112 protein-coding genes, 1 tRNA gene, 1 other RNA gene and 1 riboswitch (2 of these 115 cut by a window edge) are annotated in these 115,343 nt (G+C 34.3%); of the genes, 88 read left to right on the top strand and 26 right to left on the bottom strand.

Annotated elements, in window-relative coordinates; translation table 11 throughout:
• The 3 genes from hisC to A4G25_RS05810 all read left to right on the top strand — a co-directional run.
• Positions 1 to 650, top strand: partial view of a histidinol-phosphate transaminase gene (gene hisC, locus A4G25_RS05820; protein ID WP_047132716.1) — the 3' portion only. 415 nt of this gene lie to the left of the window's left edge; only the last 650 of its 1,065 coding nucleotides appear in the window; its start codon lies off the left edge, out of view; the stop codon is at positions 648 to 650.
• Positions 651 to 805: 155 nt separating this feature from the next.
• Positions 806 to 1,348 carry a 5' nucleotidase, NT5C type gene (locus tag A4G25_RS05815; RefSeq protein ID WP_047132715.1) on the top strand — a complete coding sequence of 181 codons (543 nt, stop codon included), beginning with the start codon at positions 806 to 808 and terminating at the stop codon, positions 1,346 to 1,348.
• 151 nt (positions 1,349 to 1,499) lie between these two features.
• A complete protein-coding gene (locus A4G25_RS05810; RefSeq protein WP_047132714.1) occupies positions 1,500 to 2,252 on the top strand; it encodes a class I SAM-dependent methyltransferase in 753 nt (250 codons plus the stop codon).
• Between the two features lie 141 nt (positions 2,253 to 2,393).
• Here A4G25_RS05810 and A4G25_RS05805 read toward each other — a convergent pair whose 3' ends face one another.
• From A4G25_RS05805 to A4G25_RS05790, 4 genes are all read right to left on the bottom strand, one after another.
• Positions 2,394 to 3,896: a peptide MFS transporter gene (locus A4G25_RS05805; protein ID WP_047132713.1), complete on the bottom strand. Its 1,503-nt coding sequence runs from the start codon at positions 3,894 to 3,896 to the stop codon at positions 2,394 to 2,396.
• A 231-nt stretch (positions 3,897 to 4,127) separates the two neighbouring features.
• Complete coding sequence (locus A4G25_RS05800) at positions 4,128 to 5,648, bottom strand: peptide MFS transporter (RefSeq protein ID WP_047132712.1); 1,521 nt, start codon at positions 5,646 to 5,648, stop codon at positions 4,128 to 4,130.
• A gap of 219 nt (positions 5,649 to 5,867) precedes the next feature.
• Entirely contained in the window at positions 5,868 to 6,371 is a 504-nt protein-coding gene (gene queF / locus A4G25_RS05795) for a preQ(1) synthase (protein ID WP_047132711.1), read from the bottom strand.
• 2 nt (positions 6,372 to 6,373) lie between these two features.
• A complete protein-coding gene (locus A4G25_RS05790; RefSeq protein WP_047132710.1) occupies positions 6,374 to 7,261 on the bottom strand; it encodes a DMT family transporter in 888 nt (295 codons plus the stop codon).
• Positions 7,262 to 8,140: 879 nt separating this feature from the next.
• On the opposite strand from A4G25_RS05790, the gene nrdI reads away from it, so the two are divergent.
• The 7 genes from nrdI (at position 8,141) to A4G25_RS05755 (ending at position 15,807) form a co-directional block, all read left to right on the top strand.
• Positions 8,141 to 8,533: a class Ib ribonucleoside-diphosphate reductase assembly flavoprotein NrdI gene (nrdI, locus tag A4G25_RS05785; RefSeq protein ID WP_047132780.1), complete on the top strand. Its 393-nt coding sequence runs from the start codon at positions 8,141 to 8,143 to the stop codon at positions 8,531 to 8,533.
• On the top strand, positions 8,505 to 10,610 hold the full coding sequence (gene nrdE / locus A4G25_RS05780; RefSeq protein WP_047132709.1) for a class 1b ribonucleoside-diphosphate reductase subunit alpha: 2,106 nt from the start codon (positions 8,505 to 8,507) through the stop codon (positions 10,608 to 10,610). The genes nrdI and nrdE overlap by 29 nt, the downstream gene beginning before the upstream one ends.
• Positions 10,611 to 10,751: 141 nt before the next feature.
• Positions 10,752 to 11,726: a class 1b ribonucleoside-diphosphate reductase subunit beta gene (gene nrdF / locus A4G25_RS05775; RefSeq protein WP_047132708.1), complete on the top strand. Its 975-nt coding sequence runs from the start codon at positions 10,752 to 10,754 to the stop codon at positions 11,724 to 11,726.
• 301 nt (positions 11,727 to 12,027) lie between these two features.
• The gene (locus A4G25_RS05770) at positions 12,028 to 12,984 is read left to right on the top strand and encodes an ABC transporter permease (RefSeq protein ID WP_371093414.1); all 957 of its coding nucleotides are present in this window, start codon (positions 12,028 to 12,030) and stop codon (positions 12,982 to 12,984) included.
• On the top strand, positions 12,974 to 13,936 hold the full coding sequence (locus A4G25_RS05765; RefSeq protein ID WP_047132707.1) for an iron chelate uptake ABC transporter family permease subunit: 963 nt from the start codon (positions 12,974 to 12,976) through the stop codon (positions 13,934 to 13,936). The genes A4G25_RS05770 and A4G25_RS05765 overlap by 11 nt, the downstream gene beginning before the upstream one ends.
• Positions 13,933 to 14,691: an iron ABC transporter ATP-binding protein gene (locus A4G25_RS05760; protein ID WP_047132706.1), complete on the top strand. Its 759-nt coding sequence runs from the start codon at positions 13,933 to 13,935 to the stop codon at positions 14,689 to 14,691. Before A4G25_RS05765 ends, A4G25_RS05760 begins: the two co-directional genes overlap by 4 nt.
• 87 nt (positions 14,692 to 14,778) lie before the next feature.
• Positions 14,779 to 15,807, top strand: coding sequence for a ferrated catecholamine ABC transporter substrate-binding lipoprotein SstD (locus A4G25_RS05755; protein ID WP_047132705.1), 1,029 nt, complete (start codon positions 14,779 to 14,781; stop codon positions 15,805 to 15,807).
• Between the two features lie 495 nt (positions 15,808 to 16,302).
• Here A4G25_RS05755 and A4G25_RS05745 read toward each other — a convergent pair whose 3' ends face one another.
• The 3 genes from A4G25_RS05745 to A4G25_RS05735 all read right to left on the bottom strand — a co-directional run bounded on the left by A4G25_RS05745 (position 16,303) and on the right by A4G25_RS05735 (position 18,184).
• Entirely contained in the window at positions 16,303 to 16,641 is a 339-nt protein-coding gene (locus A4G25_RS05745; RefSeq protein ID WP_047132703.1) for a CHY zinc finger protein, read from the bottom strand.
• A gap of 12 nt (positions 16,642 to 16,653) precedes the next feature.
• The gene (murB, locus tag A4G25_RS05740) at positions 16,654 to 17,580 is read right to left on the bottom strand and encodes a UDP-N-acetylmuramate dehydrogenase (protein WP_047132702.1); all 927 of its coding nucleotides are present in this window, start codon (positions 17,578 to 17,580) and stop codon (positions 16,654 to 16,656) included.
• Between the two features lie 79 nt (positions 17,581 to 17,659).
• Entirely contained in the window at positions 17,660 to 18,184 is a 525-nt protein-coding gene (locus tag A4G25_RS05735) for a GrpB family protein (protein ID WP_047132701.1), read from the bottom strand.
• 102 nt (positions 18,185 to 18,286) lie between these two features.
• Here A4G25_RS05735 and A4G25_RS05730 point away from each other — a divergent pair, with 102 nt between their 5' ends.
• The 3 genes from A4G25_RS05730 to A4G25_RS05720 all read left to right on the top strand — a co-directional run bounded on the left by A4G25_RS05730 (position 18,287) and on the right by A4G25_RS05720 (position 21,012).
• Positions 18,287 to 19,180, top strand: a complete 894-nt coding sequence (locus A4G25_RS05730; protein WP_047132700.1) for an EMYY motif lipoprotein — start codon at positions 18,287 to 18,289, stop codon at positions 19,178 to 19,180.
• A 183-nt stretch (positions 19,181 to 19,363) separates the two neighbouring features.
• The gene (gene ytxJ / locus A4G25_RS05725; RefSeq protein ID WP_232011969.1) at positions 19,364 to 19,642 is read left to right on the top strand and encodes a bacillithiol system redox-active protein YtxJ; all 279 of its coding nucleotides are present in this window, start codon (positions 19,364 to 19,366) and stop codon (positions 19,640 to 19,642) included.
• A gap of 239 nt (positions 19,643 to 19,881) precedes the next feature.
• Entirely contained in the window at positions 19,882 to 21,012 is a 1,131-nt protein-coding gene (locus A4G25_RS05720; RefSeq protein ID WP_047132699.1) for a glycerate kinase, read from the top strand.
• A gap of 64 nt (positions 21,013 to 21,076) precedes the next feature.
• On the opposite strand, the gene pepT is transcribed toward A4G25_RS05720, so the two are convergent.
• The 4 genes from pepT to gdpS form a co-directional block, all read right to left on the bottom strand.
• Complete coding sequence (gene pepT, locus A4G25_RS05715) at positions 21,077 to 22,309, bottom strand: peptidase T (RefSeq protein WP_047132698.1); 1,233 nt, start codon at positions 22,307 to 22,309, stop codon at positions 21,077 to 21,079.
• Positions 22,310 to 22,322: 13 nt separating this feature from the next.
• Positions 22,323 to 22,820 (bottom strand): threonine/serine exporter family protein, encoded by a 498-nt coding sequence (locus tag A4G25_RS05710; RefSeq protein WP_047132697.1) that lies wholly within the window; start codon positions 22,818 to 22,820, stop codon positions 22,323 to 22,325.
• A gap of 17 nt (positions 22,821 to 22,837) precedes the next feature.
• Positions 22,838 to 23,548 carry a threonine/serine exporter family protein gene (locus A4G25_RS05705; RefSeq protein ID WP_047132778.1) on the bottom strand — a complete coding sequence of 237 codons (711 nt, stop codon included), beginning with the start codon at positions 23,546 to 23,548 and terminating at the stop codon, positions 22,838 to 22,840.
• Between the two features lie 258 nt (positions 23,549 to 23,806).
• Entirely contained in the window at positions 23,807 to 24,874 is a 1,068-nt protein-coding gene (gene gdpS, locus A4G25_RS05700; protein WP_047132696.1) for a GGDEF domain-containing protein GdpS, read from the bottom strand.
• 280 nt (positions 24,875 to 25,154) lie between these two features.
• On the opposite strand from gdpS, the gene A4G25_RS05695 reads away from it, so the two are divergent.
• Positions 25,155 to 26,210 carry a glycosyltransferase family 4 protein gene (locus A4G25_RS05695; RefSeq protein ID WP_047132695.1) on the top strand — a complete coding sequence of 352 codons (1,056 nt, stop codon included), beginning with the start codon at positions 25,155 to 25,157 and terminating at the stop codon, positions 26,208 to 26,210.
• Between the two features lie 40 nt (positions 26,211 to 26,250).
• Here A4G25_RS05695 and A4G25_RS05690 read toward each other — a convergent pair whose 3' ends face one another.
• Positions 26,251 to 26,892, bottom strand: coding sequence for a YigZ family protein (locus tag A4G25_RS05690; protein ID WP_047132694.1), 642 nt, complete (start codon positions 26,890 to 26,892; stop codon positions 26,251 to 26,253).
• 139 nt (positions 26,893 to 27,031) lie between these two features.
• Here A4G25_RS05690 and fakB1 point away from each other — a divergent pair, with 139 nt between their 5' ends.
• The 19 genes from fakB1 (at position 27,032) to whiA (ending at position 50,440) form a co-directional block, all read left to right on the top strand.
• Positions 27,032 to 27,916, top strand: coding sequence for a fatty acid kinase binding subunit FakB1 (gene fakB1 / locus A4G25_RS05685; RefSeq protein ID WP_047132693.1), 885 nt, complete (start codon positions 27,032 to 27,034; stop codon positions 27,914 to 27,916).
• 83 nt (positions 27,917 to 27,999) lie between these two features.
• Positions 28,000 to 29,301: a DEAD/DEAH box helicase family protein gene (locus A4G25_RS05680; protein ID WP_047132692.1), complete on the top strand. Its 1,302-nt coding sequence runs from the start codon at positions 28,000 to 28,002 to the stop codon at positions 29,299 to 29,301.
• Positions 29,294 to 30,001, top strand: coding sequence for a ComFC family protein (locus A4G25_RS05675; protein WP_047132691.1), 708 nt, complete (start codon positions 29,294 to 29,296; stop codon positions 29,999 to 30,001). Before A4G25_RS05680 ends, A4G25_RS05675 begins: the two co-directional genes overlap by 8 nt.
• Positions 30,002 to 30,072: 71 nt before the next feature.
• The gene (hpf, locus tag A4G25_RS05670) at positions 30,073 to 30,639 is read left to right on the top strand and encodes a ribosome hibernation-promoting factor, HPF/YfiA family (protein ID WP_047132690.1); all 567 of its coding nucleotides are present in this window, start codon (positions 30,073 to 30,075) and stop codon (positions 30,637 to 30,639) included.
• Between the two features lie 385 nt (positions 30,640 to 31,024).
• On the top strand, positions 31,025 to 33,553 hold the full coding sequence (secA, locus tag A4G25_RS05665; RefSeq protein WP_047132689.1) for a preprotein translocase subunit SecA: 2,529 nt from the start codon (positions 31,025 to 31,027) through the stop codon (positions 33,551 to 33,553).
• Between the two features lie 171 nt (positions 33,554 to 33,724).
• Positions 33,725 to 34,841 (top strand): peptide chain release factor 2 gene (gene prfB, locus A4G25_RS05660; protein ID WP_103163129.1). Its coding sequence is split into 2 segments (ribosomal slippage): positions 33,725 to 33,796 and positions 33,798 to 34,841, totalling 1,116 coding nucleotides; the frame shifts between segments, so codons are not numbered across the junction.
• A gap of 320 nt (positions 34,842 to 35,161) precedes the next feature.
• Positions 35,162 to 36,133 (top strand): COG3942 and LysM peptidoglycan-binding domain-containing protein, encoded by a 972-nt coding sequence (locus A4G25_RS05655; RefSeq protein WP_047132688.1) that lies wholly within the window; start codon positions 35,162 to 35,164, stop codon positions 36,131 to 36,133.
• A 197-nt stretch (positions 36,134 to 36,330) separates the two neighbouring features.
• Positions 36,331 to 36,972 (top strand): YfbR-like 5'-deoxynucleotidase, encoded by a 642-nt coding sequence (locus tag A4G25_RS05650; protein WP_047132687.1) that lies wholly within the window; start codon positions 36,331 to 36,333, stop codon positions 36,970 to 36,972.
• 6 nt (positions 36,973 to 36,978) lie between these two features.
• Positions 36,979 to 37,224, top strand: coding sequence for a CsbA family protein (locus tag A4G25_RS05645; protein WP_047132686.1), 246 nt, complete (start codon positions 36,979 to 36,981; stop codon positions 37,222 to 37,224).
• A 346-nt stretch (positions 37,225 to 37,570) separates the two neighbouring features.
• Complete coding sequence (gene uvrB, locus A4G25_RS05640; RefSeq protein WP_047132685.1) at positions 37,571 to 39,553, top strand: excinuclease ABC subunit UvrB; 1,983 nt, start codon at positions 37,571 to 37,573, stop codon at positions 39,551 to 39,553.
• 7 nt (positions 39,554 to 39,560) lie between these two features.
• Complete coding sequence (uvrA, locus tag A4G25_RS05635; protein ID WP_047132684.1) at positions 39,561 to 42,404, top strand: excinuclease ABC subunit UvrA; 2,844 nt, start codon at positions 39,561 to 39,563, stop codon at positions 42,402 to 42,404.
• A 211-nt stretch (positions 42,405 to 42,615) separates the two neighbouring features.
• Positions 42,616 to 43,557 carry an HPr(Ser) kinase/phosphatase gene (gene hprK / locus A4G25_RS05630; protein WP_046100127.1) on the top strand — a complete coding sequence of 314 codons (942 nt, stop codon included), beginning with the start codon at positions 42,616 to 42,618 and terminating at the stop codon, positions 43,555 to 43,557.
• Complete coding sequence (gene lgt, locus A4G25_RS05625; RefSeq protein WP_047132683.1) at positions 43,554 to 44,381, top strand: prolipoprotein diacylglyceryl transferase; 828 nt, start codon at positions 43,554 to 43,556, stop codon at positions 44,379 to 44,381. Before hprK ends, lgt begins: the two co-directional genes overlap by 4 nt.
• Before the next feature lie 13 nt (positions 44,382 to 44,394).
• Positions 44,395 to 44,877 carry an acyltransferase gene (locus A4G25_RS05620; RefSeq protein ID WP_047132682.1) on the top strand — a complete coding sequence of 161 codons (483 nt, stop codon included), beginning with the start codon at positions 44,395 to 44,397 and terminating at the stop codon, positions 44,875 to 44,877.
• A gap of 20 nt (positions 44,878 to 44,897) precedes the next feature.
• Complete coding sequence (locus tag A4G25_RS05615) at positions 44,898 to 46,337, top strand: tetratricopeptide repeat protein (protein WP_047132681.1); 1,440 nt, start codon at positions 44,898 to 44,900, stop codon at positions 46,335 to 46,337.
• Between the two features lie 110 nt (positions 46,338 to 46,447).
• Entirely contained in the window at positions 46,448 to 47,401 is a 954-nt protein-coding gene (gene trxB, locus A4G25_RS05610) for a thioredoxin-disulfide reductase (RefSeq protein ID WP_371093408.1), read from the top strand.
• A 167-nt stretch (positions 47,402 to 47,568) separates the two neighbouring features.
• The gene (rapZ, locus tag A4G25_RS05605) at positions 47,569 to 48,492 is read left to right on the top strand and encodes an RNase adapter RapZ (RefSeq protein ID WP_047132775.1); all 924 of its coding nucleotides are present in this window, start codon (positions 47,569 to 47,571) and stop codon (positions 48,490 to 48,492) included.
• Entirely contained in the window at positions 48,479 to 49,477 is a 999-nt protein-coding gene (locus tag A4G25_RS05600) for a gluconeogenesis factor YvcK family protein (RefSeq protein WP_047132680.1), read from the top strand. The genes rapZ and A4G25_RS05600 overlap by 14 nt, the downstream gene beginning before the upstream one ends.
• An 18-nt stretch (positions 49,478 to 49,495) precedes the next feature.
• The gene (whiA, locus tag A4G25_RS05595) at positions 49,496 to 50,440 is read left to right on the top strand and encodes a DNA-binding protein WhiA (RefSeq protein ID WP_047132679.1); all 945 of its coding nucleotides are present in this window, start codon (positions 49,496 to 49,498) and stop codon (positions 50,438 to 50,440) included.
• Between the two features lie 50 nt (positions 50,441 to 50,490).
• Here whiA and A4G25_RS05590 read toward each other — a convergent pair whose 3' ends face one another.
• The 3 genes from A4G25_RS05590 to A4G25_RS05580 form a co-directional block, all read right to left on the bottom strand.
• The gene (locus tag A4G25_RS05590) at positions 50,491 to 51,666 is read right to left on the bottom strand and encodes an MFS transporter (protein WP_047132678.1); all 1,176 of its coding nucleotides are present in this window, start codon (positions 51,664 to 51,666) and stop codon (positions 50,491 to 50,493) included.
• A 394-nt stretch (positions 51,667 to 52,060) separates the two neighbouring features.
• The gene (gene brnQ, locus A4G25_RS05585; protein ID WP_047132677.1) at positions 52,061 to 53,386 is read right to left on the bottom strand and encodes a branched-chain amino acid transport system II carrier protein; all 1,326 of its coding nucleotides are present in this window, start codon (positions 53,384 to 53,386) and stop codon (positions 52,061 to 52,063) included.
• Between the two features lie 266 nt (positions 53,387 to 53,652).
• A tRNA-Arg gene (locus A4G25_RS05580) sits at positions 53,653 to 53,724 on the bottom strand.
• A gap of 147 nt (positions 53,725 to 53,871) precedes the next feature.
• Between A4G25_RS05580 and clpP the strand changes: the two genes are divergently transcribed.
• The gene (gene clpP / locus A4G25_RS05575; protein ID WP_015899677.1) at positions 53,872 to 54,456 is read left to right on the top strand and encodes an ATP-dependent Clp endopeptidase proteolytic subunit ClpP; all 585 of its coding nucleotides are present in this window, start codon (positions 53,872 to 53,874) and stop codon (positions 54,454 to 54,456) included.
• Between the two features lie 332 nt (positions 54,457 to 54,788).
• Here clpP and A4G25_RS05565 read toward each other — a convergent pair whose 3' ends face one another.
• Positions 54,789 to 55,691 carry a TIGR01777 family oxidoreductase gene (locus A4G25_RS05565; protein ID WP_047132676.1) on the bottom strand — a complete coding sequence of 301 codons (903 nt, stop codon included), beginning with the start codon at positions 55,689 to 55,691 and terminating at the stop codon, positions 54,789 to 54,791.
• A gap of 585 nt (positions 55,692 to 56,276) precedes the next feature.
• Here A4G25_RS05565 and A4G25_RS05560 point away from each other — a divergent pair.
• Positions 56,277 to 57,152 (top strand): DUF4887 domain-containing protein, encoded by an 876-nt coding sequence (locus A4G25_RS05560; RefSeq protein ID WP_047132675.1) that lies wholly within the window; start codon positions 56,277 to 56,279, stop codon positions 57,150 to 57,152.
• Positions 57,153 to 57,203: 51 nt separating this feature from the next.
• On the opposite strand, the gene A4G25_RS05555 is transcribed toward A4G25_RS05560, so the two are convergent.
• Positions 57,204 to 57,434 carry a hypothetical protein gene (locus A4G25_RS05555; protein WP_047132674.1) on the bottom strand — a complete coding sequence of 77 codons (231 nt, stop codon included), beginning with the start codon at positions 57,432 to 57,434 and terminating at the stop codon, positions 57,204 to 57,206.
• Positions 57,435 to 57,745: 311 nt separating this feature from the next.
• Between A4G25_RS05555 and A4G25_RS05550 the strand changes: the two genes are divergently transcribed.
• From A4G25_RS05550 to A4G25_RS05485, 14 genes are all read left to right on the top strand, one after another.
• Positions 57,746 to 58,762, top strand: a complete 1,017-nt coding sequence (locus tag A4G25_RS05550) for a sugar-binding transcriptional regulator (RefSeq protein ID WP_047132673.1) — start codon at positions 57,746 to 57,748, stop codon at positions 58,760 to 58,762.
• A gap of 65 nt (positions 58,763 to 58,827) precedes the next feature.
• Positions 58,828 to 59,835: a type I glyceraldehyde-3-phosphate dehydrogenase gene (gene gap, locus A4G25_RS05545; protein ID WP_047132672.1), complete on the top strand. Its 1,008-nt coding sequence runs from the start codon at positions 58,828 to 58,830 to the stop codon at positions 59,833 to 59,835.
• 265 nt (positions 59,836 to 60,100) lie between these two features.
• Positions 60,101 to 61,291 carry a phosphoglycerate kinase gene (locus A4G25_RS05540; RefSeq protein ID WP_047132671.1) on the top strand — a complete coding sequence of 397 codons (1,191 nt, stop codon included), beginning with the start codon at positions 60,101 to 60,103 and terminating at the stop codon, positions 61,289 to 61,291.
• A 43-nt stretch (positions 61,292 to 61,334) separates the two neighbouring features.
• Entirely contained in the window at positions 61,335 to 62,096 is a 762-nt protein-coding gene (gene tpiA, locus A4G25_RS05535) for a triose-phosphate isomerase (protein WP_047132670.1), read from the top strand.
• A gap of 1 nt (position 62,097) precedes the next feature.
• The gene (gene gpmI / locus A4G25_RS05530) at positions 62,098 to 63,615 is read left to right on the top strand and encodes a 2,3-bisphosphoglycerate-independent phosphoglycerate mutase (RefSeq protein WP_047132669.1); all 1,518 of its coding nucleotides are present in this window, start codon (positions 62,098 to 62,100) and stop codon (positions 63,613 to 63,615) included.
• Positions 63,616 to 63,710: 95 nt separating this feature from the next.
• A complete protein-coding gene (eno, locus tag A4G25_RS05525; protein ID WP_047132668.1) occupies positions 63,711 to 65,015 on the top strand; it encodes a surface-displayed alpha-enolase in 1,305 nt (434 codons plus the stop codon).
• A gap of 194 nt (positions 65,016 to 65,209) precedes the next feature.
• Positions 65,210 to 65,680, top strand: a complete 471-nt coding sequence (locus A4G25_RS05520) for a hypothetical protein (protein WP_047132667.1) — start codon at positions 65,210 to 65,212, stop codon at positions 65,678 to 65,680.
• A gap of 90 nt (positions 65,681 to 65,770) precedes the next feature.
• Positions 65,771 to 66,007: a preprotein translocase subunit SecG gene (secG, locus tag A4G25_RS05515; protein WP_047132666.1), complete on the top strand. Its 237-nt coding sequence runs from the start codon at positions 65,771 to 65,773 to the stop codon at positions 66,005 to 66,007.
• 90 nt (positions 66,008 to 66,097) lie between these two features.
• On the top strand, positions 66,098 to 66,838 hold the full coding sequence (locus tag A4G25_RS05510; RefSeq protein ID WP_047132774.1) for an alpha/beta hydrolase: 741 nt from the start codon (positions 66,098 to 66,100) through the stop codon (positions 66,836 to 66,838).
• 38 nt (positions 66,839 to 66,876) lie between these two features.
• Entirely contained in the window at positions 66,877 to 69,234 is a 2,358-nt protein-coding gene (rnr, locus tag A4G25_RS05505; protein ID WP_047132665.1) for a ribonuclease R, read from the top strand.
• Positions 69,235 to 69,310: 76 nt separating this feature from the next.
• Positions 69,311 to 69,781, top strand: a complete 471-nt coding sequence (gene smpB / locus A4G25_RS05500) for an SsrA-binding protein SmpB (protein WP_047132664.1) — start codon at positions 69,311 to 69,313, stop codon at positions 69,779 to 69,781.
• A 153-nt stretch (positions 69,782 to 69,934) separates the two neighbouring features.
• Positions 69,935 to 70,294: a transfer-messenger RNA gene (ssrA, locus tag A4G25_RS05495) on the top strand.
• Between the two features lie 361 nt (positions 70,295 to 70,655).
• Positions 70,656 to 71,261 (top strand): flavin reductase family protein, encoded by a 606-nt coding sequence (locus tag A4G25_RS05490; RefSeq protein WP_047132663.1) that lies wholly within the window; start codon positions 70,656 to 70,658, stop codon positions 71,259 to 71,261.
• 139 nt (positions 71,262 to 71,400) lie between these two features.
• Entirely contained in the window at positions 71,401 to 72,465 is a 1,065-nt protein-coding gene (locus A4G25_RS05485; RefSeq protein WP_047132662.1) for a WD40/YVTN/BNR-like repeat-containing protein, read from the top strand.
• 98 nt (positions 72,466 to 72,563) lie between these two features.
• Here A4G25_RS05485 and A4G25_RS05480 read toward each other — a convergent pair whose 3' ends face one another.
• Positions 72,564 to 73,298: a superantigen-like protein SSL12 gene (locus A4G25_RS05480; protein ID WP_047132661.1), complete on the bottom strand. Its 735-nt coding sequence runs from the start codon at positions 73,296 to 73,298 to the stop codon at positions 72,564 to 72,566.
• A gap of 384 nt (positions 73,299 to 73,682) precedes the next feature.
• Here A4G25_RS05480 and A4G25_RS05475 point away from each other — a divergent pair, with 384 nt between their 5' ends.
• Positions 73,683 to 73,886, top strand: coding sequence for a cold-shock protein (locus tag A4G25_RS05475; protein WP_015899695.1), 204 nt, complete (start codon positions 73,683 to 73,685; stop codon positions 73,884 to 73,886).
• Between the two features lie 135 nt (positions 73,887 to 74,021).
• Here A4G25_RS05475 and A4G25_RS05470 read toward each other — a convergent pair whose 3' ends face one another.
• From A4G25_RS05470 to A4G25_RS05455, 4 genes are all read right to left on the bottom strand, one after another.
• The gene (locus A4G25_RS05470) at positions 74,022 to 75,338 is read right to left on the bottom strand and encodes an ISL3 family transposase (protein ID WP_063164607.1); all 1,317 of its coding nucleotides are present in this window, start codon (positions 75,336 to 75,338) and stop codon (positions 74,022 to 74,024) included.
• A 397-nt stretch (positions 75,339 to 75,735) separates the two neighbouring features.
• Positions 75,736 to 76,149 carry a hypothetical protein gene (locus A4G25_RS05465; RefSeq protein WP_047132858.1) on the bottom strand — a complete coding sequence of 138 codons (414 nt, stop codon included), beginning with the start codon at positions 76,147 to 76,149 and terminating at the stop codon, positions 75,736 to 75,738.
• 185 nt (positions 76,150 to 76,334) lie between these two features.
• A complete protein-coding gene (locus A4G25_RS05460; protein ID WP_047132859.1) occupies positions 76,335 to 77,045 on the bottom strand; it encodes a hypothetical protein in 711 nt (236 codons plus the stop codon).
• A gap of 109 nt (positions 77,046 to 77,154) precedes the next feature.
• Positions 77,155 to 78,459 carry a TrkH family potassium uptake protein gene (locus tag A4G25_RS05455; protein ID WP_047132860.1) on the bottom strand — a complete coding sequence of 435 codons (1,305 nt, stop codon included), beginning with the start codon at positions 78,457 to 78,459 and terminating at the stop codon, positions 77,155 to 77,157.
• 214 nt (positions 78,460 to 78,673) lie between these two features.
• Here A4G25_RS05455 and A4G25_RS05450 point away from each other — a divergent pair, with 214 nt between their 5' ends.
• The 4 genes from A4G25_RS05450 (at position 78,674) to A4G25_RS05435 (ending at position 80,997) form a co-directional block, all read left to right on the top strand.
• On the top strand, positions 78,674 to 79,255 hold the full coding sequence (locus A4G25_RS05450; RefSeq protein WP_047132861.1) for a LemA family protein: 582 nt from the start codon (positions 78,674 to 78,676) through the stop codon (positions 79,253 to 79,255).
• Entirely contained in the window at positions 79,252 to 80,109 is an 858-nt protein-coding gene (locus A4G25_RS05445; RefSeq protein WP_047132862.1) for a TPM domain-containing protein, read from the top strand. Before A4G25_RS05450 ends, A4G25_RS05445 begins: the two co-directional genes overlap by 4 nt.
• 216 nt (positions 80,110 to 80,325) lie before the next feature.
• A complete protein-coding gene (locus A4G25_RS05440) occupies positions 80,326 to 80,607 on the top strand; it encodes a cupin domain-containing protein (RefSeq protein WP_047132863.1) in 282 nt (93 codons plus the stop codon).
• A gap of 186 nt (positions 80,608 to 80,793) precedes the next feature.
• Positions 80,794 to 80,997, top strand: coding sequence for a YozE family protein (locus tag A4G25_RS05435; RefSeq protein ID WP_047132864.1), 204 nt, complete (start codon positions 80,794 to 80,796; stop codon positions 80,995 to 80,997).
• A gap of 230 nt (positions 80,998 to 81,227) precedes the next feature.
• Here the strand turns inward: A4G25_RS05435 and A4G25_RS05430 are convergent, their stop codons facing one another.
• Both A4G25_RS05430 and A4G25_RS05425 read right to left on the bottom strand, forming a co-directional pair.
• The gene (locus tag A4G25_RS05430) at positions 81,228 to 81,623 is read right to left on the bottom strand and encodes a DUF1398 family protein (RefSeq protein WP_047132865.1); all 396 of its coding nucleotides are present in this window, start codon (positions 81,621 to 81,623) and stop codon (positions 81,228 to 81,230) included.
• Positions 81,624 to 81,653: 30 nt separating this feature from the next.
• On the bottom strand, positions 81,654 to 82,163 hold the full coding sequence (locus A4G25_RS05425) for a GNAT family N-acetyltransferase (RefSeq protein WP_047132866.1): 510 nt from the start codon (positions 82,161 to 82,163) through the stop codon (positions 81,654 to 81,656).
• 428 nt (positions 82,164 to 82,591) lie between these two features.
• Between A4G25_RS05425 and aroD the strand changes: the two genes are divergently transcribed.
• A complete protein-coding gene (aroD, locus tag A4G25_RS05420; protein WP_047132867.1) occupies positions 82,592 to 83,317 on the top strand; it encodes a type I 3-dehydroquinate dehydratase in 726 nt (241 codons plus the stop codon).
• Between the two features lie 72 nt (positions 83,318 to 83,389).
• Positions 83,390 to 83,932, top strand: coding sequence for a nitroreductase family protein (locus A4G25_RS05415; RefSeq protein ID WP_047132868.1), 543 nt, complete (start codon positions 83,390 to 83,392; stop codon positions 83,930 to 83,932).
• Positions 83,933 to 83,986: 54 nt separating this feature from the next.
• Here the strand turns inward: A4G25_RS05415 and A4G25_RS05410 are convergent, their stop codons facing one another.
• Positions 83,987 to 84,310, bottom strand: a complete 324-nt coding sequence (locus A4G25_RS05410; RefSeq protein WP_047132869.1) for a thioredoxin family protein — start codon at positions 84,308 to 84,310, stop codon at positions 83,987 to 83,989.
• Positions 84,311 to 84,454: 144 nt separating this feature from the next.
• Here A4G25_RS05410 and A4G25_RS05405 point away from each other — a divergent pair, with 144 nt between their 5' ends.
• The 23 genes from A4G25_RS05405 (at position 84,455) to A4G25_RS05295 (ending at position 106,089) form a co-directional block, all read left to right on the top strand.
• Positions 84,455 to 84,811: an arsenate reductase family protein gene (locus tag A4G25_RS05405; protein ID WP_047132870.1), complete on the top strand. Its 357-nt coding sequence runs from the start codon at positions 84,455 to 84,457 to the stop codon at positions 84,809 to 84,811.
• A gap of 157 nt (positions 84,812 to 84,968) precedes the next feature.
• Positions 84,969 to 85,349 (top strand): glycine cleavage system protein GcvH, encoded by a 381-nt coding sequence (gcvH, locus tag A4G25_RS05400; protein ID WP_046100107.1) that lies wholly within the window; start codon positions 84,969 to 84,971, stop codon positions 85,347 to 85,349.
• Positions 85,350 to 85,629: 280 nt separating this feature from the next.
• Positions 85,630 to 85,992, top strand: a complete 363-nt coding sequence (locus A4G25_RS05395; RefSeq protein ID WP_047132871.1) for a toprim domain-containing protein — start codon at positions 85,630 to 85,632, stop codon at positions 85,990 to 85,992.
• Positions 85,989 to 86,288, top strand: a complete 300-nt coding sequence (locus tag A4G25_RS05390; RefSeq protein ID WP_047132872.1) for a thioredoxin family protein — start codon at positions 85,989 to 85,991, stop codon at positions 86,286 to 86,288. Before A4G25_RS05395 ends, A4G25_RS05390 begins: the two co-directional genes overlap by 4 nt.
• A 55-nt stretch (positions 86,289 to 86,343) precedes the next feature.
• A riboswitch (SAM riboswitch) is annotated at positions 86,344 to 86,450 on the top strand.
• 96 nt (positions 86,451 to 86,546) lie between these two features.
• Positions 86,547 to 87,572, top strand: coding sequence for a methionine ABC transporter ATP-binding protein (locus A4G25_RS05385; RefSeq protein WP_047132873.1), 1,026 nt, complete (start codon positions 86,547 to 86,549; stop codon positions 87,570 to 87,572).
• Positions 87,565 to 88,260, top strand: a complete 696-nt coding sequence (locus A4G25_RS05380; protein ID WP_047132874.1) for a methionine ABC transporter permease — start codon at positions 87,565 to 87,567, stop codon at positions 88,258 to 88,260. The genes A4G25_RS05385 and A4G25_RS05380 overlap by 8 nt, the downstream gene beginning before the upstream one ends.
• 26 nt (positions 88,261 to 88,286) lie before the next feature.
• Positions 88,287 to 89,111: a MetQ/NlpA family ABC transporter substrate-binding protein gene (locus A4G25_RS05375; protein ID WP_047132875.1), complete on the top strand. Its 825-nt coding sequence runs from the start codon at positions 88,287 to 88,289 to the stop codon at positions 89,109 to 89,111.
• 371 nt (positions 89,112 to 89,482) lie between these two features.
• Positions 89,483 to 90,241, top strand: a complete 759-nt coding sequence (gene sufC / locus A4G25_RS05370) for a Fe-S cluster assembly ATPase SufC (protein WP_047132876.1) — start codon at positions 89,483 to 89,485, stop codon at positions 90,239 to 90,241.
• A 65-nt stretch (positions 90,242 to 90,306) separates the two neighbouring features.
• The gene (sufD, locus tag A4G25_RS05365; RefSeq protein ID WP_047132877.1) at positions 90,307 to 91,614 is read left to right on the top strand and encodes a Fe-S cluster assembly protein SufD; all 1,308 of its coding nucleotides are present in this window, start codon (positions 90,307 to 90,309) and stop codon (positions 91,612 to 91,614) included.
• A 201-nt stretch (positions 91,615 to 91,815) separates the two neighbouring features.
• Positions 91,816 to 93,054, top strand: coding sequence for a cysteine desulfurase (locus A4G25_RS05360; protein ID WP_047132878.1), 1,239 nt, complete (start codon positions 91,816 to 91,818; stop codon positions 93,052 to 93,054).
• The gene (sufU, locus tag A4G25_RS05355; protein WP_047132879.1) at positions 93,044 to 93,514 is read left to right on the top strand and encodes a Fe-S cluster assembly sulfur transfer protein SufU; all 471 of its coding nucleotides are present in this window, start codon (positions 93,044 to 93,046) and stop codon (positions 93,512 to 93,514) included. The genes A4G25_RS05360 and sufU overlap by 11 nt, the downstream gene beginning before the upstream one ends.
• A 229-nt stretch (positions 93,515 to 93,743) precedes the next feature.
• Positions 93,744 to 95,141 carry a Fe-S cluster assembly protein SufB gene (gene sufB, locus A4G25_RS05350; protein ID WP_047132880.1) on the top strand — a complete coding sequence of 466 codons (1,398 nt, stop codon included), beginning with the start codon at positions 93,744 to 93,746 and terminating at the stop codon, positions 95,139 to 95,141.
• 204 nt (positions 95,142 to 95,345) lie between these two features.
• Positions 95,346 to 95,996, top strand: coding sequence for a zinc ribbon domain-containing protein (locus A4G25_RS05345; protein ID WP_047132881.1), 651 nt, complete (start codon positions 95,346 to 95,348; stop codon positions 95,994 to 95,996).
• Positions 95,997 to 96,006: 10 nt separating this feature from the next.
• Positions 96,007 to 96,552 (top strand): hypothetical protein, encoded by a 546-nt coding sequence (locus A4G25_RS05340; RefSeq protein WP_063164625.1) that lies wholly within the window; start codon positions 96,007 to 96,009, stop codon positions 96,550 to 96,552.
• Positions 96,549 to 98,627, top strand: a complete 2,079-nt coding sequence (locus A4G25_RS05335) for an AAA family ATPase (RefSeq protein ID WP_063164624.1) — start codon at positions 96,549 to 96,551, stop codon at positions 98,625 to 98,627. Before A4G25_RS05340 ends, A4G25_RS05335 begins: the two co-directional genes overlap by 4 nt.
• Positions 98,628 to 98,759: 132 nt before the next feature.
• Positions 98,760 to 98,975 carry a hypothetical protein gene (locus A4G25_RS05330; RefSeq protein WP_047132883.1) on the top strand — a complete coding sequence of 72 codons (216 nt, stop codon included), beginning with the start codon at positions 98,760 to 98,762 and terminating at the stop codon, positions 98,973 to 98,975.
• Positions 98,976 to 99,199: 224 nt separating this feature from the next.
• Entirely contained in the window at positions 99,200 to 100,234 is a 1,035-nt protein-coding gene (locus tag A4G25_RS05325; RefSeq protein WP_047132884.1) for a hemolysin family protein, read from the top strand.
• A 41-nt stretch (positions 100,235 to 100,275) separates the two neighbouring features.
• On the top strand, positions 100,276 to 101,352 hold the full coding sequence (locus A4G25_RS05320) for an NAD(P)H-dependent flavin oxidoreductase (RefSeq protein WP_047132885.1): 1,077 nt from the start codon (positions 100,276 to 100,278) through the stop codon (positions 101,350 to 101,352).
• A 124-nt stretch (positions 101,353 to 101,476) separates the two neighbouring features.
• Positions 101,477 to 102,325, top strand: coding sequence for a DUF72 domain-containing protein (locus A4G25_RS05315; protein ID WP_047132886.1), 849 nt, complete (start codon positions 101,477 to 101,479; stop codon positions 102,323 to 102,325).
• An 11-nt stretch (positions 102,326 to 102,336) separates the two neighbouring features.
• On the top strand, positions 102,337 to 103,161 hold the full coding sequence (locus A4G25_RS05310; protein ID WP_047132887.1) for a sulfite exporter TauE/SafE family protein: 825 nt from the start codon (positions 102,337 to 102,339) through the stop codon (positions 103,159 to 103,161).
• A gap of 16 nt (positions 103,162 to 103,177) precedes the next feature.
• A complete protein-coding gene (locus A4G25_RS05305) occupies positions 103,178 to 104,497 on the top strand; it encodes a bifunctional metallophosphatase/5'-nucleotidase (RefSeq protein WP_047132888.1) in 1,320 nt (439 codons plus the stop codon).
• Positions 104,498 to 104,580: 83 nt separating this feature from the next.
• The gene (gene lipA, locus A4G25_RS05300; RefSeq protein WP_015899786.1) at positions 104,581 to 105,513 is read left to right on the top strand and encodes a lipoyl synthase; all 933 of its coding nucleotides are present in this window, start codon (positions 104,581 to 104,583) and stop codon (positions 105,511 to 105,513) included.
• Between the two features lie 183 nt (positions 105,514 to 105,696).
• Positions 105,697 to 106,089 carry a YutD family protein gene (locus A4G25_RS05295; protein ID WP_047132889.1) on the top strand — a complete coding sequence of 131 codons (393 nt, stop codon included), beginning with the start codon at positions 105,697 to 105,699 and terminating at the stop codon, positions 106,087 to 106,089.
• A gap of 49 nt (positions 106,090 to 106,138) precedes the next feature.
• Here A4G25_RS05295 and A4G25_RS05290 read toward each other — a convergent pair whose 3' ends face one another.
• The gene (locus tag A4G25_RS05290; protein ID WP_047132890.1) at positions 106,139 to 106,432 is read right to left on the bottom strand and encodes a DUF3055 domain-containing protein; all 294 of its coding nucleotides are present in this window, start codon (positions 106,430 to 106,432) and stop codon (positions 106,139 to 106,141) included.
• Between the two features lie 97 nt (positions 106,433 to 106,529).
• Between A4G25_RS05290 and hepT the strand changes: the two genes are divergently transcribed.
• The 9 genes from hepT to A4G25_RS05245 all read left to right on the top strand — a co-directional run.
• Entirely contained in the window at positions 106,530 to 106,961 is a 432-nt protein-coding gene (gene hepT, locus A4G25_RS05285; protein ID WP_047132891.1) for a type VII toxin-antitoxin system HepT family RNase toxin, read from the top strand.
• 4 nt (positions 106,962 to 106,965) lie between these two features.
• A complete protein-coding gene (locus A4G25_RS05280) occupies positions 106,966 to 107,745 on the top strand; it encodes a TIGR01457 family HAD-type hydrolase (RefSeq protein WP_047132892.1) in 780 nt (259 codons plus the stop codon).
• Between the two features lie 8 nt (positions 107,746 to 107,753).
• Entirely contained in the window at positions 107,754 to 108,725 is a 972-nt protein-coding gene (locus A4G25_RS05275) for a 2-hydroxyacid dehydrogenase (protein WP_047132893.1), read from the top strand.
• 462 nt (positions 108,726 to 109,187) lie between these two features.
• A complete protein-coding gene (locus tag A4G25_RS05270) occupies positions 109,188 to 109,304 on the top strand; it encodes a teichoic acid D-Ala incorporation-associated protein DltX (RefSeq protein ID WP_371093434.1) in 117 nt (38 codons plus the stop codon).
• A gap of 15 nt (positions 109,305 to 109,319) precedes the next feature.
• Positions 109,320 to 110,774, top strand: a complete 1,455-nt coding sequence (dltA, locus tag A4G25_RS05265) for a D-alanine--poly(phosphoribitol) ligase subunit DltA (RefSeq protein WP_047132894.1) — start codon at positions 109,320 to 109,322, stop codon at positions 110,772 to 110,774.
• The gene (dltB, locus tag A4G25_RS05260) at positions 110,774 to 111,988 is read left to right on the top strand and encodes a D-alanyl-lipoteichoic acid biosynthesis protein DltB (protein WP_047132895.1); all 1,215 of its coding nucleotides are present in this window, start codon (positions 110,774 to 110,776) and stop codon (positions 111,986 to 111,988) included. Before dltA ends, dltB begins: the two co-directional genes overlap by 1 nt.
• 22 nt (positions 111,989 to 112,010) lie before the next feature.
• Entirely contained in the window at positions 112,011 to 112,247 is a 237-nt protein-coding gene (gene dltC, locus A4G25_RS05255) for a D-alanine--poly(phosphoribitol) ligase subunit 2 (RefSeq protein ID WP_015899794.1), read from the top strand.
• Positions 112,244 to 113,398 (top strand): D-alanyl-lipoteichoic acid biosynthesis protein DltD, encoded by a 1,155-nt coding sequence (gene dltD / locus A4G25_RS05250; RefSeq protein ID WP_047132896.1) that lies wholly within the window; start codon positions 112,244 to 112,246, stop codon positions 113,396 to 113,398. Before dltC ends, dltD begins: the two co-directional genes overlap by 4 nt.
• 182 nt (positions 113,399 to 113,580) lie before the next feature.
• On the top strand, positions 113,581 to 115,343 hold the 5' portion of the coding sequence (locus A4G25_RS05245) for a heavy metal translocating P-type ATPase (protein WP_047132897.1). It continues 286 nt past the right edge of the window; 1,763 of the gene's 2,049 nt are visible here — the first part of the coding sequence; its start codon is at positions 113,581 to 113,583; its stop codon lies off the right edge, out of view.

The raw sequence follows: 115,343 nt of genomic DNA, 5'->3' as shown, positions 1-115,343 counted from the left end.
TTGATTTAGATGGTATTTTAAATGAAATTGATGAAGACACTGCATTAGTTTGGATTTGTAATCCAAACAATCCTACTGGTACTTATGTTACACATGAAGCGTTAGAAGCATTTTTAGAAAGAGTGCCGAGTAATGTACCTGTGCTTGTAGATGAAGCTTACTTCGAATTTGTAACTGCTGATGATTTCCCAGATACTTTGAAATTACAAGAGAAGTTTCCTAATGCATTTTTAATGCGTACATTCTCTAAGGCGTATGGACTTGCAGGATTACGTGTAGGATACGTAATTGCAACAGAAGAAGCAATTCATCACTATAATATTATTCGTCCGCCATTTAATGTAGGACGTTTGTCAGAGTATGCTGCTGTTGCTGCTTATGAAGATCAAGATTACGTTAATGAAATTCAAAAACGTAATGCAAAAGAGCGTGCTAAATTCTTTAATATTCCAGAGAGTAAGCATTTCTTTGATAGTCAAACGAACTTTATTTTTGTAAATACTAAGCGTCCGAAAGAATTGTATGAAGCTTTACTTAAAGTAGGATGTATTACAAGAGAATTCCCAATCGGTGTACGTATTACGATTGGATTCCCAGAACAAAATGATAAAATGATAGAAGTATTGAAAAACTTTGATTTTGAAGCATAATATAAGCACGATTATTCTAAGTTAATATCTTATTTAAGAGCAGAATGGCGATAATAATCAAATCGCTGCCAGTTCTGCTCTTTTTTCTATTCACAATTTAATATTTAAGATATGCTATACTCGAAAGGGATAAAAAGGAAAGGAAGTTACATATTATGGAGAGAGAATCAATCGCAATTGATATGGATGAGGTATTAGCAGATACAATCAAAGCTCTGATTGAAGAAGTTAATGCACGTACAGATTTAGGCATTAAAGAAACGCTTTTAGATGGAAATAAACTCCGTCATTTTATGCCAGAACATGAAGGTGTTTTAGATGAAGTATTAAAAGAACCGGGCTTCTTTAAAAATCTGGAAGTCATCCAAGATTCACAAGAAGTAGTTGAGAAGCTATCTAAACATTATGATGTTTATATTGCTACAGCAGCTATGGATGTTCCAACGTCATTTCATGAAAAATATGAATGGTTACGTATGCATTTTCCATTCTTAGACCCACAGAACTTTGTTTTTTGCGGGCGTAAAAATATTGTAAAAGCTGATTACCTAATTGACGATAATCCACGCCAATTAGCACGTTTTACTGGTAAATCATTGATGTATACTGCAGCACATAATATCCATAATGAAGACTTTGATCGTGTAAACAATTGGAGAGAAATTGAAAAATATTTCCTAGGAAATGAAGAAATATAGTAAATTACAGTAAGTAGACTAATTCACTTAAGTGAATTAGTCTACTTTTTTGCGTCTATATTGTGAATTTTCAGGCTATTTTATGTTGTTTTCAACATTTGTATGCTATTCTTTAATTGATAATAGTTATCAATTAGGAGGGTGAAGAGTTATGGCTGAAGCAGGACATACATTTTTAGCTAAATTAGGGAAAACCCGTTTAAGACCTGGTGGCAAAGAAGCTACAGATTGGTTAATAGATAAAGGTCATTTTAAGAAAGATAAGAAAGTATTAGAAGTAGCATGCAATATGTGTACGACTTCAATTATGTTAGCAAAACGTTATGGTTGTGAAATAGATGCAGTTGATCTGAATAAAAAAGCATTAGAAAAAGGAAAACAAAATGTACAGAAAAATAATCTAGAACATTTAATTCATATCCAACAAGCAAATGCGATGAAGTTACCTTTTGATGATAATACATTTGATATTGTTTTAAATGAAGCAATGTTAACAATGCTGCCTATCCAAGCTAAAGAAAAAGCGTTAAAAGAATATTATAGAGTGTTAAAACCAGGAGGAATATTACTGACACATGATATTGCTATCCTTAACCCTGAAAATACAAAGTACATACAAGAAGAGTTGAGTGCAGCGATTAATGTGAAAGTAACGCCTTTGCCGACAGCTGATTGGAGAAAGTTATACGAAGAAGCAGGATTTACACAAATAACTTCAAAAATAGGGGCTATGAGTTTAATGACTCCAGCTGGTATGATTCGTGATGAAGGTGTGCTTGGAACTGCAAAAATTATACGTAATGCATTGAAAACAGAAAATCGTCCAATGTTTTTTACTATGTTTAAGACTATGAACAAATTGAAGGAACGTATGAACTATATTGTACACGCTGCAAGAAAATAAAAAAGCAAACGTCAGTCGACAATTTTTAAAGTATGTTGGCTGGCGTTTTTTTATATATTGATTATTTAATTAGTAAATAAAAAGAAGACTATTCAAAGTTGTGAATAGTCTTCTTTGAAAAAAATATTAATATTGTGACATTTAACGAAGTCCACGCATACCTTTTACGATTTTAGGTACAAATGCAAGTGTTACTAATCCGATGACTACTGCTAAACAGCCTAAGAATAAGAAATAATTTTGGTAGCCTAATGGTTTGATTAGTTTTACAAGAGTTCCGTTAATTGCTTGAGCAGTGGCATTTGTAAGTAACCATAAACTCATCATTTGTGAATTGAAGGCTTTTGGTGCTAATTTTACAGCAGCACTGTTACCTGTTGGTGAAATACACAATTCACCGATTACACAAATAATATAAGATAAGATAACCCAGTTTACAGTAATTTGATGCCCATTACTTCCCATCATCACAAAGGCGATCATGATATAAGAAATACCTGCAAGCACAGCACCCCAAACGAATTTTGTTGCTAAACTTGGTTGACGATCTCCCATTTTTTTCCAAATATAAGAAATCACTGGTCCAAGCAATACAATAAACAATGGATTAATCGATTGGAAATATGTTTTACCGAAACTTGATGTCCAACCGAATAGGTTGATTGTCATATCAGTACCTTTGAATGCAAAGATGTTTAATACATTTGAACCTTGTTCTTGTATTGACCAGAAAATAACGCCAATAATGAATAAAGGGATAAATGAGATAACACGTGAACGTTCATCATCTGAAACTTCTTTGCTTCGAATCATAATCGTAAAGTAAATAATTGGTAATGCAACACCTAAGATTAATACCGTTGTACTAATCAAATTGAATGAAAATGTACCAGTTGATATTGTAATAACTAATACAATAGCGATGAGTGCTGCAATTGCACCAAAAATAAGGCTGTAACGTTTCTTTTCTGCTGATGACAGTGGGTTGGTTGGTGCTGACCCCACATTACCTAAGTTGCGTTTGTTGAAAATTAAGTAGATAACAAGTGCCACAGCCATACCAATTGCTGCAATTAAAAATCCTTGATGGAATTTATGATTATCAGAGAATTGGTTTAATACAAGAGGAGCTACCAAAGCGCCCATGTTTACAGCCATATAGAAAATAACAAAACCTGAATCGATACGTGAATCGTTTTCAGGGTACAGGCGTCCAACAATATTGGAAATATTCGGTTTCATAAGACCTGAACCTATAATAATAAAGAACATTGATACATATAATCCAATATTTGCGAGTGGTAAACTCAATACAACGTGACCTACAATAATTAACACTGCGCCATACATTGTTGCGTTGCGGGTACCTGTAATCCTATCTGCTATCCATCCTCCAATGATGGTAGTCATAAAGATAAGTGACCCATAAATAGACATTACAGACTGGGCTGTAACTTCGTCCATACCTAAACCGCCATCTTTAATAGCGTAAAACATGTAAAAGATTAAGAGTGCGCGCATTCCGTAGTAACTGAATCGCTCCCAAAATTCTACAAAGAAGAGTACTCCTAATCCTCTTGGATGTCCAAAGAATCCTTTTTGTGGAATTTCTTGAACATGCTGATTATGCAAATTATTCTGCAAATTAATCCCGACCTTTCTATCCTAAACGGGCTGATTATATTAGATTGTACTCTCAAAGATTAATAGTTTCAATAATTTTCTTAAAATAATAATATTAACAATTTTCTGAATATTATAGTTGTCAATTATATCTTTATTTTTTGAGTTATTAGTTGAAGGATTTGATTATTTTTACAACAAAAAAAGGCTTAGAACTATTGTTAGTTCTAAACCTAATATAAATCAGCACTTTTAGTGGATACCTTTCATAGCACGTTTAACCATAGGTGAAACGATAATGAGTAGAACACCGATAATAATTGTTAACAAACCTGAATACATGAAGTATTGTGAAGGATTCATTGATTTATATACAACAACAAGTTGTGCATTTAATCCTTGGGCTGTCGCATTACTTAACATCCATAAACTCATCATTTGGGCTGTAAAAGCATATGGTGCGAGTTTAGTAGTTGTCGCTAAACCTACTGGAGATATACAAAGCTCACCAATTGTAATGAGTAAAAAGCTGAGTACTAACCAAATAGGATTGATTAATTCACCATGTAAACCGCCAGCCAATGGAATCATCATAATGAGATAAGAAAGACCCGCAATAATTGCACCGATCGCAAATTTCATTACAGTAGATGGATTTCGTTTGCCTAGTTTTACCCATAATGTAGCAAACACTGGAGCTAATGCAACGATGAAAATAGGGTTAAGTGATTGGAACCAAGCTGCCGGAATATCAAAATGAATTGCTCCGCCTGTAAGTTCAGACATTTTTAATTGTGTATTTTTATCTGCAAAGTTTGCAAGAATTGTTGAACCTTGTTCTTGGATCATCCAGAATGCAACTGATGTAATATATAACGGAATATAACTTCGTACGCGTGATTTTTCTTCTGGAGTTGCTTCTTTACTCATCAACATACGTGTCACAATGTAAACTGGTAAAGCAATACCGAGAATAGTGACAAGTAAGCTGAAGTTTTCGATAGTTAATGCATTAAAAACTTTTAAGATAACAAGGTATAGTACAAATGCTGCAACGACGATAATGGTAATAAGTGAAAATTTCTTCACATCACTTTTAGACATTGGATTATGTACTGTTAAACCTGCTAAATTCAAATATTTCTTACGTTTAGTCCAATAAACAACAAGTCCGATAAACATACCGATTGCTGCAGTGGCGAATCCTGCATGAAAGCCAATACGAGTTTGCAAGTAACCTGTAATAAGCGGGGATAATAAAGCACCTGCATTGATACCCATGTAGAAGATTGTAAATGCTGAGTCTACACGAGGATCATTTTTTTCGTATAATTCTCCGACAGTTGTTGAAATGTTAGGTTTTAATAAACCTGTACCGATGATTAATAGCAATAATGCAATCATTACAGCTGTTAAATTACCAGGTAAACTTAAGATAATATGACCGAACATTATAAATATTCCGCCAAAGAAAACTGCATTTTGTGTACCTGTTATTCGGTCGGCTATCCAACCACCGATGACGCCGGACATATAAATTAATGTTCCGTATAATGCCACGATTTGCATTGCAACAGATTCATCTAATCCAAAGCCGCCTTTTGCGACTGAATAGTATAGGTAATAAACTAAAATGGCTTTCATACCATAATAACTGAATCTCTCCCAAAATTCAGTGAAGAATAATGTGCTAAGTCCTTTAGGATGTCCAAAGAAGCCTGTACGTGGAATGCTGTTGACAACCTCTTCGCGTGTATATTGTTTTTTATTCATAATTTTCCCCCTAACCGCTTAAAAATAAGTTTAAGCCATCAAAGAAAAATATACAAGAAAATTCTGAATATTGTTTAATATTATTATATATGTTTATTACACTAAAGGGAGAATATTATTTAATTATCAAAAAAGCACCCGAAGTGCAGCGGACTTCTAAAGTTGAGTTTTTCATTTTCAACTTTAGGGTGCAGTACAAAGCGGATGCTTTAATTTAAATTATCTGTTATCAATTGTTTCTGGATATAAATCATGATTCATCATACGGTATTCAGCCATTTGTTCATACTTAGAATCTGGACGGCCATAATTTGTATATGGATCGATTGAAATACCGCCGCGTGGTGTGAATTTGCCCCAGACTTCAATATAATGAGGGTCCATTAAATCAATTAAATCATTCATGATAATATTCATACAGTCTTCGTGAAAATCACCATGGTTTCTGAAGCTGAATAAGTAAAGTTTTAATGATTTAGATTCTACCATTTTTACATTTGGTATATAGGAAATATAAATTGTTGCAAAATCAGGTTGTCCAGTAATAGGGCAAAGTGATGTGAACTCAGGACAATTGAATTTTACAAAATAATCTCTTCCTTGATGTTTGTTGTCAAATGTTTCTAAGACATCAGGTCTATAATCAAAGTTATACGTATTATTTTGATTCCCTAATAACGTAATATCTTCTAGTTCTTCTTTTTTACGTCCTTCATTAGACATTTTTAATTCTCTCCTTTATGTGTACGCGCAAGTTTAGTTTTGCTTTGTCGACGTGCTTTTTCAAACATATAATAGCTTGCACTGATAATAATAACGTATCCAAGTGTTGCATATAAATCTGGAGATTCTCCAAAAATGACAATTCCCATAATAGCAGTAAAAATAATAGATGCATACGTGAATATTGAAATATCACGAGCAGGAGCGTAACTATAAGCAAGTGTAATACCGATTTGACCAACAGCTGCTGATAAGCCTGCACCAATTAAATATACAATTTGCATGCTTGACATGGGTTCGTATGTGAATATTACAAACGGAATTAAAGCAATAATCGAAAAGAATGAAAAATAAAACACAATTGTATAAGGTGCTTCACGACTACTTAAGGCGCGTACGCATGTATAAGCAGCGGCAGCAAAAATTCCAGAGAACAAACCACCGATTGCAGGTATCATTGCTGATGAGAATTGAGGTTGTACTACAAATAACATCCCGATAATTGCTATTATCATAGCAGTAATTTGATATTTACGTACTTTCTCATGTAAAAAAACTAAACTTAATAAAATTGTCCAGAATGGATTTAATTTCATTAAAGTATCGGCATCACTCAACAACATATGATCAATAGCATAAATATTTAATAAGACACCGACTAAGCCAAGAGTAGAACGGGTAATCAACAAGGGTTGGCTGCTCAATTTACCAAACATGGGCTGTTTATATTTATATAAGAAATATAAAGGAATCAACGTCGTAACTAAGTTACGTGCTAAAGATTTCTGAAAAACAGGCAAATCTCCTGAAAGTCTGAAAAATAGCGACATAAAACTAAAACCGATTGCTGAAATGAGGATTGCAATGATGCCTTTTATTTTTGGGTCCATATTTTCGCCTCTACTTTCTCCAAAACTTAACGTATATCATCTTAGCATAATTCAAATTAACGTGGCTATAAGACCTTGCAAATCTTTCTGAGAATCGATATAATTTAATCGAACATACGTTCTGCAATTCAGGATGATTTGCGTTCTATATAATTTGTAAATATTTATAGATATTGAAAGAGTTGCATCAAGCTTAACAGGCCAGCATTTCGAAGACCCTTGATTTTTCAAGAAGTGCATAATTTTTAAAAAAATCAAGGGTAAAACTACAATTATTTATTTTAAGCACGTTTTTTAAAAAAGTTTTGTTCGTTAACGATAGATGTGACGCTTATTACATCGATTATGACAATTTAAAATAAATTTTTGCACAGTGATTCTCTTTGAAATTACAAAGTGGGTTAGGTATAATGAATCACATAATATAGTATTGAAGAACGAAAGTTAACACTATATGTTGTGGTCGAGTTGGAAATTGCTAAAATTAAAATTAACTATTTTAAAGCAATTTCACACCTCATTATTTTGAAAGTACAAAGTAATGTTTAAGAGATTAATTCATGATTAAAGAGTAATTAATGGTTGAAAGCAGTTAATACGCATTGGTATTCTTGTAATTGCGTTCAATTTAGAACAGAAGAAATTATAAGATATACAATCAAGCAAGTGTAACCCATAAATTAAGTAACCACAATATGTAGTGTTATAAGAAAGTGCATTCTAATATCGTAATAAATTGCAAACATGCAACAGGCACAAGGTCTCATTCATGAAACAACAATAGTAATCAGACAGCTTGTCATGTTTTTTATTTATGGCTTCTGCCTAATCTATGGAGATGAAGAATGGCGCGTTCTTTTTAAGAAAGCGGGTGATTCAATGAAGGTAGTTTATTTCTCATTCACAGGAAACGTAAGACGCTTTATCGCAAGATCAGGATTTGAAGACACCTTAGAAATTACAAATGATAACTGTGCGGAAGTACGCATAGATGAACCCTATATATTGGTCACTAGTACCATTGGTTTTGGAGAAGTACCAGATGTTGTGCAGACATTCTTACAGCATAACGGCACAATGATTAGAGGAGTAGTTGGAAGCGGTAATCGCAATTGGGGACAAAATTTTGCGAAGGCCAGCGATACAATATCTAAAGATTATATGGTGCCGCTTTTAATGAAATTTGAAGTACAAGGAACAAAAAAAGACGTTGAAGAGTTTAAAGATAAGGTGGGGCATTTTTATGAAGACAATGAACGAAAAGCAATATAATCATATTGAATTAAATAATGAGGTAACAAAGCGTAAAGAAGATGGCTTTTTCAGTTTAGAAAAAGACCAAGAAGCGTTAGCAGTTTATCTTGAAGAGATTAAAGATCACACTATTTATTTCGATAGTGAAATTGAACGTTTGCACTATCTTGTCGATAATGATTTCTATGTAGACGTATTTGCGCAATACAGCGAAGAAGACTTAAAAGAGTTAACAGATTTTGCACGTAGTATTCCTTTCAAATTTGCCAGTTATATGTCTGCAAGTAAATTTTTCAAAGACTATGCACTTAAAACAAATGATAAAAAGCAATATTTAGAAGATTATCCTCAACATGTGACTATCGTGTCACTATATTTAGCTGATGGGGATAAAGAACAAGCACGCCAATTTATTTCATCAATGATTGAGCAAAGATACCAACCTGCTACTCCAACATTTTTAAATGCTGGTCGTGCCCGCCGCGGTGAACTAGTGTCATGTTTCTTATTAGAAGTAGATGACAGCTTGAATTCAATCAACTTTATTGATTCAACAGCAAAACAATTAAGTAAAATCGGTGGCGGTGTAGCAATCAACTTATCTAAACTTCGTGCACGCGGTGAAGCAATTAAAGGTATCAAAGGCGTTGCTAAAGGTGTTTTACCTGTAGCTAAGTCGTTAGAAGGCGGATTCAGTTATGCCGATCAACTTGGTCAAAGACCTGGCGCTGGCGCAGTATATTTGAATATTTTCCATTATGATGTTGAAGAATTTTTAGATACTAAAAAGGTTAACGCTGATGAAGATATCCGTTTATCAACAATCTCAACAGGCTTAATTGTACCTGCTAAATTCTTTGAACTTGCTAAGAACGGCGAAGACTTTTATATGTTTGCACCACATACTGTTTATAACGAATATGGTGTGACGTTAGATGATATTGATTTAGATAAATATTATGATGATATGGTTAAAAATCCTAATATTTTAAAACATAAAAAAGATGCACGTGAAATGTTAAATACAATTGCACAAACGCAATTGCAATCAGGTTATCCTTATTTAATGTTTAAAGACAATGCAAACAAAGTACATGCTAATTCTAATATCGGTCAAATTAAAATGAGTAATTTATGTACCGAGATTTTCCAATTACAAGAAACATCAGTAATTAATGATTACGGTATTGAAGATGAAATTAAACGTGACATTTCATGTAACTTAGGTTCATTAAATATTGTAAATGTAATGGAATCAGGTAAATTCAGAGATTCAGTGCATACTGGTATGGATGCTTTAACAGTTGTAAGTGACGAAGCAAATATCCAAAATGCTCCGGGCGTGCGTAAAGCTAACAGTGAACTGCACTCTGTAGGTCTAGGTGTTATGAATTTACATGGTTATCTTGCTAAAAATCAAATTGGATATGAGTCTGAAGAAGCTAAAGATTTTGCGAATGTATTCTTTATGACAATGAACTATTATTCAATTGAACGTTCAATGCAAACTGCTAAAGAACGCGGACAAGCATACCAAGACTTTGATAAATCAGACTATGCAAGCGGAAAATATTTTGAAAAATATACGCAAGCTGACATTGTTCCTGAATATGAAAAAGTTAAAGCTTTATTTGAAGGATTAGAAATTCCAACAGCTGAAGATTGGAAAGCATTAGAAAAAGATGTTAAAGAATATGGTTTATACCATGCATACCGCTTAGCGATTGCACCAACACAAAGTATTTCTTACGTTCAAAACGCAACAAGTTCAGTAATGCCGATTGTTGATCAAATTGAACGCCGTACTTATGGTAACTCAGAAACATTTTATCCTATGCCATTCTTATCACCGCAAACAATGTGGTATTACAAATCAGCATTTAACACAGATCAAATGCGTTTAATTGATTTAGTCGCAACAATACAACAACATGTTGACCAAGGAATTTCAACAATTCTATATGTAAATTCTGAAATATCTACACGCGAATTATCACGTCTATATGTTTATGCGCACCATAAAGGTTTAAAATCTCTTTACTATACACGAAACAAATTATTGAGCGTAGATGAGTGTACAAGCTGCGCGATTTAATCACATAGATACTAGCAAATTGTATTAATAGAAAGAAAATCGGGACCTTTACACGATGACAGTATATGTGTAAGTGGTCCCGCATTTAAGTACTTAAAGTGAAACTAATAAAATTTATAGAAGAATGGAGAATGCGCTTTGATGATTGCTGTCAATTGGAACACGCAAGAAGATATGACAAATATGTTTTGGAGACAAAACATTTCCCAAATGTGGGTAGAAACAGAATTTAAAGTCTCTAAAGATATTGCAAGCTGGAAAACTTTAACACCTGAGGAACAAGATACATTTAAAAAAGCATTAGCAGGATTAACTGGATTAGATACACACCAAGCTGATGATGGTATGCCATTAATTATGCTTCATACTAAGGATTTACGTAAAAAAGCAGTTTATTCTTTTATGGCAATGATGGAACAAATTCATGCTAAAAGTTATTCTCATATTTTCACAACATTACTACCATCTAGTGAAACAAACTATTTATTAGATACATGGGTTTTAGAAGAACCGCATTTGAAGTATAAATCAGATAAGATTGTTGGCAATTATCATAAACTTTGGGCTAAAGAAGCTTCAGTTTATGATCAATATATTGCTCGTGTTTCAAGTGTGTTCTTAGAAACATTCTTATTCTATTCAGGATTCTACTATCCTTTATACTTAGCTGGACAAGGACGCATGACAACGTCTGGTGAAATTATCCGTAAAATCTTACTTGATGAATCTATTCATGGTGTGTTTACAGGTTTAGATGCACAGCACTTACGCAACGAACTTTCTGAGAATGAAAAACAACGTGCTGATCAACATATGTATAAACTATTAGAAGAGCTATACAAAAATGAAGTATCTTATACTCATAAACTTTATGACGATATCGGTTTGTCAGAAGATGTATTAAATTACGTACGATATAATGGAAACAAAGCACTTTCAAACTTAGGATTTGAACCATACTTTGAGGAGCGCGAATTCAATCCAATTATTGAAAACGCACTCGATACTTCAACAAAAAACCACGACTTCTTCTCAGTTAAAGGTGATGGCTATACTTTAGCTTTAAATGTTGAACCACTACAAGATGAAGACTTTATCTTTGATGATGAAAAATAAATGATTTAGATTAACCTAAAGAGCGTTGGATCTGACTGAAATGATTTGCAGTCGGATTCAACGCTTTTTTATAGTTAGATAATTTTTACATTTTGGAAGGTAAAGTACATGAAAGTTACATATTTAATCTTGATCTTCAAATGAAAAAATCTAAAAGTCTAAAAATCTATTGCCAAAAAATTTTTCCATGATACGATAGATATTAAGTGATAATGATTATCAGTTTCACAACAGTTGTGAGTAATCATATTCAACACAACAGTAGAAAGGATTAAAGTAAATTATGATTATCAGGCAGCTGATGCGGGGACCCGTATTATTTTTAATTTTTATTGTCTTAAGCATCTTATCTTTATTTATCGGTGTCAGCCAACTAGGATTGGCAGATATGTTCCATTTATCAGCAGAACAACGTAATATTCTATTTTCAAGTCGTATTCCTCGAACAGTCAGCATTATCATATCTGGTAGTTCTCTTGCTTTAGCAGGTTTAATTATGCAGCAGATGATGCAGAATAAATTTGTCAGCCCAACTACTGCAGGAACGATGGAGTGGGCGAAGCTCGGTATTTTAATTGCACTTGTGTTTTTCCCGCACGCACACATTCTGATAAAGCTTTTATTCGCAATGTTATTAAGTATTGCAGGAACATTTTTCTTTATGAAGTTGATACAAGTCATTCGTTTTAAAGACGTCATCTTCGTTCCGCTTCTCGGAATCATGATCGGAGGAATCATCTCCAGCCTCACAACTTTTGTCGCATTACGCACAAACGCTGTTCAAAGTATTGGCAACTGGTTAAATGGCAATTTTGCTATTATTACCAGCGGACGTTATGAAATCCTGTATCTCAGCGTACCATTACTCATTGTTACATATATGTTCGCAAATTATTTTACAATCGCTGGAATGGGCAAAGACTTCAGTCATAATTTAGGTGTCAATTATGAACGAATTATGATGTTCGGTCTTACAATCACAGCAACAATGACGGCTTTAGTCGTTGTAACAGTAGGAGCACTCCCCTTCTTAGGCTTAATCGTTCCAAACATTGTTTCAATCTATCGCGGCGATCATTTGAAGCACGCGCTGCCGCATACAGTGTTGCTTGGTGCAATCTTCGTACTTTTTTCAGATATACTCGGAAGATTGATTGTCTATCCTTATGAAATTAATATCGGACTCACACTCGGTGTGTTCGGCACATTTATATTCCTAGTGATGTTGTTGAAAGGAAGCCGCAACTATGAAAGCTAATCATCTGACAACGAAATTACTCATACTTATCGCAATTACAATCATCACAGGCGTACTTTATCTATTTCTTGGAATAGATTGGGACATTTTAGCATATCAACTGCAAAGTCGTGTGCGTAAATTAATTTTGATGATATTAGTAGGCGCGGCAATTGGTACATCTGTGGTTATATTCCAAGCGATAACAGTCAATAGATTGTTGACACCTTCTATGATGGGCCTAGATGCCGTCTATATGTTTATCAAAGTATTGCTTATTTTTGTCTTTGGTGTGCAATCGCTTGCAGTGACAAACTTATACTTGAATTTTACTTTAACGCTCGTCGCGATGATATTATTCGCTTTATTACTTTTCCAAGTTATATTTAAATACGGCAATTTTTCAGTGTACTTTATACTTTTAATCGGAGTAATTCTCGGAACCTTTTTCCGAAGTATTACTGGATTTTTAGAATTAGTCATTAATCCTGAAGAGTTTTTAGCAGTCCAAAGTTCGATGTTTGCGAACTTCAACGCTTCAAATGAAAAATTAGTAGCCGTATGCGGAATTGGACTCTTAGTACTCATTATTATAACTATCAGAATTTTACCGTACCTTGATGTTCTATTATTAGGAAAAGCACAAGCGATAAACTTAGGAGTTAATTATACAAGAGTAACGCGCTTATTAATGATTATGGTCGCACTCCTTACAGCCATTGCGACAGCACTTGTAGGGCCCATCACGTTCTTAGGATTATTAACTATCAATGTTGCACACGAAATTGTGAAAACATATGAACATAAGTTTTTATTGCCGGCTACAATTTTATTAAGTTGGATTAGTTTGTTCTCAGCTGAATGGATAGTAGAACATCTCTTTGAAGCAACAACAGAAGTTAGTATTTTGATTAACCTAGTCGGTGGCACGTACTTTATTTATCTATTAATTAGTAGGAGGAATGCGCAATGATCAGTGTTGAAAATTTGAACAAATCTATTCAAGACAAACCTATCTTGCAATCGATTGATGTGACGATTCAAAAAGGACGTCTTACTTCTTTAATTGGACCGAATGGCGCAGGTAAAAGTACTTTACTTTCTGCAATCAGCCGCTTAATTGATGTAGATTCTGGAGACATCAAACTTGAAGATGCATCGCTTGAGCAGTTTAAAAGTAATGAGATTGCAAAAAAACTCTCAGTCTTGAAACAAACCAACCATACAGAATTGAATATTACTGTAGAACAGCTTGTTGCATTCGGACGTTTTCCTTATTCCAAAGGACGTTTAACTAAATTAGATAAACATAAAATTAACGAAGCGTTAGATTTGCTTCAATTACAAGAAATCAAAAATCGAAACTTAAAAACGCTCTCTGGTGGTCAACGACAACGTGCATATATAGCGATGACAATTGCACAAGATACAGAATATATTTTGCTTGATGAGCCTTTGAACAACTTAGATATGAAGTATTCTGTGCAAATTATGAAAACGCTGCGTCAGTTGACACGTGAAGTCGGCAAAACGATTATTATCGTTCTTCATGACATTAACTTTGCGTCTTGTTATTCAGACGATGTCATTGCGATGAAAGATGGACAATTGATTAAAGCGGCACCTAGAGATGAAGTGATACAACCAGAAACATTGAAATGTTTGTATGACATGGACGTACAAATAGAATCTGTAAAAGGGCAGAGAATCTGTCTTTATTACGATTAAACCGACAACTTTGAGAGGGGTGATGCCGATTTTATCGCGGCTATATAAGATGGGAACCACACATATTCTAGGAGGAAAAGGGAAAAAATGAAGAAACTAGGCTTATTTTTATTAATTAGTATTATGTTTTTATTTGCAGCATGCAGCAATGACAGCTCATCAAAGGATGAATCTAAAAAAGGCGAGTCAGAACAAAAAACAGTTAAAGTTGAAAACAATTATGAGTTAAGTGGTAAAGATCCAAAAGGCAGTGATGCTAAGCAAGTGAAAGACACAGTAGAAGTGCCAGTAAATCCTAAAAATGCGATTGTCTTAGATTATGGTGCATTAGATACATTAAAAGCATTAGGAGTAGCTGACAAAGTTAAAGGTATGCCTAAAGGTGAAAATAACAGCTCTTTACCTGACTTCTTAAAAGAATTTAAAGATGATAAATATATCAACACAGGTTCTTTAAAAGAAGTGAATTTCGATAAAGTAGCACAAGCTAAACCAGAAGTAATTTTTATTTCTGGCAGAACAGCTAATCAAAAAAATATCGATGAATTCAAAAAAGCAGCACCGAAAGCTAAAGTAGTATATGTAGGTGCAGATGATAAAGATTATGTGAAATCAATGAAACAAAATACTGAAAACTTAGGTAAAATCTACGATAAAGAAGATAAAGCCAAAGATTTGAATAAAGACTTAGATGATAAAATTGCGGATATGAAAGACAAAACGAAAAAGTTTGACAAAAAAGTTATGTACTTACTTGTTAACGAAGGTGAGTTATCAACATATGGTCCTAAAGAACGTTTCGGTAGTCTTGTATACAACACTTTAGGATTCAAACCAGCTGATAATAATATTAAAGCAGGTTCACATGGTCAAAACGTTACAAATGAATATATTAACGAGAAAAATCCTGATGTTATTTTAGCGATGGACCGTGGTCAAGCAATTGGAGAAAAATCGACTGCGAAACAAACATTAGGAAATGCTGTTATTAAAAATGTTAAAGCGATCAAAGATGATAAAGTTTATGAGCTTGATCCAAAATTATGGTATTTCGCATCAGGTTCAACTACAACAACAATGAAACAAATTGATGAATTGAAAAAAGTTGTAGAATAACTATAAGTTGAAAGAGATTTCGATGGGGGCTTAAATCTCTGTAAAAAAACACCAATTGCCTGAATGAATTAAAGGGAATTGGTGTTTTTCTTTATGAGAAGATATTTATTGAGAATATGTATTCTTTGAGCCATCCTATTGTTTATTAATGCCTGGAATTAAAAAACTATAACCAATAAAATAAAAATGAAAATTACGATATCTATCAGTATTGCTTTTTTGTTTTTGATAAGGATGTTGAAAATAAGATAGAGAAATATTGCGACTAACAAAAATAATTGCGGTAAAACTAATTTAGTTGTGAATCGGTGTGAAATGTCACTAAAAATCTGGACGATTATCGCGATGACTCCTAAAATTAAAAATAAATCACCTAAGTATTTGAGAGTTTTGAGACCTTTGTGTGAATTTTCTTTCCGTTCCAATTCAAGTCCTCCTTTTAAAACAAATTTAAAAGCTGAAACAACGTTTAAGTCATTTCAGCTTTATGAGATTTTATAAAGTGAAGTAATGATGATAATGCGCTTCGCATCTCGGATTAAACGCTGCGCTGCAATTCGGACATTGATCAGTATGTACATACTCATGAATAGTCATTTCATATTTGCAGACACCACACATCACAGCTAATGTATCTTGTTCGTCTTTAGACCAAGGTATTGGTTCATGGTCTTCGCATTCATTGTGACAATGGATGCATGCGTAATACTTATCGCAGCATTTAAAGCGCATCGCTACTACATCAACTGGTGTATGATAGTGGCTGCATCGTGTTTCATCGTCTAAATCGATACCATGTACAATAGGTGTACCGTTATGATCATATTCAGTCATTTATGAAAATCCTTAACGATGTCCTTCTGGATGATCGCCGATAATACGTACTTCTGGATGTAATTCTACGTTAAATTTTTCTTTAACAACATTTTGCACGTGATGTATTAAATCTTCATAATCAGTGGCAGTACCGTTGTCTACATTTACCATGAATCCGGCATGTTTTTTCGATACTTCCACACCGCCGATACGATGACCTTGAAGCTCAGAATCTTGGATTAATTTACCAGCAAAGTGTCCTGGCGGTCTTTGGAAAACACTGCCGCAAGAAGGGTATTCCAGCGGTTGCTTTGTTTCGCGACGATTTGTTAAGTCGTCCATCACAGATTGGATTTCTTCTTGATTGCCAGGTGTTAAATTAAAAGATGCTTCAAGCACAACTAAATGTTGTTTTTGAACAATACTGCTACGGTAACCAAGTTCTAACTCGTCTCGTGTTAATGTGACGATTTCTCCGCGTTCATTGACACAAACTGCATGCTCGATACAATCACGGACCTCACCGCCATAAGCACCTGCATTCATAAATACAGCACCGCCTATTGACCCAGGTATGCCACATGCAAATTCTAAACCAGTTAAGGCATGATCACGGGCTTTACGAGAGACATCGATAATCGCTGCACCGCTTCCCGCAATAATCACATTATCTTCAACTTTAATGTAATCCATAGATAATAAACTTAAGACGATACCGCGAATACCGCCTTCACGGATAATAATGTTCGAGCCATTGCCTAGATACGTGACTGGAATGTTATTCATTCTTGCCAAGTGGTTGATTGCTTGAACTTGTTCATTTGTAGTTGGACTCAAATAGAAGTCTGCATTACCACCAGTTTGTGTATACGTATATCGTTTTAATGGTTCATCTACTTTAATAATTTCTTCTGGCAGAACTTTTTTTAGTTCCTTTAGGATGTCATCTTTATGCAATGAAAGAACTCCCTTTCAATTATTTTCATTTACTTATTATAGCAATGATTACGCCAATATGCGAAAAACAAAATAACGATTAATCATACATTTGTTTTGATAATTTTTTAAATAAAATTTCTTTTTGTGTTTCATAATCACGAATGGAAGACGCTTTAGCATGCAGAATTTCTTTTTCTGTTTTGAACTGTTGTGTAAGCTGTTTTTCTTCTTTTAATGTTCGCTGCATTTGAAGATATTGATTGTACATATCAGATTCGATTTGCAGAATATGCAAGCGTACTTCTTGCTTTAAATCAATCATATTATTAAACTTGACCATCATTACTTTTTTCTTATATTGGTGATGAATCCGGTAAAAACCGGCATAATTTAAGCGTTTCTCATCTAATGCTGTAATGTCGTGCAAGTTATTGACACCTACCAAAATATCTAAAATCGGTTCAGTAGGATATTTGAAGTGGGCTGTCCCGCCAATGTGATGCACTGCTTTTACAGGTGTATCTAATAATCCCAACAATAAATCATGATAGTCTTCAAAAAGATTATGATACACTACTAATAAGTTCGCATCACTAATGAGGGGTTGTGTCTGTGTGTACATATTTAACCGTCCTTTGTAAAAGTCTTATAGGTATTATAATATGGAAACGGGCATACTCAAACATTAAAAAATAAATTAAAAAACAGACAGGAGTGAACGAGCATGAAACCATGGCTTCTGGCGTTTTTGCTGGTTTGTGCAATATTTTCATTAGTTGCATGCGGCAATAGAACTCAGTCTGATTTAAATCAATTCGAACAGTCAATGTCTGAAGTAGATAAAAAACAAGACCATGTTAAAAAGACAATGGATGATATACATTTGAATCGTTTGAACGAGCTGAGCAAGTCAGATTTAACAGATAGAAATAAAGAAGATTTTGAGCAGATGAGCAAGGATATGGATAAGAAATTAATGCCAGCCTTTAAATCATATAAAGAAGCCGCACATTCACTTCCAGCTGACACGAAAGCTGTGAAGCAATTAAGAACAGAATATTTAAAAGAAGTAGATCAGCAAGAAAAAGCTTTGAAAAAAGATAGAGATTATATCAGACTTTGTAATCAATCTGTTAAAACGAATGAAGATATTTTGAATTACACGCGTTTATTTGAAAAACGAAGAGCACAATTAGAAATTAAAGTAGCAGACGCAAAGAAAGCGGGCGAAAATAAAAGTGCAGATGCATTGGTAGGCAAATTGAAAGATAATAATAAAAAATTACAAGAAGTAGCTAAAAAATATCTGGATGCCGAAGATCCTAAGCAAACTAAAGTGGTCATCAAAGATAAAATAGAACCTTTGATTTCAAAACAGATAGAAGATTTAAATCAATCTACGGTGACTGATAATGAAACGACAAAAGCACGTCAAAGTGCGATAGAAATGTATTATAGTTTGCAGAATTACTATGAAACAAGACAGCAAACGATTGATATCAGTACAAAATTAGAGCAATATGATATGAATAAATTGCCTCTAACAGGGAAAGATTTAAGTGAGTATCATAAAAATTACAATAAAGCATTGAAGCGATTGAAAGAGGATGTAAATTAGAATTATTAAGAAAATGGATTAAAAATATTAGTATTTCGGTTAACATTGAAATATAAAGTGTGTATAATTAGACACATTGAAATGTGAAAAAATAAAGGGACTATCACTTAATTGTGATAAATATTTTTAGAGGTGAATAGAATGGCTACAAAGCTGACTTCGATTGACTAGTTCGAACAGGTAATCAATGACAACAAAGATGTATTTATTTTGAAACACAGTAACACTTGCCCGATTTCTGCGAATGCATATGATCAATTCAACAAATTTTTATATGAACGCGATATCGCTGGCTATTATTTAGTGGTACAAGAACAAAGAGATCTTTCAAATTATATTGAGGAAGAAACAGGGGTTAAACATGAATCACCGCAAGCTTTTTATTTTGTAGATGGCAAAGTGAAATGGCATGCGAGTCATGATGATATTAATGTTTCTTCATTAGCTCAAGCTGAAGAATAATTGAAAGTCCAATGTCTTAACAAATAACAAAAGCATAAATATGAAATCGCAACTCCAAGCAATGAATGGATGCAGGTCTGAAGTTTAAAGAACAGTATCGATCGTATCCGCTATTGCTTGGAGTTTATTTTTTAGCAGTGTCAGTCGGGCGTTACAGTAGGTTTTTTTAAATAAGGTCTGTATAATATTATAGTGAATCGTATGAAAAAACATTGGGAAACTTTATTTGAGGTGACAAGATGAGAGTATTAGTTGCGATGGATGAATTTAATGGTATCGTTTCAAGTTATGAAGCTAACCGCTATGTAGAAGAAGCGGTTGCAAGTCAAATTGAAGATGCAGACATTGTTCAGGTACCGCTATTTAATGGTCGCCATGAATTAATGGATTCTGTGTTCTTGTGGCAATCAGGTACGAAGTATCGTGAAATGGTACATAACGCAGATATGAATCAAGTAGAAGCCGTATATGGCAAAACCGAAAATGGTATGACAGTAATTGAAGCTGACTTGTTTTTACAAGGTGAAAAACCAATCGGCAAGCGTTCAAGTTATGGATTAGGCGAATTAATTTCTAGAGCATTAGACAATGACGCAGAACATTTAGTGATTTCTTTAGGTAATATTGCAAGTTTTGATGGTGGTGCCGGCATGCTTCAAGCTCTTGGCGCAAGATATTATGATGATGAAGGTCAACCGATTGATACGAGAAAAGGTGCTGAAGTCCTTAAATATATCCGCCATGTCGACTTATCAAACTTACATCCGCGTTTGGCGCAAGTACGTATTCAACTGGTGTCAGATTTTGCGAGTAAGATGTATGGCAAACAAAGTGAAATTATGCAAGTTTATCCGTTATTAGATATTACACGTGAAGAAGCGGCAACTATTGATAATCTAGTATGGTATTTCAGTGAAATTTTGAAAAACGAAGCACATATAGTCACAAGCACAGTAGAACGCGGCGGTGCTGGAGGCGGTGTAGCAGCTATATTTGCAGCACTTTATGATGCGGAAATTTTAACGAGTCATAATCTTGTAGACCAAATTACACATTTGGAAGATTTGATTGAACAAGCTGATTTGGTGATGTTTGGTGAAGGGATAAATGAAGCAGATCATTTACTTGAAACGACAACATTGCGTATTGCAGAATTAGCAACGAAATATCAAAAACCTTGTATTGCGATTAATGCGACAAATGATAAATTTGACCGTTATGAAGCTTTAGGTGTGACAGGTATGTTTAATTTATTTATGGAGATGCCTGAACATTATACAAGTTTCAAAGCAGGTATCCAAATTCGATTTTATGCAGTCCAAGCGCTTAAATTATTAAAAGCACAATTTGATGTGAATAAGAAATCATAATTACCTGAGTATAGCAAAGGGCGGAAACACTGAACTATGTGTTTCCGCCCTTTATTATATCGAATTAGTTATCAGTCGGTTGAGCAATCTCTTCAGCTATTCCTAAAATAACTTCTACTGCGCGTTCCATTACATCGATAGAAGCATATTCGAATGGACCATGGAAATTATCGCAACCTGTAAAGATGTTTGGTGTTGGTAAGCCCATGAATGATAATTGAGAACCATCTGTACCACCACGAATAGGCTCAGTATTTGGTTCGATGCCTAATTTTTTGAAGACACGTTTTGGTACTTCAATCACTTCAGGGACTTCGTTAATTTTTTCTGCCATATTATGATATTGGTCATACATATCGACTTCAACAGGATTATTATTATAATCTGTATTGATTTGATCGCGAATTTCTAATAAGCATGCTTTGCGTGCTTCAAAACGTTCGCGGTCATGATCACGAATAATATATTTTAATTGTGCTTTTTCCGTAGTACCATTAAAGTTCATGAGATGGAAGAAGCCTTCATAACCTTCTGTTTTTTCGGGCACTTCATCTTCAGGAAGTATACTGTCAAAACGTTCTCCTAATTTAATGGCATTTACCATTACATCTTTAGCAGAACCCGGATGTACATTGACACCATGACAAGTGATAGTCGCTTCAGCAGCATTGAAACTTTCAAATTGCAATTCGCCATATTGGCTGCCGTCCATTGTATAAGCAAAATCAGCATCAAAACGTTCAACATCAAATTTGTGAGGGCCGCGGCCGATTTCTTCATCAGGTGTGAATGCAACACGAATACGACCATGCTTCACTTCAGGATGCTCTACTAAGTATGTTAATGCTGTCATAATTTCAGCAACACCAGCTTTATCATCAGCACCAAGTAATGATGTACCATCTGTAATCATTAATGTATGTCCCTCTACTGATTTCATAGCAGGGAAGACATCTTGATTTAATTCACGATCAGTGTTCCCTAGTTGAATCGGTTTGCCATCGTAATTTTCAATGATTTGCGGTTTTACATTTGAAGCATTGAAATCGTGTGAAGTATCAACATGTGCTAAGAAACCGACTGTCGGCACTTCATTAGCAATGTTGCTTTCTAATGTTGCAAATAAATAACCGTTATCATCTATGTCAGTTTGCAACCCTAATTCTTCCAGTTCTTGTTTAAGTAGATTCAATAAATCCCACTGTTTCTCTGTAGAAGGTGTAGATTCTGAATCTGGGTCAGATTGTGTATCAATCTCGGCATAACGTTTAAGTCTGTCGATTAATTCTTCTTTCACTTTTATGCACCCCTTAACTTCTATTGTTCATATTGAATTGCTTTTGATATGACTTGCCTTTCATTTTACCATAATTCGCTTTAATACGATTATGTATATGATAAACAATCTCCGCACATAAAATACCAAAAGCGATGGCGCCTGAAATCAATGTTACCTCCAAAAAGGTATTTACAGCATGTGTATATTGATTCGTAACTAAGAATCGTGTTGCTTCGTATGCTGCTCCTCCTGGTACAAGCGGAATAATACCAGGAACGATAAAGATAATTACAGGTTGGAAATAACGTTTGCTCATTGTATGACTCATAACGGCTAAAATAAAGCTTCCAAGAAATGATGCTGCAACTTTACCAGTATTCATGTCCATCGCAATGACATAAATAATCCACCCCATTGCTCCTACGAAACCGCATGCAGGCAGCAATTTACGCGGCGCATTAAAAAGTATTGAGAACAGCAATGTTGAACAAAAACTGATCAAAAATTGAAAGATATATTGTGAAATCATTTTTTAAACACGCCTTTCTAAAAGAAGAGTAAGATAATTGCTACACCTGCGCCGATTGCAAATGCAGTTAAAGCAGCTTCCATACCGCGCGACATTCCAGCAAGTAGTTCGCCAGCCAACAAGTCTCTGATGGCATTTGTAATCAAAATACCTGGAACCAGCGGCATGACACCAGCGATGGTAATAATATCTTGGTTTACAGATAATCCGAGTTTATGGGTAATAGCAGCAACACCGATAACTACAATAGCACTAATAAACTCAGAGAAAAATTTAATTTGTATAAAACGCTGCACATAATCAAAAGTCAGATAAGCGCCAGCACCAGCCATAATAGCGTAAATGAAATCTTGTGCTACTCCACCGAACATAAATAAGAAGAAACCACATGCAATAGATACTGCAATGAACTTCGTTAAATACGAGTATTGCAAAGAAGCATGTTCTAAATGGATTAATTCAGATTTTGCTTCATCAATAGACAGTTGTTTCTTAGCAATTTTACGAGAAATATTATTTGCGAGTGCAATTTTTTCTAAATCGGTTGTGCGGTCACGAACGCGAATTAACCGCGTGTTTGTACGATCATTCAAAGAAAAGATAATAGCAGTATTCGAGACAAAACTATTTGTATTATCTAAACCATAACTATACGCAATGCGAGACATTGTATCTTCTACACGGTAAGTTTCTGCACCGCTTTCCAATAATATTTTTCCTGCAGTCATCACTACATCTATAACTTTATTTTCATCAATTATCGTAATTGCTTCTTCAGGCACCTTGCAGTTCTCCTTCTTGTTTGTATAGTTGATACTAAAAGTTTACAAGGAACACTTTAAAGTTGCAATAGAACTGGGTAGTTTGAAATACAATTGAAAAAGAAAGTATTATCAATAAGTCAACAAAAAACTCGGGGAGTTAAAAAGAAGCGAAATTAAAAAGACTCAATTCTATAAGAATTGAGCCTTTTCATAATTTCAATTTTAAGATTTAACAATCGGATTAAACATAACTTGGTTACGACCTTCATTTTTGGCCATATGCAACATGTCGTCTGCATCTTTAAATACTTTACGTTGTGATTTATAATCATCTGCTGTGAGATAACCGATACCGATTGATACTGATAATTTGATGACTTCTTTATCTGGCAAGTGGAAAGTAGATTGTTCAACACCTGCACGTATACTTTCAGCTAACTTTACACTCTGGTCTAGAGAATAACCAAGTACTACTACTGAAAATTCTTCTCCGCCATTTCGGAATATACGAACGTTTGGAGGGACATAATTGATTAAGAGCTGTGAAATTTGTTTGAGTACAGCATCTCCAGAACGGTGTGTAAAAGCGTCGTTGACATCTTTAAAACCGTCAATATCAATTAAAAGCAATCCTAAACTTGTTGATTTTTCATCCGCTTCATCTGTCATTTTATTCAAATAACGGTCGAACTCTTTTACATTTCCTAAACCTGTCAGATAATCATAACGATCTTCGCTTTCATACCGTTGAACTAAAGTAAAGAAACGCCAAATATCTACAAAAGTAATAGAAGATGCAATTGTGACTACAAATGATATTGGAATTAAATAGATGATTTCTTGCAAAGTATAAAATTTAGTAATAATGGAGATAATACTTAAGATAATTAAACTGATTGCATTTAATATTTGCAAAGAAACAATATCATTTTGCTTAATAAACGGTCCGATAACACTGACTGCAAGTGCAATAATCAATAAAGCAATATTATATGCTAATGGATCGCCATATACAAAAACATCGACGATAAAGATAATCGCTGCAGATACCATTGTGAAAAATACATTAGTATAGCGACCTAGAAAGAGCAGCGGCACGAATGTTAAAAATAATAAATAATCATGGACTGGAATTGGATAGGCAGCAAGTAAAAGTGCTACCACAGTCATTAGAATAGTGACATAGGTTTGTGAAAATTTCATTTGTTTCGTTTCTGAATATTGCAACCTATGAAAGAGATAGATTCCTGCAACGGTAACAGAAATATTATAAATGATAGCTTCAATCATATTCATCTGCTCCTTTGTTTTACCACTTAGTTATTGTAAGTGAAAATATACATTTTGTCATCTAAAACCTAGTAATATACTATTGGTTTAGAATACATTTCACTCTGTTTCGTGTTAGAATAAGTTATTAGATTATTTAACAATTTGTTAAATGAAAGGAGGTCCCCTTGTCAAAGGACCTGCAACCACCGATTAAAATCCTTATTTATAATATTTTAATGTCTTAAAATTAATATACTTTATAAAGGGTTGTTGAAATGATTTTGACAATGGAAGATAGATGATAACACTTTTACTTGTAGTATTTTCAATGATTGTCAGTTTAATACTCACACCTATTGTCATTAAGATATCCGTAGAGTTAGATATCATGGACAAACCTAACTTCAGAAAAGTACATACTAAACCTGTTTCTGTATTAGGGGGCACGGTTATTCTCTTTTCATTTATGCTGGGCATTTGGATTGGGCATCCAATTGAGCGAGAAGTAATCCCGCTGATTCTTGGTACTATCATCATGTATTTAGTCGGATTGATAGATGATGTATACAATTTGAAGCCGATACTCAAACTGTTAGGGCAGTGTATTGCTGCTTTGGTTGTTGTTTATTATGGTGTTACTATTGACTTTATCCAATTACCGTTCGGTACGATTCATTTTGGAATTTTAAGTGTGCCTATTACTGTTTTTTGGATTATCGCTATTACAAATGCGATTAATTTGATTGATGGCTTAGATGGTTTAGCAGCAGGCGTTTCAACGATTGCATTTATGACCATCGGATTTATTGCCATCTTGCAAGCCGATATTTTCATTATTATGATTTGCAGTGTCATGATCGGCTCGCTTATCGGATTCTTATTCTATAATTTCCACCCTGCAAAAATATTCTTGGGCGATAGCGGTTCGTTGCAACTCGGTTTTATTATTAGCTTTTTATCACTTTTAGGTTTTAAAAATATTACGTTCTTTTCTTTATTTTTCCCGATTGTGATACTTGCGGTGCCGTTTATCGATACACTTTTCGCGATGATTCGCCGTGCTAAAAAAGGTCAAAAAATTATGCAGGCAGATAAATCTCATTTACATCACAAACTATTGAAGCTTGGTTATACACATCGACAAACTGTAGTACTTATTTATTCAATTGCTATTTTATTCAGTATTTCCAGTGTCATCTTGTATTTATCTCAACCTTGGGGTGTAATCATGATGCTGATACTCATTCTGATTACAATTGAATTGATTGTTGAGTTTACAGGATTGATTGATGATAATTACCGTCCTTTCTTGAGATTATTAGAAAAAAGACATCAAAATCATGAAGAAGAATAAAAATTGCTGGAATTCTCGCTAATGAGAACTCCAGCAATTTTTATTTTGTTTCGATATCAAAAGGTAGGCGTGTGGCTTCGCCTTTTTCTAATTTATATTTTCCAGCAGTAATACGATTTAAGAAATTAATAAAGTCATCAAAATCATCTTCAAGTACATCAATCTTATAACTTACTTTGTCGGTATACACTGTATCACGCAAAATAAAGTCAGTAGATTGCAATTCATATTCAAGTTTGCCGGTTAAATCATAGCTGATTGTAACGGTAGTGGGAAAAGCATTGCGTAATTCGACACGGCCGCCTTCTTTAATAGCATCTCTGACTGCACCGCTGTAAGCTCTGATCAGGCCGCCTGTGCCTAATTTAATACCGCCGAAATAACGTGTAACCACCGCAGCAGTATCGTGCGTTTCTAACTTTTTAAGAATTTCAAGCATCGGGACGCCTGCGGTACCGCTCGGTTCTCCATCATCATTGGCTTTTTGAATAAGCATATTATCGCCGATTGTATAGGCAGAACAATTATGTGTGGCTTCACGATGCTCTTTTTTAACTTCATCAATAAAAGCTTTTGCTTCTTCTTCTGTTTTGACAGGTTTGATATGTGCAATAAAACGTGATTTGTTGATTGTATTTTCGATAATATATTCTTGCTTAATTGTAATAATATTATTTTCCATAATATGACATCCTTTTATAAGTTCAACTCTTGTTTCTCATTATACATGTCTGCAAGAAGTTTTCTAAACAGTAAAATCAATTTTCTTTTTTTATGAAATAGGGTATCATTAAAAGCGAGTATATTTTAGGAGGATTCTTATGAAGATTGCTGTGATGACAGACTCCACAACATCATTGCCTCAGCGTTTATTAGACAAATATAATATTTCAGTCGTTTCGCTTAGCGTAACATTTGCAAACGGAGATAACTATATAGAAGGTAAAGAGCTGAATGCTTCTGAACTTTATCGTCGTATGAAAAGTGAAAAAACATTGCCTACGACAAGTCAACCGGCAATTGGTAATGTAATAGAAGAATATGAACGTCTGCGTGATGCAGGTTACACAGATGTCATTGGTTTGTTTTTATCTGATGGCATCAGTGGTACTTATCAAGCTGCAACCCAAGCAGGTGAAATGGTAGAAGGCATCAATGTTCATACGTTTGATTCTAAATTGTCAGGTATGATCTTAGGCGGTTATGTTATTTACGCTGCAGAACGTGTTGAGGCAGGTTTAACTGCTGATGAAGTCATGAATGAATTATTAGAGATGCGCGAATACACGGGTGCTTTAGTAGTGGTAGATGATTTGAAAAATCTGCAAAAAAGCGGTCGTATTACAGGTGCGCAAGCTTTTATTGGCTCATTGTTGAAGATGAAGCCGGTTTTAGAATTTGTGGATGGAAAGATTTTACCTTTAGATAAAGTACGTACTAAAAAACGTGCCATTAAAACAATAGAGCAAGGTGTTTTAGACAGAGTGAAAGATTATGAGAATGTCACTTTATTTGTGGTAAATGGTGATGCTAAAGAAGATGGTTTGAGATTATATAACCATTTAAAAGAAAATTACCCAAACTACGTAATCAATTATTCAGAATTTACACCTGTTATCGCAACACACTTAGGTGTTGGAAGCGTAGCATTAGGATTTACAAATAAACATATTGCAACATTAGCAAATTCACCAGAAGAAAAATAATTTTTCATCATAGGGCAGATGGAAATACTTGGGATACAAGTGTTTCGGTCTGCTTTTTTACATCCAGAAATCACATAAAAGGAATGATTGAAATTAAGTATTATGGCCGATTAATACGTAATAAAGAAGATTTAACAGATGAAGAAATTCAAACGACTCAAAAAGGCGTGATAAAAAATGAAAAAGGAAGGTGGCAGTGCATTCAATGCGAAAGTGCAGTAAGCGAAGATTACTATACTTATTATTCTGAACCGCTTCAAAAAGAAATCACTTATTGCAGACAGTGCTTGCAATTAGGACGTATGGATTCTCATTCGGATGTTTACATCACTAAAACAAAGCATGTCTCAAGCCAAGCTGCATATCAACTGGATTTCGAACTCTCTGCCCAACAAACATACGCATCTGAAAACATTATACGTGCTATTAAAGCTAAAGAGAACTTGCTTTTATATGCCGTCACAGGAGCAGGCAAGACTGAGATGATGTTTGCAGGCATACAATATGCTAGACAACAAGGATATAACGTAGCTATTGTCTCGCCAAGGGTAGATGTCGTGGTTGAAATCAGTATACGGATTGCTGAAGCTTTTGCTTCTGAAGATATCGATGTACTCTATCAAGGACAATCTCAAAAATATAATGGACATTTTGTAGTTGCAACCATTCATCAGCTCTATCGATTCAAACAACATTTCGATGTCATTTTTATAGATGAAGTAGATGCTTTTCCGCTTTCAATGGATCCATTACTCCAGCACACATTAGAATGTGCTTCTAGTACTACCTCAAGCCACATATATATGACAGCTACACCTTCACAAAAACTACGTTCACAATTCAAAACTGAAAATATTATTACCCTCCCTGCACGTTATCACCGTCAACCGCTTCCTGTTCCGCAATACAAATATTTAAAGTTCAAGCCTTCTAAGCTGCAGGTCAGTTTACTTCAAATATTGAAAAAACAAATCAGCAATAACCGTTATACCCTTGTGTTTTTTAATCATATTGAAGCCATGAAACAAGCTTTTGAAGTTTATCGTAAGCATATTCCAGATTTGATTTATGTCCATAGCGAAGATGCATTGCGTTTTGATAAAGTCACAGCGCTAAGAGAAGGGTGTCATCCTGTTGTTTTCACGACAACCATTTTAGAGCGGGGATTCACGATGTCGCATTTAGATGTCATTGTGCTGAACAGCCAAGATTTTAAGACTGCTGCTTTAGTACAAATTGCTGGGAGAACGGGCAGGAAGATACAAGATACTAAAGGTCTTGTGTTATATCTGCATAATGGTGTTTCGCTCAGTATGATGCGTGCGAAATATCAAATTCAACAAATGAACCGTATTGGTATTGAAAAGGGGTGGCTAGATGCCTAGGTGCTTGCAGTGCAGACAGAAGTTTGCGGATCCTTTGACGGCTGTCAATTTTTATCGGGAACCTGAGATATTATGTGAAAAATGTCGAGAAGGGTGGGAACAATGTCTTATATTTAATAAAAAGAAACTTAAAAATATGGATGAAGAAAGCTATTGCAAAAAATGTCTTAAACCACTAACAACTCATGAGACAAAATGCGGAGATTGCATGAAATTAGCACAGCACTTCACATTAATCAATCAACTTTATTGCGAGTATTACAATAAAGGTATTATAAAGGATGTTTTTCACCAATATCGAAACGGAGGAGATGTTGCGTTATGTGAAGTAATTGCAGCGCAAATTCATTTCCCGAAAAAGCGGCATGATTATATTGTTCCAATTCCTATGTCAGCAAAAGATGATGTAAAAAGTACATTTAATCCAGTCATACAAGTATTAAAAACAAAGAAAATCCCTTTTGTTGATTTGTTTGGTACAACCGGCCAGTCTGAAAGTAATATAAAACACCAAACTGCATATCATAAAAAGAGAAATCTATTTTATTTAACGTCGGAAGCTCAAGCTTTAAACCTTGAAAATAAGACAATATTACTCGTGAATGATATTTATACAACAGGTGTGTCAGAACATCAAGCAGCTGAAAAGTTATTTATCAGAAAAATAGGAAAAGTCGATGTATTTACTTTTGTTAGGTAGTGTAAACATGTTATTATAATAGTGAGCATTACCAATAACAACACATATAGAGGTTAAAGGAGTCGATTACTATGATTAGATTTGAAATTCATGGAGACAACCTCACTATTACAGACGCAATCCGTAATTACATTGAGGACAAAGTTGGTAAACTTGAACGTTACTTCACTAATGTGCCGAATGTGAATGCACATGTAAAAGTGAAAACTTATGCAAATTCTAGCACAAAAATCGAAGTTACAATTCCGCTTAAAAACGTGACACTTCGTGCAGAAGAAAGAAACGATGATTTATATGCTGGAATTGACTTGATCACTAACAAATTAGAACGTCAAGTTCGTAAATACAAAACACGTGTTAATCGTAAAAAACGTCAAGAAAGCGAACATGAACCGTTCCCAGCAACTCCGGAAACTCCGCCGGAAACAGATGCTGATCATGATAAAGATGATAAAATTGAAATCATCCGTTCTAAACAATTCAGCTTGAAACCAATGGATTCTGAAGAAGCGGTATTACAAATGGATTTACTTGGTCATGATTTCTTCATTTTCAACGACCGTGAAACTGATGGAACAAGTATTGTTTACCGTCGAAAAGACGGAAAATATGGTTTGATTGAAACTCTTGAAAATTAATATGTGGTATTTAAAAGAGCTCTTGCTGCATTGCTGCAAGAGTTTCTTTTTTTGAAGAACACTTATTAAGATTTGATTAATAAAAACGCAATTGATTGATTTACAAGGGGTGTACGTGTCAAAATAAGAGGGATGTATTAAGTTCACAATTATTAAAGTAAAGCTGTATTAAAACACGGCATATCATTGTGAAATTAAAGTGGCACATGATGTTAACGAAAAATAAATGAAACTGTGAGAAGTACATCTTGATAATTACAACGAGGCAGTTTATTAAAAAATAATGAACAGTATCCTATGAGTTTTTAAGTATAAATTAAGCCATATAAATGGTAAGATAAATTGTTGTAAGCCAAACAGTTTTTATACCAAAGGAGCGAACAGAATGGGTTTTTTAACAAAAATTGTTGACGGCAATAAAAGAGAAATCAAACGCCTAAGTAAGCAAGCCGACAAAGTAATCGCATTAGAAGAAGACATGTCGATTCTTACTGATGAAGAAATTAGAAATAAAACAAAAGAATTCCAAGAAAGATTGCAAGCAGAAGAAGATGTAATCAAACAAAATAAAATGTTAGATGAAATATTGCCAGAAGCTTTTGCACTTGTCCGTGAAGGGGCGAAACGTGTGTTTAATATGACACCTTATCCAGTCCAAATCATGGGTGGTATTGCCATTCATAACGGTGATATTTCAGAAATGAGAACAGGTGAAGGTAAAACATTAACTGCAACAATGCCTACGTATTTAAATGCTTTAGCAGGACGTGGTGTACACGTTATTACAGTCAATGAATATTTGGCAAGTTCTCAAAGTGAAGAAATGGCTGAGTTATATAACTTCTTAGGTTTATCAGTCGGATTAAACTTGAACAGCTTATCTACAGAACAAAAGCGCGAAGCTTATAATGCAGATATTACGTATAGTACAAATAATGAATTAGGTTTCGATTATTTACGTGATAACATGGTGAATTACTCAGAAGAACGTGTTATGCGTCCGCTTCATTTCGCCATCATTGATGAGGTTGACTCTATTTTAATCGATGAAGCACGTACGCCATTGATTATTTCAGGGGAAGCTGAAAAATCAACATCACTTTATACACAAGCGAATGTTTTTGCTAAAATGCTGAAAGCAGAAGATGATTATAATTATGATGAAAAAACAAAATCAGTACAATTAACAGATCAAGGTGCTGATAAAGCAGAACGTATGTTCAAATTAGATAACTTATATGATTTGAAAAATGTTGATATTATCACACATATCAATACAGCATTACGCGCTAACTATACATTGCAACGAGATGTAGATTACATGGTTGTAGATGGAGAAGTATTGATTGTCGACCAATTTACAGGTCGAACAATGCCTGGTCGTCGATTCTCTGAAGGACTTCACCAAGCAATCGAGGCTAAAGAAGGTGTACAAATTCAAAATGAATCTAAAACAATGGCTTCTATCACATTCCAAAACTACTTCCGTATGTACAATAAATTAGCAGGTATGACAGGTACTGCTAAAACTGAGGAAGAAGAATTCCGCAACATCTATAATATGACCGTTACACAAATTCCAACGAACCGTCCTGTTCAACGTGAAGACAGACCTGACTTGATTTTCATCAGTCAAAAAGGTAAATTCGATGCCGTTGTTGAGGATGTTGTCGAAAAACATAAAAAAGGCCAACCGATTCTTTTAGGTACAGTAGCGGTTGAAACAAGTGAGTACATTTCACAACTATTAAAAAAACGTGGTGTGCGTCATGATGTCTTAAACGCTAAAAATCACGAACGTGAAGCTGAAATTGTATCTACAGCTGGTCAAAAAGGTGCAGTAACAATTGCAACAAACATGGCTGGTCGCGGTACTGATATTAAATTAGGCGAAGGTGTTGAAGAATTAGGCGGTCTTGCTGTTATCGGTACAGAACGTCATGAATCTCGTCGTATCGATGATCAATTGCGCGGTCGTTCCGGTCGTCAAGGTGACCGAGGAGAAAGCCGTTTCTATTTATCATTACAAGATGAATTGATGGTACGTTTCGGTTCTGAACGTCTGCAAAAAATGATGGGCCGTTTAGGTATGGATGACTCTACACCGATTGAATCTAAAATGGTCTCTCGTGCAGTTGAATCTGCGCAAAAACGTGTTGAAGGTAATAACTTTGATGCGCGTAAACGTATCTTAGAATATGATGAAGTTTTACGTAAGCAGCGTGAAATTATTTATGGTGAGCGTAATAACATTATCGATTCAGAATCAAGTTCTGAATTAGTTATTACGATGATGCGTTCTACGTTAGATCGTGCGATTTCATACTATATCAATGAAGATTCAGATGAAGTAGACTATACACCGTTTATTAATTTTGTGGATGACGTTTTCTTGCATGAAGGCGATGTAAAAGAAGATGAAATTAAAGGTAAAGACCCTGAGGATATTTTTGATGTGGTATGGGCTAAAGTTGAAAAAGCTTATGAAGCACAAAAAGCAAATATCCCAGAGCAATTTAATGAATTTGAACGTATGATTTTATTACGCTCTATTGATGGAAGATGGACAGACCATATCGATACAATGGATCAATTGCGTCAAGGTATCCATTTACGTTCATATGGACAGCAAAATCCGCTTCGTGATTATCAAAATGAAGGACATCAATTATTTGATACAATGATGGTCAATATTGAAGAAGACGTCAGCAAATATATCTTGAAGTCTGTTATCACAGTAGATGATGATATTGAACGTGATAAAGCGAAAGAATATCAAGGCCAGCATGTTTCAGCTGAAGATGGAAAAGAAAAAGTAAAACCACAACCGGTTGTTAAAGACAATCATATCGGCAGAAATGATCCTTGTCCGTGCGGCAGCGGTAAAAAGTATAAAAATTGCTGCGGTAAATAGTAAGTTGTATTAGGACCACTGTTAAATAGCTTTAAGAGAGATACTCAATTGAAATTGGGTTATCTTTCTAAGGGCTGTCAGCGGTCTTTTTTCAATCCGACAAAAATATGGATATATGCTAAAATAATAGAGTAGTCTGGAAAATTAAACTGGAATTGGAGAGATATGATTATGGAATTATCCGAAATTAAGCGTAATCTCGCTAATTATGAAGAAAAATTAAATCAACTTAGGGGGTCTCTTTGACTTAGAGGAAAAAGAGACAAACATCCAAGAATATGAAGAGATGATGACAGATCCGAATTTCTGGGATGACCAAAATAAAGCGCAAGAAATTATTGATAAAAATAATGCATTGAAACATGTGGTGAATGGCTATCGAGATTTAGAAGCAGAACTAGAAGATATGTCAGCAACACATGAATTGCTTCAAGAAGAATTTGATGAGGATTTAAAGGCAGATTTAGAAGAAGAAGCAATGGGCTTCAAAGAGAAACTCGATCAATTTGAAATGCAATTGTTATTAAACGGTCCTTATGATGCGAATAATGCAATTTTAGAATTGCATCCAGGTGCAGGGGGTACAGAATCTCAAGACTGGGCAAGTATGTTATTGCGTATGTATCAACGTTATGCTGAACAACAAGGCTTTAAAGTAGAAGTCGCAGATTATCTGCCGGGTGATGAAGCGGGTGTTAAAAGTGTAACGCTAGTCATTAAAGGACATAATGCGTATGGTTATTTGAAAGCTGAAAAAGGTGTACACCGTCTCGTGCGTATTTCACCTTTCGATTCCTCAGGCCGTCGTCATACGTCATTCGTATCTTGTGATGTGATTCCTGAATTCAGTAATAATGAGATTGAAATCGAAGTGAATCCTGATGATATTACAGTAGATACTTTCAGAGCGTCTGGTGCAGGTGGACAACATATTAACAAAACTGAATCAGCAATCCGTATTACCCACCATCCGACTGGAATTGTGGTAAATAACCAAAATGAACGTTCTCAAATTAAAAACCGTGAAGCAGCAATGAAAATGTTGAAATCCAAATTGTATCAACTGAAATTAGAGGAACAAGAACGTGAAATGGCTGAAATCCGCGGTGAACAAAAAGAAATCGGATGGGGAAGCCAAATTCGTTCTTATGTATTCCATCCTTACTCAATGGTAAAAGATCATCGTACAAATGAAGAAACAGGGAATGTGAATGCAGTGATGGACGGAGAAATTGGGCCATTTATTGAAGCATATTTAAGAACACAAATGGATAATCGTGAAGCATAATAAAAATATTGCTCAAAAATCGAAGTGTGCAGCAGCACTTCGATTTTTTTATTCGCTTTAAATCTTCTAAGCTATTTTTATCAACTTTTCATGCAATATGCATTCATTAATGTTACTGAAATGAAGTTTACAGTGGATTTAAAAATGCCGGAGGTTACAGTAATGACAATGATTTGTACTTTATACAGAAAAAAGAGTTAGTATAAAGAAACATAAAGGTTTTTAACGGTTATATTACAACTTTTTAACATTAATCTTTTGCCTTATTTTTTGTGCTATATTAAATGCATTAAAAATGACAGCAAAGGATGAACTAATAAATGAAGAAAGCTTTATTACTCTCAGCAGCATCGGTAACAGTGTTTACAGGATTAAATGGCGTCGCGTCTGCAGAACAAACACACGTAGTTAAAGAAGACGCTAAATTAAGCGATGTCGCAGCTTTGTTTGCCACTACTACAAATGAAATTAAAAATTTAAATAAATTAAACCAAGACGAAGTTAAAAAGGACACTCAATTAGTCTTGCCGGATACAGATGTTGTAGAAGTGAAAGCGGGAGACTCTTTAAATTCAATTGCAAAAACACATCATATCTCTGTAGATAAATTACATGAACTTAACCCAGGACTTACAAATTTAATTTTACCTGGTGATATCTTAGCAGTTTCTGATAAAGGTGCAGCACATTTACAAGCGTTATTTACTGGTAAAATTGCACCAGAAGTTGAAAAACAAGCTTACAATGAAGAAGGTCAATCAGCAAAACAACCAACAACTTCAAATTATAATAATGTAGAACAAGTAACGACAGCACCACAAGCTTATTATTCTAATGAAAATAATGTAGAATACACAGCACCTACTCGTTCATATACATCATCATATACAGCACCAACAAGTTATTCTGGAAATTACAGCAGTGCTTCTTACAGCGCACCAGCTGCTCAATCTTCTTACTCTAACTATTCAGGTGCAAACTACTATACTTCTGGTCAATGTACATCTTATGTATTCGAACGTGCTGGTGGTAAAGCAGGTTCATTATGGGGAAATGCAAATAACTGGGCAAATGCTGCCGCTGCCGCAGGTCGCACAGTTAATAATACGCCAACTGCAGGTGCTATCATGCAATCAACAGCAGGTGCATATGGCCATGTTGCTTACGTTGAAGGCGTAAATGGTGACGGTTCAGTTCGTGTATCTGAAATGAACTATGGTTACGGCCCTGGTGTTGTAACTTCACGTACACTTTCAGCAGGACAAGCTGCATCATATAACTTTATTCATTAATTTAACCATTAATAAGCACTGTTCTCATTATTTTGAGGATAGTGCTTTTTTGTTCATGAAATAGTTGTTGAATGACTATTTAAAGGGTAAAAGACAAGCGGGAATATAAAAATATAGGTGGTATTTTCAAAGTTCTTGCAAGAATATAAACTTTTCGAGTATAATAACTCATTAAATAGACAAGGGGTGAGCTAGATATGGGTGTACATCAATATTTTAAAAGACTATCAGATCTAGAAAAGCTAATACGCTTGCCTGGAAAATTTAAATATTTTGAGCATAATGTAGCCGCACATTCATTCAAGGTTACTAAAATCGCTCAATACTTAGGTACAGTGGAAGAAGCACATGGCAATGAAATTAACTGGAAAAATTTGTATGAAAAGGCGTTGAACCATGATTTTGCAGAAGTGTTTACAGGGGATATCAAAACACCTGTAAAATATGCAAGCCGTGATTTGAAAAAATTATTCTCGCAAGTAGAAGAAGAAATGGTAGATAATTTTATCAGAGAAGAGTTTCCTCCAGAATATCAAGATGTCTATAGAGAACGACTACAAGAAGGTAAAGATGACTCTTTAGAAGGTCAAATACTTGCTGTAGCTGATAAAATTGATTTATTGTATGAAACGTTCGGAGAAATACAAAAGCGTAATCCGGATGCTCTGTTCTTCGAAATTTATGAGATGTCTCTTGAGACAATTATGCAGTTTGATCATTTAGTATCTGTACAAGATTTTATTGAAAATGTAATTCCGGAAATGTTAACAGAAAACTTTATCCCACGATCGGAATTGCGAGAATTAACGATGTCGATTTTAAATAAAAGAGATGGGTGACAACTTATGGTTCTCGTTTGGTATCTTTGTGCTTCGTTTTTTCCATGTGTTCTAGTAGTATTGTTCAGTGTTGTAACTAAGAATAAATGGGTTGGAGCAATTGTAACTTTAACGCTTATCGGTGGTTCTATATATAAAGGTTTCTTCCATAGTGAATGGATTATTTTCATAGATGTGGTTTCGCTTTTAGCGGGATTTGTTATAGTTGATCAATTGAATCTCCATAAACAGCACGAAGATGAAGATCGTTAAATGAAAATAGATGGTATATAAAATGAGGGTACTTGTCATATGTAGACAAGTGCTTTTTTCGTCTAAAAAATTTTCGCTATTACGAACAGATGTTTGTATCTTTTTTGACAAATCTGTTAGAATATATAGTGATATTGAAAGTTTGAGATAATACAAAAATGAGAATATAGAGCATAGTAAATAGGGTTAATTTAAATGCATAAATGAGTATTGCAAGATATGAGTAAAGCAATTCTCAACTATTAAAGAAAGGTTGAGACAAAATATATGTCTCAACCGATTTGTGTTTTAATGCATTGGTATAAATAAAGAAATGATTTAGAAATAGAAGGAGGTTGCAATTTGTATGGAACATCATCCATTTAAAATTGTCTCTGGTTATGAACCTCAAGGCGACCAACCTGCAGCGATTAAAGAATTGACAGAGGGTATAAAAGCAGGAAAACGCCATCAAACATTATTAGGGGCAACAGGAACGGGTAAAACGTTCACAATGAGCAACGTAATTAAAGAAGTAGGTAAACCGACACTTGTAATTGCACATAACAAGACACTTGCCGGTCAATTATATAACGAATTCAAAGAATTGTTTCCTGAAAACAGAGTAGAATATTTTGTCAGCTTCTATGATTATTATCAACCGGAAGCTTATGTACCTTCGACTGACACATTTATTGAGAAAGATGCAACGATTAACGATGAAATTGACCAATTGCGCCACTCAGCAACAAGTTCATTATTTGAACGTGACGATGTAATTATCGTTGCGAGTGTCAGCTCTATCTTTGGTTTAGGGAATCCGGATGAATATAGCGACTTAGTTGTGAATATTAGAGAAGGCATGGAAATGGACCGCAGCCAATTTTTAAGAGATTTGGTTGATATTCAATATACAAGAAATGATATTGATTTTAAACGTGGTACGTTCAGAGTACGCGGAGATGTAGTAGAAGTATTCCCAGCTTCTCGTGAAGAAATTTGTATCCGTGTAGAATTTTTCGGCGATGAAATTGATAGAATCAGTGAAGTGAATTATTTAACAGGTGAAGTATTGAGACAACGCGAACACTTTTCAATCTTCCCGGCATCTCACTATGTTACACGTGATGAAAAATTAAAACTTGCTATTGAAAGAATTGAAAAAGAGTTGGAAGAACGTTTAAAAGAATTACGTTCTGAAAACAAATTGTTAGAGGCTCAAAGATTAGAACAACGTACGAATTATGATTTGGAAATGATGAGAGAAATGGGCTTTTGCTCAGGAATTGAGAACTATTCTGTTCATTTAACATTACGTCCGATTGGTTCAACACCTTATACTTTGTTAGATTATTTTGGTGATGATTGGCTTGTAATGATTGATGAATCTCACGTTACTCTACCACAAATTCGAGGCATGTATAACGGTGACAGAGCACGTAAGCAAGTGTTGATTGATCATGGTTTCAGATTACCGAGTGCGATTGATAACAGACCGTTAACTTTTGAAGAATTTGAGGAAAAAGCCAAACAATTAGTATATGTTTCTGCAACACCTGGTCCGTATGAATTAGAACATACAGATAAAATGACAGAACAAATTATTCGACCAACCGGCTTATTAGATCCTAAAATTGATGTAAGACCTACTAAAAATCAAATTGATGATTTATTAAGTGAAATTCAAGACAGAGTAGATAAAAATGAACGTGTGCTTATTACGACTTTAACGAAAAAAATGAGTGAAGATTTAACGACTTATTTGAAAGAAGCAGGTATCAAAGTCAACTATCTGCATTCTGAAATTAAGACATTAGAACGAATTGAAATTATTCGAGATTTAAGAATGGGTACTTATGATGCTGTAGTCGGAATCAACTTGTTGAGAGAGGGTATCGATATACCAGAAGTATCTCTTGTAGTCATTTTAGACGCTGATAAGGAAGGATTCTTACGTTCTGAACGTTCACTTGTGCAAACCATTGGTCGTGCTGCACGTAATGAGCATGGCGAAGTCATTATGTATGCAGATAAAATAACGGATTCTATGAAGTTTGCGATTGATGAAACAGAACGTCGTCGTAAAATCCAAAATGAGTATAACGAAGAACATGGTATTACACCACAAACGATTCATAAGAAAATTCATGATGTTATCAGCGCGACAGTTGAAACAAAAGAAGAAAATGAAAAAGATCAAAAAGTGGTTCCTAAAAAACTTACGAAAAAAGAACGAGAAAAAACAATTGCCAATATAGAAAAAGAAATGAAAAAAGCAGCTAAAGATTTAGACTTTGAAAGAGCAACGGAATTAAGAGATATGTTATTCGAATTAAAGGCAGAAGGGTGATATCTAGATGAAAGAACCATCCATAGTTGTAAAAGGTGCCAGAGCGCACAACTTAAAAAATGTTGATGTAGAATTACCGAAGAATAAATTAATTGTGATGACAGGCTTATCAGGTTCTGGTAAGTCTTCCTTAGCGTTCGATACAATCTATGCTGAAGGACAACGTCGCTATGTTGAATCTTTAAGTGCCTATGCACGTCAATTTTTAGGACAAATGGATAAACCAGATGTTGATACGATTGAAGGATTGTCTCCAGCAATTTCAATCGATCAGAAAACAACAAGCAAAAATCCGCGTTCTACAGTTGCAACTGTAACAGAAATATATGATTATATTCGTTTGTTATATGCACGTGTTGGTAAAGCATATTGTCCGGAACATGGAATTGAAATTGAATCGCAAACGGTACAACAGATGGTAGATCGCACATTAGAATTGGAAGAAAGAACTAAAATCCAATTAATGGCACCTGTTGTTAATCATCGTAAAGGGTCACATGAAAAACTCTTAGAAGATATTAGTAAAAAAGGGTATGTTCGTGTACGCGTTGATGGAGAAATTTTAGACATTAACGATGTACCGGACTTAGATAAGAATAAAAATCATACGATAGAAGTAGTTGTAGACCGTTTAGTTGTCAAAGAAGGTATAGAAAGCAGACTTGCTGACTCTATAGAAACAGCTCTAGAATTAGCAGAAGGCAATTTAACAGTTGATGTTATTGGTGGAGATGAATTAAAATTCTCTGAAAACCATGCATGCCCTATCTGCGGTTTCAGTATTGGTGAATTAGAACCGCGTATGTTCAGTTTTAACAGTCCATTCGGTGCATGTCCTGATTGTGATGGTTTAGGTCAAAAATTAACTGCAGATATTGATTTGATTGTACCTGATCCAGACAAAACACTTGCAGAAGGCGCTATTGTTCCATGGGAACCTAAAAGTTCTGATTTTTATCCGACACTTTTAAAACGTGTTTGTGAAGTTTATAAAATTAAAATGGATAAACCTTTCAAGAAGTTAACTGATCGACAAAAAGATATCATTTTATATGGTTCTAAAGATAAAGAAATTAAATTTACTTTTGAATCTCGTAATGGACAAAAACGCACACGTACAATGCCGTTTGAAGGTGTTATTCCGAATATTGAAAGACGTTATCATGAATCACCTTCTGAATATGTACGTGAAGTGATGCGTAAATATATGACAGAGTTGCCTTGTGAAACTTGTCACGGTAAACGTTTGAGTAAAGAAGCATTATCAGTTTATGTTTCAGGTCTTAATATTGGTGAAGTGGTTGAATATTCAATTAAAGAAGCTTTAAATTTCTTTGAGAATATTGATTTATCCGATCAAGATCGTAAAATTGCTGATTTAATCTTGAAAGAAATCATTTCAAGATTGTATTTCTTAAATAATGTTGGTTTGGATTATCTGACATTAGGTCGTTCATCAGGGACTTTGTCTGGTGGGGAAGCTCAACGTATTCGTTTGGCAACACAAATCGGTTCAAGACTATCAGGGGTACTTTATGTTTTAGATGAACCATCAATCGGACTTCATCAACGAGATAATGATCGCTTAATTGAAACATTAAAAGAAATGCGTGATTTAGGAAACACATTGATTGTTGTAGAGCATGATGATGACACAATGAGAGAAGCGGATTACTTAGTTGATGTTGGGCCAGGAGCTGGCGAACATGGTGGTGAAATCGTAGCAAGCGGTACACCAAAACAAGTGATGCGTAATAAGAAATCATTAACTGGCCAATACTTGAGTGGTAAAAAACGTATTGAAGTACCGGAATACAGACGCCCAGCAACTGACCGAAGATTAAAAGTCAGAGGGGCTAAAAGCAACAACTTGAAAGATGTAGATGTTGATTTCCCACTGTCTACAATGACTGTAGTTACTGGTGTTTCCGGTTCGGGAAAAAGTTCATTGGTCAATGAAGTGTTATATAAAACACTTGCTCAAAAGATCAATCGTTCAAAAGTAAGACCAGGTAAAGTAGATGAAATTGAAGGTATTGACCAATTAGATAAAGTTATTGATATTGATCAATCTCCAATCGGAAGAACACCACGTTCAAACCCAGCAACTTATACAGGCGTATTTGATGACATTCGTGATGTGTTCGCGCAAACAAACGAAGCAAAAATCCGTGGTTACCAAAAAGGACGTTTTAGTTTTAATGTGAAAGGCGGACGTTGTGAAGCTTGTAAAGGCGACGGAATTATCAAAATAGAGATGCATTTTTTACCAGATGTTTATGTGCCTTGCGAAGTATGTAGCGGTAAGCGTTATAATCGTGAAACTTTAGAAGTCACATATAAAGGTAAAAATATTTCGGAAGTATTGGATATGACAGCTGAAGAAGCAACGCATTTCTTTGAAAACATTCCTAAAATCAAACGTAAATTACAAACACTTGTAGACGTTGGATTAGGTTATGTGAAGTTAGGTCAGCCTGCAACGACATTATCTGGTGGGGAAGCACAACGTGTTAAATTAGCATCTGAATTGCATAAACGTTCTACGGGTCGATCAATTTATATTCTAGATGAACCAACAACAGGCTTACATGTAGATGATATCAGCCGTTTATTAAAAGTGTTAAATCGAATTGTAGAAAATGGTGACACAGTTGTCATTATTGAACATAATTTAGATGTCATTAAAACAGCAGATTACATTATTGATTTAGGACCTGAAGGCGGCGATGGCGGAGGTACCATTGTTGCGACAGGAACACCTGAAGAAATTGCAGAAGCACCGGATTCTTATACTGGTAAATACCTAAAAAGAGTATTAGAGCGTGATAAAGCAGTTGAAACAAAATAATAAACTAGAAAAGGACATTTTGTGAATGCAAAATGTCCTATTTGTATACATAGAATATTTTTAACCAGTGAAAGGGAATAAATTTTTGAACAAAGTCAAAAAGTGATAGAATGTATCAAGTAATATTCATTAAACAAATAACGTATAGACATACTTTTTTGATATGATAGAGATAAGAGAAACATAGGAAATTGAGGATTGAGGTGAAATTATGTTAACTGCAAGAGCACTCGTTAATAAATTTAATTTGCAACTTGTTGCAGGCGAAGAAGGACTAGACCGACCTATACATAATACAGATATTTCCCGACCAGGTTTGGAGATGGCAGGTTACTTCTCTCATTATGCGTCAGATCGTATTCAACTATTAGGAACAACGGAGCTATCTTTCTATAATTTGCTGCCTGATGAAGAACGTCACGGCAGATTGCGCAAGTTATGTCGACCAGATACCCCGGCGATTATCGTAACTCGTGATATTGAGCCGCCTGAAGAATTAGTTGTGGCAGCTAAAGAACTAGGTACGCCGTTGTTGACTTCTAAAGATGCAACAACAAGTTTGATGAGCCGGTTGACGACTTATTTAGAACACGAACTGGCTAAGACAACGTCTTTACATGGTGTATTAGTCGATGTTTATGGTGTAGGTGTTTTAATTACAGGCGATTCTGGTATCGGTAAAAGTGAGACAGCGTTAGAATTAGTAAAACGTGGCCATCGTCTTGTCGCAGATGATAATGTAGAAATTCGTGAAATCACTAAAGACGAACTAATAGGTAAACCACCGAAATTAATTGAACATTTATTAGAAATTCGCGGTTTAGGAATCATTAATGTGATGACTTTGTTTGGTGCCGGTTCTATCTTGACTGAAAAGAAAATCGGCTTGAACATTAATCTTGAGAACTGGGATAAAGATAAATTATATGATCGCGTTGGTTTGAACGAAGAAACATTGCGAATTTTAGATACTGAAATTACAAAGAAAACAATTCCAGTTCGACCAGGCAGAAACGTGGCAGTGATTATTGAAGTTGCTGCAATGAATTACCGTTTGAATATTATGGGTATTAACACAGCTGAAGAATTTAATGAACGCTTAAACGCTGAAATTTTACGAAAAAATGAACATAAAGAGGAGAACGAGTCATGATTTCGAATTTGGCTTACATTGATCCTGTAGCCTTTCAACTAGGGCCTATTGAAGTACACTGGTATGGAATTATCATTGCTGCAGGTATTTTATTAGGTTATTTTATAGCACAAGAAGGTGCTAAAAGAGCAGGGTTACATAAAGATGCGCTCATAGATATTATCTTTTGGAGTGCTATCTTTGGTTTTATTGCTGCACGTATTTATTTTGTTATTTTCCAGTGGCCGTATTATGCAGCGAATCCGGCAGAAATACCAATGATTTGGCATGGCGGTATCGCTATCCACGGTGGTTTGATTGGTGGATTTATTACCGGGGTAATAATTTGCAAACGTAACAATCATAACCCGCTTCAAGTCGGAGATATTATTGCGCCGAGTATTATCTTAGCTCAAGGTATCGGTAGATGGGGAAACTTTATGAATCACGAAGCGCATGGCGGCCCTGTTGCTAAAAGCGTATTAGAAAATATGCATATTCCAGAATTCATTATTAATAATATGTATATTGATGGTCAATATTACCAACCTACTTTCCTATACGAGTCAATTTGGGATGTTCTTGGTTTTGCACTTTTATTATTTTTACGTAAGCATTTACGAATTGGTGAAACGTTCTTTACTTATCTTATCTGGTATTCAATCGGAAGATTCTTTGTTGAAGGGTTGCGTACGGATAGTTTGATGTTAACAAGCAATATCCGTGTCGCTCAACTTGTATCGATTCTCCTGATTATAATCGGTATTGCAATGATTATTTACCGCCGTATGAAATACCAGCCTCCAAAGTATAAAGATGTTAAGGCACTGCCTTGGCCTAAATAGAAAGAGTGATGTCATGAGACAATATAAAAAAGTTGTAAATCATTTCCCTCATGCGAACCCGTTATGGCATATGTATAAAATTATTCGATTCCCAAAAGTACTGAAACAAACGATATTAATTGAGATTGCACGGTTTATTCCATCGTTACCTTTGAAACGATGGATTTACCGTGCTTGTTTAGGAATGAAAATCGGTCGAAAAACTGCTTTTGCCTATAAAGTAATGCCAGATGTATTATATCCAGAGTTAATTCATGTTGGCGACAATTGTGTGATAGGGTATAATACAACAATATTGACTCATGAATTTTTAGTCACAGAATATCGTATTGGTGAAGTAATTATCGGAAGTAATACGCTGATTGGTGCTAATACAACAATATTGCCAGGTGTAACAATAGGTGAAAACGTTCGTGTGGGCGCAGGGACAGTTGTTAGTAAAGATATTCCTGACAATGCTTTAGCATTCGGCAATCCAATGCAAATACGCAAATAGTTAGAAAGGAGGGGCAATACATGGCACAAAATGAACATAAAAATGTCATACCTATGCAAAGAGATGCTGCTTTTTTCAAAAGAGTTGCAGAATCTAAAACAAAACAAAAAGATTATCATAAAGCAGCGGAATATTATCATAAAGCCTTTGAATTGTCACCTTCTGACTTTGAATTACTCATAGATTATACAGAAGCTTTAAAAGAAATTGGCCGAGGCGGCAATGTAGCTGATTATTATTATGATTATATTGCTAAAGGAGAACACTTGGCAGATGCCTACTATCAATTAAGCCAGCTCTTTATCACATTAAACGATCCTAATAAGGCGTTTTGCTTTGGCATTAACTATGTATTGGAATCAGGAGATGAAGAATATCGTTCTGAATTAGAAGGTATGTTTGAAGTTGTCTATGATGATTTAGACAAATTAGAAAAAGAAAGCCAAGCATTTGCAGTTCAAATGATTTTCCAGCACCTTTTTTCTCAAGGAAGATTAGAAGATGCGCGAGATTACATTTTAAGACAAGAAATGAAAGTCCGCGCACATCACAGTATTCGAAACCTTTTAGCTATGTGCTATTTATATTTAGGAGATTATGAACAAGCGCGTTCTATGCTGAAACAATTGTTGAAAGAAAATCAGACTGATGTACACGCATTATGTCACTATACGCTGCTGCTTTATAATACAAAAGACAAAGCTTATCCTAATTACTTGCAATCCTTATCCAAAGTAGTCCCAATGAACGATGATGAAACGTTTAAGTTAGGTATTGTGTTAAGTTATTTAAAAAAATACGAGGCATCTCAGAAATTACTCTTCCCTTTATACAAAAAAGGGAAATTTATTTCTTTACAGCTTTTTCATGCACTCAGTTACAACTATTATTTCCTTGGAAATAAAGAAGAGAGTATGCAATTTTGGAATAAACTTAGAGAAATGACAAAAGGCAATCCAGGTTATCCGCCATGGATCATTTCCGAAAACGATAATTTCTTCCAATCTAATATTATGCCGTTACTTACCAGTGAAGATAATCATGCACGACTTTATGGAATCTTCCTGCTGAATCAAGTCAATGGCAAAGAATTAATGATTACAGAAGAAGTATGGTCTGTGTTAGAAACGATGGATGAATATGAAAAACTATATCTGACCTATCTCATTAAAGAATTAAAATTGGTCAAATTAGATTTCATTCACCGGGGCATGTTAGCATTATATGAGAATGAAACATTGCGTCATTATCATAACCTTTTTATAGCGTGGATTGATCGCGCTGAAGGTATTATTGCCAGCGGATATGATTTAGAACACGTTGAAGGATATGTCGCAGCATTTGTATATTTGTTTTTCCAACAGTCGCAGCAAAAGGTGACAAAAAAACAAGCAGCAGAATGGTTTGATATCTCAACCTACCGATTGAATAAATCAATCGATATCCTATTAGAGGTTTAAAAAATGACTTTATAATAATTTGTTAAATTTAAACTTTGAGCAAATCGTTATATTTAGAGACAACGATATAATATAATACATGATGATATGAAAATAGGAGGCAATATTAAATGGCTATTCAACAACCTGATTATGATGTTGTAATTATCGGCGCAGGTCCAGCTGGGATGACTGCGGCAGTATATGCTTCTCGTGCAGATTTAAAAACATTAATGATTGAACGCGGTGTGCCAGGCGGACAAATGGCAAATACAGAAGATGTAGAAAACTTCCCAGGTTTCGAATCTATTTCAGGACCTGATTTATCTACAAAAATGTTTGATCATGCTCAAAAATTTGGTGCTGTTTATCAATACGGTGATATTAAAAGCATTGAAGACGAAGGCGATATTAAAAAAGTGGTCTATGGAGATAAATCAGTAACAGCTTATGCAGTTATCATTACAACAGGCGCAGAATATAAAAAAATCGGTGTGCCAGGTGAAGAAGAACTTGGCGGCCGCGGTGTAAGTTATTGTGCAGTTTGTGACGGTGCGTTCTTTAAAGGTAAAAAATTATTTGTTATCGGCGGCGGAGACTCTGCTGTTGAAGAAGGTACTTTCTTAACTAAATTTGCTGACAGCGTAACAGTAGTGCACCGCAGAGATAAATTACGTGCACAAAAAATCTTGCAAGATCGTGCTTTCAAAAATGAAAAAATGGACTTTATCTGGAACCATACTTTAGCTTCTATTAACGAAGAAAATGGTAAAGTAGGTTCAGTTACTTTACAATCTACTGTAGACGGTAAAGAAGAAACATTACCGGCAGATGGTGTATTCGTATATATTGGTATGAAACCATTAACAGCACCATTCACAGGTTTAGGTATTACAAACGATGCAGGATATATTGTTACAAACGACGAAATGGAAACTAAACTTCCAGGTATTTACGCTGCAGGAGATGTGCGTGAAAAAGGTTTAAGACAAATTGTAACTGCAACAGGTGACGGCAGTATTGCTGCACAAAATGCTCAAGCATATATTGAAGAAGTGAAAGATAAACTCGCAACTGAAGCATAATTTAAAAAAACAAAGAAGGTTTGAGTATTACATGAATGTAAATTTTTCGTGTTTTATTCAAACCTTTTTACATATTCTGCATTTGCAATGCCAATCCAGGAAGTTAATGTGATAGTATTGAATATAATGAGGATATTATGAGCGAATTTAAACAGGATGGTGGCAAAATGCAACATGAAGAAAATGAAATCGTAAGTAAAAGTGAATTATTAGTGGTTACAGGTATGTCAGGTGCAGGGAAGTCTTTAGTACTACAAAACTTGGAGGATTTAGGGTACTTTTGTGTAGATAATTTACCGCCTATTTTACTCCCTAAATTTGTAGAATTGATGGAACAGGGTAATCCATCATTAAGAAAAGTAGCAATTGCAATTGACTTACGTGGACGAGAATTTTTCAAATCCTTAGTTAAAGAAGTGGATTTACTTCGCAGTCAAAACCGTGTGATTGTAGATGTTATGTTTGTAGAAGCAAGCGAAGCCAAACTGATTTCCAGATATAAAGAGACACGTCGTGCGCATCCTTTAAATGAAAACGGACAACGTTCATTAATTGATGCCATCGCCGAAGAAAGAAATTCATTAACTGAAATTCGCAGTCTCGCAAATTATATAATTGATACAACAACACTCAAACCAAAAGAATTACGTGCTCAAATCAATCATTTATTTAATCGTAATGATATTGAAACTTTCAGTATCAGCGTTACAAGTTTTGGTTTCAAACACGGTATTCAACAAGATGCTGATTTAGTATTTGATGTCCGCTTCTTACCCAACCCATTTTATGTAGAGGCATTAAGACCATTGACTGGTGTAGATGATGCAGTGTATCAGTATGTCATGAAATGGCAAGAAACAGCAATTTTCTATGATAAGTTGTTAGATTTGTTGAAGTTTATGATTCCGGGATATAAAAAAGAAGGCAAGACTCAATTGGTTATCGCAATTGGCTGTACAGGCGGTCAACACCGTTCAGTCGCATTAGCCAAACGTCTTGCTGAGGATTTAAACGAAAGTTATGACTATAATGTGTATGTCCACCATAGAGATGCACATATTGAAAGTGGCGTGGAGAATGAAAAAGGTTAAAATCGTATTAATCGGGGGCGGTACAGGACTCTCTGTCTTGGCACGTGGTCTGAAAGATTATCCAATCGACATTACTGCAATTGTAACTGTAGCAGATGATGGTGGCAGTACAGGTAAAATACGTAATGAGATGGATATTCCAGCCCCTGGAGATATCAGAAACGTCATTGCAGCATTAAGTGATACTGAGCCGACTTTAAAAGAACTCTTCCAATATCGTTTTCAAGATAATCAAGTAGAAGGACATTCTTTAGGTAATTTATTAATCGCAGCAATGACAAATATTACAGATGACTTTGGACATGCGGTCAAAGAATTGAGCAAAATACTGAATATTAAAGGACGTGTCATACCTTCCACGAATTCAAGTATTCGATTAAATGCTGAAATGGAAGATGGGGAAATTGTTTGTGGTGAATCAAGCATACCCAAGCGTCAAAAAAAGATTAAACGCGTATTTATCGAACCTGCTGATGTACAACCGATGGAGGAAGCAGTTGATGCACTAGAACATGCTGATTTAATTGTCTTAGGTCCAGGTTCGCTTTATACAAGTGTGCTTTCGAACTTATGCGTTCCAGGTATTGGAGAAGCGATACAAAATAGCGATGCACCTAAAGTTTATGTGTCTAATGTAATGACACAGCACGGAGAAACAGATGAATTTGATGTCATGGATCACGTGCATGCGTTGAATCGCCATATGGGAACGGATTTTATAGATTACGTAATTTGCTGCGGAAATGAAGATTATAGTGAACAAATCTTAGAAAACTACCGTAAAGAGCATGCTGAACCTGTTAAATATCATAAAGAAGAGATTGAAGCGGAAGGTATTACACCTTTAACAGATAAAAATTTAGTACATATCTCTGATAAAAATCGTGTCCGTCATAATACGGCAATACTTGCGAACATGATTTATGATTTAGCATTAGATCTTACAAGCACAATACCGTTTAAGCCTAAAAAAAGAAAAAAGTAAAGAAGGGAATGGCGCAGCATGAGCTTTGCATCAGACATGAAAAATGAATTAACGAGAATAGATGTCGATGAAAAAAATGCGCGAGCTGAATTAAGCGCCTTAATCCGTATGAATGGTGCACTCAGTTTGTCGAATCAGCAATTTGTGATTAATGTACAAACTGAAAATGCTACAACTGCAAGACGTATCTATTCTTTAATCAAAAAAGTTTTCAATATTGAAGTAGAAATACTTGTCAGAAAGAAAATGAAATTGAAGAAGAATAATATTTATATCTGTCGAACTAAAGTGAAATCCAGAGAAATTTTAGATGAGTTGGGGATATTAAAAGACGGCGTTTTTACACATGCGATTGATCCTGAAATGATTCAAGATGATGATATGAAACGCAGTTACCTCAGAGGTGCTTTTTTAGCAGGAGGTTCAGTCAACAACCCAGAAACTTCATCTTATCATTTAGAGATTTTTTCTTTGTATGAAAACCATTCAGAAGGTTTAGCAGAGTTAATGAATGAATATGAATTGAATGCTAAACATCTTGAACGTAAGAAAGGCAGTATTGTTTATTTAAAAGAAGCTGAAAAAATTTCAGATTTCCTCAGTTTGATCGGCGGATATCAAGCGATGCTGAAATTTGAAGATGTCCGTATTGTACGGGATATGCGTAATTCAGTAAATCGTTTGGTGAATTGCGAAACAGCGAATTTGAATAAAACAGTCAGTGCAGCAATGCGCCAAGTTGAAAGTATACAACTCATCGATCAAGAAATCGGGATAGAAAACTTGCCTGACCGTTTGAAAGAAATTGCTAAATTACGTGTAGAAAATCAAGATGTTTCATTAAAAGAACTTGGTGAAATGGTTTCAACGGGCACCATTTCAAAGTCAGGTGTCAATCATCGTTTGCGTAAGTTGAATGAACTTGCAGATAAAATTCGAAGCGGTGAACATATCGATATGTAAAAAAAGGTTATTCCCATTTTGCGGGAATAACCTTTTTAATAAATCAAATATTATTCAGTGATTTGTGCTTTTGGAATAAAGAATGCGATTGCCAAACCGATAAAGTTAACAATCGATAGGGCTGCAAACATGAGTGAATATGAAGGTAATTCTAATAATCTCAATGATAACACTGGTGCAATGGCTGTACCGATGAACAACATAAATGTATTAATAGAAAGATAGAATCCTTTATCTTTATCAGTTAACAAACCGATTTGAGAAATAACTGAAGGAATCGCAAAGGCGATACCTGCGATAAAGATTACGCTGAATGTTGTAATGATAATGACATTATGTGAAATGCCCATTAATATAATTGAAATACCACTCGTGAGCAGTGCAATCAACAATACTTTTTTAACACCGATAAAATCACTTACACGTCCTGCAGCAAGTGCAAGTACCATACCAATTAAACCGAATAATTTAACAGTAGAAATCATAGTTAAGTCTGCATTGATAGTTTTTGAAGTTAAAAATTCATTTAAAATAGTATACATTGAAACGAATGACGTAAGGATAGTAAGTGATACGAAAAAGCATAATACAATGCCTTTATTATCAAAAATATGTCTCATGTTTTTGAAGAATATCGAGAATTTTGTATCTGGAATATGATATGGACTTTTTGGGATTGCACGTAAAATCCAAAATGCTAATAAAATATAAACAATAGTTAAGATAAAGTAAACAATGCGCCAACTCATATGTGCAGCAATAATGTCACTCAAGTTTTGTCCAATGACCCCAGATAACATGAAACTTGTACTGATAAAACTAATTGCAGTTACACGTTTGTTGATAGGGAACACTTCTGTTACATAAGTGAGTGAAACGGGTGAGAAACTCGCTGCAGCCATGCCTTGAATGACTCTGACAATTAATAGCAAGATAAAGTTATGAATAAAACCAATCGCAAAAGTTGTTAATGTCAACACACATAACCCAACGAGGATTACTTTTTTCTTGCCGAATTTATCAGAAATAATACCGTAGAACATACAGCTGACTGAATATGAAATAGAAAATACAACACCGATCAATGTGGTTGCACTTTCACTTAAATGAAGTTCTTTACCAATAACAGGCATTAATGGAATAGCAGAATACAAACTGCACATGACGGCAATACCTGTAATAAAGAAGACAGTTGTGATTAAGTTGTAATTAAACTTTTGCTCCATTACAAACCTACCTTTCAATAAATTTTTAGAGAATACTTCTTGAAAAATTTAAAATCTGAAGTTTTTTACATAAAGAAATAGGGACAAATGAATCTAACACGTCCCTTTACCTATACGAACTGTTTAAAAAGATTAAATCTCTTTTTAGCTGGTCCGTTAAAAAACTGCCAACAAAGGGGTGATTGTTGAGCAGTGTTACCTTTAAAATGCAATATTAATTTTAACACATCAGATTTAAATTAAAACGGGTTTGCTCAATATAAAAATATTGTGAAAAATTAGGAAAGTAAAGAGAAATAGTATTATTTTGATGTTATTTATAGACATAAGAAAACCGATGGAATTCATTTGTTTCCATCGGTTTTCTGCTTGTTCATTCTCTATATACATGTTTTTATGCTTTTTGTTTATCGATTTGATTAGAGTGAACGGTATTTTTGTTTCTGATAAAGTCGATAATAATACCGATAATTGTTAATGCTAAAAATGAATATAACCATGCCAAGCCTTGTTCTGATAAAGGCAATGCTTGATACAAATGGTTCAATGGCTTAATTAATTTAAAAGTATTTAATATTTCAAGAACTGAAATAAGTAACGTTGAAATTGTCGGTAGGATATAAGCGATTTTCAAACGTGTCGGTATTACAATTGCGACTAATGAAATTAATACAAGTACGATAGAGATCGGATAGATAAAAGTTAGAAGCGGTACAGCAATTTGTAAAATCATATTTAGTCCTAACGTTGAAATTAAAAATCCAACTAAAGAGAAGACTAAAACATAAGTCTTATATGGAATTTTAGGGAATTTTTTCATTCCGAATGCTGAACTTGCATTGACGAGCCCGATACAAGTTGTTAAACACGCTAAAATCACAATAACACCAAATAAAATATTACCGAATGCACCAAATAATCTAACTGAATTATATGTTAGGATACTTGCGCCATTTTCAAATCCTGGTTTACTTGTAGTGATGCCGAGATAAGCAAGTGAAAAGTATATGATTGTTAGCAGAACAGCTGAGATTAAGCCGGCTAAGATTACATTTTTAACAATTCTCTTACTGTCAGAAATACCTGCTAATTTAAAACTTTGTACAATAACAACTGAGAAGGCAAGAGCTGCAACTAAATCCATAGTATAATACCCCTCTAAAATTCCAGATACTAATGGTGCTTCTGCATATTTACCTTGGGGTTCGCCAACTTTGCCTTCTGGATGAATAATAGCTGCGATACAAAGTGCTCCGATTACGAGTAAGAGAGCGGGTGTTAAAACCTTCCCTAAGTTATCTACCATTCTATTTGGATATAAAGCAATTAAACCAACTACAATAAAGAATATAAGTGAAAATCCAACCAGTGTCCAAGTATTGTGGAAAGGTAAAATTGATTTAGCTCCAATTTCGTATGCGACATTGGCCGCACGTGGAATACCATATAGTGCTCCGATAGATAAATATATACAAACCGCAAAAATAAATCCGAATTTTGGATGGACCCTATTGCCTATAAATTCAACACCGCCATCATAATAAGCGATAACGATAACAGTTATGTATGGTAATAAAATACCGGTTACTGCAAATCCTGTCATACCTGCCCACATATTGCTTTGTGCGGTATAACCTAACATTGGTGGAAATATCAAGTTGCCGGCTCCAAAAAATAATGAGAACAGCATTAAACCTGATACTAAAATTACTTTTTTCATTTGAACCTCCCAAAAAATCAAAAAAACGTTATTTACAAAAATTTCTGAATATTAACTAAGTTGATATCTTTCAAACATATAGACTTTAACATAATTCTAATTATTAGAAAAGATTAAATTGAACTTAGTTAATTAAAAGAGTTAAATAAAGCTAAAAAGTGTAAATTGATATAGAGAGCCGCATGCTTTTGCTATGTAAACATGGATAGTAAGTGATATGAGCATAAAAAAAGCTTATAACCCTAAAAAGTTATAAGCTTAAAAAGCCCCCTCGAAGGGAATCGAACCCCTATTGTAAGAACCGGAATCTTATGTGTTATCCATTACACTACGAGGGGTAAATGATAACAGACAATTAATAGTGTACCTTTAACCACCAATAGGGTCAATATGGATTATAGAAACAAAGTGAGTATTATTTTTGACCATTTTTGACTTTTAGGTTAAAATATAGTTAATTCATAAAAGTACAAGGAGGAAATGTAATGAATTTAATTCCTACAGTAATAGAAACAACTAACCGCGGTGAACGCGCTTATGACATTTATTCAAGATTATTAAAAGACCGTATTATCATGTTAGGTTCAGCAATTGACGATAACGTAGCAAACTCAATCGTATCACAATTGTTATTCTTACAAGCACAAGATGCTGAGAAAGACATTTATTTATATATTAATTCACCAGGAGGCAGTGTAACTGCTGGATTTGCAATTTATGATACAATCCAACACATTAAACCAGATGTACAAACAATCTGCATCGGTATGGCTGCGTCAATGGGATCATTCTTATTAGCAGCAGGTGCAAAAGGTAAACGCTTTGCTTTACCAAATGCTGAAGTAATGATTCACCAACCACTTGGCGGCGCTCAAGGTCAAGCAACTGAAATCGAAATTGCTGCAACTCATATCCTAAAAACACGTGCTAAATTAAATAAAATTTTAGCAGAACGTACTGGTCAATCAATTGAACAAATTGAAAAAGATACAGATCGTGATAATTTCTTAACAGCTGATGAAGCTAAAGAATACGGTTTGATTGATGAAGTAATGCAACCTGAAAAATAAGTTGAACAAATAAGAAAAAGTTCCGGAATTCAATTTCCGGAACTTTTTTTATTTTTGACTACGGCCTTTGACATATTTTATTAAGACGCTTACTAGCAAAATAATACCTATTAATAAATATAGAAGTGCGATAAAAAGAGAGGGCATCTGTGTTGTCATTGCAAAACTTCCGATACAAATTAATAGCACGCTTGCTAATATAAGTAAAATCTGAGATGACTTATTAATCATATCCAAAAAACACCTTCGTTCTAATTACACTATTGATAACTTCTATCAGATTTTCTTAAAACAAAAAAATGAATGTGAATAGGTTAATATTATACAATAAATTACTCTCGAACTAAATTATCAAGTGCTGCTTTTAAGTTTGGAAAAGCAAAATTAAAACCGTGTGCCTGCAATCGGTTTGGAATTGCTTTTTGTGTATCTAAAATAATAGTGGCACGTTGTCCCAAAACAAGGCGAAGTATCAAACTTGGTACCCATGTTTCATGAGGCTTGTGCATTTCTCGAGCTAAAGTATAACCGAATAAATTTTGACGCTCAGATACAGGGGCTGTGAGGTTGAAAACACCTTCAGCTTGCGAGTCATTAATAAGATATAATATCGCTCTTGTTAAATCAGTAATGTGTATCCATGAATACCATTGGAAACCAGTTCCTAATTTACCGCCAAAGTAAAATTTATACGGGAGTTTCATAGTCGGTAATGCGCCGCCTTCATCTGAAAGAATCATTCCAAAGCGACCAATTATAACGCGAGTTCCTAATTTTTCAAATTGATGTGCTAATCGTTCCCATTGATATGTGACATCAGATAAAAAGTCATGAGGGTCACATTTAGAAAGTTCTGTATAAGTACGGTGGAAATCAGGACGATAGTAACCAACTGCACTAGCGTTAAATAATACAGAAGGATGAGTGCCTTTGTGCTTAAATAATTCAAAAAGAGCTTGAGTAGAACGGATACGACTTAACATAAGTTCTCGTTTATATTCATCAGTCCAACGATTATTTAACGAAGCCCCGGCAAGGTTTATGACGATATCGATATGATTAGGTACTTTTTCTTCCCAACCTTCTTTTTCCCAATTGACATAAGTGATTTTATCATCCAAGTTATGGCGATCTTGGCGTGTTAAAATTGTGATATGTGAGTCTGTATCATGAATGGCATCGACAAGATGACTACCAACTAAGCCTGTTCCGCCAGTAATTAAGAATTCCTTCATTTATATCCACCTCTTCTATAGTATGGTATGTACAAATTTAAATGTTGTTAAATAATATTGATTCTAAATATTCAATGATTATTCAATTTTTAGTCATTAATATGTCATTAAAAACTTAACATAAGTATTTAAAAAACAACTGAAAAAGTTATAATGAAAGTACCTTCGAAAATTAATTAAACATCTCTTAATTAAAAACAGTATACCCCATAATATACGTGCGAAGGTGAAATTTTGACTCCCTTTAGTATTGGGCCTATGCGAGAAGCGTATAGGTCCATTATTTTTTTGTAGAGATGAACATGTGCTTATTATTATATCAATGTTTTAAAGTTTAATCATCCATACACACTGCTACGCTTATTACTATTTTCTGATGTACCTTCTAAGAGAATCTTGCTATTTGTTAAATTCTTTTAAATATCCGCATATTTCCTTTCAAAATGATGTATATATCATGGGAAAATGTTATGATTAATTAATGAAAACTATGTAAAAAATAATTCAATTGGGTAAATAAAACTAAAGTGTGAAAAGTCTCAATGTGTATTTTATTAGGAATAGAAATTGGAAAGAGGAGAGCACATGTCTAATAAAGGTCGAAATGATTTTGAAAGATCATCTAAAAACAAGATGAGCAATCTTGCAAAAATAATAAGTGCAATTATCGTTGTTATTTTATTATTCACGCTTGCCTTTGCTACTTTCTCTTTTGTGGATCATTCTAAAAAGGGCAGTGAACGATTAAGCCAAGAACAAAAGAAAGAAAAACAAGAGAAAAAAGACAAAAAAGAACGTGAAGAGAAGAAGAAAAAAGACGAAGAGAAAAAGCGTAAAGAAAAGCAACGTCAGGAAGAAGAATGGGCGAACCAGCAAGCTGCAGAACAAGAAAGACAAAATAATATAAATGCACAACGCGAACAAGCAGCAAGACAAGCGCAACAAAATCAAAATACTCAAAAACAACAAACAACAAACAATAAAGCACAACAAGAACAAGAGAAAAAACAACAAGAACAAGCACGTAAAAATCAAGAAGCTGCTAGAAAACAAGCTGAAGAACAGCAGAAGAAAAATGAACAGGTTGCAAAAGAACGTCAGCAAAAAGCAAAAGAACAAGCTGATAAAGCTATGGAACAACAAAAGCAACAAGAACAGCAAAAAGCACAAGCTGAAAAGCAGCGTCAACAACAACAAGAACAACAAAAATCAAACCAGAACCAGCAGCAAAAACAACAGCAAAATACACAAAATCAACAATCAAATAATAAACCCAGGCCAGGGCAAGGACAGCAATCAACAGTAAGAAACACACCTGGTAGTAATCAATCAAGTACACAATCATCAAGCAGTTCTAATCAAACACAACAAAAACAAGCACCTGCTAATTCAAGCAATAACTCTTCGCAAAAGCAGAGTTCAAATAACCAATCTAATAATAATCAATCATCACAACGTTGATATAACAAAAACGAGCATTCTCTTTCATCAGATAGGAGAATGCTCTGTTTTTTAATGAATTAAATTTAAAAGCCACGTAATAAAAAACGATAAGATTATAAGAATAGGCAAGCAACCGCACCCGATTGGAAAACAGCCGCCAAAAGAATAGTACTTAATACGTCTTTGATTTTCAAAATCAGATTTTTTTTGGTTAGAACGGGTAGAGTGAAAGTATGTGTCATCTTTATATCTAGGGTCGTCTGGATCAATAACTTCAGGTTGTTCATCTTTTTCAGACATAATATACCCTCCTTTGAAAGACTATTATAGTAGATATTTTAGAGCAGAGATAATCAAAAGAAAAAATATAGCTAAAAAACAAAGTTAAAAGATGATTTTTCATGCGAATAAAGGGTATAATATAATTGTTGGTAAGTATTGTGTACAATGATAGAGTAAGTTTTGTAACTTAAGCATTAAGACTTGCTTTTTAAAACAGATGATAGTATTATTGCAAATGTAAGAGATGTTATTTTTTGTCCCACCTGGGACTTAAAACGTCAAAGTGTGGTTGCATACTGACCCTTAAAGATATAGAGGAGGAAATAGTAGTGGAAGACTTGCTTAAAGTCCAACAAAAATTGATTCCTGAGCTTGTCGATAGAATGTACCGTAGATTTACAATACTCACTACTATCAAAATGCACCAACCTGTTGGAAGAAGAAGTTTGAGTGAATACATGAACTTGACTGAGCGTGTATTAAGATCAGAAACGAATACATTAAAGAAACAAGAATTGATTAAAGTCAAACCTACAGGTATGGAAATAACTGATGAAGGTGAACATTTAATTGATGAACTAGAAGCATATTTCAATATGTATTCTGATGGTTATCACTTAGCACAATTGATTAAAGAGCGTTATCAAATCAACAATGTATATGTTGTGCCAGGTAACACTGATAAAGATAGTGCAGTTAAAACAGAAATGGGTAATCAAGCAGGACAACTTTTAGAAAAAACTTTTTATAAAGATGCAATAGTATCTATAACTGGTGGATCAACAATGGCATCAGTTAGTGACTCAATGCATGTACTGCCTTTCAAAACATTTTTTGTACCTGCGAGAGGCGGCTTGGGAGAAAACATGATTTACCAAGCAAATACCATTGCAGCAAGTATGGCAGTACAAACAGGAGGCGACTACACAACATTATATGTTCCTGATAATGTCAGTGAATCTACATATGAATTGTTGATGCAAGAACCTTCTGTAATCAATACATTAGACAAAATAAAACAATCAAATATTACTGTCCACGGCATTGGTGATGCGCTGAAAATGGCGAACAGACGCCATTCACCTAAAGATGTGATTGAAATGCTTCAACATCACAATGCTGTCGGAGAAGCATTTGGTTATTACTTCGATACTAATGGCAATATAGTCCATAAAGTTAAAACGATAGGACTTCAAATGGAAGATTTAGAATCGAAGCAATATATATATGCTGTAGCCGGAGGTGCTTCGAAAGGGGAAGCGATAAAAGCTTATTTATCGATAGCTCCTAAAAACACCATTCTGATTACAGATGAAGGCGCAGCTAAGACTATCGTACAATCTTAAACAATTTTGGTTATAAAAAAGTGACTTCACTTTTTAACAATATCTTTTTAAAGGAGGCCATAATAATGGCAGTTAAAGTAGCAATTAATGGTTTTGGTAGAATCGGTCGTTTAGCATTTAGAAGAATTCAAGATGTTGAAGGTATCGATGTAGTAGCAGTAAACGACTTAACAGACGATGAAATGTTAGCACACTTATTAAAATACGATACAATGCAAGGACGTTTCACTGAAGAAGTTGAAGTTGTAGATGGCGGATTCCGCGTGAATGGTAAAGAAGTTAAATCATTCGAAGAACCAGATGCAAGCAAATTACCTTGGAAAGATTTAGACATTGATGTTGTATTAGAATGTACTGGTTTCTATACAAGTGATGAAAAAGCAAAAGCTCATATCGATGCAGGCGCTAAAAAAGTATTAATTTCAGCACCAGCTACTGGTGATGTTAAAACAATCGTTTATAACGTAAACCAAGATACTTTAGACAGCTCTGACGTAATCGTTTCAGGTGCTTCTTGTACTACAAACTCTCTTGCTCCTGTAGCACAAGTTTTAAATGATAGCTTTGGTTTAGTTGAAGGTTTCATGACTACTATCCATGCTTATACTGGTGACCAAAATACTCAAGACGGTCCACACAGAAAAGGCGACAAACGTCGTGCTCGTGCAGCAGCTGAAAACATCGTTCCAAACTCAACAGGTGCAGCTAAAGCAATTGGTAAAGTAATTCCTGAAATCGACGGAAAATTAGACGGCGGCGCTCAACGTGTTCCTGTAGCAACTGGTTCATTAACTGAATTAACAGTTGTATTAGATAAAGATGTTACAGTTGACGAAGTAAACGAAGCAATGAAACAAGCTTCTAACGAATCATTCGGTTACAACGAAGATGAAATCGTATCTTCAGACGTAGTAGGTATGACATTCGGTTCATTATTCGATGCAACTCAAACTCGTGTTATGACTGTTTCAGGCCGTCAATTAGTTAAAGTAGCAGCTTGGTACGACAACGAAATGTCTTACACTGCGCAATTAGTACGTACTTTAGAATATCTTATTAAAGACGTAAAATAATTTGATAATAAGATCTGAATTTGACAAGCTGTAAATGTGCTGTTGAATTGTTATGATCAGCTTTTGAGTAAGCGGAGAGGCACATACGCTTCTCCGCTTATTTTAAATTTTCATAAGCTGCAGTGAAAATTAGCAAGTAGTTTATTTCTAAACGAAAAAACTTTTAAGTACTTTAGATGTTTTTTCTGCAATAATAACGACTATATGCTAATCTCAATCTATAGACATTAAAGAATCATGCTTTCATTCAAAGGAGGAAGTTTAGATGGCTAAAAAACATGTATCTGATTTAGACTTAAAAGGTAAAGTTGTATTAGAACGCGCTGATTTCAACGTACCTTTAAAAGATGGAAAAATTACTAATGACAACCGTATTGTTCAAGCTTTACCAACGATTGAATATATCCTTGAACAAGGAGGAAGACTTGTTCTTTTCTCACATTTAGGAAAAGTCAAAGAAGAAAGTGATAAAGAAAAATTAACACTTCGCCCAGTTGCTGAACGTTTAAGCGAAAAGCTAGGTAAAGATGTTAACTTTATCCCACATACTCGTGGTGAAGTTTTAGAAAAAGCAATCGCAGAATTAAAAGATGGAGAAGTACTTTTAGTAGAAAATACACGCTTTGAAGATTTAGATGGTAAAAAAGAATCTAAAAATGATCCTGAATTAGGGAAATATTGGGCTTCATTAGGTGATGTATTTGTAAACGATGCATTTGGTACTGCTCATCGTTCTCATGCTTCTAATGTAGGTGTTGCATCTAATTTAGAAAGTGCAGCTGGAGACTTGATGGAAAAAGAAATCAAATTTATCGGTGGTGTTGTAAACAATCCTGATAAACCAGTTGTTGCAATCTTAGGTGGCGCTAAAGTATCAGATAAAATCGGAGTCATCGAAAACTTATTGAATGTAGCTGATAAAGTTCTTATCGGCGGCGGTATGGCTTATACATTCTTAAAAGCACAAGGTTATGAAATTGGTAAATCTTTATTAGAAGCAGATAAAGTAGATTTCGCTAAAGATTTATTAGAACGTGCTGGCGATAAAATTGTATTGCCTGTAGATGCTAAAGTAGCTAGAGAATTTTCTAATGATGCACAATATACTGTTGTTACTATCGATCAAATTCCAGCAGATCAAGAAGCGCTTGATATTGGACCTGAAACTGTTAAATTATTCGAAAAAGAACTTAAAGGTGCACATACAGTAGTATGGAATGGACCAATGGGTGTGTTCGAATTTGAAAACTTTGCTCAAGGTACAGTAGGTGTTTGTGAAGCAATTGCTGAAATGAAAGATGCAACTACTATTATTGGTGGCGGAGACTCTGCAGCAGCAGCTATGATGCTTGGATTTGAGGATGATTTCTCTCATATTTCAACAGGCGGCGGTGCTTCACTTGAATACCTTGAAGGTAAAGAATTACCAGGTATCCAATCAATTAGCGATAAATAATTAATAGTATTTTTGATAATAACTTTTCAAGGAGCGTTTAATAATGAGAAAACCAATTATTGCAGGTAACTGGAAAATGAACAAAACTGTACAAGAGGCAAAAGACTTTGTAAATGCATTGCCTCAATTACCAGATACAAATGAAGTAGAAGCCGTTATTTGTGCACCAACTATTCAATTAGATGCATTAATTACTTTAGTAAAAGAAGGTAAAGCTGAAGGGCTTGAAATTGGTGCTGAAAACACTTATTACGAAGAAAGCGGCGCATTTACTGGTGAAACGTCTCCAGTTGCATTAGCAGACCTAGGTGTTAAATATGTAATTATCGGTCACTCTGAACGTCGTGAATTATTCCACGAAACTGACGAAGATGTTAATAAGAAAGTCCACGCTGTGTTTAAACACGGTATGACTCCAATCATCTGTGTTGGTGAAACAAATGAACAACGTGAAGGCGGAAAAGCTGAAGAAGTAGTATCAGACCAAGTTAAAAAAGCATTGGCAGGTTTATCTGACGAACAATTAAAACAAGTAGTTATCGCTTACGAACCTATTTGGGCAATTGGTACTGGTAAATCATCTACAGCTAAAGACGCTAACGAAATGAGTGCGTTTATACGCAAAACAGTTGCTGAACTTTCAAACCAAGAAGTAGCAGACGCAGTTCGTATTCAATACGGCGGCAGTGTAAAACCTAATAATATCGCTGAATATATGGCAGAATCAGATATTGATGGTGCTTTAGTCGGCGGTGCTTCATTGAAAGTAGAAGACTATGTAAAATTATTAGAAGGTGCTAAATAATATGGCAAAACAACCAACAGCATTAATCATCCTTGATGGTTTTGCGAACAGAGAAAGTGAACACGGTAATGCAGTCAAACAAGCGTTCAAACCGAATTTCGACCGTTATTATGAAAAATATCCAACTACACAAATCGAAGCAAGCGGTTTAGCAGTTGGATTACCTGAAGGACAAATGGGTAATTCTGAAGTCGGTCATATGAACATTGGTGCCGGACGTATTGTATATCAAAGTTTAACAAGAATTAATAAAGCGATTGAAGATGGAGATTTCTTTGAAAATGAGGTCTTGAATGAAGCAATTGAACATGTAAAATCACATGATTCTGCGCTACATGTTTTCGGTTTATTATCTGACGGTGGTGTTCACAGTCACTACAAACATTTATTTGCGATTCTAGAACTTGCTAAAAAACAAGGATTAGATAAAGTATACGTTCACGGCTTCTTAGATGGACGTGACGTTGATCAAAAATCAGCCTTGAAATATGTAAAAGAAACTGAAGAAAAATTCAAAGAAATCGGTATCGGACAATTTGCTTCAATTTCTGGACGTTATTATGCGATGGACCGCGATAAACGTTGGGAACGTGAAGAAAAAGCTTATAATGCAATCCGTGATATCGATGCGCCTGAATATGCGTCAGCAGAAGAAGGTATCGAAGCGAATTATGAAAATGGTGTTACTGATGAATTCGTTGTACCTTTCTCAATCAAAGAACAAAATGAAGGTGTTCAAGATGGAGATTCAGTAGTATTCTTCAATTTCCGTCCTGATAGAGCGGGTCAACTTTCTGAAATCTTCACAAATAAAGATTTTAAAGGATTTGAAGTTAAGCAACCAAATGATTTATTCTTCGCTACTTTTACAAAATATAGTGATCAAGTAGATGCAAGTATTGTTTTCGAAAAAGTAGATTTGAAACAAACAATCGGTGAAGTTGCTGAAGCAAATAACTTAAAACAATTACGTATTGCTGAAACTGAAAAATATCCTCATGTTACTTATTTCATGAGTGGCGGACGTAATGAAGAATTTGAAGGTGAACGTCGTCGTTTAATTGATTCACCTAAAGTTGCAACTTATGACTTGAAACCTGAAATGAGTGCGTATGAAGTTAAAGACGCATTATTAGAAGAACTTAATAAAGGTGATTTAGATTTAATCATCTTAAACTTTGCTAACCCAGATATGGTCGGACATAGTGGTATGCTTGAACCTACTGTAAAAGCAATTGAAGCTGTAGACGAATGTTTAGGTGAAGTCGTAGATAAAATTATTGATATGGGTGGAAATGCAATTATTACTGCAGACCATGGTAACTCAGATCAAGTTTTAACTGACGATGATGAACCGATGACAACACATACAACTAACCCAGTTCCAGTTATCGTTACTAAAGAAGGCGTAACATTACGTGAAACAGGTAAGTTAGGTGATTTAGCACCTACACTGCTTGATTTATTAAATGTAACTCAACCAGAAGAGATGACTGGTGAATCTTTAATTAAACATTAAGAATTTAGTGTGTCATTACTAGATAATTAATTCAATTTCTAAGGAAAAAAAGTTATAATATAAGCGAAAGCTATTATGAAAAGGAGATTATCAACATGCCAATTATTACAGATGTTTATGCTCGCGAAGTCCTAGATTCTCGAGGTAATCCAACAGTTGAAGTAGAAGTATTAACTGAAAGCGGTGCATTCGGTCGTGCATTAGTACCATCAGGTGCATCAACAGGTGAATACGAAGCCGTAGAACTACGTGACGGTGACAAAGATCGTTACTTAGGTAAAGGTGTTACTAAAGCAGTTGAAAATGTAAACGAAAAAATCGCACCAGAGATCGTTGAAGGCGAATTTTCAGTATTAGACCAAGTTTCAATCGACAAAATGATGATTCAATTAGATGGAACTGAAAACAAAGGTAAATTAGGTGCAAACGCTATTCTTGGTGTTTCTATTGCTGTTGCACGTGCAGCTGCAGACTTATTAGGCCAACCACTTTACAAATATTTAGGTGGATTCAATGGTAAACAATTACCAGTTCCTATGATGAACATTGTAAACGGTGGTTCTCATTCTGATGCGCCGATTGCATTCCAAGAATTCATGATTTTACCTGTTGGCGCTGATTCATTTAAAGAATCATTACGCTGGGGTGCTGAAATCTTCCACAACTTAGCTAAAATTCTTAAAAAACGCGGTTTAGAAACTGCAGTAGGTGACGAAGGTGGATTTGCTCCTAAATTCCACGGCACAGAAGATGCTGTTGATACAATTTTAGAAGCAATCAAAGCAGTAGGTTTAGAACCTGGTAAAGATGTTTACCTTGGATTCGACATTGCTTCTTCTGAATTCTACGAAAATGGTGTTTATGACTACACTAAATTCGAAGGACAAGAAGGCGCTAAACGTACTTCAGCTGAACAAGTTGACTACTTAGAAGAATTAGTTAATAAATATCCAATCATCACAATTGAAGATGGTATGGATGAAAATGACTGGGATGGTTGGAAACAACTTACAGATCGTTTAGGTAAAAAAGTTCAATTAGTAGGTGACGACTTATTCGTTACAAATACTAAAAAACTATCTGAAGGTATCGAAAAAGGTATCGGTAACTCAATCTTAATCAAAGTTAACCAAATCGGTACTTTAACTGAAACATTCGATGCAATTCAAATGGCTCAAAAAGCTGGTTACACAGCAGTTATCTCACACCGTTCTGGTGAAACAGAAGATACTACAATTGCTGACATCGCTGTAGCTACAAATGCAGGACAAATTAAAACTGGTTCATTATCAAGAACAGACCGTATTGCAAAATACAATCAATTATTACGTATTGAAGATGAATTATACGAAACAGCTGAATTCGACGGCATTCACTCTTTCTATAATTTAGATAAATAAGTAAAGGTTTATTAATATTGAGTTCACGCAAAACTTTATAAATTATTAACCTTTTAATGAAGCTGTTAAAGTTCAAAAGAACTTTAGCAGTTTCTTTTTTTATACCGTGTTTTATGTCGAAAATTAATAAGAAACTGATATAATTGAATCAATAGAATTAAATTTACAACTTGGATTAAGGAGATTGGATTAAAATGCCGACTACAGAGCAAGAAAAGAAATTAAGAGCAAAAAAATCCGGGAGATTTATTGCTTATTCTTCAGTGACATTAGCAATTATATATGCCATATATCTTTTTGTTTCTTTAGATAACAGCGTAGTAGCTGATATTCTGACATCTCATCATATTGATGCAACAAAAAATGCAGTGGGGAATTTTATTAACAGTTATCGTTTAACGGGAATTATGTATTTAATTGCTTATATGTGCGGATTAATCGCAATATGGAATCAACACACTTATTTATGGTGGTTCTTATTTGCAGTATATATTTCACAAGCTTTTTATACTGCAGTCAATGCAGGCGTAATTATCCAAAGTATTAATCATGTGAAATCAGGTTTCATGACTTTGCCTTTATGGATTACAATTATCGGTTCGCTTGCTTTAGCAGTTTATATGTTGGTAATTTCGATTAAACGCAAAAGTACATTTAACCGATAGAACGCATAGGCGTGAGTTAGACCCAATGTTGATAAACTACACTAAAATATGTTATGCTTGTTTAGTATATTATGAATGGAGGACTAACGCATGCACACTTTATTGACAGTTTTATTGATTATAGACTGTATCGCTTTAATCACAGTTGTGTTACTCCAAGAAAGCAAAAGTAACGGCCTTTCAGGAGCAATCAGCGGCGGTGCTGAACAGCTCTTCGGTGGAAAACAAAAGCAACGCGGTGTTGACTTGTTCTTAAACCGTGTAACAATTGGTTTGTCTATTGCATTTTTCGTGTTAATGTTAGCAATTACTTATTTCAATATGTAAGGTCCGACAATGTAAAAGTCGGGCTTTTTTCTTTATAATAGAACTATGAGTTAATTTGATTAAATGGGAATCATGAAAGGATTGAAAGACATGCAAATTAAATTGCCAAAACCGTTCTTTTTTGAAGAAGGTAAAAGAGCAGTATTATTGTTACATGGTTTTACTGGAAACTCTTCCGATGTAAGACAACTGGGACGCTTTTTACAGAAAAAAGGGTATACATCTTATGCGCCTCAATATGAAGGCCATGCAGCGCCACCGGAAGAAATTTTACAATCCAGCCCGCATGTCTGGTTTAAAGATGCGTTAGATGGTTACGACTTTTTAGTGGAACAAGGATATGATGAAATTGTAGTAGCCGGCTTATCTTTAGGCGGAGATTTTGCGCTTAAGTTAAGCTTAAATAGAGATGTAGAGGGTATTGTAACGATGTGTGCGCCTATGTTTATTAAGACAGAAGGCTCAATGTACGAAGGTGTCCTTGAATATGCACGCAACTTCAAAAAATATCAAGGTAAAGATGAGGCGACAATCAATCGTGAGATGGAAGCTTTCCATCCTACTCATACTTTAAAAGAATTACAGCAAACAATACAAGATGTTCGAGAACATGTAGATGAAGTGATGGATCCGTTACTTGTCATCCAAGCAGAACAAGATAAAATGATTAATCCTGAATCTGCAAATGTAATTTATGATGAAGCATCTTCTGAAGACAAAAATATAAAATGGTATGCGGATTCCGGTCATGTTATCACAATTGATAAAGAAAAAGAAAAAGTCTTCGAGGATATTTATGAATTCCTTGAAAGTCTTGATTGGTCTGAATAGTAATAAGAAACGAATAAATAATGAAAGGAGGGGGCATAATGAATTTAAAACAATCTGTAGCAGAGATTATTAAACAACCTGATTATGAACCCATGTCAGTTTCTGATTTTCAAGATCGTTTAGGTTTAAACAATGCCGACTCATTTAGAGACTTAATAAAGGTGTTAGTTGAACTAGAACAATCTGGCTTAGTTGAACGAACGAAAACGGACCGCTACCAAAGAAAAGGAAGTCAAACTATGAAAAATAATCTGGTAAAAGGTACTTTAAGTCAAAATAAAAAAGGATTCGCATTCTTGCGTCCTGAAGACGAAGAAATGGAAGATATCTTTATTCCGCCGACAAAAATAAATCGTGCCATGGATGGGGACACAGTTATAGTTGAAGTCCAACCATCAAAAGGTGAATTTAAAGGAAAAGTTGAAGGCGAAGTCAAAACAATTGAAAAACATTCAGTAACGCAAGTCGTAGGTACTTATACTGAAGGGCGTCATTTTGGATTTGTGATTCCCGATGACAAACGTATCATGCAAGATATCTTTATTCCGAAAGGTCAAAGTTTAGGTGCGGTTGAAGGACACAAAGTATTGGTTCAAATTTCAAAATATGCAGAAGGAAATGACAATCCAGAAGGTCATGTTTCTGCAATTTTAGGACACAAAAATGATCCTGGTGTAGATATTTTATCTATTATCTATCAACATGGAATTGAAATCGAATTTCCAGATGAAGTGTTGAAAGAAGCTGAGGCAATTCCTGAAACAATTGAACCTTCTGAAATTGAAGGACGCAGAGATTTACGTGATGAATTAACCATTACAATTGATGGGGCAGATGCTAAGGACTTAGATGATGCAATCAGTCTTAAAAAATTACCGAATGGTAATACACAATTGACAGTCAGCATCGCAGACGTCAGCCATTATGTAAAAGAAGGATCAGCGTTAGATAAGGAAGCGTATGATCGTGGTACAAGTGTTTATTTAGTAGACCGTGTTATTCCAATGATTCCTCACCGTTTAAGTAATGGAATTTGTTCATTAAATCCAAATGTAGATCGCCTGACTTTAAGTTGCCGCATGGAAATTGATCAAGATGGCAATGTGAAAAACCACGAAATTTTTGATAGTGTCATTGAATCAGATCATCGTATGACTTACGACGAAGTGAATAAAATTATTACTGACAAAGATCCTGAACTTCGAGAAAAATATAAAGATGTCACACCAATGCTCGATTTAGCGCAAGACTTATCAAATCGATTAAAACAGATGCGTAAACGTCGTGGAGAAATTGACTTCGATATTGATGAAGCTAAAGTGCTTGTTAATGATGAAGGTATTCCTGTGGATGTTCAATTGCGAGACCGTGGTGAAGGAGAACGCTTAATTGAATCATTTATGCTAGCAGCCAACGAAACAGTTGCTGAACACTTTAGTAAAATGGAAGTGCCATTTATATATCGTGTCCATGAACAGCCTAAATCAGATCGTTTAACACAGTTCTTCGATTTTATCACGAACTTCGGTATTATGGTCAGAGGTACAGGAGAAGATATTTCTCCAAGTACATTGCAAGAAATTCATGAAAAAGTGAAAGGCTTGCCTGAACAAACTGTTGTTTCAACAATGATGTTGCGTTCTATGCAACAAGCGCGTTATGAAGATGCCAATTTAGGACACTTTGGCTTATCAGCTGATTATTATACACACTTTACGTCACCAATTCGTCGTTATCCAGATTTAGTTGTACATCGATTAATTCGTAAATATTTAATTGATGAAACAATGAGCGGTAAAGAATTGAAAAAATGGGAAGATAAGTTGCCTGAAATTGCAGAACATACTTCAAACCGTGAACGTCGTGCAATTGAAGCAGAACGTGACACTGATGAATTGAAAAAAGCAGAATTTATGCTGCAGCATATTGGTGAAGAATATGAAGGTATTATCAGTTCAGTTGCGAACTTCGGTATGTTTGTTGAATTGCCGAACACTGTAGAAGGTATGTTCCATGTTTCTAACATGACAGATGATTACTATCAATTTGCAGAAGGCCAAATGGCAATGATAGGAGAACGTTCTGGTAATGTGTTCCGTATTGGTGACTCAGTGAAAATCAAAGTTGTGAATGTAGATGTCGAACAACGTATGATTGATTTCCAAATTGTGGGAATGCCTGAACCAAAACGTAGAAAAGCTGAAGATCGCCCTGCACGCGGTACAACAATTCAAGCAAAATCACGCGGCAAAAGTTTAAGTGGCGATAAGAAAAAAGGTAAAAAGAAACAACGTAAAGGAAAAAATCAACGAAATCGCGACAAACAAAATAATACGCAACACAAACCTTACTATAAAAGCAAAAAGGTAAAACAAAAGGCACGAAAAAAGAAATAAAATATCATTGAGTAATGAACTGTAATAAATTCAGTTCATTCTCACTTTGAAATTAATTCAACAAGAGGTGAACACGATGTCGAAAAAGAAGAAAAAATCTCCAGGTACCTTAGCGGAGAATCGTAAAGCAAGACATGATTATAATATAGAAGATACGATTGAAGCGGGCATTGTGTTAAGAGGAACAGAGATTAAGTCAATTCGACGTGGCAGTGCAAATTTGAAAGATAGTTTCGCACAAGTAAAAAATGGTGAAATTTATGTGCATAATATGCATATTGCGCCTTATGAAGAGGGAAATCGTTTCAATCATGACCCTTTACGTCCGCGAAAACTACTGTTGCACAAAAGAGAAATTGAAAAACTCGGTACACGGACTAGAGAAATCGGATATTCGATTATTCCGTTAAAACTTTATCTCAAACATGGTGTTTGTAAAATGCTGATTGGCGTAGCTAGAGGTAAGAAAAAGTATGATAAACGTCAAGACTTAAAAGATAAAGCGGTTAAACGAGATATGCAAAGAGCGATGAAAGATCGTTATTAATGATTTGGGGAAGCGGCATTTTTAATTTGTCGTTTCTCATTCTTCAAGTAATAATTGATAATTTAATCATTAGAATTGCGTCTTAGTACTTAATTTGATATGATTAAGAATGCTATCGGATTCAAAGTATATTGAATCTCTTATTAATATTACGGGGACGTTTTGGATTCGACAGGGGTCCCCAGAGCTTATTAAGCGTGTCGGAGGGTTGTCTTCGTTATCAACACACTCAGTTTATAATAACTGGCAAAACAAACAATAATTTAGCAGTAGCTGCGTAATAGCACTCTGCATCGCCTAACAGTATCGCCTATGTACTGTTAACGCGATTCAACTTTAGTAGGATACGCTAGACACTGCTGTTCGAAGTCTGTCTAGAAGAGATTAAACGGACTAGCATGGTGTTGGTTGTCTATTTCCTATCACCATGTGAAATTGATTAATAGACTACACACGTAGAAAGATTTGTATCAGGATCCTTGGACGCGGGTTCAAATCCCGCCGTCTCCATACATACACAATTTTTAGGGAAACGTTGTTAAAGCAGCGTTTCTTTTTATTTTGCTTAATATTATCAAATATTCATTAAAAAACAATGGACAATATCGCATAGATGTTGTCCATTGTTTTTACGGCTATATTCTTAAACAACAGCAGTAAGAAAAATTACTGATTCTGCTTATATTTTAGCTATTAACGATAAATAAAAAGTTTTGAATTAATCTTTTTGATAAACTCGATTATACTATCTGAAAATAAGGTGCAAGTTTTATATTTACTGTATATAAAATAGATGAACAGTGTGTGTAGATTTAAGTTATATGAGAAATATCTTAGACTTGAATATGAATAATAATATTAGTGAGGTGCCAATATGTTTATAAATCCAAGCGAAACAGAAATGGGTAATATGTATAAACTTCTAATAGGTACTGTGACGCCTAGACCGATTGCTTTTGTAACGTCACAAGACGAAAATGGAAATTTAAATGCAGCACCTTTTGCATTTTTTAATGTGGTTTGTCCAGAACCTCCGATGTTGATGATTTCTGTCGGAAAACAAGATGGTGAACTTAAGGATACTAGTTCTAACATTATTAAAAATAAAGAATTTGTTGTTCATATCGTTGATGAATCTATTGTTAAAGAGGTAGTTAAAACAGGTGAAAACTATCCTCATGATATTAATGAATTAGAAAAGACAACTCTGACAACTACATCATCAAAAACAGTAAGTGTTCCAAGTGTTAAAGAAGCTAAAGTACGTTATGAATGTGAATTAGTAGAACACTTATCTTTAGGTGATGAAAAAAATGGAACAGATATGTTAATAGGGCAAGTGAAAGCAGTTTATATAGATGATGAAATATACGATGTAGAACATGGATATGTGGATGTAGATAAATTAAATCCGATAAGTCGTGTTATTGGAAATAAATATGTGAAAATTGGTGAATCAATAGAGGATTTGCTTAAATAAAATACCTTCTTTTAGAGTTGGTTTAAATATTGAAATTTATAGTATATGATTCATACATTGTTTCAATGCCACTGATTAAATAAGTATGATTTAGGGAATGGTGACCAAGATAATAATTATTAAGAAAGGGTTTATTCATGTGAAAAAATTTTTCTTAGGTATGGTAGATGAACTGGTCATTGTAAATGAAAGAGGTAATGGTGATTTCGATATAAAAACACGTCTTGAAGGTACACATCCAGTTGATTTAGTACAACATCCTGATTCACCAGAGATAATATATTGTGCTACGTATGGAAATGGTCTTTGGAAAAGTATTGATGGAGGGGATCATTGGAGAGCAATTGGTCAAATGAATGCTTATCACGAACCAACAAAAGGATTAGGTATTAAATCAGCATACATGACAGCTGTAGCAATCAATCCTCATAACCCTGACATATTATATGTTGGAACAGAACCGAGTGCTATTTATTATTCTGATGACGGGGGTAAAACGTTCACTGAATTTGAAGGAGTTCAAAATTTACCATCACAACCTTATTGGGAATTTCCGGCACGCCCCTATACACATCATGTTCAAGATTTAATGCCAAGTTCAAAAGAGAAAAATATATTGAATGCTGCTATTGAATTTGGTGCTTTTATTAATACCAACGATGGTGGGGAGTCATGGAATGATCGTCCTTTCTTTAGTCCAAGAGATGTTCACCAAATAGCTACGCATAATGCTGCACCTGGTAAGTTATTCGCAGTATGCGGAGACGGTTTAGCTATAAAGGGACATTCTTTTGCTGAGAGTGATAATGATGGTATGAGCTGGTCTTATTCTAGTGAAGGTTTGGAAAGATATCCTTATTTGTATACCATAGCAATCAACCCTAATAATGCAGAAGATATTTTTGTAGGTGCTGCAGAAAATGCTTTTGCTGCACATCATAGAGATGAAAATAAAGGTTACCCTCGTTCAACTGTTTTCCGAAGAAATGAAGACGGCAGTTGGAATGAATCATCAGCAGGATTGCCTATTGAAGATATGTATGTTAGTCAGCTTGAAGCGGATCCGAATGGGCAAGATACATTTTATGCATTAAATAATCTGGGATTATATAAATTTGAAAACAGTAAGTGGCATAGATTAGAGGTTCCGTGGAAAGATAAATATCTTGATCAACATCCCACATTTTTAAATATAATAAAATAGCCAGATTAATATGCAAAGACAGATTGCGTTAAAATAAGCAATCTGTCTTTGTTATTTTTATGCAGGTGAATAATGTGAAAATTTACAAAGCAGTTGTTTTAACCTATTTTAATATCAGCAACGATAGTAGCTATGTTTTTACCATCTACGTAAATATTTGCTCGTTCGTTTTCTAGTTTTTTACTCAAATCAAAAGTAAATACTTTGTTATCTTTTGTTGTGATTTGAACAGTGCCTTTATTTTGACCGTTGTTATATAAGTTGTTGTTGTTAATTAAAGCTTTACGAATTTGGAAATCCAACTCTTTCAAAGTGATTTTGTCTTTTCGAGTTTCAAATGCTTTAATATCAAAAGAATTTTTAACTATCGCATTTTTCTTTACTGTCACATTGATTGGATAAACCGGTGCACTAGGATTAGCAGCTGGAGTGACACCGCCTGTGAAGTATTCAGTATAAGCCCACCAGTATTTAGAAGTTGGTTTATCTTTAATACCAAAAACATCAACTTGTTTGTTACGTAAGTTATTAATATTCCCCCAGCTTTCACCACCTGCTACATTGATAAAAGCTCCCCATGATCTTTGAATATCTACGTAAATTTTACCTTTATCAGAGCCTTCTGCAACTTGTGTTAATTTCTTATTTGAGAATATTTCTGGAGTTTGTGAATAATAATTTTTTAATTCGTTAGCTTGGTTTTGACCTTGGAATTGGGCTGCATGTATATTTGAAGAAAGTGATGTATCCGAATTGAAAGAGCTGACAGCTCCAAGTCCCATAAGTGTAATGCTTGTTGATAAAATTGCTTTTTTGATAATTTGTTTTTTCATGATGTTATTGCTCCTTTTTCTAAGTTAATTTAATCATACTAAGGCTATGAGAAAAGTGGAATAAACTGAAGGTTAACAATTCATTATATAATACATTATTTTTATAAAATATTTTTAAGAAATACGAAGAATAAAAACAAGATAATCAACTATGATTGCGCTATGATAAAAAGACTTCTTTTTTTATATTTTTCTGTTTAAAAGAACCTTTTTAAAATTAAAAACACAAAAAGGTATACAAACCTTAAAAAGAAGTGTATTATGGAACTTAAGTAATTATTGTTCGTGAAATTGATTTGAAGTTTTATTCGTATGAATTTGCTCCCATTGATTTTTATTAACAAGTTACAAATATTCGTGCAAAAGCACATGGAGGATTTTTATATGAATAACGGTACAGTTAAATGGTTTAACGCAGAAAAAGGTTTTGGATTTATCGAAAGAGAAAATGGTGACGATGTATTCGTACACTTCTCAGCAATCCAAGGCGACGGCTACAAAACTTTAGAAGAAGGCCAAAGCGTAGACTTCGACATCGTTGAAGGCGATCGTGGTGAACAAGCAGCTAACGTTGTAAAAATGTCATAATTTTTGCTTTAGCTGATTAATATAAGAAGCGGAACAATCTATATCGATAGGTTGTTCCGCTTTTTTATAATGACAGCAAATACCCAAAAAAGGTGGCTCTCTGTCAAATAGGACTGGTGGCTCAAATTATAGAGGTTAAGCAGCTTTTAGCTGCTTAATCTCTTTTTTAGGATTCGAGGAAAAAAGTCTCGTACATAAAATAATACGATTGCGCAAATTAGTGAAGTTTCTATAACCGAAAGAAACCCTTTTTATCAGTTTGATCTTATTATTAATACCTTCGAGCGGACCGTTGGTCAGATTCGAATATTCCAAAGTATTCAGTACCATGTCATGATAATTTTTAAGTGTTCTGATGGAAATTTGAAGTTTGGGGGCAATGTTTCCCATGGTTATTGCCTGTATGGTTGATGTATATAACTGTTCATCATTTTCTTTTAAAGCGTAACGCAGCTGATGGACATAGTGATGCGTGTTTAACAATTTATCATCAAAATCCAATAAGAAATCTACAATTCCTTTGGTGGTTTTCCATTGTTTGAACAGAGGAACTTTATTATATTCGAACATCTCCAATTGTTCATAAGGTTTCAAAAGCAGTTTCCAGTAACGCTTATATTTATTGTAAAGCGGTCTGTCGTTATTTCGGAAAGTATTCATAACACTGACACGAGTCATATTCAAAGCACGATTCAATGATTGTACAATATGGAATCGGTCTATAATAATTTTGGCATTAGGGAATACTTCGTTGATCAAAGACATATAAGGTTCGTACATATCGATAGATACCGTCTTCACACGTTGTCTTTCAGCTAGTGAATAACGATAAAAGTGCGTTTTCAGAGCTGCCAATCTGCGATCGGGAACAATATCTACGATACGATGGGACACAGCATCAGCATAAATAAAACTCATATTATGGCTGACATGTTTGACACTTTTGAATTCATCCATCATTAAATGTTCAGGCAAAGCGCTGAACGGCTTTTGAGCAATCTGAGAAGCAGCTTTATCTATCATCCGAGCAACTGTAGAAGCCCCGACAGCACACGATTCAGCAATTGATTTTTGAGAACGGATTTCGGTAGCTTTCTGCAAAACAGCTAAACGGGTATTATCCGAAATATGGCAATGTCTCTCAACTATTTTTGTTTCAGCAGTGAAGTGCGTACAGCAGTGCTTACAGTAAAAACGCTGCTTCTTCAGGTTCAAATAGGCTTGTCTTTCAGATACCTTAGGTATCGTAATACGGGAATTCTTCATTCCATTTTTTATAATGGAGTACTCGGTATTTTTAAAGCCGCAGTTTTCACAGTGCTCAGGAACGTACGTCAATTTTCCAAAGTAGAATAGACACGTTTTTCCTTTATACTCTTTTTCTTCAACCTTAGTATCGAATTCTATATTTTTATCTTTAATTCCCAGTGTAGTTGATATAAAATGATTCATAGGCGCAACTTATCTCCTTTAATTTGGGTTTGGTCACTTTAAATTATAGAGATAATTGCGCTATTTTTATATCAAAAAATCGGACGAGTGATTTTCTCACCAGTCCGATTTAGTATAGAACCAAAAAGGTTCTTAATTCAGATGTTCAGAGTCAATCTTAGTCCGATAGGCAACGCAGAATTTATAGATAATCGTCGCTTATAGAAGTAAGATTTAGAGTCGTGACAATCCATTTGTGTATGTTTAAGTAAGTTAGATATAACCATGGCAGTATCTGGTTATCGGCATCACTCAGTAGTAGAGAATCTTTATAAGATTTCGCTACGATGCAATATTAGTTTGAAAATAAAACATGAAATAAGCCATTTCGTTTAATTGATAACGAAATGGCTTATAATTAACTTTTTTCACTTATTTTAGTAAGCAACTTAATGATTTTTTTATTTTGATGAATAATTTCTTCATTTTGTTTTATGATTTTTTCGTTTTGCAAATTGACCTTATCTTGTTGTTCAAGTTTACTTGAAGGTGTTTCAGCAGAATTTGGAGTTTGGTAGATAAAATTATCTAGCTCTCGATTACCAATTGCGCTGATCATTTTTTCAGTGGGTTCATAAATGCCTTTAGATTCTAAAAATCTTTTGATGATATCGTGAGATGCTTTGTTGTTGAACGTTTCCGTCTCGTACTTGAATTGATTTAGAAGTTCTTTTTTTACTGAAACTGGTTTTTCCTTATAGGCTTTGCGTTTTTTTACAGATAAAGTGCGTAAATATTCAGTTTCAAGATTAATGTTGTCAAAAAGTCCCATGATGTGCCTCCATAATTCAATTGTATAATTATTATACATTATACAACGAATTGTAGATAGCTAATTTGTTTTGAAAATGCTGGTTATCTATGATTTTAGTATAGTTGTGCATTAAAACTATCAAAAAATCGGAATTCATTCTTAAACAAATTCCGACAGGTAGTAGTGTATATACTTATTTAAATTTATTGTTTATATTGATCATACTTTCCGGCTTCGATATCTGCTTCTCTTTCTTTAATTTTTTGGTAAACTTCTGGTCCGTCATCACCATCATAGTAACCTTGTTCTATAGCAGTTTTTGTCTGCATTTCTCCACTTGAGAGTCCACCATTATACTTTTTACGTAAAGCATCTACATATTCATCTTCAGTTTGAGCATTATTAATTTCTGCATTCACATCTTCTGAAGATTCGTCTTGTACAGGTGATTGACTTTGATCATACACTGATTTTTCTGCACCGCTTTCAACACGAAGTGAACTTTGGTATGCAGCACTTGCAGGACCTTCCATGACATTGCCTTGAGGTATTACACCATTTGCGACTGCACTATTATAAGCTTGAATTTTCTCCATTTCAGAGTAGTTGCCATAAATAACAGATTCTAAAGTCGAACGATCTCGGATATCTCCTAGGTTCACTTGTGAAGATTGAGATTGAGTTGAAGGCTGGTTTTCTGTATTATCTGATGAACTTTTTTGATTTTGTTCTTCTTGTTTTGCATTTGATGTTTTAGTATCTTTTTTAGTTTTATTTTTCTTACTCGCTTTGTCTTTATCTTTGTTCTCTTTTTCTGAAGTTTGTTTATCTTTCTCCTGAGATGTTTTGTCATCATTATTACATGCAGCTAGAGCTAAAAAACTGGCTAAAATTATAAATAAAACTTTTTTCATATATTCATCTCCATAAATTTAATAACTTGCAAACGATATACTATGAATGTATATCTATTAACATTAAAAAACAAGGTCGAATTTTGATATTCAACCTTGTTGGGAAAAATTAAAGATAAACATTTCCTTTTGCATATTGGTAAAGTCGTTTTTTATTAGGAATAAAGAGCGCTAATACTGTAGCAACACCAATTTTGCCGCAAATCATAACGAGTATGATAATTGCTTTTGTTGCAGCATGGTATTCTGTTGTGAAATCCATACTTAAGCCGACAGTGCCAAATGCTGAAACAACCTCAAAAATGACTTTAATAAAAGGTGTTGTTTCATTTAATAGACTAACTACAAAGGTGATAAATAGTACAAATATACCGCTGACTGTTGTAATGGCAACTGCTTTTCCAATTATTTTAGGTTGGATGGTTCTATGGAAAATAACTGTGGAGTTTTCATTTCTTAAAGCGCTATATACAAACATAATCAACACTATGAAAGTTGTGACTTTGATTCCGCCAGCAGCACTGAAAGGTGCGCCACCAATAAACATTAGCACCATCATCAGTATAGCAGTAGGTGTATGAATTAGACCTAAATCAACAGACTGAAAACCTGCTGTTCTTGTTGTAACGGATTGAAAAAATGCAGTGCCAATTTGACCCCATACATGATAAGGTTTTAGAGTGTTGTTGAATTCTAAGATGTAATACAAAATAGTACCGCCTACAATTAATACAAGCGTTGTAGACATTACTACTTTAGTGTGCAATTTTAATTTAGATAATCGTCTTGTCTTGAGTAAATCAAGCATAATTAAAGGACCCAGTCCTCCTAATATGATTAATATCGGGATAACAATATTAATTACCGGATCGTTATTGAAACCAATCATATTATTAGAGAATAATGCGAACCCTGCATTGTTAAATGCTGATACGGATGTGAATAAACTGATGTAAATACCTTTTCCGAATCCATATCTTGGAATAAACGAAAGAGAAAGTAACAGCATTCCAATCAATTCTGAAGTGAAACTGTAAATTACAAGCTGACGGATGAAACGAACCATGCCGCCAGGTTCTGCTACATTCCAAGTCACCATAATCAAACGACGGTCATGCAATGAAATTCTTCGATTCGCTATGATTAAAGTCAGGGTTGTAATGGTGACTATTCCAAGACCGCCGATTTGGATAAGTAACATTATAATTAAATCGCCTAACCAGTTAAATTGTGATGTTATATCTACGGTAGATAGGCCTGTTACAGTAAACGCGCTAGAAGCAACAAAAAATGCATCTATAAAGGGTGTAGGTTGTTTCCCTGTAATAGGCAAATACAATAAAAATGCTCCGATGAGTGTTGTGGTTAAAAATAATAACAGATAAACCGATAAAGGTTTCTTTAAGAAATCCACGTAAACACCTTCTTAATAAATTATTCAACTTTTATTAGTAGTTCTAATACATTTGTTATTATACATATTTTTTGCTTATATGCACTATTTTACTGAAAAATATTTTTGCAACAATTTTTCAGTAATTAAAATCAGAATGGTATCAATTATCGTGATGTTAGCAAATTTCATGTATAATAAAGTTAAGAATCTATTAGAAAAAGGAGTCGAGAAATTGAAGAAAACACTTACCCCGATTATTATTATTGGTATTGTAATCGTAATTATTGGTGCGATGATGATAGGTCCATATAATAAATTGGTTGGTTTAGATGAAGATACAGATAAAGCATTATCTAATATCGACAATCAACTTCAAAGACGTGTGGATTTAATCCCTAACTTAGTTAATACAGTAAAAGGTTATACAAAACACGAAGAAGATGTTTTTAAACAAGTATCAGAAGCACGTAGTAAATTAGCTGGTGCAAATACACCGAAGGAAAAAGCAGAAGCAAATGATGAAGTGAATTCTTCATTAAGCAGATTGCTCGCAATCAGTGAAAAATATCCTGATTTAAAAGCAGATAAACAGTTCACTGGATTACGTGATGAATTAGCTGGTACTGAAAATAGAATTGCTGTTTCAAGAAAAGATTATAATGATTCTGTAAATGAATATAACCAAGCCATCCGACACTTCCCAACAACAATCGTTGCTAAAATTTTCGGATTTGATAAGAAAGAATACTTTAAAGCTGATAAAGGTGCCGAAAAAGCTCCAAAAGTAGATTTCGGTACTGATTCATCTCAATGATTAAACGCATAATCGGCTGGATAGCTGTTATGTTTGTTGGGTTGTTGTTGGTAGGACAAAGTGTTTCAGCATCAGAAAAATTCCCGCCACTCGAAAAACCTGTTTTTGTACAAGATCACGCTGACATTGTTTCGCAAAAAGATAAAGACGATATAGTTAAAAAGGGACAAAAACTTCAGGATGGTACTGATGCAGATATCTTAGTCATGACAATGAAATCAATTGGACATACACCTAGAGAAGACTACGCGTATGAAGCAGGCCGACATTACAAAGTCGGAGATCAAAAGCACAATAGAGGTATTGTAATACTAGTTAACTTGGATAATGACAATGAAAATAATAATAGAGGTGTTCAGGTTGCTGTAGGAGATGGTTTAGAAGGTGTACTTAATGATGCCAAAGTTGGTCGATTAATCGACGAAAAATTTTCTCCTTATGCTAAAAAAGCAGTAGAAGCTGATAATAAAGCAGAAAGTAAGCAATATTATAGCCAAGGTATTACAAATCTCTATAATGCGATTTGGGATGAAATCGCAAAAGCATACGGTTACGACGGTAAAAACTTTAAAGAAGACACGCCTAAAGAAACTGATCAATCAGGAAGCAATGGTTTCTTAGAATCATTTGGAGCTATTTTTGTTATTATTATCATTATTTTAATTATAATAACTAGAAATGGCGGTGGCGGTCCTCCTAGAGGGGGCGGCAGAAGACGAGATGATTCTGGCATGTGGTGGATTGGTCCAGGTTCTGGCGGATTTGGAAATGGTTCATCAGGTGGCGGCTACAACGGAGGAAGCTTCGGCGGCGGAGGAGGCTTCTCAGGTGGAGGCGCTGGCAGAGGTTTTTAAAAATTTTCAATTAAGAGAGTTCGCAAGAATGCGAACTCTCTTTTTAGGTGTTAAACTACAAATATAAAATATGTTTTTTAAGAATGATGAAAAATATCAGGAATAAACAAAAATTATTCATGATGCGGAACTTGTAATTTACAGAGGTTTTAGTTAATTTGGAATTAAGTCACTAGAAACAACATGAAATATACAACATTAATAGAGGTGGTTATTATGAAAAAAATAACAGGAACAGGGAAAACAGGTCCGATTTATCAATCAGATAATCAAACAATTGTAAATATTGTATTTAAAGCAGGAGAATCACTTCCAACACATTCATCTCCGAGTTGTGTGGTTGTTGTTCCTGTCAAAGGAACAATCCAGTTCAAAGGCGAAAATTTCGATGAAAGAATTGCACCTGGTTCATTGGTGAGAATAGATCCGAATGAAAAGCATAGCTTAGAAGCATTAACAGATGCAGAATTAATGGTTATAAAATCTGAATTAGCATAAATAAGAAAAATAAAAGAAATCAATTTTTAAGTTTTAAAATTTTTTGTAAAAACTGTATTTTTAATTTAACTAATATGTTATAATTGAACAAATCCTATCAAACTGATAAGAAATGTTTTTCGGAGTATCGAAAATAAAAATTTATTGAATTTCAGATAAGGAAATACCTTTAAGTGAGGTTGTTGAATGTCATTTTATAAATTTATTCTCACATTTATGGAAGATGATACGCCGTTTGGTCAATTAGCTGATTACATTATGAATGATCACAATTTTCCAAAAGAAGAGACTAACGTTCAAAACATTTACGATTACGTACATGAGCATTATATGGAAAATCATCTTTTAGAATCGGCCAATAGAGCAATGAGTATATATGAAAATAATTGAAATAAACAAGTGCAAAATGGATGATACCATTGCACTTGTTTTTTAAATAAAATTAAATCGTAAAAATTACGATTTATGGTTTACAAATAGAAAAATATACTGTAATATAAAACGTAACCGTTACGATTTGCGGTCACTTAATTACAACTTACTTTACTTAGTCAATTCGGTACACGGGAATGTACCGAATTTTTTTATTAAAAAACCTATTGGCAACTCCAATAGGCAAATTAAAATGCAGATAATTCAATAGTTTTAACAACAGCACCTGCTTTATTATAATAGGTGATTTCAAAATTAGTTAAATCAACTATCCAAGAAGCGATACCTAAAGATGCTGCACGATTACTAAACTCATCGAAAGTAAATTCTCCAGCACGTGAAGCTTGCAAAAACTCGTTAAAGGTAGACTTGTCAACGTGTCGAGGAATTAATATCGAAGTACTGTTTCCTTTAATGCTGATTTCATCTCCATCCTGATCATTGAAAGTATAGACACCTTTTTTAACATTATAAACATATTTAGTGACATCGCATCCTCGTAACTTTTTTAAAGTTTCTGGAAAATCAGCAGTAGATACCTCACTCTCTAAAACTTGTTTTAAATCCAGTTTTGTGAATTTCAAGTTTTGACCCCCAATACTTAATTAAGTGCTTTAATTTGTAACTTTTTTTATTGGATAAATCAACCAATGTTCATCTATATAATGATCTCCATATTTCCGTGAATTTGTTTCAAAACCTGCTTTTGAAAACCCATATTCACTATAAAATACCATTGCGCCAATGTTATTAGAAGCTACTGGGGCTAATATCTTTTCTATATTCATTTCCTGACAAAATTCAACGACTGAGTTCAATAACTGCTCATCTAAGTGATCGATATCTTTAACATACATATTTTCAATGATGCTCTTATGTTTCGTTCCAACAATAATAGGATGGAATAAAGTAAGAGCACCTACTAAGACGCCATTATGAAAAACTCCGAACAGGTATTGGATTGTATTATTTTCATCAATTAAGTGTGCAAAATATTCTTTAGAAATATTACTTTCATCATAAATGGCCCAAGTGTAAATATTTCTTCTATCTTGTGACGCCTCTTTGAAGAGTCTGTATACATCTTCTAAATCGCTTTGTGTTAATAAGCGTATCTCTTTCATTTATTCACACCCCGTTTGTCAAAATCTCTCTCTATTATTTGCATAATTCTAAGACTGATAATAGTTAATTTTAATATTATAATAGGGATAAAAACAAAGCAATGACAAATTCATGTATTTCTTGAAAATTTAAAGAAATTAAGGAAATATAGCACAACCTTTTTGGAAAAATAACAAAAAAACTATGGGTTAAAGAGTTGTCTAATATACAATCCAATTAATAATTTTGATATAATAAATAGAATATGTATTTGAAAGAGGTTACAACATGGAATGGCTAGGATTTCTAATACCAACATTAGTACTGTTAATTGCAGTATTTTTCTTTATTTTGATTATTTTTTTAGATCGAAATTAGCAAGGGTATAATTATAACAATTGAGGTTAAAGTAGTAACTACTAATTTAAAAGAAACGTGGGGGAGCACTATGAGTGAAGTAGATATTGCAGTGACAATAGCTCCTAAAGAGGAGATTACTGAACAACTAAAAAAAGATTTAGTAAAGGAACAAAGTAGTATCGATATTATTGAATTACGTATAGATCAACGTGAATCTTTTGAAATAGCTGATTTAGAAAACTTATTTAAGACATTAAAGGATTTGCAATTAGATGCCGAAATATTAGTGACTTATCGTACAACAGTGCAAGGCGGTAAAGGACAAAAAAATGGAAATGCTTATTATGAATTCTTACAAGATCTCATACAAATTCAAGGGTATGACATGGTAGATATTGAGTGGGATGAAGCACAAACTGAAATATTATTGCAATTAGTTGCACAAGCACAATCTGCAGGGTTAAAAGTAGTGCTTTCACAACATGATTTTGAAAAAACACCTAACTTAGAAGCTTTAAAATTCTTATATTTCAAGATGAATAAAATAGGTGCTGATATCTTAAAAATTGCAGTAATGCCGAACGAAAAACAAGATGTTTTAAATTTGTTAGAAGCACTTGCTACTGCGTCAGAAAGTATAGAAGCGAAAACAGTAGGCATATCTATGTCTCAATTAGGATTGGTTTCAAGAACTGCGCAAGGTGTATTTGGCGGAACAATTTCATATGGTTGTTTAGGAGTCCCGCAAGCACCTGGTCAAATTCCTGTCAACCAGTTAAAAGAACTTTTGAATATATACAAAACAAACAAATAATTTGAATTAAATCAGTCGACATCCTATACTATAAATGATAATGATTATCATTAAATGAAAGGGAGTTAGACTGTGGAATTAAAAGATGCAATTACTTCAAGACGCAGTGTAAAAATATTTGACCATGATATGCATATAGATGATGAAGCATTGTATGAAGCACTTAAACTTTCTACAGATGCACCGAATCATGGTATGAGGGAACCTTGGAGAATTGTGCATGTTTCTAAAGAACGACTAGGAGATATGAGCCGTTCAGTTTCTCGCTTTGCTTTCAGAAATGAACCTGAGAAACAGCAAAGTCATTATGACGCTGTAACAAAACTTGGCGGATTATTAGTTATGATAGTTAAAAGAGATCCTAGACAAAAAGAAAATCTTGAAAATCATTTAGCATTTGGAACATATGCACAAAATCTCATGCTTTTATTATATGAAGCCGGAATTGGAACATGTTGGAAGTCACCTGAGTATATCTTTTCTCCTAAAGTAAGAAAAGTATTAGGTGTACAAGCTGATGAAGATTTAGTTGGCTTTTTATATCTAACAGATTTAAAAGGAAAAATTCCTCCGAAAAAACCACGTCACACTGAAAACTTTATTTCAGAATATTAAATGAAAAACGGGCTGCGATTTCTATTGAATCGCAGCCCGTTTTACTACTTATATTTATTTGTTGAATGTTTCACTTAAGAAAGATTCTACTTGTTCAGGAGATTTAGCATTTGCAGAATGTAAATGTGCAAGTTTGTCTCCGTATTGGAAAACTAATAAGCTAGGGATACCCATTACTTCATTTTCTTGTGCTACTTCTTCAAGTTCATCACGGTTAACTGAATACCATTTGTACTTATCGTATTTTTTGACAATAGGGTCAATCCACATATCCATAGCACGGCAGTCAGGACACCAACCTGCTTCGAATTTAATAATCACAGGTTCTGCACTTTGAATAATTTTATCGAAATCTTCTCGTGTTTTAATAGCTTCCATCATTCATACTCTCCTTTAATTAAATCATCATATCTGTATTATAACTAATGTTTAGCAAATCTAAAAAAAATTTAACCTATAAATTAAAGCGTTTTAAATGATAATTTGGTATATTATAAACAAAGTTAAAGGAGGTCAATATTTGTGATTAGATTTTATCAGTATCAAAATTGTACAACATGTAAGAAAGCTGCCAAATTTTTAGATGAATATGGTGTAAGCTATGAACCAATCGACATTGTGGAGCTTAATCCCAATAAAAGAGAATTACAAGACATTATTGATAAGACAGGCGTTGAGATTGATAAATTATTCAATAAACGCGGAGGTAAATACCGTGAATTAGGTCTTAAAGATCGTTTGAATGATTTATCAGACGACGAAAAGCTGGATTTATTGGCTTCAGACGGAATGTTGGTTAAACGTCCGCTAGCAGTTTCAGGTGACAAAATTACACTTGGTTTCAACGAAAAAGAGTACAAAGAAACTTGGGTGAATTAGGTCTTGTTTTTTCAGAGTAACTACTACGCCGGAAATTTGCATAATTAAATTAACCAAAAAATATAAAAAATTAAAAGATGTCTATAAATAGTTGAATGAAAAGGCTTCATATGGCATCATTGAAATGTATTCATTTATTTTATAGGAGGGGATTCGTGTGGCAGTGCCAGAGGAATTAAAATATTCAAAAGAACATGAATGGGTAAAAGTTGAGGGCGATACAGTAACAATCGGTATCACTGAATATGCGCAAGGAGAACTTGGCGATATCGTATTCGTAGAATTACCAGAAACAGAAGACGATATTGAAGAAGGCGAATCTTTCGGTAGCGTAGAATCAGTTAAAACTGTATCTGAATTATATGCACCTGTATCAGGTTCTGTTGTAGAAATTAATGAAGAATTAGAAGACAGCCCTGAATTCGTTAATGAATCACCATACGAAAAAGCTTGGATGGTGAAAGTGAAATTAAATGATGAAAGCCAATTAGATGACTTATTATCAGCTGATCAATATAAAGAAATGATTGGTGAATAATTTATATTGAGCAGTCAACTCCAGGATACTTTGTATTTTGGGGTTATTTTTTTCGCTGTTTTGGTTATAACTAACTATATCGGTAAAGTGCAGACACTTAACAACTTCTACATAGTATGTGAAACATAAACAAGTTTCATGCAAAGCGATAAGTGTCTGCGTTAAAATAAAATTATCAATTTGTGAGTAAAACTAAATATCGATACGTATTTCTTAACTTAAGCACCACGTTTGCAAGTATTATGCAATGATATCACGAGAGTATTGGAGTGTAGTGAATATGGCATTGTTAGATAAAGTAATCGTTGTTGAAGGTAAGACAGATAAAAAGCGTGTTCAAGAGGTGATAAATGAGCCTGTTCAAATCATGTGTACACACGGGACAATGGGGATTGATAAGTTGGATGATATGATTGAATCTCTATATGAACGCCCAGTCTTTATCCTTGTGGATGCTGATAAAGAAGGTAATCGCATCCGACAATGGTTTAAACACTATCTTTCAGAAAGCGAGCACATCTTTGTAGATAAAACATACTGCGAAGTAGCACGCTGTCCTAGACCTTATCTTGCCAGAGTGCTTAGAAAATACGGATTTGAAGTAAAAGAAGAAGCTCCTGTGAAAGGATTAGTTTATAGATGAGTACGAGTAAAGAAGAACGGACAGATATTACGCAAAATTTCGATAAAGATAAACATCTTATTTTTGGATATACTCCTATGTGCGGAACTTGTAAGGTTTCAGAACGTATGTTAGATATTGCGAATGAAATTTTACAGTTGCCTATTACAAAAGCTGATTTGAATTTTCATGCGGATTTTAGCGAGCAATATCAAATTCAATCGGTTCCTGTTCTATTGGTGATGTCAAAAGATGAAGAAATAAAGCGTATTTATGCATTTCAGTCTGTTCCATATTTATTAGAAAATTTAAAATAGTTATTGACTATCACTGAGTGAAGTGGTAGGATAAAAATCAATTAAATAGTGTTGTCTCTTATCAAGAGAGGTGGAGGGATGTGCCCTGCGAAACCCGGCAACCGTCTTTATATAGAAATGGTGCCAATTCACAAAAAGTTGAACTGCTTTTGAAGATGAGAGAAAGAAATTTTAAATTGCTTTCTCTTATTGCTACAAGCAGCAATAAGAGAAAGCATTTTTAATTTGGTAGTGTAAGCAAGGAAAGGGGAGTATAGGGTGATTCAACTAAAACAAATCGTCAAACGGTATAAGACGAAGCATCAAGATGTACTAGCTGTTGATCATGTCGATTTAGATGTGGCAGAAGGTACTATTTACGGCGTTATAGGGTTTTCAGGCGCTGGTAAAAGTACGCTTGTCAGAATCTTAAATTATTTAGAAGAACCAACTTCAGGTGAAGTGATTATAGACGGTGAAGAACTAGGTAAGCTTTCTAAAGCCCAATTAAGAAAAAAACGTCAAAAAGTCAGCATGATCTTCCAACATTTTAATTTATTATGGTCAAGAACCGTGTTGGACAATATTACATTTCCATTGGAAATTGCAGGGTATAACCGTCGTGACGCTGTAAGAAGAGCAAAAGAACTTGTTCAATTAGTAGGTCTAAGCGGACGGGAAAAAGCTTATCCTTCTGAATTGTCAGGGGGTCAAAAACAAAGGGTCGGTATTGCGAGAGCGTTAGCAAATGATCCTAAAGTCTTGCTGTGCGATGAAGCAACAAGTGCGTTAGACCCGCAAACAACTGATGAAATTTTAGAGTTGCTTTTGAAAATAAGAAAAGAACAAGATTTAACAATTGTGATTATTACACATGAAATGAACGTTATTAGACAAATCTGCGATGAAGTTGCCGTTATGGAAAATGGACGTGTGATTGAGCGCGGAAATGTCAAAGAAGTATTTGAAAATCCTCAACATCAGGTAACTAAGCGTTTCGTTAAAGAAGGCTTAAATGATGAGTTTGATGAGTCGATTGAGGAATTGATTCCAGAATCGCAAGACGGTTATATTCTTAGATTTAATTTTGCAGGAGAAGAAACAACAGAACCTATCGTATCCTTTATTACTCAAAAATATAATTTAGATGTGAATATCTTAGAAGCGAATATTCGTCATTCTAAAAATGGACCTATTGGTTTCTTGATTGTACATATTGCAGGATTGAAAACTGAATATTTCGAGGAGTTCAAAAATGAACTGGAAGGTCATAATGTGAACGTGGAGGTGGTACGTCATGGATAAGTCATTCAGTGATATATTGCAAGAAATGATAACGATGCCTAACGTGCAATGGGATCAAGTATGGCAAGCTTCTATTGAAACGTTATACATGACTGCTGTTTCGACAGTGTTTGCTTTTGTTATCGGATTGATATTAGGCGTGTTGTTATTCTTGACGGCTAAGAGTACATCACCAGCAGCTAAGATTTTCTATCAAATTGTTTCATTTATAGTTAACTTATTCAGAGCGATTCCGTTCATCATTTTAATCTTATTGTTAATTCCATTTACGAGTTTGATTCTCGGTACAATTAGTGGACCGACTGGAGCATTGCCAGCATTGGTGATTGGAGCTGCTCCTTTCTATGCGCGTCTGGTCGAAATTGCTTTTAAAGAGATTAACAAAGGTGTAATTGAAGCGGCGCGTTCAATGGGAGCTAATACTTGGACAATTATCAGAAAAGTATTAATTCCAGAAGCACGTCCAGCATTGATTTCAGGTATAACAGTGACAGCTATTGCTTTAGTTGGTTCAACTGCAGTTGCCGGTGTAATTGGTGCAGGTGGTTTAGGTAACTTAGCATATTTAACAGGATTCACAAGAAACCAAAATGACGTTATTTTAGTTTCTACAATTTTAATTTTAGTATTCGTGTTCATCATCCAATTTGCGGGTGACTGGGCTACAAATAAAATAGACAAGCGTTAATATTTATTTTAAAAGGGGTAAAGCAAATGAAAAAAATTATTAGCATTTTGGCAATTTTAGTATTAACAGCAGCTTTGGCAGCTTGCGGCAACAAAGACAAAGAAAGCAGTGGAAATTCGAAAACCATTACAGTAGGTGCATCACCAGCTCCACATGCTGAAATTTTAGAAAAAGCAAAACCAATCTTGAAAAAAGAAGGTTATGACTTAAAAATTAAAACAATCAATGACTACACTACACCAAATAAATTAGTAGATAATGGTGAATTGGATGCTAACTTCTTCCAACATACACCATACCTAAATACTGAAAAGAAAAGTAAAGGTTATAAACTTGTATCTGTAGGAAATGTTGAATTAGAACCGATGGGTGTTTACTCTAAAAAATATAAAAGCTTAAAAGACCTTCCAAAAGGCGCTACAGTATATGTATCAAACAACCCAGCTGAAGAAGGACGTTTCTTGAAATTCTTCGTAGATGAAGGTTTAATCAAATTGAAAAAAGGTGTTAAAATTCAAGACGCTAAATTCAGTGATATTGTAGAAAATAAAAAAGATATCAAATTCAATAACAAACAATCTGCAGAATACTTACCGAAAATTTATCAAAACCAAGATGTTGATGCAGCTATCATCAACTCTAACTTCGCAATCGAACAACACTTAAGTCCTAAAAAGGATTCAATCGCGCTTGAAAAACCAAAAGATAATCCTTATGCAAACTTAGTAGCTGTTAAAGATGGCGATCAAAATGAGAAAAAAATCAAAGCTTTAATCAAAGTGTTACAATCTAAAGAAATCAAAGATTATATTAATAAAAAATATGACGGTGCAGTAATCCCTGCCAAATAATTTTGTGAATTTTATACTCCTCTGACCTATTAGGTTGGAGGAGTTTTTCTTTAGTTGTCAAAAGAAGAATGATTAGGTTGAGAGAAATTGTCAATATTATTATTGTGACAAAAATATTGGTAATGATAATTTGACGTGAGAAAATGAGAATCAAAAAGAACTATTTTAGTGAATTAAATCACGATAAAATATAGATTTAATAGTGATTACTATATTAGAATTCTTTTAATTTAGGTGCTCAAAAGGTTTATTATAGGGTTCAATTGCGTTATAATTTATAAGTGTACCAATGTAGTGCGGTTTTGACTACAGATTAAAATTATTATAAACTAGTATATGAAATACTATTTATGTTTACGGAGGGACTTTTAATGCCATCAACATTGGAGATTAAAGACTTACACGTGTCTATTGAGGATAAAGAAATCTTAAAAGGTGTTAATTTAACAATTAATACTGGAGAAATTCATGCAGTTATGGGACCGAACGGTACTGGTAAATCTACATTATCAGCTGCTATCATGGGTCATCCTGCATATACAGTTACACAAGGCGAAGTATTACTTGACGGTGTAAACGTTTTAGAATTAGAAGTAGATGAACGTGCAAAAGCTGGTTTATTCTTAGCTATGCAATACCCATCAGAAATTACTGGTGTAACAAATGCTGACTTCATGCGTTCTGCAATCAATGCTAAACGTGAAGAAGGTAAAGAAATTAACTTAATGCAATTTATTAAGAAACTAGATAAAGAAATGGAATTTTTGGATATGGATCCAAATATGGCGCAACGTTATCTTAACGAAGGATTCTCTGGCGGTGAGAAAAAACGTAATGAAATTTTACAATTAATGATGTTGCAACCTAAATTTGCAATTCTTGATGAAATTGACTCTGGGTTAGATATCGACGCATTGAAAGTTGTATCTAAAGGTATTAATGAAATGCGCGGAGATGAGTTCGGTTCATTAATTATTACGCACTACCAACGTTTATTAAACTACATCACTCCAGATTTCGTACACGTTATGTATAACGGCAAAATCGTTAAAACAGGCGGAGAAGAATTAGCACAACGTCTTGAAAACGAAGGTTACGAATGGGTTAAAGAAGAATTCAGCGAAGCATAATTATAATGCAAACTGATAAGACAACTGATTAAATGTTATAAGTATCGTTAGGAGGAAATGAAGTTATGACGACTGAAACTTTGAACATTTCTGAAGCAGAACTTGTTGAATATTCACAAGCCCACAATGAACCTTCTTGGATGACAGATTTACGTAAAGAAGCATTGAAACTTACTGAAACTTTGGAAATGCCAAAACCAGATAAAACAAAAATCGATAAATGGGATTTTGACTCATTTAAACAATTAGAAACTACTTCTGATAAATATAAAGATATTAATGATGTACCTGATTCAATCGAAAAAGTTATCGATGTGGAAAAATCAGAAAACTTGATTATCCAACACAACAACACATTAGCTTTTTCTCGTGTTTCTGAATCAGCACAAAAAGATGGCGTAATTATCGAAGGCTTAGCAGAAGCTTTAGTTAATCACGGCGACTTAGTACAAAAATATTTGATGCAAGATGCAGTAACTGTAGACGAACATCGTTTAACTGCATTACACACAGCATTGATTAACGGTGGCATATTCGTTTATGTACCAAAAAATGTTGTAGTAGAAAATCCAATTCAATATGTCGTATTACATGATGATGAAAATGCAAGTTTCTTCAATCATGTTATTATTGCGACTGAACAAAGTGCTGAAGTAACTTACGTAGAAAATTATCTTTCTGATGTAAGCGGAGAAGGTAGTCAAGTGAATATTGTCTCAGAAGTAATCGCAGGGGCAAACTCAAATATCACGTATGGTGCAGTAGACTATTTAGATAAAGGATTCACTGGCCATATTATCCGTCGTGGTGTAACTGAAGCAGACGCTTCAATCAACTGGGCACTTGGATTAATGAATGAAGGTAATCAAATTATTGATAATACAACAAACTTGATTGGTGATCGTTCTACAAGTGAATTAAAATCAGTAGCTGTAGGAACAGGTTCTCAAAAATCAAATATCACATCTAAAATCGTACAATATGGTGTTGAAACAGATGGCTACATCTTAAAACATGGTGTTGTAGAAGATAGTGCAACAATTATCTTTAATGGTATTGGTTATATCAAACATGGCGGTTCTAAATCTGTAGCGAACCAAGAATCTCGTGTCTTAATGCTTTCTGAAAAAGCACGTGGGGATGCAAACCCAATTCTTTTAATTGATGAAGATGATGTTGAAGCAGGACACGCAGCTTCTGTTGGCCGTGTTGATGAGGAGCAACTTTACTACTTGATGAGTCGAGGAATTTCTCAACAAGAAGCAGAACGATTAGTTATTCACGGATTCTTAGATCCAGTAGTTAGAGAATTACCAATCGAAGACGTTAAACGTCAATTACGTGAAGTTATTGAATTAAAAGTAGCAAAATAATAAAGATAAGCTAGGCAGGAGAGAATGAGAAAAGGGGCTGCTTCAGGCTTTTAGTAGTTGTCTTACGATAAAGCTGTTTCAGCCTTCTTATCTGCACTCTTCTTCAACACGAAGATTTCCCAGAAAATTATTCATTGAAATCCTGTCAGCTATTATTTTGCACGACAAGTGATTATTAATGAAGAAAGGTCTGAGGATAAAGTGGCCGATACACTAAATGTTAATGAAATTATAGAAGATTTTCCTATTTTAAAACAGCAAGTTAACGGTAAACGCTTGGCTTATTTAGATACGACGGCAACAAGTCAAAAACCACTTCAAGTAATTGAAGCAATCGATGATTATTATAAACGCTATAATTCCAATGTTCACCGTGGTGTTCACACACTCGGTTCTTTAGCAACAGACGGTTATGAAGGTGCAAGAGAGACGGTAAGACGTTTCATTAATGCACATTACTTTGAAGAAATTATTTTTACAAGAGGTACAACAGCTTCTATCAACTTAGTTGCACGCAGTTATGGTGATGCGAACGTTTCTGAAGGCGATGAAATCGTTGTAACTGAAATGGAACATCACGCTAATATCGTGCCTTGGCAAGAACTTGCACATCGTAAAAATGCGACATTAAAATTCATTCCGATGACAGAAACAGGGGAATTGAATATTGAAGACGTCAAAGCGACTATTAATGATAAGACAAAAATCGTTGCAATCGCACATGTTTCTAATGTGTTAGGAACAATTAATGACGTGAAAGAAATTGCCAAAGTTGCACATGAGCATGGCGCAATTATCAGTGTCGATGGGGCACAATCTGCACCTCACATGAAGTTAGATATGCAAGATTTAGATGCAGACTTTTACAGCTTCAGCGGTCATAAAATGTTAGGACCGACAGGTATTGGTGTGCTTTATGGTAAACGTGATTTGCTTAAAAACGTGGAACCTATTGAATATGGGGGAGACATGATTGATTTTGTAGGCAAATATGATGCAACTTGGACAGATTTACCTGTTAAATTTGAAGCAGGTACACCTCTAATTGCACAAGCAATCGGATTAGCAGAAGCTATTAAATATCTTGAGAACATTGGATTTGACGCTATTCATGCACATGAAAAAGAATTAACTGAATACGCATATGAACAAATGTCTCAAGTTGAAGACTTAGAAATTTACGGACCTCCAAAAGACAGACGTGCGGGTGTGATTACTTTTAATATTAAAGATATTCACCCTCATGATGTTGCAACAGCGCTTGACACTGAAGGTGTTGCTGTACGTGCAGGTCATCACTGTGCACAACCACTAATGAAATGGTTGGGTCAATCTTCAACAGCGAGAGCAAGTTTCTATATCTATAATACGAAAGAAGACATTGATCAACTAGTATATGCTTTGAAACAAACGAAGGAGTTTTTCTCATATGAATTTTAATAATTTAGATCAGCTATATAGATCTGTAATTATGGACCATTATAAAAACCCTAGAAACAAAGGCAAATTGGATAACGGCTCTCTAACTGTTGATATGAATAACCCAACTTGCGGAGACCGTATTCATCTAACTTTCGATATTGAAGATGGTATTATTCAAGATGCAAAATTTGATGGAGAAGGTTGTTCAATCTCTATGTCTAGTGCTTCAATGATGACTGAAGCAGTTAAAGGTCATTCTTTAAAAGAAGCATTAGAAATGAGTCAAGAATTCTCTAAAATGATGCTCGGAGAAGATTACGAGTTAACAGAAGATATGGGCGATATTGAAGCGCTTCAAGGTGTTTCTCAATTCCCAGCTCGTATCAAATGTGCAACACTTGCATGGAAAGCTTTGGAAAAAGGTACTGTGGAACGTGAAGGTAAAGCAGATACAAATTCTGAACAAGATGCAAATTAAGTCAGTATATAACGGGTAAAATATAAACAACCGGTTTATAAGGTTTCGAATGAACCGGTTAAATGATAAGCTAGTAACATAGAGTATTATCTTAGAGCAGATAGTACAGTATAAAATAAGTTCACTTTTTAAGCTTAACTTATTCGAACAATCAACAAGATGCTCTATTAAATTGTAAATTGTCACGGGTAAATTATATCGTGTTGATTATATAAAAGGAGTGATTGAAATGGCTAAACAAGCACCTGATGTTGGGGATTACAAATATGGTTTCCACGACGAAGATGTTTCCATTTTCAGATCAGAACGAGGATTAACAGAAAATATCGTAACTGAAATTTCTAAAATGAAAGAAGAACCTCAATGGATGTTAGACTTCCGTCTAAAAGCCTTGAAGTTATTCTATAAAATGCCTATGCCTCAATGGGGTGGCGACTTATCAGAATTAAATTTTGATGATATCACTTATTATGTAAAACCATCAGAACATGCTGAACGTTCTTGGGACGAAGTACCTGAAGAAATTAAACGTACTTTCGACCGTTTAGGTATCCCCGAAGCAGAACAAAAATACCTTGCTGGTGTTTCTGCACAGTATGAATCTGAAGTTGTTTACCAAAATATGGAACAAGAATTGGAAGAGAAAGGTGTTATCTTTAAAGATACTGACTCTGCATTGAGAGAACATGAAGAATTATTCAAAGAATATTTCGCTTCAGTTGTTCCTGCTGGTGATAATAAATTCGCTGCATTAAACTCAGCAGTTTGGTCAGGTGGTTCATTCATCTATGTACCAAAAAATATTAAATTAGATACACCATTACAAGCATACTTCCGTATCAACTCAGAAAATATGGGTCAATTCGAACGTACATTGATTATTGCTGATGAAGGCGCTTCTGTTAACTATGTTGAAGGTTGTACAGCACCTGTTTATACAACAAACTCTCTACACTCAGCGGTAGTAGAAATCTTTGTACACAAAGATGCACATGTTCGTTATACTACAATTCAAAACTGGGCTAACAACGTTTATAACTTAGTTACAAAACGTACAATGGTTCATGAGAATGGTAATATGGAATGGGTTGACGGAAACTTAGGTTCTAAATTGACGATGAAATACCCTAACTGTGTATTAGCAGGCGAAGGTGCTAAAGGCAGCACGCTTTCAATTGCATTAGCAGGTAAAGGCCAAGTACAAGATGCTGGAGCTAAAATGATTCACTTAGCACCAAACACATCTTCTACAATTGTTTCTAAATCAATTTCTAAAGACGGTGGTAAAGTTGTTTACCGCGGTATCGTTAAATTCGGTCGTAAAGCTAAAGGTGCACGTGCGAATATCGAATGTGATACGTTAATCTTAGATAACAAATCAACTTCAGATACAATTCCTTATAATGAAATCATGAATGATGATATTTCATTAGAACACGAAGCTAAAGTATCTAAAGTGTCAGAAGAACAACTCTTCTACTTGATGAGTCGCGGTATTTCAGAAGAAGAAGCTACTGAAATGATCGTAATGGGCTTCATCGAACCATTCACTAAAGAATTACCAATGGAATATGCAGTAGAAATGAACCGTTTGATTAAATTCGAAATGGAAGGTTCTATTGGTTAATATAAAGTTCGCAATGAACAGCTGAATAAATTGATTTAAAAATGCAACGCTTATACTTACGAGTATAAGCGTTGTTTTTTATTGGAAAACAGACATGAAAATAATAAGGTAGCTTGATGTAATTAAAATAAGTTATTTTGTTGTCTACTATTTTAACGCGGTATATTGTAGAATATAATTAAATTGAATAGGGAGGTCAGAAACATGAAATGTTCGAAATGCGGTACTGCTGTTGAAGAAGGTACAAGATTTTGTCCTACTTGCGGCAGTCCTATAGAATCAACAAAACAAGAACCGCAATTTGGTGCGCAAACAACGCCATCATTCGGAGCACAAGAAACACCAACTTTCGGTGCACAAACATCCTCAAATTCTAATGAAAATAAAGGGGAAAAAGAAAATTCGACAGTAAAAACTGAAGAAACAAAATTCTGTGCAAATGCTGAACAAGAAAAACCAAAAGCGAACTTAGCCAGTAGTGCAAAAAGCGTAGTTTCACGTATTTTAAAACTGCAAAGTAACGATTTTTGGGTTAAATATTATATTATTTCTTTTATTTTTGCATTACTTAGTTATATGGGAAGTTCATTTGGGGGACTTCAATATGTATTTATTCTACTTAATTTTATTCTCTATCCAATTACCGAGTCCATATTACAAGAAGGTACAAAAATGGTGGGTATCAATTACATAGGTAATTCTTTGATTACAAGTTCTGATACACCCGGATGTTTAGTTTTGGTAGTCGTATTCATTAAAGTTATATACAAACTTTTGATATGGTCATTTTCTTGGATTATTGGTCCTTTAGGTGCTTTATATATGAATCATCTTGGCAAAAAGATGGGATTGTAGGTGTGGAAAAATGAGAAGACCACTTACAATCGGGCATGGTTTTGGTAAAACAAAACCAAATGAAATCGTAAATAAAGCAACGAGCGGTGATATTATTGTTTTTACTCCTTCCGATAAACCCTATTTGATAGAAAATGGGTTATCTATACCTTCAGGAGTGGAAATAACTTTTAGAAGTAATAGAAAACCTGAAGAGACAATAATTCAAGCGGGTTTTCAGATAGAAGGAAGTGTTTTATTTGAGAATGTCACCATTGACCTAGCTTCAGATAATCAAATACATCTATCCAATAACTGTAAAGTTGTTTTTCGAAATGTAATTATAAAAAATACTGAAATTAATCCTCCTATTTTTTGTGAAGCATCAAATGTTGAATTTTATCAAGTTACTATATTGAGTGAAAGCAGGTATAGTACTATTGAAATGGATAATTATTCTAATGCAAAGTTTGAGGGTTGTTTAATTACAGGGATTAAAATTTCAAATCATTCAGATGTTAATATTAATAACTCTAAAGTTAATCAAATATTAATGGTGAAAAATTCTTCTTTTTGACTTCTGAAAACCTTTATATAGATTATGAAAATGCATTAATACCTTTTTCTGCTGAAAATGATGTGAGTATTACTATTGAAAATTTATATTTACTCGGTAATGGTGATAAAAAATTTATATTACGAGATAAAGCAATCGTTCTTGCTCAAAATATTATTGCAAATAATAAAATAGAGGTGCTTTGTGATGATGATTCAGTATTAGTGTCGAATACAGATGTGAAGTTCAGTGAAGAAGAGACAAAACAAACAAAATCTCAATCCCAGTCTACTAAATTAGAACAATCTTCATATGAGGATATCTCATTTGATCCTGAAGCTGAATTTGACCCTTTCTTTTCCGAAGAAGATAGCGATTATTCTGTAATAGAGATAGATGATCCTACTAATAAAACTGTTAATGATAATACAGAAGAATTATCAAAATCATCAACTCAAGAAGTAAAAGATCCAAAGTTAGCTGAAAAATCTCTTAATGATTTAAATTCTTTAATCGGTTTAGAAACTGTTAAAAAAACAGTGAAGATGTTTATCGATAACATGAAAGTGAATCAAATGAAGAAAGAAAATGGTTTGCATTATGATAATATTTCTCTGCATTCAGTGTTTCTAGGTAACCCAGGCACAGGTAAAACAACTGTAGCCCGATTACTTGGAAAAGTATTATATCATAACGGTGTCATAAAATCAGATAACTTCATAGAAGTATCGAGAAACCAATTAGTCAGTCCTTTTGTGGGAGAAACAGCAGTACAAACACAAGAAATATTAGAAAAAGCAAAGGGCGGCATTCTCTTTATAGATGAAGCATATACACTCTATGATGAGAGTTCGATTAATCCAGGACAAGAATCATTAGATACCATACTTAAATTTATGGAAGATTACCGTGATGAAATTATAATTATTTTTGCGGGTTATACAAATGAAATGTATGATTTCTTCAATATGAATCCTGGTCTTCAATCACGTGTTCAACATAATTTCTTATTTGAAGATTATAATGATAAAGAAATGATAGAAATCGGAGAGTCTATTTTATTTAAGCAAGGCCTTGAATATAACCAAGAATTATATCGAAAACAATTAGTGAAAGCATTACATCAGTCCAATGATAATAGCAACGCACGTTGGGTGCGCAATTTCAATGAAAAATTAATCATGATTCAGAATTCGAGATTAGCTCAAAGCGAAGAAGTTAATCCAGAAGATTTGCAATGCATAATTGATGAAGATCTTTTACAAATGACTGCGAACGATACGCAAACTGAAGATTTAGATGAATTATTAAATCAACTCAATCAACTTGTAGGTTTAGATAATGTGAAATCATTTGTTAAGAAATTGATTAATGAAGTCAAAGCGAATAAATTGTTTGAAGAAAAAGGGATGGTTTTAGACAAACCGACGTATCATATGGTATTCACAGGACCTCCAGGGACAGGTAAAACAACCATCGCACGCTTAATTGCTAAGATTTTTTATAGTCTTGAAATTTTGTCAGAAGATAAAGCAGTTGAAGTAGATAGACAAAACTTAGTGGGGTCTTACATCGGTCATACTGAAAAGAATACTGCTAAAGCTGTCGATCAAGCTATGGGCGGTGTATTGTTTATAGACGAAGCTTATCAGTTGGCGTCAGGCGGTGAGAATGATTTTGGTCATTTGGCAGTAGAGACATTGATTACTTCTTTAGAAAACTACAGAGATAAATTCATCGCCATCTTTGCCGGTTATACAAACGATATGGAAAGGTTCTTAGATGAGAATGAAGGTCTGAAATCACGTGTTCCATATACAATTGAGTTTCCAGCTTATACACCAGATGAAGTGGCTGAAATCGTTGCGCGCAGCTTAAGTAAAGATTGGTCATTTGATGAAACATTTTTACTTCAAACAGTGAGTACAACATATGCAAACCTTAGTAAAGACCATCAAGCAAATGGGAGATGGGCTAGAAACACTGTTCAAAAACTTTTGGCAAACCATAAAACATATATTATCGAAAATGTAGATGAAATTTCGGATATTACACAAATAGAAAATGAAACAATTATGAATACTTTAAAAGAATAACTTTGAAAGCAGCAGTGGAATATTTATACTGCTGCTTTTGCTTATATTTTTAATAATTTACTCACTGTGGTATAAATAATATAAGTTTATAAATTGTAAAAAGACAACATGTAACGGATAAGGAGTCCAGATATGAAAAATACAGCGACATTATTAAAGATATTTACCGTTATTTTCATAATTTTAACGTTAGTCAGTCCCTTGTTTGCGATTGGCAGTATTATTTGCAGTGTAAAATTGAAAAAGTATGATGAAATCAATGGCAATCGTTTTTTAACAGCTTCTATTATAGCAGCAGCTATCTTTATGATATTGCACTTTATGTATTATTTAACCTATTTCTTTTAAAACTCAGGAACCTGGTATATAACTTGGTTTTTGAGTTTTCTTCTTAATATGTGTCGCATTTAAATCATACTTTTCAAAAGGAAAAAGTTGTGTAAAATAAAGGTATTATTGATAGATTCAGTAATTTTTTTATCAGTTTACATAGTAAACGTTAAGGGAATTTAAATCTTAAATACACAGTTAAATTACGAATATGCATCTGTTTAGAAGGAGTGTCTGCCATCATGATGATAGCGATTATTGTTTTAATTTTTATGTCGTTCTTCTTTTCTGGAAGTGAGACAGCATTAACAGCAGCCAATAAAGTGAAGTTGAAGACTGAAAGTAGAAAAGGAGATCCGCGTGCAAAAAAATTAGTGAAGCTTCTAGATAAGCCAAGAGAGTTCATCACTACAATTTTAATTGCTAATAACAGTGCGAATATCGTATTGCCTACGTTAGTAACCATTTATGCAGTGGATCATGGTTGGAATGTTGGAGTTGCTTCGGCAATTATTACTGTTGTTGTCATCATAATTTCAGAAGTTATTCCGAAATCTGTGGCAGCGACTTATCCTGATGCAATATCAAGAATCGTATATCCAGTCATTCATTTTTTTGTAGTTATTTTATCGCCGATTACAAAAATATTGAATGCTTTAACAGGGTTAATTAATAGAATGTTAGTCAACGATCGTTTCCAAGCACAAAAAATGTCTAAAGAAGAAGTTCGGACAATGGTAGCAATTGCAGGTACTCAAGGTGCGTTTAATGAATATGAACGTAACCGTCTGCAAAGTGTGATGGAGTTTGATCAATTAAAAGTCAATGATGTTGATACAACACCTCGGGTGAATGTTACAGCATTTTCTATTGATACACCTTATGATGAAGTTTATAAAATAATAATGTCGCATCCCTATACGCGCTACCCAGTTTATGATGAAGATATTGATGACATTGTAGGTGTATTCCATTCCAAATATTTATTGATATGGAGCCGACAGCATAATAAAACATTACGCGACTTTATTTCAGAACCTTTATTTGTCAATGAGCATAACAAAGCTGAATGGGTTATGCGCAAAATGATTGCTTCTAGAAAACACATCGCAATTGTGTTAGATGAATATGGCGGTACAGATGCTATTATCACAATGGAAGATTTAATAGAGCAGCTTTTAGGTTTAGATATTGAAGATGAAATGGATCAACGAGAACAAAATATGGTAGAGCAACGCTTGAAGCACAAAAACAAACAAATTAAAGGCAAAAAATAAGATGGCTATAAGAAAATGACTATGATATAGGAGAGATAGAGATGTGGTCAAATACAAAAGCTAGTAAACAATTAGGAATTAAATATCCGATCATTCAAGCAGGAATGGCGGGCAATACAACTCCTGAATTAGTTGCCCATGTCAGTGAAAGCGGAGGCTTAGGAACGATAGGTGCAGGTTATTTCGGCTTAGAACGTTTGGAAGCAGAAATTGATGCTGTAAAAAAATTAACGTCACAACCTTTTGCTGTAAATTTATTTGTGCCAAATAATCAAAAATTACTTCCAGCTCAAGTGGATTTAATGAATGCATGGCTAAGCCCATATCGACGTGCTTTAAACTTGGAAAATCCAGTTATTAATTTATCACAAGATCAGTTATTAGAATCGCAAGTAGAGATACTTATTAAAAAGAAAGTACCTATCGCGAGCTTTACTTTCGGCATTCCAGACGAATCATTGATTCGCAGAATGCATGAACATGATATCGTTGTGATGGGTACCGCAACTTCAGTAGCAGAAGCTGTAGCTAATGAAAAAGCTGGAATGGATATTATTGTTGCACAAGGAAGTGAAGCAGGCGGGCACCGAGGTTCATTTATAAAAGAAAATGGAGAATATCCGATGATTGGAAGTATCTCATTGATTCCTCAATCAGCAGATGCAGTTACCATTCCAGTTATTGCAGCTGGAGGCATCATGGATGGGCGTGGTGTGTTAGCCAGTTTGATACTTGGCGCTTCTGGAGTACAAATGGGTACAGCTTTTTTAACCTCACAAGAAAGTGGGGCAGATATTGCGTATAAAGAAGCGATATTAAATAGCACAGATACTTCTACAGTTTTAACGAATGCATTCAGCGGCAAGATGGCCCGAGGCATTCGAAACGATTTTATTAATTATTTATCTGAGTTTGGTGGAGAAATACCTGACTATCCCATTCAAAATCAATTAACGTCAGGAATCAGAAAAGCTTCTACAGCGCAACATAATGATAAACTGATGTCATTATGGAGCGGTCAGACACCCAGACTCGCAACTAGTCAAAAAGCTGGTGAAATTATTGATACTATTGTGGGAGAAATTGAAGAAATGAGCAATACTGGAATTAAGAGATAGTTGGGAAAGAAGATGCTGAGAGACTTTACAGCATCTTCTTTTACTTTTTTATAGAAAAGGTAAATATGAGTTTACGCAAAGTGTTCTCGCGATAAAATATGATAAAATGAAGCTGGTGATTACTATGATAGATATAGGACTGACAGGTTGGGGCGATCATGACTCGCTTTATACTGATTTAAGTCGAAAAACAGATAAATTAAAAACGTATGCTAGTCATTTTCCAGTAGTAGAATTAGATGCGTCTTATTATGCCATTCAGCCAGAACGCAATATACGTAAATGGATTAAAGAAACACCTGAACGTTTTAAGTTCGTTGTAAAAATTCATCAAGCCTTGACGTTGCATGCAGATTATAAAGAATTTGCAGAAACAAGAGATGAATTGTTTGAACAATTTCGTTTGATGATTTCCCCATTAGTTGAAGCGGATAAATTAGCGATGGTATTGGTACAATTTCCGCCGTGGTTTGACTGCAAGACACAAAATATCAATTATATCCGTTATGTGCGAGAACAATTAAAAGACGTTCCAGTGTGTATTGAATTTCGTAATCAAACATGGTTTGAAGACAGTATGAAAGAAAATACACTTCAATTTTTAACTGAGCAACATTTAATTCATGCGATTGTAGACGAACCGCAAGTTGGAGAAGGATCGGCGCCCATGGTTAATCGAATTACGACTGATACAGCGTTTGTACGCTATCATGGACGTAATAGACATGGATGGACTAAACAAGATATGACAGATGAAGCATGGCGAGATGTGCGTTATCTGTATAATTATTCAACTGCTGAATTAGAAAATTTAGCCGATCAATTACGCATCATCGAACATAAAGCGAAAAAAATATATGTTGTTTTTAATAACAATTCAGGCGGTCATGCAGCTGGAAATGCAAAAGAACTTCAAGAAATTTTAGGCATTGATTATGAAGGCTTAGCTCCGCAACAACTTAAATTATTCTAGGAAGTGATTAAATGCTGAGTATTTTATTACTCATTCTGATCGGTGCATTGTCTGCCATATTAGGTTCAATTGTTGGCATTGGCGGAGGCATTATTATAGTACCGACTCTGGTATATTTTGGTGTGGAGCACCACTTGCTTAATGGAATCACACCGCAAATTGCCATCGGTACTTCTTCAATCATTTTGATTGTGACAGGTTTAACATCAACATTAGGGTATATGAAATCTAAACAAGTAGATATCAAAAATGGTTACATCTTTTTGTTTGGTTTATTGCCGGGTTCATTATTCGGCTCATTAATAAGTCGATATTTAACTTTAGATTCATTTAATTTGTACTTTGGAATCTTCTTAATTTTTGTTTCCATTATCTTGATGGTGCGTTATTATATAAAACCTATCAGCCTATTTGAAAAAAAGAAATATGAACGTACATACATTGCGAATGACGGCACTACATATCATTATCATGTTCCACCAGTATTTGCCTTTTTCACTACTTTTGGCATTGGTATTTTGACAGGGTTATTCGGAATTGGCGGTGGCGCATTAATGACGCCGTTAATGTTAATTGTTTTTCGATTCCCGCCTCATGTTGCAGTAGGGACAAGTATGATGATGATATTCTTCTCTAGTGTAATGAGTTCAATTGGACATATTTTTCAAGGGCATGTCGCGTGGCATTATGCAATTGTTTTAGTTATATCGAGTTATTTTGGCGCTAAATTAGGTGTTAAAATTAATCAATCTATTCAATCCAATACTGTAGTTGTATTACTGCGTACAGTCATGCTTTTGATGGGTATTTATTTAATTATAAAATCAATTCTTTAAAGGGGGACACTTAAGCATGGAATTAACGATTTACCATACTAATGATATTCATAGTCATTTACATGACTATGAAAGAATTGCAGCGTATATGGCTCAACATAGACCTGAATTAAACCATCCGTCTCTCTACATCGATATCGGTGACCACGTGGATTTGTCTGCACCTGTAACTGAAGCGACTCATGGCCAAAAAAACGTTCAACTATTAAATGCTGCTCATTGTGATATCGCGACAATAGGAAATAATGAAGGTATGACTATTTCGCATGATGATTTGAATGCATTATATGAAGATGCAGACTTTACAGTGACTTGCAGCAATGTATTTGATGAAGAAGGCAATCTTCCGCATCATATGACTTCAAGTTTTATAGAAACCATTGAAGATACGCGTATTTTATTTGTGGCAGCAACTGCACCATTTACGCCTTTTTACCGTGCTTTGGATTGGGTAGTTACAGATCCGATGGCAGCCATCAAAGATGAAATTGAAAAACAAAAAGGGCAGTATGATGTACTCGTTGTGATGAGTCATTGCGGAATTTTCTTTGATCGTAAATTATGCGAAGAGCTGCCTGAAATAGATGTAATTTTCGGAAGCCATACACATCATTATTTTGAGCACGGTGAAATGAAGAATGGTGTTTTGATGGTAGCGGCAGGTAAATATGGACATTATCTTGGCGAAGTTGATTTAAACATTGAAAATAAAAAAGTAGTACATAAAGAAGCAAAGTTATTGCCGGTAGACACTTTGCCTGAAGTTGACACGCATTTTGCTGAAGAAGGAAAAAGTTTAATGAGTGATCCTATTATTGATCATCCAATTGATTTACCAAGACGTACAGATATCATCACTAAAACGTCATATCTTCTTGCACAAAGTGTATATGAATTTACGCATGCAGATTGTACAATTATTAATGCAGGTCTGATAGTTAAAGGTATTGATGGTCCAAGGGTAACAGAATTTGATGTGCATCAAATGCTGCCGCATCCTATTAATGCTGTCAGAATAAAAATATCAGGGAAAGATTTGAAATCGGTGATTTTGACTGCAGAAGAACAAAATTATATGCATGAGCATGCACAAGGATTGGGCTTCCGAGGTGATATTTTTGGCGGTTACATTTTATATAACATGGGTTATATTGAATCTGAAGCACGTTTCTTTGTTCAAGGTAAAGAAATTGAAGATGACCACATTTATACTTTAGGAACAATTGATATGTATACCTTTGGACGTTATTTTCCTATCTTTAAGGATTTACCGACAGAGTATCTCATGCCTGAGTTTCTAAGGGATATTTTCAAAAAGAAATTATTAGAACTGTGAAATTATGAGTTATAGCGTTTTCATTTCTTTATAAGTTCGTTATAATAAGGTGAAGATGAGTACACAGGAGGGTATGTGTTGTAATGGCTACAAAAAATGAAGAAATTTTACGTAAACCAGATTGGTTGAAGATTAAGCTGAACACGAACGAAAACTATACCGGTCTGAAAAAGATGATGCGTGAGAAGAATTTACACACTGTTTGCGAAGAAGCAAAGTGTCCAAATATACATGAATGCTGGGGCGAACGCCGTACAGCTACATTTATGATTTTAGGAGCGGTATGTACGCGTGCTTGCCGTTTCTGTGCAGTTAAGACAGGTTTGCCGAACGAATTAGATTTAGGTGAACCAGAACGTGTTGCTGAATCAGTAGAATTAATGAATTTAAAACACGTTGTAATCACAGCAGTAGCGCGTGATGATTTAAGAGATGCAGGTTCAAATGTTTATGCTGAAACTGTCAGAAAAGTAAGAGAGCGCAATCCATATACAACGATTGAAATCTTGCCTTCAGATATGGGCGGAGATTATGATGCACTTGAAACTTTAATGGCTTCAAAACCAGACATTTTAAACCATAACATTGAAACAGTACGCCGCTTGACTCCAAGAGTGCGTGCACGTGCAACTTATGATCGTACATTAGAATTCTTAAGACGTTCTAAAGAATTACAACCGGATATTCCTACAAAATCAAGTATCATGGTAGGCTTAGGTGAAACTATTGAAGAACTTCATGAAACAATGGATGACTTACGTGCAGCGGACGTAGATATTTTGACAATTGGTCAATATTTACAACCTTCTCGTAAACACTTGAAAGTTCAAAAATATTATTCTCCATTAGAATTCGGTAAATTAAGAAAAGTAGCAATGGAAAAAGGATTCAAACATTGCCAAGCTGGACCATTAGTTCGTAGTTCTTATCATGCAGATGAGCAAGTTAATGAAGCGGCTAAAGAAAGACAACGTATTGGTGATGAAAAATTAGAAGCGGCTAAAAACGAAGCATAATCGTAATATTTTATAGTGAAAATTAGAAAGGGCGAGTCAAAAGACTCGTTTCTTTCATTTTAATAGTTTGGGTTTTAAGAGACTTAGGTGCCATAATGGGATATGGTATCTAAGTTTTTGTTGTATAATGGAAAATATATTAACAGATAAGTAAGAACAATGAATATAAATTAGGTGAGAATGATGATTAAAGCAGGAGATAAATACTTTGAATTAATAGAAGAATATCGTGATTGCTTTGATGAAGAGCAATTCGTAAACCGTTATTCTGAGATTCTAGATAAATATGATTATGTAGTCGGTGATTTCGGTTATGAACAATTGCGTTTAAAAGGTTTTTATAAAGACTCAAATAAAAAAGCTGAAATCAGTAAACGATTTTCAACGATTCAAGATTATTTATTAGAGTACTGTAATTTCGGTTGTGCTTATTTTGTACTTAGACGCATACCTGAAAGAGAGTTAAAAAATATACGTGAATCAGGAGATAGTGAGCTTATTGATAATCCTTCAGATAAATTGCATGATGTAAAAATAGAGCCTAGTATTCCAAAAGAACAAGAATCAGAACATTAATAAAAGGTTGAGATATCATTCTTCAAAATTGATATCTCAACCTTTTTTATTAATATTCCCCACTATCAAAAGTCCCACTCGGTATAACATCTTTTAAGTAGTCTGTAAGTTCTTCGCCTTCAGCATCACTGACTCCTAATACATATGCGACGTACCCATCTTCAGCTAAATCATCCGGTCCGATGATACCGAATTTGTTAGTCTGCATGTTCAATACTAAAACTTTCCCATAATGACGATTGGTCTGAAACATCATTAAATCATAACGACTTTCTTCTCCAACCATTCCTACGTATTGAACGTCAGCTTCTTCATTATCATCATATAAAAACATATCTATCATTTAATCGACTCCTTTACAGCGTCTTTATACAAGTATATCTACTAATGAATTGTACTGCAAAGATGTGATATGATTGAGAGGAATAGGAGTGATTGGCATGTATTTTGTGGATAAAGAGAAATTAGAACTTAAATTGAATTATTTAAAACAATTAACAGAAGATTACCCAGAACAAAAAGAAAATCATTATGCATTTGAAAGAATTGCGCAAATGCTGATTGAATCTTCTGTAGATATCGGAAATATGATTATTGATGGTTTTGTTTTAAGAGATCCAGGAAATTATAAGGATGTTATTGATATTCTTGAATTGGAGAAAGTAATTTCGCCAAAAACCCAAGAGGGAATTAATAAAACGGTAGATGTACGTAAACGTTTTGTTCATGAGTATGATCAACTAAATACAGAGGATTTGATTCCTTTGTTTGACACATCACTTGCTGATTATCGTAATTTTATTGATGAAGTAATTCATTTTTTAAATAACGAAAATGTGCCTGTGACTGCATTTGGAAAAGGAGAGCATTAACTTAATGAAACAATATAAAGGTTATTTGATTGATTTAGATGGAACAATGTATAGAGGTTCTGATGAAATTGATGGAGCAAAGCAATTTATTGATTATTTGAATGAAAAAGATATTCCTCATCTTTTTGTGACAAATAATTCAACTAAAGTACCAAGTGATGTTGTTAAGAAATTAGCAGGTTTCGGAATTGAAGCGAAACCGGAAGAAGTTATTACTTCAGCATTAGCAACTGCAGGTTATATTAAAAAAGAAAATCCTAATGCTTCGATATATGTTATAGGAGAAGGCGGTATCCGTACTGCTTTATTAGATGCAGGCCTTACTTTAATCGACGATACTCATGTAGATTATGTGGTAGTTGGTTTAGATACTAATGTTGATTATGATAAATTTGCACAGGCTACTTTAGGTGTACGTAACGGTGCTAAATTCATTTCTACGAACCAAGATATTTCTATACCAAATGAACGCGGTTTTTTACCTGGGAATGGTGCAATTACAAGTGTTATAACAGTATCCACTCAAGTTCAACCGACATTCATCGGTAAACCGCAACCTATCATTATGGATATGGCCATGGACATATTGAAGTTACCTAAAGACGAAGTCGCAATGGTAGGCGATCTTTATGAAACAGATATAATGTCAGGAATAAATGCAGATATTGATACAATTCATGTACAAACAGGTGTAACAAGTAAAGAAGAACTTGCACAAAAAGAAACACAACCAACTTACACATTCAAAGATTTGAATGAGGTTTTAAATGAATTAGAAGGGTAGGTGTTACTATGACTAAAGTGCTAGTGACACGGAAAATTCCAGAACGATTTGTAGAGCAATTAAAAGCATTTGCAGAGGTTGAAATGTGGGACGAAGAATTTGTCCCAATGCCACGCGAAAAATTTCTAGAAGAATTAAAAGATGCAGATGCATGTTTTATTACATTGAGCGAAAAAGTTAATGAAGAAACATTAGATGCTGCACCTAATTTGAAAATTATTGCGAATTTGGCAGTAGGATATGATAATATCGACATCCAACTAGCTGAAGAACGTGGTGTAACGGTGACAAATACTCCTGAAGTACTAACAGAAACAACAGCAGAATTAGGTTTTACATTAATGTTAGCAACTGCACGCAGAATAGTTGAAGCAGAACAATATATTCGAGACGGCAAATGGAAGAGTTGGGGACCTTATCTTTTAGCAGGTAAAGATGTACACGGTTCAAAAGTAGGTATTTTCGGTATGGGAGATATTGGTAAAGCGTTTGCGCGTCGCTTAAAAGGTTTTGAGGCAAATGTTATGTATCACAACCGCAGTCGTCATCGCATTGCTGAAAAAGAATTAGGAGTACTCTATGTAACTTTTGATGAATTATTAGAAAACAGTGATTTTGTTATATGTACTGCGCCGTTAACCCCTGAAACGAAAGATAAATTTGATCGTTCTGCATTTAAAAAAATGCGTAATGATGCAATTTTTGTCAATATCGGACGTGGTGCTACTGTAGTTGAGGAAGACTTGATACAGGCATTAAAAGATGGTGAAATTGCAGGTGCGGGATTAGATGTATTTAGAGAAGAACCAATTTCTACTGACCATCCATTATTAAAATTACCCAACACAGTTGTTTTGCCGCATATCGGCAGTGCTTCTGTAGTAACAAGAGATAGAATGATTCAACTTTCTATCAGTAATGTAAAAGCTGTATTGGAAGGACAACCAGCTATTACACCTGTCACAGATAATAAAAAATAAAGTAAGCAAAGCAGCATTTACCCATGATTAAAAGGGGAAGTGCTGCTTTTTAAATTAAAAAAATTCGTACCTACTACTGAAGAATGAGGAAGAAAATATAATAGAGTATTACAATTATGTTACCTGTATAAATATTGAAATTTTGTAAAGGTAGAAGTAAACTTAACGAGTAAATTTAAAGTGTGTGAAATGCTTTAAACAGTCCATTTATTTCCTGTAAAAACTAAAAGCGTTGAGATGAAAGGGAGTAAAAGGGATGGAAAGTGATAAATATTTCTATATTTACACCCTATACAATTGAAAATATATGAGAAAAAGATTATAATGAATTATATTTTTGTTGAATTAGGGAGAGGAATTTAACAAGAGATGCACATGTCACACTTGTACCTAAGAAAAAATTAAAATTAACAAGAGAGGTGCAGCATGAAGTCCAAAGAACCCGAAACAAAATTTGAAACAATGCAAAAACTGAAGCCATATTTATTAACTGCTCTTTATTTAGCAATATTCATTACTTTGTACCTCATATATGGATCGGGAGATACCCATAATAACTTTATTTACAATGAATTCTAATTAAAGGAGATAGTTATGAGAGATATAATTAACGTATTAAACAGTATCGTCGAAGACAGTCCTGATAGTATAGCAGTAAGACATACTGATGAAAAACTGTCTTATCAAGAATTAGATGTATTATCTAATCAATTAGCAACTTTGATTCAAAGAAGTCAAAAGCCAATTATTTTATATGGTCATATGTCGCCGTTCATGGTAGTCGGTATGATAGCAGGCATAAAAGCAGGGTGCGGTTATGTACCTATTGATACTTCAGTACCTCATGAGCGTACTACTATGATTATTGATAAAACAGAACCTGAGTTTATTTTTGACACAAGTGATGAGTCATTTGAATTTCATCAGGGTGAGATATTAACAATTAAAGATGTACAAAATGCATCAGCGCCCGAAACTTTTGAATCATGTATGAAACCTGAAGATGTAGTTTATACCATTTTCACATCAGGTTCTACTTGTGAACCTAAAGGTGTCCAAATCCAATATGCAAGTTTAGTTGAATTTGCAGAATGGATGAAAGATTTAAATCAATTAGGAAAAGGGCAAGAATGGTTGAATCAAGCGCCGTTTTCATTCGACTTGTCAGTGATGGCAATTTATCCTTGCTTGTTTACAGGCGGCACATTAAATCTAGTTGATAAAGATATGATTAAAAAGCCTAAGCTTTTAAATGATATGTTGCAAAAAACGCCTATTAATGTATGGGTTTCTACACCATCATTTATTGAAATGTGCTTACTATTACCGACTTTAGATGAAAAACAATATCCTAGTTTGAAAGAATTTTTCTTCTGTGGTGAGATTTTACCTCACAGAACCGCAAAAGCATTGGTAGAGCGTTTCCCATCTGCAACAATTTACAATACGTATGGGCCAACAGAAGCTACAGTGGCTGTGACAAGTATTCAAATCACACCTGAGATATTGGAAAAATACAGTACATTGCCAGTTGGCCAAGCACGACCAGGTACAACTTTATCAACTACTGATGAAGGTGAACTTGTTATCACAGGAAATAGTGTAAGTGTCGGTTATTTGAAAAATAAAGAAAAGACACAAGACGTATTTAGCACAAATGAAGGTGCACGTTCTTATCGCACTGGTGATAAAGCTAAATATGAAGATAACCAATGGTTCATCCAAGGACGCATTGACTTCCAAATTAAAATGAACGGTTATCGTATGGAACTTGAAGAAATTGAAACAATTTTACGTCAGTCAAGTTGGGTAAGAGAAGCTGTGGTCGTACCGATTTATAAAAATGGTAAAGTAACACAACTTATTGGCGCAGTTGTACCAACAGAAAGTGTTGATGATAGTGCAAAACTTTCCCATGAGATAAAATCTGATTTAAAATCCAGCTTACCCGAATACATGATACCTAGAAAGTTTGTGTGGATGGATCAGTTGCCATTAACTTCAAATGGTAAAATAGACCGTAAAAAAATCGCAGAGGAATTGAATTAATGACACCTTATGGCACGTTTAGTTTCTTTTTAATTGCTTTTATTTTGCTTATACCAGTTATTATATTAGGATTTTTAGGTAAGCGAAGCTATATTTATAATGGTATTAGTACAGCAATTATGGTTGTAATTATATTTGCATCCGATAAATTAAACTTTTTCGGTGTGAAATATTTGAGTGTTCAACTTGTCAGCTTTATTATATATATGCTTTGGCAAGCCGCCTTGATTATGTGGTATTATCATTCACGACCAAAAAATAATACTTTCATTAAATTCTTTATCGTGATGGCGTTATCGATATTGCCATTGGCCTTAGTAAAAGTCTTTTCAAGTTCTTGGCTTGGAGGGCAGCAAATTCAGTTCCATGAACACAAGTTGATTGAATTTATCGGTTTCTTGGGTATATCATATGTAACTTTTAAAAGTGTCCAACTGATTATGGAGATTAGAGATGGGTCAATTAAAGAAATTAAATTAGGAAAACTCTTCCAATTTATTTCATTCTTCCCAACAATTTCATCTGGGCCAATTGACCGTTATAAACGATTTGTAAAAGATGATAAGAAAGTTCCGACAGGTGATGAATATCGTGAACTTATTTTAAAAGCGGTTCATATGATTATGCTCGGTTTTTTATATAAATATATTATTGCTTATTTCGTACAAAAATACGGGGTTTCCCCATTACAAATGCATTTACATGGTTTTGTAAAACATTGGTTATATATGTATGCCTATAGTATGTATTTATTCTTTGATTTCGCTGGTTACAGTTTGTTCGCAATAGCAGTCAGCTATATTTATGGTATTAAGACACCACCAAACTTTAATCAACCATTTAAATCTAGAAATATTAAAGATTTCTGGAATAGGTGGCATATGACATTATCATTTTGGTTTAGAGACTGTATTTATATGAGATCATTATTCTTTATGTCTAAAAAGAAAATGATGAAAAGTCAATTTGCAATGTCTAATGTAGCTTTCTTCTTAAACTTCTTTATTATGGGAGTTTGGCATGGATTAGAAGTTTATTATATTGTCTACGGACTTTATCACGCTGCGTTATTTATTGGCTATGGTTATTACGAACGTTGGCGCAAGAAACACCCGCCACGTTGGGACAACCGTTTTACAACAGCACTAAGTATTATTATCACATTCCACTTTGTCACATTCGGATTCTTAATTTTTTCAGGGAAACTGATTTAAATAAAAAAGGAGATTTATTATTATGGAATTTAGAGAACAAGTTTTAGATTTATTAGCAGAGGTTGCAGAAAACGATGTAGTGAAAGAAAATCCTGATGTTGAAATTTTTGAAGAAGGTATTATCGATTCTTTCCAAACAGTAGGATTACTATTGGAAATTCAAAATAAATTAGGAATTGAAGTATCTATTATGGACTTTGATCGTGATGAGTGGGCGACTCCTAATAAAATTGTTGAAGCTTTAGAAGAACTTAAATGAGTAAAAAATTAAAACCATTTTTACCGATTTTTATCAGTGGTGCAATTTTTATTGTTTTTGTATTGCTGCCATCAAGTTGGTTTACAGGATTGGTTAATAAAAAAACGTTGGCAGAAAATCGTATGACTTTAACAGATCAAGTTTTGAAAGGAACGCTTATTCAAGATAAGTTGTTCCATCATAATAAAGAATATTATCCGATTTATGGTTCAAGTGAGCTAGAAAAAGATGATCCTTTTAATCCGGCAATAGCTTTGAACAAGCATAATTCTCCAAGCCAAGCTTTTTTATTAGGTACTGGCGGAAATACTGATTTAGTCAACGGAGTGGAATTAGCCTCTCAATATGATGATTTGAAAGGAAAGAAAATTGCTTTTATCATTTCACCCCAATGGTTTACGAACCATGGGTTGACCAACGTGAATTTTGATGCAAGAATGTCTCAAAATCAAATCAATCAAATGTTTAATCAGAAAAACATGAGTGATGAATTGAAACAGCGTTATGCTAAAAGATTATTGCAGTTTAAGAACGTCCACAATAAAGGGTTTTTGAGAGATACAGCTAAAAATCATGGTAAAACAGATGGTAATTATATTTCTGGATTTAAAGAAAATCAATTAACTAAAATTGAAGCGATTAAAAGTTTGATGAACTTTAAAAAAGTGCCGTTAGAGCATGTCAAACCAGTTACAAATGAAGATGCGTCTTGGTCTGAAATGAGAGATGTGGCAACGCAATATGGTGAAGCACATTCTAAATCTAACCAATACCATATTCGAGATAAATATTGGAAATTGATTAAAGCGCATAAACGCAGAATGAATCGAGATTATGAATTTAATATCAATTCGCCAGAATTTGCTGATTTGAAATTATTAGTAGATACAATGCGTGAAGCGGGTGCAGATGTTGAATATATCAGTATACCGGTTAACGGTAAATGGTATGATCATATTGGTGTAGAAAAAGATAAACGACAACCAGTGTATGATAAAATTCATCGTACTGTAACTGATAATGGCGGTAAAATTTATGATATGACTGATAAAGACTATGAACCATATGTTATTACAGATGCTGTCCATATCGGGTGGAAAGGCTGGGTTTATATCGACGAACATATCGTTCATCATATGAAAGAAAAATAGTACAAATAGTAAAGGCAAGATACAATTTTAAAATGTTGTATCTTGCCTTTTTACTTTTGGATTATACCCTACGAGGGTATAGAGAAGTATAATATTAAATCACTGTAAAAATAGTGAATGTTATTTTTTGTTTCATGGGTACTTAAAGATAATCACGAAAAAGTGAGAAAGGAGTTTTGAATATGGCCCAAAACCATAACTTAAGCCATACGCATGAAAGTTCTCATATGCACAATCATCATGATATGCATCACCAAAATCATATGGGCCACCATCATCATGGTGATTTTAAAAAGAAATTTTTTATTTCTCTGATATTTGCGCTGCCTATAATTATATTATCTCCAATGATGGGTTTGCATTTACCGTTCCAGTTCACATTTAAAGGTTCTGATTGGATTGTATTAATACTTGCTACTATACTATTCGTTTATGGTGGCCAACCTTTCTTATCGGGAGCTAAAGATGAGTTGAAAGATAAAAAACCGGGTATGATGACACTTATTACATTAGGTATAACTGTTGCATATGTATATAGCCTCTATGCATTCTATCTTAATCATTTTAGTAATACTTCCTCTCATGCCATGGATTTTTTCTGGGAGCTGGCAACTTTAATTATTATCATGTTGTTAGGTCATTGGATTGAGATGAATGCTGTTGGCAATGCAGGTAATGCTTTAGAAAAAATGGCAGAATTGTTGCCTAAGAAAGCAATTAAAGTTGATAAAGATGGCAACCATGAAACAATTCAAACTTCTGATATAAAAGATGGGGACATTATTGAAGTCAAATCAGGAGACAGTATACCCGCTGACGGTATTATCATTAAAGGAAATACTGATGTAGACGAGTCGTTGGTAACTGGCGAATCTAAGAAAGTTCCAAAACATGTTGATGACAAGGTCATTGGCGGTGCGATTAATGGTTCAGGAACTATTCAAGTGAAAGTTTCTGCTGCAAGTGGTCAAGGTTATTTGTCACAAGTGATGGATATGGTGAATCAAGCACAAGATGATAAGTCTCGGGCAGAACTTTTATCTGATAAAGTTGCAGGATATCTCTTTTATTTTGCGTTAACTGCTGGTCTGATTGCATTTATAGTATGGATTTTAATTACGCATAATATAGATTTTGCACTTGAGAGATTGGTAACAGCATTGGTCATAGCATGTCCGCATGCATTGGGTTTAGCTATACCGTTAGTTACCGCACGTTCTACTTCAATTGGTGCAAACAATGGTCTAATTATTAAAAATAGGGAAGCTGTAGAGATAGCACAGCATTTAAACTATGTCATGATGGACAAAACAGGTACTTTAACGAAGGGCGTTTTTACAGTTAACCATTATGAAAGTTTGGATAGTCAATTAACAGACGATGAAGTATTGCAATTGTTTGCATCATTAGAAAGTGCTTCTAATCATCCATTAGCGCGTGGAATAATTGAATATGCAAAATCTAAAGATATTAAATTTGAAAATCCAGAAGATGTTCATACGATTTCAGGTGTTGGACTAGAAGGAAAAGTGAATGGAAAAAGTATTAAGATAGTTAACGCATCATATTTGAAAAAGCATCAATTTAAATATGATGTGTCACTATTTACTCAATGGGCACAAAAAGGCAACTCAATTAGTTATTTGATTGAAGGCAATTCAGTTGTTGGTTTTATTGCTCAAGGTGATCAAATCAAAGAAAGTTCCAAACAAATGGTTTCAGATTTAATAGAGAGACAGATTACGCCTGTGATGCTGACTGGGGATAATAAAGAAGCGGCAGAGAATGTTGCAAAAGAATTAGGAATTAAACATGTTCATTCTGAATTATTACCAGAAGATAAAGAAATAATTATACAAAATTATCAAAAAGACGGCAGTAAAGTTATGATGGTAGGAGACGGTATTAATGATGCGCCAAGTCTAGTTAGAGCAGATATTGGTGC

This window comes from Staphylococcus condimenti (assembly GCF_001618885.1).
GTDB classification, from domain to species: domain Bacteria; phylum Bacillota; class Bacilli; order Staphylococcales; family Staphylococcaceae; genus Staphylococcus; species Staphylococcus condimenti.
The sequence above is the reverse complement of the archived record's forward strand: the minus strand, read 5'-3'. Positions and strand labels throughout refer to the sequence as shown.

Coding starts and splice junctions, on each gene's coding strand:
- A4G25_RS05655 (WP_047132688.1), top strand. CDS start 35,162: ATGAAGAAAGCTTTATTACTCTCAGCAGCATCGGTAACAGTGTTTACA.
- hepT (WP_047132891.1), top strand. CDS start 106,530: ATGTATTTTGTGGATAAAGAGAAATTAGAACTTAAATTGAATTATTTA.
- A4G25_RS05390 (WP_047132872.1), top strand. CDS start 85,989: ATGAGTACGAGTAAAGAAGAACGGACAGATATTACGCAAAATTTCGAT.
- A4G25_RS05800 (WP_047132712.1), bottom strand. CDS start 5,648: ATGAATAAAAAACAATATACACGCGAAGAGGTTGTCAACAGCATTCCA.
- A4G25_RS05440 (WP_047132863.1), top strand. CDS start 80,326: ATGAAAAAAATAACAGGAACAGGGAAAACAGGTCCGATTTATCAATCA.
- A4G25_RS05710 (WP_047132697.1), bottom strand. CDS start 22,820: ATGATTTCACAATATATCTTTCAATTTTTGATCAGTTTTTGTTCAACA.
- A4G25_RS05560 (WP_047132675.1), top strand. CDS start 56,277: ATGTCTAATAAAGGTCGAAATGATTTTGAAAGATCATCTAAAAACAAG.
- A4G25_RS05510 (WP_047132774.1), top strand. CDS start 66,098: ATGCAAATTAAATTGCCAAAACCGTTCTTTTTTGAAGAAGGTAAAAGA.
- sufB (WP_047132880.1), top strand. CDS start 93,744: ATGGCTAAACAAGCACCTGATGTTGGGGATTACAAATATGGTTTCCAC.
- A4G25_RS05475 (WP_015899695.1), top strand. CDS start 73,683: ATGAATAACGGTACAGTTAAATGGTTTAACGCAGAAAAAGGTTTTGGA.
- aroD (WP_047132867.1), top strand. CDS start 82,592: ATGAGTGAAGTAGATATTGCAGTGACAATAGCTCCTAAAGAGGAGATT.
- clpP (WP_015899677.1), top strand. CDS start 53,872: ATGAATTTAATTCCTACAGTAATAGAAACAACTAACCGCGGTGAACGC.
- A4G25_RS05720 (WP_047132699.1), top strand. CDS start 19,882: ATGAGAGTATTAGTTGCGATGGATGAATTTAATGGTATCGTTTCAAGT.
- A4G25_RS05590 (WP_047132678.1), bottom strand. CDS start 51,666: ATGGAGCAAAAGTTTAATTACAACTTAATCACAACTGTCTTCTTTATT.
- A4G25_RS05425 (WP_047132866.1), bottom strand. CDS start 82,163: ATGAAAGAGATACGCTTATTAACACAAAGCGATTTAGAAGATGTATAC.
- A4G25_RS05320 (WP_047132885.1), top strand. CDS start 100,276: ATGTGGTCAAATACAAAAGCTAGTAAACAATTAGGAATTAAATATCCG.
- gdpS (WP_047132696.1), bottom strand. CDS start 24,874: ATGATTGAAGCTATCATTTATAATATTTCTGTTACCGTTGCAGGAATC.
- A4G25_RS05810 (WP_047132714.1), top strand. CDS start 1,500: ATGGCTGAAGCAGGACATACATTTTTAGCTAAATTAGGGAAAACCCGT.
- dltA (WP_047132894.1), top strand. CDS start 109,320: ATGAGAGATATAATTAACGTATTAAACAGTATCGTCGAAGACAGTCCT.
- sufC (WP_047132876.1), top strand. CDS start 89,483: ATGCCATCAACATTGGAGATTAAAGACTTACACGTGTCTATTGAGGAT.
- A4G25_RS05380 (WP_047132874.1), top strand. CDS start 87,565: ATGGATAAGTCATTCAGTGATATATTGCAAGAAATGATAACGATGCCT.
- A4G25_RS05375 (WP_047132875.1), top strand. CDS start 88,287: ATGAAAAAAATTATTAGCATTTTGGCAATTTTAGTATTAACAGCAGCT.
- A4G25_RS05435 (WP_047132864.1), top strand. CDS start 80,794: ATGTCATTTTATAAATTTATTCTCACATTTATGGAAGATGATACGCCG.
- A4G25_RS05410 (WP_047132869.1), bottom strand. CDS start 84,310: ATGGAAGCTATTAAAACACGAGAAGATTTCGATAAAATTATTCAAAGT.
- A4G25_RS05395 (WP_047132871.1), top strand. CDS start 85,630: ATGGCATTGTTAGATAAAGTAATCGTTGTTGAAGGTAAGACAGATAAA.
- nrdI (WP_047132780.1), top strand. CDS start 8,141: ATGAAGGTAGTTTATTTCTCATTCACAGGAAACGTAAGACGCTTTATC.
- dltD (WP_047132896.1), top strand. CDS start 112,244: ATGAGTAAAAAATTAAAACCATTTTTACCGATTTTTATCAGTGGTGCA.
- gap (WP_047132672.1), top strand. CDS start 58,828: ATGGCAGTTAAAGTAGCAATTAATGGTTTTGGTAGAATCGGTCGTTTA.
- A4G25_RS05690 (WP_047132694.1), bottom strand. CDS start 26,892: ATGGAAAATAATATTATTACAATTAAGCAAGAATATATTATCGAAAAT.
- lgt (WP_047132683.1), top strand. CDS start 43,554: ATGATTTCGAATTTGGCTTACATTGATCCTGTAGCCTTTCAACTAGGG.
- A4G25_RS05445 (WP_047132862.1), top strand. CDS start 79,252: ATGATTAAACGCATAATCGGCTGGATAGCTGTTATGTTTGTTGGGTTG.
- A4G25_RS05705 (WP_047132778.1), bottom strand. CDS start 23,548: ATGACTGCAGGAAAAATATTATTGGAAAGCGGTGCAGAAACTTACCGT.
- smpB (WP_047132664.1), top strand. CDS start 69,311: ATGTCGAAAAAGAAGAAAAAATCTCCAGGTACCTTAGCGGAGAATCGT.
- A4G25_RS05745 (WP_047132703.1), bottom strand. CDS start 16,641: ATGACTGAATATGATCATAACGGTACACCTATTGTACATGGTATCGAT.
- fakB1 (WP_047132693.1), top strand. CDS start 27,032: ATGAAGATTGCTGTGATGACAGACTCCACAACATCATTGCCTCAGCGT.
- A4G25_RS05620 (WP_047132682.1), top strand. CDS start 44,395: ATGAGACAATATAAAAAAGTTGTAAATCATTTCCCTCATGCGAACCCG.
- rapZ (WP_047132775.1), top strand. CDS start 47,569: ATGCAACATGAAGAAAATGAAATCGTAAGTAAAAGTGAATTATTAGTG.
- A4G25_RS05760 (WP_047132706.1), top strand. CDS start 13,933: ATGATCAGTGTTGAAAATTTGAACAAATCTATTCAAGACAAACCTATC.
- eno (WP_047132668.1), top strand. CDS start 63,711: ATGCCAATTATTACAGATGTTTATGCTCGCGAAGTCCTAGATTCTCGA.
- whiA (WP_047132679.1), top strand. CDS start 49,496: ATGAGCTTTGCATCAGACATGAAAAATGAATTAACGAGAATAGATGTC.
- A4G25_RS05345 (WP_047132881.1), top strand. CDS start 95,346: ATGAAATGTTCGAAATGCGGTACTGCTGTTGAAGAAGGTACAAGATTT.
- A4G25_RS05490 (WP_047132663.1), top strand. CDS start 70,656: ATGTTTATAAATCCAAGCGAAACAGAAATGGGTAATATGTATAAACTT.
- A4G25_RS05770 (WP_371093414.1), top strand. CDS start 12,028: ATGCGGGGACCCGTATTATTTTTAATTTTTATTGTCTTAAGCATCTTA.
- A4G25_RS05735 (WP_047132701.1), bottom strand. CDS start 18,184: ATGTACACACAGACACAACCCCTCATTAGTGATGCGAACTTATTAGTA.
- A4G25_RS05315 (WP_047132886.1), top strand. CDS start 101,477: ATGATAGATATAGGACTGACAGGTTGGGGCGATCATGACTCGCTTTAT.
- A4G25_RS05325 (WP_047132884.1), top strand. CDS start 99,200: ATGATGATAGCGATTATTGTTTTAATTTTTATGTCGTTCTTCTTTTCT.
- A4G25_RS05480 (WP_047132661.1), bottom strand. CDS start 73,298: ATGAAAAAACAAATTATCAAAAAAGCAATTTTATCAACAAGCATTACA.
- nrdE (WP_047132709.1), top strand. CDS start 8,505: ATGAAGACAATGAACGAAAAGCAATATAATCATATTGAATTAAATAAT.
- hpf (WP_047132690.1), top strand. CDS start 30,073: ATGATTAGATTTGAAATTCATGGAGACAACCTCACTATTACAGACGCA.
- tpiA (WP_047132670.1), top strand. CDS start 61,335: ATGAGAAAACCAATTATTGCAGGTAACTGGAAAATGAACAAAACTGTA.
- A4G25_RS05270 (WP_371093434.1), top strand. CDS start 109,188: ATGCAAAAACTGAAGCCATATTTATTAACTGCTCTTTATTTAGCAATA.
- A4G25_RS05645 (WP_047132686.1), top strand. CDS start 36,979: ATGGTTCTCGTTTGGTATCTTTGTGCTTCGTTTTTTCCATGTGTTCTA.
- A4G25_RS05275 (WP_047132893.1), top strand. CDS start 107,754: ATGACTAAAGTGCTAGTGACACGGAAAATTCCAGAACGATTTGTAGAG.
- uvrA (WP_047132684.1), top strand. CDS start 39,561: ATGAAAGAACCATCCATAGTTGTAAAAGGTGCCAGAGCGCACAACTTA.
- lipA (WP_015899786.1), top strand. CDS start 104,581: ATGGCTACAAAAAATGAAGAAATTTTACGTAAACCAGATTGGTTGAAG.
- A4G25_RS05680 (WP_047132692.1), top strand. CDS start 28,000: ATGATTGAAATTAAGTATTATGGCCGATTAATACGTAATAAAGAAGAT.
- brnQ (WP_047132677.1), bottom strand. CDS start 53,386: ATGAAAAAAGTAATTTTAGTATCAGGTTTAATGCTGTTCTCATTATTT.
- A4G25_RS05310 (WP_047132887.1), top strand. CDS start 102,337: ATGCTGAGTATTTTATTACTCATTCTGATCGGTGCATTGTCTGCCATA.
- A4G25_RS05650 (WP_047132687.1), top strand. CDS start 36,331: ATGGGTGTACATCAATATTTTAAAAGACTATCAGATCTAGAAAAGCTA.
- A4G25_RS05290 (WP_047132890.1), bottom strand. CDS start 106,432: ATGATAGATATGTTTTTATATGATGATAATGAAGAAGCTGACGTTCAA.
- nrdF (WP_047132708.1), top strand. CDS start 10,752: ATGATTGCTGTCAATTGGAACACGCAAGAAGATATGACAAATATGTTT.
- A4G25_RS05755 (WP_047132705.1), top strand. CDS start 14,779: ATGAAGAAACTAGGCTTATTTTTATTAATTAGTATTATGTTTTTATTT.
- uvrB (WP_047132685.1), top strand. CDS start 37,571: ATGGAACATCATCCATTTAAAATTGTCTCTGGTTATGAACCTCAAGGC.
- A4G25_RS05340 (WP_063164625.1), top strand. CDS start 96,007: ATGAGAAGACCACTTACAATCGGGCATGGTTTTGGTAAAACAAAACCA.
- A4G25_RS05280 (WP_047132892.1), top strand. CDS start 106,966: ATGAAACAATATAAAGGTTATTTGATTGATTTAGATGGAACAATGTAT.
- A4G25_RS05555 (WP_047132674.1), bottom strand. CDS start 57,434: ATGTCTGAAAAAGATGAACAACCTGAAGTTATTGATCCAGACGACCCT.
- dltC (WP_015899794.1), top strand. CDS start 112,011: ATGGAATTTAGAGAACAAGTTTTAGATTTATTAGCAGAGGTTGCAGAA.
- secA (WP_047132689.1), top strand. CDS start 31,025: ATGGGTTTTTTAACAAAAATTGTTGACGGCAATAAAAGAGAAATCAAA.
- dltB (WP_047132895.1), top strand. CDS start 110,774: ATGACACCTTATGGCACGTTTAGTTTCTTTTTAATTGCTTTTATTTTG.
- A4G25_RS05540 (WP_047132671.1), top strand. CDS start 60,101: ATGGCTAAAAAACATGTATCTGATTTAGACTTAAAAGGTAAAGTTGTA.
- hprK (WP_046100127.1), top strand. CDS start 42,616: ATGTTAACTGCAAGAGCACTCGTTAATAAATTTAATTTGCAACTTGTT.
- A4G25_RS05615 (WP_047132681.1), top strand. CDS start 44,898: ATGGCACAAAATGAACATAAAAATGTCATACCTATGCAAAGAGATGCT.
- A4G25_RS05765 (WP_047132707.1), top strand. CDS start 12,974: ATGAAAGCTAATCATCTGACAACGAAATTACTCATACTTATCGCAATT.
- trxB (WP_371093408.1), top strand. CDS start 46,448: ATGGCTATTCAACAACCTGATTATGATGTTGTAATTATCGGCGCAGGT.
- A4G25_RS05460 (WP_047132859.1), bottom strand. CDS start 77,045: ATGAAAAAAGTTTTATTTATAATTTTAGCCAGTTTTTTAGCTCTAGCT.
- A4G25_RS05295 (WP_047132889.1), top strand. CDS start 105,697: ATGATTAAAGCAGGAGATAAATACTTTGAATTAATAGAAGAATATCGT.
- sufD (WP_047132877.1), top strand. CDS start 90,307: ATGACGACTGAAACTTTGAACATTTCTGAAGCAGAACTTGTTGAATAT.
- A4G25_RS05730 (WP_047132700.1), top strand. CDS start 18,287: ATGAAACCATGGCTTCTGGCGTTTTTGCTGGTTTGTGCAATATTTTCA.
- gpmI (WP_047132669.1), top strand. CDS start 62,098: ATGGCAAAACAACCAACAGCATTAATCATCCTTGATGGTTTTGCGAAC.
- A4G25_RS05695 (WP_047132695.1), top strand. CDS start 25,155: ATGATAACACTTTTACTTGTAGTATTTTCAATGATTGTCAGTTTAATA.
- secG (WP_047132666.1), top strand. CDS start 65,771: ATGCACACTTTATTGACAGTTTTATTGATTATAGACTGTATCGCTTTA.
- A4G25_RS05790 (WP_047132710.1), bottom strand. CDS start 7,261: ATGGACCCAAAAATAAAAGGCATCATTGCAATCCTCATTTCAGCAATC.
- rnr (WP_047132665.1), top strand. CDS start 66,877: ATGAATTTAAAACAATCTGTAGCAGAGATTATTAAACAACCTGATTAT.
- A4G25_RS05465 (WP_047132858.1), bottom strand. CDS start 76,149: ATGGGACTTTTTGACAACATTAATCTTGAAACTGAATATTTACGCACT.
- A4G25_RS05675 (WP_047132691.1), top strand. CDS start 29,294: ATGCCTAGGTGCTTGCAGTGCAGACAGAAGTTTGCGGATCCTTTGACG.
- A4G25_RS05305 (WP_047132888.1), top strand. CDS start 103,178: ATGGAATTAACGATTTACCATACTAATGATATTCATAGTCATTTACAT.
- A4G25_RS05330 (WP_047132883.1), top strand. CDS start 98,760: ATGAAAAATACAGCGACATTATTAAAGATATTTACCGTTATTTTCATA.
- A4G25_RS05565 (WP_047132676.1), bottom strand. CDS start 55,691: ATGAAGGAATTCTTAATTACTGGCGGAACAGGCTTAGTTGGTAGTCAT.
- sufU (WP_047132879.1), top strand. CDS start 93,044: ATGAATTTTAATAATTTAGATCAGCTATATAGATCTGTAATTATGGAC.
- queF (WP_047132711.1), bottom strand. CDS start 6,371: ATGTCTAATGAAGGACGTAAAAAAGAAGAACTAGAAGATATTACGTTA.
- A4G25_RS05815 (WP_047132715.1), top strand. CDS start 806: ATGGAGAGAGAATCAATCGCAATTGATATGGATGAGGTATTAGCAGAT.
- A4G25_RS05600 (WP_047132680.1), top strand. CDS start 48,479: ATGAAAAAGGTTAAAATCGTATTAATCGGGGGCGGTACAGGACTCTCT.
- A4G25_RS05470 (WP_063164607.1), bottom strand. CDS start 75,338: ATGAATCATTTTATATCAACTACACTGGGAATTAAAGATAAAAATATA.
- A4G25_RS05520 (WP_047132667.1), top strand. CDS start 65,210: ATGCCGACTACAGAGCAAGAAAAGAAATTAAGAGCAAAAAAATCCGGG.